This window comes from Posidoniimonas polymericola (assembly GCF_007859935.1).
Lineage (GTDB): Bacteria > Planctomycetota > Planctomycetia > Pirellulales > Lacipirellulaceae > Posidoniimonas > Posidoniimonas polymericola.
The window spans coordinates 1-85,254 of sequence record NZ_SJPO01000015.1 but is presented as its reverse complement, the minus strand read 5'-3'; the positions used below and the strand labels follow the sequence as shown (position 1 = coordinate 85,254).

The 85,254-nt window shown below is 64.5% G+C and carries 66 protein-coding genes, 3 tRNA genes and 1 pseudogene; 35 read left to right on the top strand and 35 right to left on the bottom strand.

Going from position 1 to position 85,254, the window contains the following annotated elements; all coding sequences use genetic code 11:
• Positions 1 to 337: 337 nt before the first annotated feature.
• Positions 338 to 1,717 carry a hypothetical protein gene (locus Pla123a_RS23040; RefSeq protein WP_146591456.1) on the bottom strand — a complete coding sequence of 460 codons (1,380 nt, stop codon included), beginning with the start codon at positions 1,715 to 1,717 and terminating at the stop codon, positions 338 to 340.
• A 343-nt stretch (positions 1,718 to 2,060) separates the two neighbouring features.
• Here Pla123a_RS23040 and Pla123a_RS23035 point away from each other — a divergent pair, with 343 nt between their 5' ends.
• A complete protein-coding gene (locus tag Pla123a_RS23035; protein WP_146591454.1) occupies positions 2,061 to 2,720 on the top strand; it encodes a hypothetical protein in 660 nt (219 codons plus the stop codon).
• On the opposite strand, the gene mobA is transcribed toward Pla123a_RS23035, so the two are convergent.
• Positions 2,717 to 3,346 carry a molybdenum cofactor guanylyltransferase gene (gene mobA / locus Pla123a_RS23030; protein WP_146591452.1) on the bottom strand — a complete coding sequence of 210 codons (630 nt, stop codon included), beginning with the start codon at positions 3,344 to 3,346 and terminating at the stop codon, positions 2,717 to 2,719. The genes Pla123a_RS23035 and mobA overlap by 4 nt on opposite strands.
• Positions 3,343 to 3,675, bottom strand: coding sequence for a hypothetical protein (locus Pla123a_RS23025; RefSeq protein ID WP_146591449.1), 333 nt, complete (start codon positions 3,673 to 3,675; stop codon positions 3,343 to 3,345). Before Pla123a_RS23025 ends, mobA begins: the two co-directional genes overlap by 4 nt.
• 90 nt (positions 3,676 to 3,765) lie before the next feature.
• Between Pla123a_RS23025 and Pla123a_RS23020 the strand changes: the two genes are divergently transcribed.
• Genes Pla123a_RS23020 through Pla123a_RS23010 form a run of 3 tightly spaced genes read left to right on the top strand, consistent with a single transcriptional unit; the run spans position 3,766 to position 6,697 of the window.
• Complete coding sequence (locus Pla123a_RS23020; RefSeq protein WP_146591446.1) at positions 3,766 to 4,566, top strand: formylmethanofuran dehydrogenase subunit C; 801 nt, start codon at positions 3,766 to 3,768, stop codon at positions 4,564 to 4,566.
• A 58-nt stretch (positions 4,567 to 4,624) separates the two neighbouring features.
• On the top strand, positions 4,625 to 6,337 hold the full coding sequence (locus tag Pla123a_RS23015; protein ID WP_146591445.1) for a Na+/H+ antiporter NhaC family protein: 1,713 nt from the start codon (positions 4,625 to 4,627) through the stop codon (positions 6,335 to 6,337).
• Between the two features lie 39 nt (positions 6,338 to 6,376).
• The gene (locus Pla123a_RS23010) at positions 6,377 to 6,697 is read left to right on the top strand and encodes a Rieske (2Fe-2S) protein (RefSeq protein ID WP_146591443.1); all 321 of its coding nucleotides are present in this window, start codon (positions 6,377 to 6,379) and stop codon (positions 6,695 to 6,697) included.
• A 9-nt stretch (positions 6,698 to 6,706) separates the two neighbouring features.
• Here the strand turns inward: Pla123a_RS23010 and Pla123a_RS23005 are convergent, their stop codons facing one another.
• From Pla123a_RS23005 to Pla123a_RS22990, 4 genes are all read right to left on the bottom strand, one after another.
• Entirely contained in the window at positions 6,707 to 7,603 is an 897-nt protein-coding gene (locus tag Pla123a_RS23005; RefSeq protein ID WP_146591441.1) for a hypothetical protein, read from the bottom strand.
• A 58-nt stretch (positions 7,604 to 7,661) separates the two neighbouring features.
• Complete coding sequence (locus Pla123a_RS23000; RefSeq protein WP_146591439.1) at positions 7,662 to 8,351, bottom strand: metal-dependent hydrolase; 690 nt, start codon at positions 8,349 to 8,351, stop codon at positions 7,662 to 7,664.
• A 120-nt stretch (positions 8,352 to 8,471) separates the two neighbouring features.
• Positions 8,472 to 9,344 carry a hypothetical protein gene (locus Pla123a_RS22995; protein ID WP_146591437.1) on the bottom strand — a complete coding sequence of 291 codons (873 nt, stop codon included), beginning with the start codon at positions 9,342 to 9,344 and terminating at the stop codon, positions 8,472 to 8,474.
• Positions 9,345 to 9,349: 5 nt separating this feature from the next.
• The gene (locus Pla123a_RS22990; RefSeq protein WP_197528226.1) at positions 9,350 to 9,991 is read right to left on the bottom strand and encodes an RNA polymerase sigma factor; all 642 of its coding nucleotides are present in this window, start codon (positions 9,989 to 9,991) and stop codon (positions 9,350 to 9,352) included.
• Positions 9,992 to 10,438: 447 nt separating this feature from the next.
• On the opposite strand from Pla123a_RS22990, the gene Pla123a_RS22985 reads away from it, so the two are divergent.
• Together Pla123a_RS22985 and Pla123a_RS22980 are read left to right on the top strand one after the other, a co-directional pair.
• A complete protein-coding gene (locus tag Pla123a_RS22985; protein ID WP_146591433.1) occupies positions 10,439 to 11,824 on the top strand; it encodes a hypothetical protein in 1,386 nt (461 codons plus the stop codon).
• A gap of 77 nt (positions 11,825 to 11,901) precedes the next feature.
• Positions 11,902 to 11,974 (top strand) — tRNA-Ala (locus tag Pla123a_RS22980).
• 105 nt (positions 11,975 to 12,079) lie between these two features.
• Here Pla123a_RS22980 and Pla123a_RS22975 read toward each other — a convergent pair.
• The 5 genes from Pla123a_RS22975 to Pla123a_RS22960 all read right to left on the bottom strand — a co-directional run bounded on the left by Pla123a_RS22975 (position 12,080) and on the right by Pla123a_RS22960 (position 17,324).
• Positions 12,080 to 13,150, bottom strand: a complete 1,071-nt coding sequence (locus tag Pla123a_RS22975; protein WP_146591431.1) for a family 16 glycosylhydrolase — start codon at positions 13,148 to 13,150, stop codon at positions 12,080 to 12,082.
• Between the two features lie 60 nt (positions 13,151 to 13,210).
• Positions 13,211 to 14,497, bottom strand: a complete 1,287-nt coding sequence (locus Pla123a_RS22970) for a glycoside hydrolase family 16 protein (protein WP_197528225.1) — start codon at positions 14,495 to 14,497, stop codon at positions 13,211 to 13,213.
• A 103-nt stretch (positions 14,498 to 14,600) separates the two neighbouring features.
• Entirely contained in the window at positions 14,601 to 15,035 is a 435-nt protein-coding gene (locus Pla123a_RS24860) for a hypothetical protein (RefSeq protein WP_197528224.1), read from the bottom strand.
• Positions 15,022 to 16,083: a DUF1559 domain-containing protein gene (locus Pla123a_RS22965; RefSeq protein ID WP_146591427.1), complete on the bottom strand. Its 1,062-nt coding sequence runs from the start codon at positions 16,081 to 16,083 to the stop codon at positions 15,022 to 15,024. Before Pla123a_RS22965 ends, Pla123a_RS24860 begins: the two co-directional genes overlap by 14 nt.
• A gap of 38 nt (positions 16,084 to 16,121) precedes the next feature.
• On the bottom strand, positions 16,122 to 17,324 hold the full coding sequence (locus tag Pla123a_RS22960) for a hypothetical protein (RefSeq protein ID WP_146591425.1): 1,203 nt from the start codon (positions 17,322 to 17,324) through the stop codon (positions 16,122 to 16,124).
• 682 nt (positions 17,325 to 18,006) lie between these two features.
• Here Pla123a_RS22960 and Pla123a_RS22955 point away from each other — a divergent pair.
• Positions 18,007 to 19,050 carry a LacI family DNA-binding transcriptional regulator gene (locus Pla123a_RS22955; protein ID WP_146591423.1) on the top strand — a complete coding sequence of 348 codons (1,044 nt, stop codon included), beginning with the start codon at positions 18,007 to 18,009 and terminating at the stop codon, positions 19,048 to 19,050.
• An 83-nt stretch (positions 19,051 to 19,133) separates the two neighbouring features.
• On the opposite strand, the gene Pla123a_RS22950 is transcribed toward Pla123a_RS22955, so the two are convergent.
• The 5 genes from Pla123a_RS22950 to Pla123a_RS22930 form a co-directional block, all read right to left on the bottom strand.
• The gene (locus Pla123a_RS22950; RefSeq protein WP_146591421.1) at positions 19,134 to 20,723 is read right to left on the bottom strand and encodes a sulfatase family protein; all 1,590 of its coding nucleotides are present in this window, start codon (positions 20,721 to 20,723) and stop codon (positions 19,134 to 19,136) included.
• Between the two features lie 526 nt (positions 20,724 to 21,249).
• Positions 21,250 to 21,753, bottom strand: coding sequence for a hypothetical protein (locus Pla123a_RS22945; protein ID WP_146591419.1), 504 nt, complete (start codon positions 21,751 to 21,753; stop codon positions 21,250 to 21,252).
• A 55-nt stretch (positions 21,754 to 21,808) separates the two neighbouring features.
• Positions 21,809 to 24,994: an efflux RND transporter permease subunit gene (locus Pla123a_RS22940; RefSeq protein ID WP_146591417.1), complete on the bottom strand. Its 3,186-nt coding sequence runs from the start codon at positions 24,992 to 24,994 to the stop codon at positions 21,809 to 21,811.
• A gap of 29 nt (positions 24,995 to 25,023) precedes the next feature.
• Positions 25,024 to 26,349 (bottom strand): efflux RND transporter periplasmic adaptor subunit, encoded by a 1,326-nt coding sequence (locus tag Pla123a_RS22935; protein ID WP_197528223.1) that lies wholly within the window; start codon positions 26,347 to 26,349, stop codon positions 25,024 to 25,026.
• A 680-nt stretch (positions 26,350 to 27,029) separates the two neighbouring features.
• Positions 27,030 to 28,460 (bottom strand): TolC family protein, encoded by a 1,431-nt coding sequence (locus Pla123a_RS22930; RefSeq protein WP_146591413.1) that lies wholly within the window; start codon positions 28,458 to 28,460, stop codon positions 27,030 to 27,032.
• 218 nt (positions 28,461 to 28,678) lie between these two features.
• Here Pla123a_RS22930 and Pla123a_RS22925 point away from each other — a divergent pair, with 218 nt between their 5' ends.
• Positions 28,679 to 29,311, top strand: a complete 633-nt coding sequence (locus tag Pla123a_RS22925; RefSeq protein ID WP_197528222.1) for an ECF-type sigma factor — start codon at positions 28,679 to 28,681, stop codon at positions 29,309 to 29,311.
• Here the strand turns inward: Pla123a_RS22925 and Pla123a_RS22920 are convergent.
• Complete coding sequence (locus Pla123a_RS22920) at positions 29,259 to 30,263, bottom strand: hypothetical protein (protein ID WP_146591409.1); 1,005 nt, start codon at positions 30,261 to 30,263, stop codon at positions 29,259 to 29,261. The two genes, Pla123a_RS22925 and Pla123a_RS22920, sit on opposite strands and share 53 nt — an antisense overlap.
• Positions 30,264 to 30,538: 275 nt before the next feature.
• On the opposite strand from Pla123a_RS22920, the gene Pla123a_RS22915 reads away from it, so the two are divergent.
• Together Pla123a_RS22915 and Pla123a_RS22910 are read left to right on the top strand one after the other, a co-directional pair.
• On the top strand, positions 30,539 to 32,992 hold the full coding sequence (locus tag Pla123a_RS22915; RefSeq protein ID WP_197528221.1) for a DUF1559 domain-containing protein: 2,454 nt from the start codon (positions 30,539 to 30,541) through the stop codon (positions 32,990 to 32,992).
• Positions 32,993 to 33,106: 114 nt separating this feature from the next.
• A complete protein-coding gene (locus Pla123a_RS22910) occupies positions 33,107 to 35,446 on the top strand; it encodes a peptidase (RefSeq protein ID WP_146591405.1) in 2,340 nt (779 codons plus the stop codon).
• A gap of 38 nt (positions 35,447 to 35,484) precedes the next feature.
• Here the strand turns inward: Pla123a_RS22910 and Pla123a_RS22905 are convergent, their stop codons facing one another.
• From Pla123a_RS22905 to Pla123a_RS22860, 10 genes are all read right to left on the bottom strand, one after another.
• A complete protein-coding gene (locus tag Pla123a_RS22905) occupies positions 35,485 to 37,404 on the bottom strand; it encodes a hypothetical protein (protein ID WP_146591403.1) in 1,920 nt (639 codons plus the stop codon).
• A 389-nt stretch (positions 37,405 to 37,793) separates the two neighbouring features.
• Positions 37,794 to 38,072, bottom strand: a complete 279-nt coding sequence (locus Pla123a_RS22900; RefSeq protein WP_146591401.1) for a hypothetical protein — start codon at positions 38,070 to 38,072, stop codon at positions 37,794 to 37,796.
• Between the two features lie 30 nt (positions 38,073 to 38,102).
• On the bottom strand, positions 38,103 to 39,830 hold the full coding sequence (locus Pla123a_RS22895) for a serine/threonine-protein kinase (protein WP_146591399.1): 1,728 nt from the start codon (positions 39,828 to 39,830) through the stop codon (positions 38,103 to 38,105).
• A gap of 159 nt (positions 39,831 to 39,989) precedes the next feature.
• The gene (locus tag Pla123a_RS22890; protein WP_146591397.1) at positions 39,990 to 40,529 is read right to left on the bottom strand and encodes a hypothetical protein; all 540 of its coding nucleotides are present in this window, start codon (positions 40,527 to 40,529) and stop codon (positions 39,990 to 39,992) included.
• A 143-nt stretch (positions 40,530 to 40,672) separates the two neighbouring features.
• Positions 40,673 to 41,233: a carboxypeptidase-like regulatory domain-containing protein gene (locus Pla123a_RS22885; RefSeq protein ID WP_146591395.1), complete on the bottom strand. Its 561-nt coding sequence runs from the start codon at positions 41,231 to 41,233 to the stop codon at positions 40,673 to 40,675.
• A gap of 167 nt (positions 41,234 to 41,400) precedes the next feature.
• Positions 41,401 to 41,904 carry a carboxypeptidase-like regulatory domain-containing protein gene (locus Pla123a_RS22880; protein WP_146591393.1) on the bottom strand — a complete coding sequence of 168 codons (504 nt, stop codon included), beginning with the start codon at positions 41,902 to 41,904 and terminating at the stop codon, positions 41,401 to 41,403.
• A 376-nt stretch (positions 41,905 to 42,280) separates the two neighbouring features.
• Positions 42,281 to 42,790: a carboxypeptidase-like regulatory domain-containing protein gene (locus Pla123a_RS22875; protein WP_146591391.1), complete on the bottom strand. Its 510-nt coding sequence runs from the start codon at positions 42,788 to 42,790 to the stop codon at positions 42,281 to 42,283.
• A gap of 217 nt (positions 42,791 to 43,007) precedes the next feature.
• The gene (locus tag Pla123a_RS22870) at positions 43,008 to 43,808 is read right to left on the bottom strand and encodes a hypothetical protein (RefSeq protein ID WP_146591390.1); all 801 of its coding nucleotides are present in this window, start codon (positions 43,806 to 43,808) and stop codon (positions 43,008 to 43,010) included.
• Positions 43,808 to 44,602 (bottom strand): tyrosine-protein phosphatase, encoded by a 795-nt coding sequence (locus Pla123a_RS22865; RefSeq protein WP_146591388.1) that lies wholly within the window; start codon positions 44,600 to 44,602, stop codon positions 43,808 to 43,810. The genes Pla123a_RS22870 and Pla123a_RS22865 overlap by 1 nt, the downstream gene beginning before the upstream one ends.
• Before the next feature lie 95 nt (positions 44,603 to 44,697).
• Positions 44,698 to 45,909 (bottom strand): M24 family metallopeptidase, encoded by a 1,212-nt coding sequence (locus Pla123a_RS22860; RefSeq protein ID WP_261342777.1) that lies wholly within the window; start codon positions 45,907 to 45,909, stop codon positions 44,698 to 44,700.
• Positions 45,910 to 46,153: 244 nt separating this feature from the next.
• On the opposite strand from Pla123a_RS22860, the gene Pla123a_RS22855 reads away from it, so the two are divergent.
• From Pla123a_RS22855 to Pla123a_RS22820, 8 genes are all read left to right on the top strand, one after another.
• The gene (locus Pla123a_RS22855) at positions 46,154 to 46,438 is read left to right on the top strand and encodes a carbon storage regulator (protein WP_146591384.1); all 285 of its coding nucleotides are present in this window, start codon (positions 46,154 to 46,156) and stop codon (positions 46,436 to 46,438) included.
• A 269-nt stretch (positions 46,439 to 46,707) separates the two neighbouring features.
• On the top strand, positions 46,708 to 48,771 hold the full coding sequence (locus Pla123a_RS22850) for an esterase/lipase family protein (protein WP_146591382.1): 2,064 nt from the start codon (positions 46,708 to 46,710) through the stop codon (positions 48,769 to 48,771).
• 192 nt (positions 48,772 to 48,963) lie between these two features.
• Positions 48,964 to 49,548: an ANTAR domain-containing response regulator gene (locus Pla123a_RS22845; protein WP_197528219.1), complete on the top strand. Its 585-nt coding sequence runs from the start codon at positions 48,964 to 48,966 to the stop codon at positions 49,546 to 49,548.
• Positions 49,549 to 49,632: 84 nt separating this feature from the next.
• Positions 49,633 to 50,289, top strand: a complete 657-nt coding sequence (locus Pla123a_RS24855) for a hypothetical protein (protein WP_197528218.1) — start codon at positions 49,633 to 49,635, stop codon at positions 50,287 to 50,289.
• A 192-nt stretch (positions 50,290 to 50,481) separates the two neighbouring features.
• Positions 50,482 to 50,667, top strand: a complete 186-nt coding sequence (locus tag Pla123a_RS22835; protein ID WP_146591375.1) for a YqaE/Pmp3 family membrane protein — start codon at positions 50,482 to 50,484, stop codon at positions 50,665 to 50,667.
• Positions 50,668 to 51,536: 869 nt separating this feature from the next.
• On the top strand, positions 51,537 to 51,704 hold the full coding sequence (locus Pla123a_RS22830; RefSeq protein ID WP_146591373.1) for a DUF1328 domain-containing protein: 168 nt from the start codon (positions 51,537 to 51,539) through the stop codon (positions 51,702 to 51,704).
• 54 nt (positions 51,705 to 51,758) lie between these two features.
• On the top strand, positions 51,759 to 51,968 hold the full coding sequence (locus Pla123a_RS22825) for a hypothetical protein (protein ID WP_146591371.1): 210 nt from the start codon (positions 51,759 to 51,761) through the stop codon (positions 51,966 to 51,968).
• A 504-nt stretch (positions 51,969 to 52,472) separates the two neighbouring features.
• Positions 52,473 to 53,981: a sigma-54-dependent transcriptional regulator gene (locus Pla123a_RS22820; RefSeq protein WP_146591369.1), complete on the top strand. Its 1,509-nt coding sequence runs from the start codon at positions 52,473 to 52,475 to the stop codon at positions 53,979 to 53,981.
• A gap of 23 nt (positions 53,982 to 54,004) precedes the next feature.
• Here Pla123a_RS22820 and Pla123a_RS22815 read toward each other — a convergent pair whose 3' ends face one another.
• On the bottom strand, positions 54,005 to 55,084 hold the full coding sequence (locus Pla123a_RS22815) for a phosphotransferase enzyme family protein (RefSeq protein WP_146591367.1): 1,080 nt from the start codon (positions 55,082 to 55,084) through the stop codon (positions 54,005 to 54,007).
• 713 nt (positions 55,085 to 55,797) lie between these two features.
• Here Pla123a_RS22815 and Pla123a_RS22810 point away from each other — a divergent pair.
• From Pla123a_RS22810 to Pla123a_RS22795, 4 genes are all read left to right on the top strand, one after another.
• A complete protein-coding gene (locus tag Pla123a_RS22810; protein ID WP_146591365.1) occupies positions 55,798 to 58,032 on the top strand; it encodes a GH92 family glycosyl hydrolase in 2,235 nt (744 codons plus the stop codon).
• Between the two features lie 74 nt (positions 58,033 to 58,106).
• Positions 58,107 to 59,576 (top strand): sugar MFS transporter, encoded by a 1,470-nt coding sequence (locus Pla123a_RS22805; protein WP_146591364.1) that lies wholly within the window; start codon positions 58,107 to 58,109, stop codon positions 59,574 to 59,576.
• A complete protein-coding gene (locus Pla123a_RS22800; protein WP_146591362.1) occupies positions 59,573 to 60,637 on the top strand; it encodes an ROK family protein in 1,065 nt (354 codons plus the stop codon). Before Pla123a_RS22805 ends, Pla123a_RS22800 begins: the two co-directional genes overlap by 4 nt.
• Before the next feature lie 29 nt (positions 60,638 to 60,666).
• Positions 60,667 to 62,082: a glycoside hydrolase family 125 protein gene (locus Pla123a_RS22795; protein WP_146591361.1), complete on the top strand. Its 1,416-nt coding sequence runs from the start codon at positions 60,667 to 60,669 to the stop codon at positions 62,080 to 62,082.
• A gap of 81 nt (positions 62,083 to 62,163) precedes the next feature.
• Here the strand turns inward: Pla123a_RS22795 and Pla123a_RS22790 are convergent.
• A tRNA-Lys gene (locus tag Pla123a_RS22790) sits at positions 62,164 to 62,236 on the bottom strand.
• Positions 62,237 to 62,311: 75 nt separating this feature from the next.
• A complete protein-coding gene (locus tag Pla123a_RS22785) occupies positions 62,312 to 63,490 on the bottom strand; it encodes a DUF1570 domain-containing protein (RefSeq protein WP_197528217.1) in 1,179 nt (392 codons plus the stop codon).
• Positions 63,491 to 63,647: 157 nt separating this feature from the next.
• Between Pla123a_RS22785 and Pla123a_RS22780 the strand changes: the two genes are divergently transcribed.
• The 5 genes from Pla123a_RS22780 to Pla123a_RS22760 all read left to right on the top strand — a co-directional run bounded on the left by Pla123a_RS22780 (position 63,648) and on the right by Pla123a_RS22760 (position 68,400).
• The gene (locus Pla123a_RS22780) at positions 63,648 to 63,968 is read left to right on the top strand and encodes a prepilin-type N-terminal cleavage/methylation domain-containing protein (protein WP_146591358.1); all 321 of its coding nucleotides are present in this window, start codon (positions 63,648 to 63,650) and stop codon (positions 63,966 to 63,968) included.
• 90 nt (positions 63,969 to 64,058) lie between these two features.
• Complete coding sequence (locus tag Pla123a_RS22775; RefSeq protein ID WP_146591356.1) at positions 64,059 to 64,841, top strand: RNA polymerase sigma factor; 783 nt, start codon at positions 64,059 to 64,061, stop codon at positions 64,839 to 64,841.
• Between the two features lie 25 nt (positions 64,842 to 64,866).
• Positions 64,867 to 66,912: a serine/threonine-protein kinase gene (locus tag Pla123a_RS22770; RefSeq protein ID WP_146591354.1), complete on the top strand. Its 2,046-nt coding sequence runs from the start codon at positions 64,867 to 64,869 to the stop codon at positions 66,910 to 66,912.
• A 39-nt stretch (positions 66,913 to 66,951) separates the two neighbouring features.
• Positions 66,952 to 68,241: an MFS transporter gene (locus tag Pla123a_RS22765; RefSeq protein ID WP_231956604.1), complete on the top strand. Its 1,290-nt coding sequence runs from the start codon at positions 66,952 to 66,954 to the stop codon at positions 68,239 to 68,241.
• A gap of 85 nt (positions 68,242 to 68,326) precedes the next feature.
• Positions 68,327 to 68,400, top strand: a tRNA-Met gene (locus tag Pla123a_RS22760).
• A gap of 302 nt (positions 68,401 to 68,702) precedes the next feature.
• Here Pla123a_RS22760 and Pla123a_RS25420 read toward each other — a convergent pair.
• Positions 68,703 to 69,278 (bottom strand): annotated as a pseudogene (locus tag Pla123a_RS25420) (tyrosine-type recombinase/integrase); the annotation flags it as partial.
• Positions 69,279 to 69,395: 117 nt separating this feature from the next.
• Here Pla123a_RS25420 and Pla123a_RS25110 point away from each other — a divergent pair.
• Positions 69,396 to 69,737: a hypothetical protein gene (locus tag Pla123a_RS25110; protein ID WP_231956603.1), complete on the top strand. Its 342-nt coding sequence runs from the start codon at positions 69,396 to 69,398 to the stop codon at positions 69,735 to 69,737.
• A 166-nt stretch (positions 69,738 to 69,903) separates the two neighbouring features.
• Here the strand turns inward: Pla123a_RS25110 and Pla123a_RS25415 are convergent, their stop codons facing one another.
• Genes Pla123a_RS25415 through Pla123a_RS25105 form a run of 3 tightly spaced genes read right to left on the bottom strand, consistent with a single transcriptional unit; the run spans position 69,904 to position 72,276 of the window.
• Positions 69,904 to 70,353: a TubC N-terminal docking domain-related protein gene (locus Pla123a_RS25415; RefSeq protein WP_197528216.1), complete on the bottom strand. Its 450-nt coding sequence runs from the start codon at positions 70,351 to 70,353 to the stop codon at positions 69,904 to 69,906.
• 2 nt (positions 70,354 to 70,355) lie between these two features.
• Positions 70,356 to 72,110: a YfjI family protein gene (locus Pla123a_RS22750; RefSeq protein WP_146591350.1), complete on the bottom strand. Its 1,755-nt coding sequence runs from the start codon at positions 72,108 to 72,110 to the stop codon at positions 70,356 to 70,358.
• 1 nt (position 72,111) lies between these two features.
• The gene (locus Pla123a_RS25105; RefSeq protein ID WP_261342776.1) at positions 72,112 to 72,276 is read right to left on the bottom strand and encodes a helix-turn-helix domain-containing protein; all 165 of its coding nucleotides are present in this window, start codon (positions 72,274 to 72,276) and stop codon (positions 72,112 to 72,114) included.
• A 998-nt stretch (positions 72,277 to 73,274) separates the two neighbouring features.
• Between Pla123a_RS25105 and Pla123a_RS22740 the strand changes: the two genes are divergently transcribed.
• The 7 genes from Pla123a_RS22740 to Pla123a_RS22710 all read left to right on the top strand — a co-directional run bounded on the left by Pla123a_RS22740 (position 73,275) and on the right by Pla123a_RS22710 (position 84,660).
• Entirely contained in the window at positions 73,275 to 74,930 is a 1,656-nt protein-coding gene (locus Pla123a_RS22740) for a class I SAM-dependent DNA methyltransferase (RefSeq protein WP_146591346.1), read from the top strand.
• Positions 74,920 to 76,266: a restriction endonuclease subunit S gene (locus tag Pla123a_RS22735; RefSeq protein WP_146591344.1), complete on the top strand. Its 1,347-nt coding sequence runs from the start codon at positions 74,920 to 74,922 to the stop codon at positions 76,264 to 76,266. The genes Pla123a_RS22740 and Pla123a_RS22735 overlap by 11 nt, the downstream gene beginning before the upstream one ends.
• Positions 76,267 to 76,785, top strand: coding sequence for a hypothetical protein (locus Pla123a_RS22730; RefSeq protein ID WP_146591342.1), 519 nt, complete (start codon positions 76,267 to 76,269; stop codon positions 76,783 to 76,785).
• A gap of 51 nt (positions 76,786 to 76,836) precedes the next feature.
• Positions 76,837 to 77,697: a GIY-YIG nuclease family protein gene (locus Pla123a_RS22725; RefSeq protein ID WP_146591340.1), complete on the top strand. Its 861-nt coding sequence runs from the start codon at positions 76,837 to 76,839 to the stop codon at positions 77,695 to 77,697.
• Positions 77,694 to 78,350, top strand: coding sequence for a GYF domain-containing protein (locus tag Pla123a_RS22720; protein ID WP_146591338.1), 657 nt, complete (start codon positions 77,694 to 77,696; stop codon positions 78,348 to 78,350). Before Pla123a_RS22725 ends, Pla123a_RS22720 begins: the two co-directional genes overlap by 4 nt.
• Before the next feature lie 190 nt (positions 78,351 to 78,540).
• Entirely contained in the window at positions 78,541 to 81,516 is a 2,976-nt protein-coding gene (locus tag Pla123a_RS22715; RefSeq protein ID WP_146591336.1) for a DUF4268 domain-containing protein, read from the top strand.
• A 42-nt stretch (positions 81,517 to 81,558) separates the two neighbouring features.
• Positions 81,559 to 84,660, top strand: coding sequence for a type I restriction endonuclease subunit R (locus Pla123a_RS22710; protein ID WP_146591333.1), 3,102 nt, complete (start codon positions 81,559 to 81,561; stop codon positions 84,658 to 84,660).
• The last annotated feature ends 594 nt before the right edge of the window (positions 84,661 to 85,254 follow it).

Below are 85,254 nucleotides of genomic sequence, written 5' to 3'. Positions count from 1 at the left end.
CGAGACCCTCACAAGGGGACTCTCACGCACATTCCGACTGCACGACCTTCTAAGTACACTTATCCCGGACGCTACTGGGCTCTGCCAGTGCATTGGCACGAATGCTGTTCTTGCGCTCACTGGCGGAGCCAGTGGCACCCGCATGCAGAGCCTAGCAACTTGGCGATTTAGGAGGCAGAACTGGACAAAACCCTGTCCCCAACCAGAAGAAGAATAGCGCAAGGCATTGCCAGCTAAGCCTTTAAGACGAGAGGGCCCGTGCCGCGTCTGGGGTTTTGTCCCCTCCGATCGAATATTCGGACAAAACCAGTCGGACAAAACCCTACCGGCGGGTTCGCTACAGCGAGATCGGGATCTCGAGCTCGGCCTCGCAGGGGCAGGAGTCACCCGTGGGGCATGGGAGCTCGACCGGGCGGACCTCGTAGTTCGACTGGGGCTCGCAGCAGAGGTGGGCGCCCAGGCCGCACTCGTCGGCCAGCAGGCCCTGCTCCTGGCGGAGCGCGACCTCGGCGACCTTCAGCTCGACCACCTGCTCGACGAGGGTCGCCTCGGCGGTGAAGACGCGGCCCCTGGCGGTGCTGATCTCGAAGATCGAGGTGTCGTTCACGTCGCGGAGTTTTTCGAGCGACCGCAGGTCGCCGCGGCGGTCGAGCACTGCCTGGCGGGCGACGGCAACCCGCTGCTGCTGGATCGCGACCTGGAACGCGGCGCCCTTGATCTTGGCGATCGCGGCCTCGCGGGACTCGGCCAGCAGCGTGCGGAGCTGGCGGCGGCGGATTGGTTCCTCTTGGTCGTAGCAGCACGAGCAGCGGATCAGGTGGCACAGCCCGCTCTGCGGCTCGACCGAGCCGAGGGCCGGGTCGGCGACGGCCAGCACGGCGCGGGCGACCGGCAGGGTCGCCTTCTCGAGCCGGCAGGCCGCGAGACGGACGCTGCGGACGTCGCTGCGGTGGGCCAGGCCGTCGGCGGCGAGGGCTTCGAAGTCGGGGTTGCTCAGCTGGCAGCTCCAGTCGACGCTCGGCTGGAACATGCCGTTCTCGTTGAGCGGGCAGCCGAGCAGCCGCATGAGCTGGCCGTTGAGCTGGATCCGGGCGAGGCTCAGTTGGAGCTCTTGGTCCTCCAGCCCGGCAAGCATCTGGGCGACCTCGGCCCGGTTGACCTCGGCGGGGACTTCGAGGCCCTTTTGTCGGAGGGCGTCGATGCGGCGGAGGGTGGCGCGGGCTTCTTCGACGCCGCGGCGGACGTACGTGAGCTGGGTCTCGGCTCCGGCGAGCATGTAGAACGTGGTCAGCGCCGAGCCGGCGGCCGCGTTGCGGACGTCTGCCTCGCGGAGCTTCAGCAGGTCGCGCGTCAGGCAGAGCGCCTTCTGCACGGCGTCGGTGTCGCAGTCGATGAGGATGCTGGCCCAGTGCTGCTCGAGGTCGAGCATGTAGGCGACCCGGGCGTTGCGGGCCGCGTTGCAGCCGGCGGTGGGGGCGTCGATCAGCCGGTACTCGTCGCTCGGCGAGGGGAGCTGGCAGGGGAACAGGAACAGCGCGTCCCGGTCGATGCTGGCGAGCTCGGTCAGGTCGGGGGCGTGGTGAAGCGGGGCGGTCTGCTCGTAGACGCACGGCGCCACGTTCGCGCACGGCGTCCGGCTGCTCGACGGGCAGCGGCACCCGGCGAGCAAAGTCGCAGCAATCAGCAAGGTCGGGAGCGAGTCCCTGCGTAGGTTCATACCGTCCGTGGCGTTTGGCGCGTGGATTCTTCCTGAAACGGGTATCGACGCTCCGCCGACGCGTGCTGTGCGAGTCGTTCGGCGTTTTCGGCATGTTTGGGTAGCGGGGAGTTTGCCGGCGCCGAGGGCGTCCAGCCGGTACGGGCGGACGAACCGGCAGCGGCGGCGCCGTGGAGGCGATAAAATAGGGGGAAGATCAGGGGCGAAACCCGCTGGCCATGAGTAAAACGGAGAGAGCGGCCCTCCCTGGGGCGCGCGAGCCGGTCGGTTTAGACTATTGGTTCTGGGCCCGACTCCGACCACGGAGCGGGCGAACGTCACTCAGCAGGCTTTTTCTACTTCCATGGCGAATCAAAGCTTCCCTATCCGCGCCCAAAGCGACTCTCGTTTCTACCGCCGGTTCATCCTGATGGGCCTGGGCGCGTTAGGCTTTGCCGGTTGGTGCGTCTATGACGGCGCCATCGGCTGGCCGCAGAAGAACGCCATCTGGGAGGCCTACGAGGCGATCCCCGAGAAGGACCGCCCTGAAGAATGGCCGACGGTCGCCGCCGAGAACGGCTGGAGCGCCGAGAAGCCCAACGAGCACGACTACCACCACACCGACGCCCAGATGCAGATGCAGTACTACATGGCTGTGCCGATCGCGCTGGTCGGCCTGTGGTTCCTGTCCGGCGTGGTGCGGGCGCGGGGCAGCTGGATCGAGGGCACGGCCGAGGGCGTGACCTCGAGCTGGGGCCAATCGTTCAACTGGAGCGACGTCGAGCAGGTCGACAAAAAGAAGTGGCGTAACAAGGGCATCGCCAAGGTCAAGTACGCGAAGGACGGCCGCAAGCGGACCTTCGTCATCGACGACTACAAGTTTATGCGCGATCCGACCGACGCCATCATGCTCGAGCTCGAAGACCGCGTGCCGCGTGAGGCGATCGTCAACGGCCCGACCGAGAAGGAAGTGGCCGAGGGCGAGGCGACCGCCGGCGGCGAGGTGGGCCAAGAGTCGACCTAGTCGACCCCGAAGCCCGCCAGTTCGAGCGCCCGGCGGTACGCCCGGTCGTCGTTGCAGTTGGTCAGGCTGAACAGGTATGGGTCGGCTTGTCGGGCGAGGTGCTCGGGGAGGACGTTCCCAGGGTTCGCGGACAGCAGGCCGCGGAGGCTCGATTTGCCATCGGCTAGCTGCGTGGCGATAGCGGCCGCAAGGCTGACTCGCAGGACGGCAGGCAGCGGCTGTAGCTGGTCACCGATCTGCACCGACGCCCAGGGTTTGTCGTCGAGGTGTGAGTAGAGCAGCTCGACGAACGCGGTGGATAGCAATGGGTAGTCGCAGCCGACGGCGAGCACCGCGTCGCAGCGATCGGAGAGCGTCTCAAGCCCCCAGCCCAGCGCCGGCAGTGGACCCTTGCCCGGCTTGCGGTCACGCACGACCCGCACCCCGGCCGGCAGTTTAGGGAGAGTTTGGTTGGCGGCTGCGACGCACACCAGGTTGTCCGCCGGCGCCCAGTCGGCCGCGCGGCGGAGGGTGCGGCTGAGGAGGGTCTCATCGCCAAACGGCAGCGACGCCTTGTCGCGGCCCATGCGGCGGCTCTCGCCCCCGCAGAGGACTACCGCCCCGCGCCTCGCGAACGGGGTGCTCATCGGCGGCCCAGCAGGATCCGCAGGTGCCGCCAGACCCGCGTCCCCGCGGCCCGCAGCGTGATCAGAACGAACATCAGCGACACCATCGCCAAGCACAGCGAGGCCCAGCGGGACATCAGGCTGGTCATTTCGCCGAAATCCGACGTCGGGTAGCGGGTCGACACGAGGAAAAAGACCGCGGCCAAGATCCCACACCCCGAAGCAAGCAGGATGCCGCCGAGGTACTCGTTCCGCAGTTCCAGATCGGACCGGCGTTGCTTGGCCGGTCGCGATTCGACCGCGGTCGGGGGAGCGAACGGGTTGACTTCATCAGGCTTGGCTGCGCTCATGACCATTCATCCTACGAAGATGCCCTGCGCGAGGCAACGCGACCGCCGCCTCCCGCCCACCACGTCCAGCCACCGAACCATCGCACCGGCATGCTCTCGCTGACGCTCAAGTCCCCGCCGACCGTGCCCGTGGACGCCGAGGGGTTGCTGCCCGGCCGGGAAGACGCCACGCCGCTGGCGGAGCGAACCGTGCTGGCGGGCGGCGTCCCGACGCCGGCTGGCGAGCTGTTCACGATCCGTGGCAATCCCCGCGACCTTGAGTGGCGGTTCGAGGGCGACCTCTCGCGCGTGCGTCACCTCGGCGCCGGGTTGCGGGCCGGGCGGATCGTCATCGACGGCGACGTCGGCCGGCACTGCGGCGCGGCCCTGCGGGGTGGCGAGATTGTCGTTCACGGCGACGCGGGGGATTGGCTCGGCGCCGAGATGCGCGGCGGCGAGATACACGTGCGCGGCTCCGCGGGCAATTGCGTCGGGGGCGGGTATACTGGCTCCAAATTCGGAATGCGGGGCGGGGCGATTGTGGTCGACGGGCCGGTTGGCAACTACGCCGGCCGGCAGATGCGGCGGGGAGTGCTGATCGCTGTCGGCGGCTGCGGCGACTTGCCCGGCTTCCGGATGCGGGCCGGGTCGCTGCTGGTGCTGGGCCGATGCGGCGCCAACCCGGGGCTGGAGATGCTGCGGGGGACCCTCGGCCTGTTCGGCGGAGGCGCCCCGCCAGCGACCTTCAGCCCCGCCTGCACGATCAGCCCGCCGACGCTCACACTGCTGCGCCGGGAGGTCCGGCGTCGGGCCGGCGGCGAGGCGGCCGACGCGGTGCCGGCGACCGTCACGCTGCACAACGGCGACCTGCTGCGTGGCGGACGTGGCGAATTGCTGACGCTCACAAACTAACCCGGTTGGCAACAGGCCTCACTCAAACGCAAACCGCTGCCCCACACGCACGCCGCATATGCAAGATCACCCCTATGGCTGGCTGAGTATCGTTCCCCCGCTAGCGACGGTCGCCGTCGCGTTGCTGACCCGGCGGGTGCTGGTGTCGCTGCTGCTTGGGATCGCCGCGGGGGCGTTGATCACGTCAGGCGGCGCCCCGCTGCCGGCCGTTTACCACTTCTTTGAGACCCACCTGTGGTCCACCCTGATCGACCCCGGCAAGCTGCGCGTGCTCTGCTTCACGCTGCTGATGGGCGCGATGATCGGCGTGCTCAACGCCGGCGGAGGTATGCGTGGACTCGTCGAGCTGCTGACGCCGCTGATCAATTCTACCCGCCGGTGCGAGGTGGTGACCTGGTTCCTGGGACTGGTGGTGTTCTTTGACGACTACACAAACACACTGCTGCTGGGCAACACGATGCGGGCCACGTTCGACCGGCTTAAGCTGTCGCGGGAGAAGCTCGCCTACATTGTCGACTCGACCGCGGCGCCGGTCGCCTGCCTGGCGCCGTTCTCAGTGTGGGTGCTGTTTGAGCTCGAGTGTATCCAGGACGGCATCAACAATATCGACCCGTCCATCGCCGCCCGCCCCGCCGCGATGGACCTGTTTATTGCCTGCCTGCCCTACCGGTTCTACGTCATCTTGGCGTTGGCGTTGGTGCTGCTCGTGGCGCTGCTGCGACGCGACATCGGCCCGATGGTCAAGGCCGAACGCCACGCGCGGCTCGGCGACCCAACCAAGGGCACTCCGGTTGACGACGCGCCGCCCATCGACCAGCCGGCGACGCACTGGTCGAACGCGTTGGGTCCAATCCTGGTGACCCTGGCGGTAGTGATCGCGCTGATCTTGGTCGGCGGCAGAGCGGCCTTGTCGCCCGGCGATCAGTCGGCCGAGCAGGCCGCGGAGCTCGTTGACGAGCCGGCCCCTCAGGCCGCGGCCGGGCCGTCGTTGATCGAGATTGTTGGCGCCGCCGACGCGTCGGTCGCCCTGATGTACGGGGCGTTGGTCGGGCTGTTTGCGGCCGCGGCGTTGTTGCTGGTACGGGGAGTGCTGACCACGCCGCAGATTCAGGCCGCCGCCTTCAACGGCGTCCGCATGGTCCTGCCGGCGTTGGCGATCCTGTGGTTCGCGGGCACGATGTCGCGGATGACCGGCAACCGGGGCGCCGAAGGGCAGACCCAAACCGTGGCCTACGAGTTTCAGGACTACCGACTGTACACCGGCGACTACCTCAAGGAGCTGCTGCCGCAGGGGGACGAAACCGGCGCCGGCAGCACGACCGCGCTGCTGCCGAGTGTGGTGTTCCTGCTCGCCTGCCTGGTGGCGTTCGCCACGGGCACCAGCTTCGGCACGATGGGAATCCTGCTGCCATTCGTGGTTCCGGTCTCGGTGGCGACCATCGCCGTAGACGGGGTCTTCGACCCGCACCACCCGCTGCTGCTCGCCTCGATCGGCAGCGTGCTGGCGGGCGCCATTTTTGGTGACCACTGCTCGCCGATCTCGGACACCACAATTCTGTCGTCTCAGGCGAGCGGCTGCGACCACATGGCGCACGTCGTGACGCAGATGCCCTACGCCATATCTGCCGGACTGGTCAGCGCGGTCGGGGTTGCGGCGGTCGGCTACGGAGCCGGCGTCTGGCTGGTGCTGCCGGCTCAGGTAGCCGGGCTGGTAGTTATTTTGCTGGTGTTCGGGCAGCGGGTCGAGGACGCCGCGCAGGTCCCAGGCTGACGCCTGTATTCATTCCACCTGGATCAACGACCAAGCGATATGTACCACACGGTAGCCAAGACGTCCGACATCGCCCCCGGCCAAGGGGGAACCTACCAGGTCGGCGACCGTCGCGTCGCGGTGTTCAACAAAGGGGGCGAGTTCTTCGCCATCGACGACCACTGCCCCCACCAGGGCGCGTCACTCGGGGCCGGCTACCTTGACGATGACGGCGCGGTGTCGTGCCCGTGGCACGCCTGGCGGTTCTGCGTCACCGACGGCAAGTGGTGTGACAACCCACGGCTGGGGGTCGACACGTTCGAGGTCCGTGTCGTGGGCGACGACGTCCAGGTTCGTGAGCGCGCCAAAGACGAGGCGTAAACACCCGTGCTAATCTTCGACCGGCCCGGCCTCGACGACAACCGATTGGGTCGCCTCGCCGGTGGTCGGCTCATCGCCAACCTTGATTGCTAGCGCGAACCGCGACTTCAGCCGGGCAGAGTAGACAACGCCGGCCTCTCGGTCGAACAGCACCTCGCCGCCCGACTCGATCACCTGGATGTCGATTGACTGGTCGCTCTTCTCGGGCGGCTTGAATCCGGTGAGCTCGACGTCGATCGCCGCGTAGGTCCGGCCGCCGACCTCGCGTTCGCCGCGGTATGAATAGGTGAGCGTCGCGGCTCCAAGCCCGGGAGTCGCCACCGGCATGCCGACCGTGGCGGTCCACTGCTGCCCCGGCTCGACTTCGCCGGCGGGGAACTGACACACCGCCGGGCGGAGCAGCTGCACGTAGATATCCGCACCCTCCCCTGCCGCCGCGGCCCCCGGCAGGTTCTTGAGCGACTCGAGCACCGCTTCGGGCGGCTCGAAGCCGGAAACGTCGCCGCGGGCCGACAGCAGGAAGGCCGCATTGTTCTCAACCATAGCGCGGTAGAGGGAAGCGATCATTGCCGCCAGCCCCTGCGGCGGCTCGCTGGAATCGGTGTCGAACTCGTAGCCCTGCCCGCCGGGTGCGTTGAAGCCAAAGCGGATTCGGGAGATTTCCTGCTCGATCCGGACGGCTCCGACTTGCTCGGCGCCATCGTTTGCCTTCCAAGAGAGGTCCACCTGCTGCGTCGAGCTCGAACTAACATCGCCCGACCCGGTGTGCAGCGTGCTCTCGTAGGTCTGCTCGATTGCGAGCGGCAACGATTGGCCAGGATTGAGCTTCCACTGCAGCGGCTCATCGGCGGCGGCGTGACCTACGGCGATAATTACAATCAGCAACGGCAGTTGACGGTGCAGCATCTCGGACTCCAAGCAGGCGACGGGTTTCGACGCCGCAGAGGGTGGACAGAGGGGGCAATCAGACGGCGAAGCGTTCGCCAACCACGGGCACAAGCGGCTCGGAACCGGTGTTGCGGCGGACCTGGTCCGCCCACGCCGCTGCGTCCTGGGCAATCGGAGGCCAGGTGTCGTAGTGGCACGGCGCCACCCGCTTCGGGGCCAGCATCCGGGTCGCCTCGACCGCGTCGGCGGGGCCCATCGTGAATAGATCGCCGATCGGCAGCACGGCCAGGTCGAGGCCCCCCGCCGCGATCAGTTTCATGTCTACGAATAGCGCGGTGTCGCAGGCAAAGTACAGCCGCTTTCCGCCCGACTCGAACAGCAAACCACACGCCACCCCGCCGTAGCTTCCGTCGGGCATGCTGCTAGAGTGGTGCGCAATGGTGAGCTTCAGGTGCCCGAACGGCTGGCTAACGCCGCCGCCGGGGTTCATGCCGATCACCTTGTCTTCGGCGACGCCCTGGGCCTTGAGCCAATTGCCGACCTCAAAGTTTGCCATCACAACCGCGTCGGTCCGCTGGGCGATCGACACCGCGTCTTGCACGTGGTCAAAGTGCCCGTGCGACACCACGATGAAGTCGGCCTCGGCCTGGTCGGCCTCGATCGGCGCCTTTGGGTTGTCGTTCAGGAACGGGTCGATCAGGATCTTGTGAGAATCGAGCTCGAGCAGCCAAGTGCTGTGGCCGAACCACGTCAGGTGGGCAGTCATAGGACAGAGAGTGCGGTTTGCGGAGACGGAGTCGTATCCCGCTAAGACTAGAGGGTTTGCGGCGTGCGTCAAGCTAACCGCCCACGCCGCTGGCGAGTCCCCGCGGGCGAAAATCGCCGCCTACTCGTCCGACGAACCTGGCGAGTAGCAGAACAGCACAATCTGCTCCGCCGCGGTTGCCGGCCGCAGCACAACCCGCTGTGGCAGCTTGGTGGACGCGTCGATGAGGATCGTTGCGGGGAGCCTCGTCACTCCCTGCGTCAGCTGGAGGTCGACCTCGATCCCATCAGCAACGGAACGGGGCCACGACTGGCCGACCTCAATCGTGGCGCCGTTATCCGGGAGCCCGGCAAGGTCGAACAACGCGGCCGCTATTTCGGCCCCAACCAACTCGGCACGCCGCGCGGTTGGCAGCAGTTTCGAGCCCTCTTCCCCCCCAAGCTGACGCATCACCGTGCCGGAAATGTTGAGGTACGAGGCCGTTGTCGGCCGGTTTCTCCCTGTTTGATCTCGCCGAGTCGCGATCGTCAACGGCTCGGCGGGCGAGTGCTGTCCGACCAGTCGAACCGAAGGCTCATGCCGGACCGCGTCGACAACCTCCGTCCAGCGGAAACCGGGCTGATTCCACAGGCAGACCAACAGCACCGCGGCCGCCGCCCCAACCAAAGCCAGTCGGCGGTGGATTCCCATCCGCCGCTCGGGCGGGGCCGCCAGGTCGTGCAACTCGGCCCGCAATCGGGAGATCTCGCCACGCTCGACCGCTGGCGGCGTATCGCTGCCGACCAGTTCATACTTTTTCTCGAGCAAGGCCGACAGCGAACCTTGCTGCGCGGCCCGGATGGGGTCGTTGGCGTCAGCAAACTCCTGCTCCATGCGCAGGCTGAGCCTCGCCTGCAGATCGGCAGGCATCCCGGGTGCGGCCATCGCGCCGCCAATCAGGTTGGCGATCGGATCCCCATCCTGGCGTGGCGTGTTGTCAGCGGGGTCTGGCAATTGGTTCACTCTCGGCCCCCCTTCGCGTCTGGGGAGGATAGGGCGTCATTTTCGTTTTTCAGCGGCCAAGCCGACGCGAGCGGCTCGAGCCCGTCTGGTTCGCTAGGTTCTAGCTCGAGATACGCCTGCCGGAACTCCCGTCGCGCCCGGTACAGCGAAGCTTCTACCGACTTCTCGGTGGCTCCCAGTCGCTCGGCGATCTGCCGCACGCTCATCCCCTCGGCGTACTTCCACTCCAGCACCAGCCGGTGGCGTTGCTTCAGTGTCGCCATCGCCTGCTCGACCTGATCGCGGCGTTCGCAATGCGAGAGGTTGTCGCTGGGCCGCTCGACGGCGTCCCACTCCAATGTTTGCGCCACCCCTTCGGCCGCCTTGCGGAAGCGGGCGCCGCGGCGGTGGTGGTCGGCGCACTTGTGGCGGACGACGCTCCGCAGCCAGGCGGCCGCCTGGGGGGCGTCGGTCCCGGTCGTGTGGAAGTTCCTGACCCAGGCGGTCATCGCCTCGCTGGTAACGTCCTCGGCGGCATGGGCGTCCTGAACCAGCGCGTACGCGCACCGCCACACCCACGGCATCCACCGTGTGTAGAGCTCTCGCCAGGCTTGGCTGTCGCCCCGCCTGGCGGCAATAATCAGTTGGCTGTCAGTCAAGGCTGTCTCCTGCCCACTGGCCAGCGAGGCGCTCCGTTGCTCGGCTGGCGGCCGCGAGTACAGTAGAGTCGATCCCCCCGCGGATTTCACTCAAAAATTGCGGGCGGAAGCGTTGCGAAGGACCACGAAACGCGCCCGCCACTTACAAAACGCCAGGGCCGGGGCCCCGGGAAGTTTACGAGCCCGGCCACTCCCAATCCCGTAAGCCCTTTGGTTCATAACACTTGCGACGCCCGACAGGCGCCCAGCGGACGGTTAGCAACCAGCTTGATGGATGAGCCGAGCTGGTGGCTCGCCGCCGGCGTAACCGATACTGTTGGGGGTAAGAGCCCCGTCGAACCGACCAACCCGAAGCGTTGACCCATCGCGTGCGTTCGCAAGACTGCCGAACCCAGAACACCGCCTCGCCGCGGCCACGGCTTGCCGCTGGCCACAACTGCTAGCTCTATGTCATCGATCTCAGATCAACAATCGCCGACTCAGTCGACCAAGAAGCAGCGATACTTCCCCGCGCACTTGGCTCCGATCGACAAATTTCTGCTCGACGACGATGTCCCCAAGTACCCGATGACCTATGTCATCCAGTTCGATTTCGAGGGGTCTTTCGACCGTGAAGACTTTGAGTTCGCTCTCGCAGGCGCGGTTGAGCGTCACCCCTACGTAGCGGCCAAGATTGGGCCGGGCAAACGGGGCCTGCTCAGCTGGGTCGACGGCGGCGGCGATCTGCCGACCATCGACTGGGGCGGCATCGACGACCCGATCGTTCCGCCCGGCGGCGAGCCGATCGACATCCGCAACGAGGTCGGCCTGCGGGTATGGGTGCGTCAGGACGACTCGCGGGGAGTCGTCGTGTTCCAGTGGCACCACAGCGTGACCGACGGCACCGGCGCGTTCCGATTCATGGGCGACATCCTGGTGCACTACGACCAGCGGCAGGGGGGCGAGAAGAGCAAGATGCTCGGCCTTGCCCCGGCGCTGCTCCGCGAGCGACGCGCACGGATGGCGCGGGCCTACACCGCCGGCGACCAGAAGGGCGTCCGCCAGGCGCTCTGGAAGCAGCTCCGCGAGGTGTTTATGCGCTGGTCGGCCCCGCTGGCCCCTGCCGACACGAAGGGGGCCGCCTCGTTTCCCGGCGTGATGATCACCACGCTCTCCAAGGACGAGACCGCCCAGCTGCGGGGCTCGGCCGACCGTGCTAACGTCATGCTGAACGACCTGCTGCTAGAGCGGCTGTTCCAGACGATGGCGGAGTGGAATCAGGAGCACGCCAAGCGACCCTCACGGCGGCCGCTGCGGGTCATGATGCCGACCGACCTCCGCGAGTCGAGCGAGACCGAGATGCCCGCCGCCAACATGGTCGGCTACACCTTCATCTCCCGCCCCGCGTCGGAGTGCGGCGACTCCGAATCGCTGCTGCGAAGCATCGCCAACGAGACCGATCAGATCAAGCACTCGCAGGGCGGCAAGGCCTTTATCGACGCGATCACCGCCGCCGAAATCGCGCCGTGGGCGATGCCGTGGCTGCTGCACCGCGGCTGGTGCCTCGCGACCGCTGTGCTGACCAACAACGGCGACCCGGCCCGGCGGATGAACGCGCGGCTCCCAAGAGACGAGGGGCGGCTGGCGGCCGGCAACGTGGTGGTGACCCGCTTCAGTGGCGTGCCGCCGCTCCGCGAGCGGACCAGTCTGGTCGTGTCCGCCATGACCTACGCCAAGGAGCTGACGCTGTCGGTCCGCTGCTCTCCGCACGAGTTCGGCGACCAGGAGTCGCAGCAATTCCTCGACCGGTACGTCGCAAAACTCCGCGAATCGCTAGCTCCCACTGCGGGGTGACCGCATCCCGGTTCAGGGTTGCATCTGCCCCACTGGAAGCTAGAATTACGCAACTCGGGCCCGCCAAGGGCCCCACCGGGGGCGTAGCTCAGCTGGGAGAGCGGCGGCTTTGCAAGCCGTAGGTCGCAGGTTCGATCCCTGTCGCCTCCACTTTTACTGGTTCACGACTGCAGCTGTTTTGCAGGTCGTGTCTTCTCCGAACGAGTGTTCCGATCTCGGGCTCCAGATGCTGGCGTGGCTTTGGTCCACTCGGCCCTATCGGCGACGGCGCCAGAGACCGGCGACTGATAAAACGAGTGTAAACGCGGCGCCGGTTGGCGCCGGAACGCTCGCGCCAGCGACGCCGGTGCTGGCCCCCTGATAGTTTTGCCGCCACGCCTGATAGTCCGACGTGCCGACCGCGCCGTTGCCAGAGCCATCGGCGGCCAGCCCGATGCCCTGATCGCCGGTTGTGCTACGCCAAATCGTGTAGTCGGCAGCATCTACCGCGCCGTCGTTGTTGTAGTCGCCGGCTAACTCTGACGGGTACATGCGGTTCCAGTACCGGACGTAGTCGACGTACATCGTCTGCGGCCATATGGTCGTTTGATTGGGGTCGCCGCCGAAGTCGCCGCCGACCGCCAAGTTCACGATAATATTCTTGGCGGTTTCGAAGATTGGGCGATTGGGCGTTTCGGTGACAGTGAAGTACAAATCCCCATCGACGAAGAAACGCAGCAGCGTCTCGTCCCATTCTGCGGCGAAGGTGTGGAACCCCGTGTGGAAGTCGACCGGGGCCCCCGCGTCGGCCGCGGTGTACTCGTCGTAGACGTACTGGTGTTGCCCACAGCAGGGCCCTGGGTCGGTCTGCCAGTGGTACGCACTGCTGGTTAGGTTGGGTTGGCTGCCCCGGTTCTCGAGGATGTCGATCTCGCCGCCCTGCGGCCAGGCGACATGATTGGCGTTCAGCCAAAACGCCGGCCACATGCCCTGAGAAGTCGGCAGGTCGACCCGCGCCTCAAACCGCCCCGGTCCAAAGATCTGCCGGGATACGAGGAGTCCCGACTGGTACTGCTTGCCGGCCCTCGGTTGATCGATTGCCGTGATCTGCAGCAGGCCGTCTGCCACCACAACCTGGTCGGGGTGGTAGTACTGCTTCTCGTTGTTGTGGCTGTCGCGGCGGTCGAGTGCCTCCCACTTGGTCTGGTCGAGGGCCGATCCCTCGAACTCGTCGTGCCAGACAAGCCGCCAGCCGCTCACGTCGGGCACAACGACCGCGGGCGCCACGTTGGCAAACACCAGAAGCAGGAGGGCGACTGCCGCGGCAGTCCAGAAGCGAGGATTCAAGGCGGGCCTGGTGCGGGTTGGAGGACTCTATCGAGGTAGCTACTCAGTGGCGCCGGCGACTTACTCACCAGGTTCGCGGCCGGTGGTCAGTTCGACCTCGTCAATGATGACGGCGCCGGCGTCCAGCGCGGGCTGCTCGAACACAATTGCGACCCGGGCTTCAACAGCTTCGGCAGGAGCAATGGCCTCGAGGACGTGCCGCCGCCACTTGTTATTCTCGGCATCCTTGTCGGCGACGACAAGCTTCTGGACGCCGACCAGGTCGGAAGAGTCAAATTTGCCGCCGAAAACGCGGTAGAACTCGATCTTCATCTCAACAACATTCGCTGTGCCCGTGATGCTGTCGGCCGCGTCGATGTAGGTCTTTAGCGAGGCACGGACGGGCGCTCCCACGGCGACGTCAATTCCCTGGGCGACCCCGGAGTAGGTCGTCCCCCCCTGAAAGACGCCGAACATCTTGAGCGCCGAGGAGCCGTCGACGCCCAGCCCAGGCGCCGCGACCACGTTTGGGTTGTCCCGCAGGTCGACGCCAAAAGTGGACCAGCCGGCTAGCGAGCCGCCGTCGGCGTCGAAGCCGCCGTTCTGCAGCGCCGGCCGCGCCTGGTGCTCCGTGGCGCGGTAGACCCGCACCCAGTCGATCTCGAAGCGTTGAGGCCAGACCGTCGAGTCGTCGGGATCTGGCAAGAAGCCGCCGCCGATCGCCGTGTTGAGCACGAGCTGCATCGGCGTGACCCGCTGCGACAAGAATCCGTTGACATCGTGATCGTAGACCGTGAAGTAGTTGACGCCGTCGACGTAGTACCGCACCGAGCGTTCATCCCACTCGGCGGCGTAGATGTGGAAGCCGGCGGTGTAGTCGACCAGCTCGCCGTTGCGGCGGGCCTGGTGCTCGTCGAACACGAAGTCGTGCTTGTAGGGCGTCTGTGACCCGTAGTGGAACGCGCTGCTGGTGAGCGTCGGCTCGTTGCCACGGTTTTCCATGATGTCGATCTCCCCGCCGCTCGGCCACGGGTACTTCTCGACATCCGGGAGCAGCCAGATAGCGGGCCACATCCCTCGAGTGGCCGGCAGCTTGGCCCGCACTTCCCAGCGGCCGTGCTTCCACTCGGGCTTGGAGATTACCTGCCCTGAACGGTAGGGCAGGTCACGCGAGGAAATGTTCTCCGACAGCAGGACCAGGCGTCCGTCCTGCACACTCGCTTGGCTTGGCAGGTAGTCCTGCTGTGAGTTGTTGGTCGGAACGTTGGTGTCGACTAGCGTCCACTTGGTCTCGTCAAGCTTGTCGAAATCATCCGACCAGACGAGCTCCCAGTTGCGGTCCGAGGCGTCAGCGGCGGTGGTCGGCATTGGGGCGCCCTGCCAGGCTACGCACGCCGCCAGACAGAGCAGAACCGGGTTCCCGCTCCAGCGGCCTTTGCGTTGTTCGTTTTCAGTCTCTGACATGGGAAAGCTATGGGCCGTCTGAGGATAGTGCAAAGTCGAATCGGTTGGCGCCGGGCTCAACACTAACCTTGAGGCCAGACGTGGTAGGGTTTGCGTAGGCGCGAGGAGTGAGGGGTCTGCCGCTCCGGGCCATACCCGTGTCTTCTTTGCCAACCAGTTGCGAAGCGGAGATCGACACCAGGTACTCGCCAGGCTGCACGCCGTTGGCGGCGCCGGTGCCGAGCTCGAATTCGCCATTCGCGTCGGCGATGCCCGAAGGCGTCGCTCCGCTGCCGCTGGCCGGCGAGAACGTCACGGTGCAGCGGGTGTCGCCGCCGCCACGGATCGGCTGGCCGTCAAGGCTCACGGCGCCCGTCACCTCAGACAGCCCACCGCCGCACCCGACGAGCGTCAGGGCAAGCACGGCCGCCGAGACCGCCCGCGGCAGCCTAGAGCGTCTCATTGATGACCTCCTCGCCGTTGCGGGTGCAGCTGGTTCGGTACAGGGTGTTGTCGACGCCGTCGGTCAAGAATTTGACGGAGCCGTCGACCGCGCAGAAGTTGGCGCCGCCCGGGTGGAGGCTGCGGAACCCACGCTGATCCCACCAGAAGGCCGAGTCGACCGACTCGGGCGGCAGGTTCATCAGGTTGTTGATCGGCGTATTGCAGCTGCACCAGTCGCCGTCCGCATAGAAAGCGGCCGAGTGGAAGTTGTACTTCGGAACGTCCTCGCCGAAGAGCATCGTGTTGCTCGTGCCGTCGGAGACCTTACTCATGCTGACCGGCTTACGCCACGACTGGCGGAAGAAGATGCCGCGGCAGCGGGTGTCCCGGTGGCAGTCGCGGGCGGTCGTGCCGAAGCCTGCTGGCGCGGGCTTGTCGTAGTTGCCGCTGGGGAACTGAGAATTGGCGTTCGTGAACGTGGTGCCGTCCGACTCACCGACGACGGTGTCGCCGAGCACACCCTTGTAGCTCGTCACCGCGACCGGCCAATTTACCCAGCCGTACTGCTTGTCCGAGAGCTGCTGCGCCTCGCCGTCGGACGGGCAGGCGAGCATTTCGAGCTGCGACTTCATCAACTCTGGCACGGAGATGCCGTTGTTTTTTGAAGCCAGACCGTTCTGGCCGGGCCCGCCGCCGCGCACGATTAAGCCTGGATTGAACAGGCCCTCAAACGCGCCGCCGTCCTTGAATTGATCGTGCAGGGCCTGCTGCTCTAGCTGCGGCAGGAGCTGCGTGATCCAGCCAGCGGCGGGGCCGTCGCCCTCAGCGCCGTCGAAGCCCCTGGCCATCCCTTGACTCACTGGGAAGTGCCCGGCTGAATCATGGTGGTTGTGCGCCGCCAGTCCCAGGTTCTTTAGCTTGTTGGTGCAGCTGATCCGCCGCGCCGCCTCGCGGGCGGACTGCACCGCGGGCAGCAACAGCGCCATCAGCACGCCGATGATGGCGATCACGACGAGCAGCTCGACCAGCGTGAAGCCGGGCCGGGCCCGGTCCGATGAGGGTCGCATTCTAACGCCTCCTTAGAAATGATTGCGTGACCAGCCAACTAGCGGCCGCGGCGGAGCAGCGGCGCCGACGCAAGACCCAGCAGCAGAACGATCGCCGAAGGCTCCGGCGCTGCGCCGGTCGCGGCCACTCCGGGCTGCGGCGTGGACTCGCCGTAGTTCGCGGCCCAGAGGTCGTAGTCTGCGTCGTCGACGCCGCCGGCGCCATTGCCAGCGCCGTTCAGCGCGCCCTCGTCGGCGGCCCCAAAGTTGTCCCGCCAGACGGTGTAGTCGGCGGCGTTCACGAGGCCATCGGCATTGAAATCGCCGGACAGGGCCGTGACGCCCACCGGCATTGGGTTCGGGTTGGCGGTGCTGTTGAGCTCGGCCTCGGTCGCAAATATCTCAAGCAGGACGTTGTCCACCCAGACGCTTCCCGCACCCGTGAGATTGGTGCCGGCGTAGTCGCCTAGGAACATCACAGCGCGGACTTCTTCAATTGCGTCGACCGAGAAGAAGTCCCCGCCGATCGACCAGTTCAGGGTGTCGTCAAGCGGGTCGTCGTCGATGACGAGCGTGGCCTCGATCAGCCGCCACTCGTCGGCTACGAGTGACTGGGCAACCGGCTTGGAGAATGAGGTTGAGCCGGAATTGTTCATGTCGACCCAAGACGCTTGGCTCTGATTAAACCCGTTGAAGGTCGCGTCACCCGCGTTCTGATCAGTATCCCAGATGCGGTCACCGAAGCCCGGGAAAGCGGTTGAGCTGAAGTCGGCGTTGCCGGAGCCGGCCTCTTTCCACAGCTCGAATTTGACGACCGGCTCGATCTGGGGCACGGCCGACACCGGGTCTGCCGGATCCTGCCGCATCCACATCGAAACACGGAACGCGTTGCCGTTCTGAAGCTTGCCGCCGCCGTTTACCGACGCAATCGCGGGATTGACCGGCTGGAGGTTGGGCACGTCGGCATTGGCGCCGTCCTCGGTGCTGTCGATGCCGTTCTCGCCATTCGAGACCGCGATGGAGAAGCCGGCGCCGTTGTTCGCGCTGGCGCCGTCCATCGTGTAGACGGCGATATTGTTGCCCTCGTTCGCCGCAGTCACGTCGATAAAGAACGGCGAGGCGTCGGCGAAGTAGTTGACCTGACCAAGCCCGGTCCCGAGGTCAGTTTCCGGACTGCCTAGCAGAGGGAAGACTTCTAAGGCCCCTGCGGTTGAAGTGACTAGGCAAAGGAATGTTGACGCGACAAGTCTACGAATTCTCATGAGTTGCTCCGTTGGGCTAGCCGGTTGAACGGCTGCAGCGATTTCGGGTGCTGTGTGAAGTGTTTCCGCCTGTGCGCGATCGCCCATTTCGATGAGTCACTAGGTGGCTCCCGCGGCTCTCCAACTCCGATTGGAAAGCCGCGGGCTGCCCCGCCACCGCCGCAATTCAGTCCCGCCAAAGTCGGCCTGCTGCCGGTTCGCTCAAGGCGAGCGAACCGGCAGCAGGCTCGGGGACGCCACTGATCGCCGACGACGGTTCGTCGACGTGACGCCGGCTCCAGCTACAGTCGCGAATTTCGCGGTCATTGTCATGAGATGCACCTCTCAGTCGATGAGGTCGTTGCCCGTCGCAGATGAAAGCGCTTGCTAGGGCGAATGATTTAGGAGCCAGCTGTCGGAAAAGGTATCGCCACTCGAGCTTCAAGCGATCGAGAGCGGCAGTCGTCAAGAAAAGTGATCAATCGACCGGTGGTTGGCTGATTGAGTAACAGACGAGTAACTGTTAATCAAAGTGTCTCTGGAATCGCTGTCGGCGTCAAGCAGAATTTGCCGATTCCTCCGATTCAATCAAGAATTGCCTCAATTTTCGCTTTGCTTCCCCGCAGGCGTGAGTTACCATAAAGCGAGAAACAGTTTCTTGCTGTAAACTCTGGGTCTCGGCCCGTCCAGGAAACGGTAGGCAATGGCCTCTATTAGGGAAGTCGCGAAGCACGCAGGCGTGTCGATTGCCACGGTTTCTCGCGTGGTGAACGGGGTGGAAAGCGTAGCGCCAAAACTCCGGCGCGACGTGCTGCAGGCCGTCGAGGCCTGCGGCTACAAGCCGGCCGAGCAGCGCCGCTCTGCGTCTAGTATCGCCCTGATTTATGCGGGGCCGTTCACTATTGGCTCTCCATACGACTCGGCGTGCGTTGACGGCATCGTCTCGGCGATGCGTGAGTCTCGCTACGATCTGTCGGTCATCGATATCCGCCGAGACCGCGCGGCGAACGAGTCGTTCAAGCAGGTCTTCGCGCGGAAGGGCATCGCGGGAGCCATCGTCCGCTGCACGATCGAGGACCGCCCACTGGTAGTCGAGATGGCGGCGGAGCAACTGCCGATCGTCGTCCTCGGAGACCACTTCGAGCACCCCACGATCGCGTTCGCCTACACGGAGTCCGCGCAGGCCAGCCGCGAAGCGATCGAGCATCTGGTCTCGCTCGGGCATCAACGGATCGCGTTTGTCGCCTGCCACCGCGAAGACGGCGACCACGCAGACCGGTTCCGCGCGTACTGCGATGTGCTCACGGAGCACCAGCTACTCAACGAGTCGCTGGTCTACCGCGTCCCACCGTCGCGGCGGGACGGCGGCCCCGTGCTGCGTAAGCTTGTCGGTAGCGCCGACCGACCAACTGCGGTGTACATCGCCGACCCGCTGATTGCCGCCGGGGCGATCAACGAGGCGCACCACATGGGGGTGAGAATCCCCGACGACCTCTCGATCGTAGGCTTCGACGACACCGACCTAAGGCACCTGGTCTACCCAAGCATGTCCGCCGTCTGCCAAGACTCAGAAGAGCTTGGCCGCTCGGCCTTTCAGCTCTTGCTGGGGCTGATCGACGGCGAGGGGGACGCGGAAAGCAGCTCCACCCGCCAGCAAGCCTGGCTCGAGGTGCACGGCAGCACCGGCCCGCCCCCGGTCAATGTCGATCGCGTGATGCCGTCTGGATCTCGACTTCCTGCACGGTAGGAACGAATCGGCAAGGAGCCCGGACGCCTGCGGCCTAACGCCCGGTTGTTCCGGAATCCCGGCCACTAGGTGACGTCACCTCCCTAAGCGGCCTCGGCCGGCGCCGCGTACGGTGTATCGGTCGGCTTCCGCTCGCGAGGCGGCCCCGCCGGACGCTTCGAAGAGGGCGGGTCTTCGGCGGGAACCTCGAGCTCGGACCGCAGGCGATCGAGCTCGGCCGCGAGCCGCTCGCGGACCGGCTTGTAGACCGGGTTCTCCGCGACGTCGTTGATCTCGTTAGGGTCGCATAGCAAATCGTAAAGCTCCCAGGAGTCGACCCCCGGCTCGTAGAAGCGGATCAGCTTGTAGCGTCCGTCGGTCACGCCGTAGTGCTTGCGGACGTAGTGCCAGGCCGGGTACTCGTAGTAGTGGTAGTAGAAGGTCTGACGCCAGTCCTCGGGCGGCTCGCCCTTGAGCAGCGGCATCAGAGAGCGACCCTGCATGTCTGCCGGAATTTCCGCGCCGGCGGCCTCCAGGAAGGTCTCGGCAAAGTCCAACGGCGACACGATATGGTCGTCAAAGCGGCCCGGCTGGACGACCGCGGGCCACCGGACCAGGCACGGCGTGCGGAGCGACTCCTCGTACATCCACCGCTTGTCAAACCAGCCGTGCTCGCCGAGGTAGAAGCCCTGATCGGACGAGTAGATCACGAGGGTGTTCTCGGACAGCCCCGACTCGTCGAGGTAGTCGAGCATCCGGCCGAGTTGGTCGTCCACCGACGAGACACACCGCAGGTAGTCCTTTATGTAGCGCTGGTACTTCCATCGGACTAAGTCCTTGCCGGAAAGGTTGGCGCGCTGCATGGCGAGGTTTTTGGGGCCGTAGGCCTGCTCCCAAACCTTGCGCTGCTCTGCGTTAAGGCTGGAGGGCGTGGTGAGTTTCAGGTCCCCCGGGGTCATGGTCTCGGCGATGGTCATGTCCTGATGCTGGGCCGGCTTGCCACGCAGTGAGTAGTCCTCGAACAGCGTCGGGGGCTCGGGGATCGTGACGCCGTCGTACATGTGGAGCTTGCTGAGCGGCGGCGCCCACTCCCGGTGCGGCGCCTTCTGCTGGTACATCAGCATGAACGGCTTGTCCGCGTCCCGGCTTTTCTTGAGCCAATCGAGCGCCAGGTCGGTGACAATCTCGGTGCAGTACCCCTCAACCCGACGCTGGCCCGACTGGCTGAGGAGCACCGGGTTGTAGTACGAGCCCTGCCCTTTGAGTACGTCCCAGTAGTCGAATCCGGTCGGGTCACTCTTGAGGTGCCACTTTCCGATCACCGCGGTCTGATAGCCGGCTTTTCGCAGCAGCTTGGGGAAGGTCTGCTGCGATCCGTCGAATGTGTTGCCATTGGTGTAGAACCCGTTCTTGTGGTTGTACTTGCCGGTCAGCACCACCGCTCGGCAAGGGCCGCAGATCGAGTTGGGCACGTAGCAACGGTTGAACCGCACGCCCTCGATCGCCAGTCGGTCGATGTTTGGGGTCTGGTTGATGCGTGAGCCGTAGGCGCTGATCGCCTGCGTGGCGTGGTCGTCGGTGAACACCAGCAAGATATTCGGCCGCTGGGTCGTGGCCGCTATCGCGGCGCCTTGTAAGCAGAGCCCGAGCAGCCCGCTGGCGATGAGACTCAATGGAAAGAGTGGGCCGTGCATCAATTGCGTTTCTCCAGAAGTAGAGTCTCCACGGACAGCTCGCCGAATTTTGTCCCATCTGTTCATCGGGGGGACAAAACTCGCAGCCTGCCGCCTCTCGCGGTGGCCGTTAGGCCCTGCAGCGGCAGGGTTTGCGGCCGTCGACCCCGATTACTGCTCACCGAGTTTTGTCCATAAAGCCGTAAGAATGATTCATAGGGACAAAACTCCTGCTCTATTAGCGGTGGTGACTTCCGCAACCCACTGCAAAACAACGACTTGCGAAAATTCCACCGGCGCCTGGTCGCCGAGTTTTGTCCCAATCCGCATGTCATTGGACGAATCTCTCGCCAGCACTCGGCCGCCAACCGACGCCCGGGCGCACCCGTTGGTGAGCACCTATTGGAACCCACTGAGCAGCGGCTTTCTACCAAAATCTCCGAGAAAACTCGCCAATACCGGCACGGAGATCCGGACGCTCCAAGTCAGCTGCCTGGGCTCTTGAGCGAAGTCAGAAAAAGAGCGTGCTCCGGCGATCCGCGTCCGGTTAGTGGTCGTGATCATGGTCGTCGTGATCGTGGTGCGGCAACGCGCCGCGGAACTGCGATCCGTTGATCGACACCACGAGCTGACCATCCGCGTGGTCGTGCTCGATTTCTTCGAGCAGTTCGGCGTCACTGGATGAGAACCGCGAGGCTCCGCCGGTGGCGTCCCCTTCCTCGGGGTCGGCGACGAGCTTGAACTGCTCGGGCTTCCCGTCGTGGCTCAGGTTGACGGTGATCTCTTCGGCGTCAATGGAAACCGCCTGCTTGGCGGCGCCGTCAAGCAGGTAGACGTAGAGCTTGCCCGCGTCGTCGTCGTGCACGATCTCCGCGTGGTACTCTTCCTCACCCAGTTCGGCCAGCGCGCCGTGGTGCGGGCCCTCGGTCGGGTGGACGTGCTCCGCGTGTGCGTCTCCCGGATTGGGCGTGGTGGTGGCCTGAGGACCGCACCCGGCAGTGGCGACGCCCAACAGACACGCTGCGGCAAGACTCAAGGGCTGCTTACGCATCAAAAACTCCATTGTCCGGTGTTCAATTCCTAACAAGAACATCAACTGTCGCGGGTTATCCAAAACGGCGTTCACCGTCTTGCGAATCGTCCAGCGGCGGCAGCTCGTCGGCGCTCTCGACGACCCGCCGCGCGGCGTCCAGTCCAAAGGTCCAGAACATCGCGGGCCGCACCAGGAACTCCAGCAAAGTGCAAGTAATCAGTCCGCCAATGATGACGGTCGCCACTGGGTAAAGTATTTCCTTGCCAGGTTCGCCGGCCGACAGTGCCAGCGGCGCCAGGCCGATGCCGGAGGTCAACGCCGTCATCAGCATCGGGGAAAGCCGTTCCTGCCCGGCGCGGACCAGCATCTCGCGTGTCCAGCCCTCCCCCTCGTGGCGCACCAGGTTCAGGTAGTGGCTGAGCAGCAGGATCCCGTTGCGCGACGCGATGCCGCAGAGCGAGATGAAACCAACCATGCTAGCGATGGTCAGTGTCTGCCCGGTAAGCCACAACGCCGCGACACTGCCGATAAACGCCATGGGCAGCGCAACCATCACCTGCAACGCGAGGTTTGCGGAGCCAAACATCTTGTACAGCACCAGGAACATCCCGACGAGCGACACCAGGAACAGCAGGCCGATCACGCGGGAGGCGACCTGCTGGCTCTCAAACTGCCCGCCGTATTCGATGTAATAGCCGGTAGGCAGTTCCGCGACGATCGGCTCGAGCCGCTGCTTGATGGCGTTGACCACGTCGACCAGGCCGCGGCCCGAGACGTTGCACTGCACCGCGATCCGCCGACTGACTTGTTCGCGTTTGATGGTGTTCGGGCCGCCCGACCGGTAGATGTTAGCGACGTCCTCCAGCTTCACACTGCCGCCGGCGGGCAGGTCGATCCTCAGCCGGCGGAGCGAATCGATGTCTTCGCGGTGCTGCTCGCCGAATCGCACCAGCAGGTCGAACGTCCGCTGGCCCTCGCGCACCTGCGAGATCACCTCGCCCTGCATGGCGGTCTCGATCAGCTCGTTGACATCGGCCCGCCGCAGGCCGAAGAAGCGGAGCTTCTCGCCGTCGGCCTCGACGCGCAGCTGCGGCACGATCGACTGCAGCTCAACAATCAGGTCCCGCACGCCCGGCACCGGCTTGATCGCGTTGCGGATCGCCTCGGCCTCGGCTCGGAGGGTGTCGAGGTCGGGGCCGTAGAGCTTGATCGCTACCTGCGCCTTCACGCCCGACAGCATATGCGAGATCAGGTGCGCGATCGGCTGTTCGACCGAAGCGACAACGCCGGGCGTTTCGGCCAAGGCGGCGCTGATCTCGTCGATGACCTCTTCGCGCGAACGCGGGCTGGCCGGGTCGATCGTGGCGATGTACTCGGTGACGTTCACCCCTTCGGCGTGCTCGTCGAGTTCGGCGCGTCCCGTCTTGCGGGCGAACGACAGGATGTCCGGGATCTGCACCAGGCGTTTCTCGACCAGGCCGGCGACGCGGTTAGACTCCGCGAGCGACGCGCCGGGGGGGAGGAGCACGTTGACCTGGACGGCGCCCTCATTGAAGGGGGGCAGGAAGTCGCGTTCAAGGCTCACCATTGCCCAGCCGGCGACCCCAACCGCGACCGCGGCCAGTAAGATCACAGCCGCCGCCCACCGCACACTCGCGGCGACCGCCGCCCCGGCGACGGCCTTGAGCAGGCGGACGAGAAAGCTGTCGCCAGCGTGCAGCTTCAGCTGCCGCCGCCCCAGGAGCAGGTAGCTCAGCACCGGAGTCAGCGTCAGCGACACCAGCAGCGAAGACAGGATAGAAACGATGTAGGCGATGCCCAGCGGCGTGAAGAGCCGCCCCTCCATGCCGGACAGGGCGAACAGCGGCACGAACACCAGCACCACGATCATCGTCCCGTAGACGATGGATCCGCGGACCTCGATGCTTGCCTGGTAGACCACCTGCAGCGGGTGGCGAGGCGTGCCAGACGCCCGGTTCTCCCGGAGTCGGCGGTAGATGTTCTCGACGTCGACGATGGCGTCGTCCACCAGCTCGCCGATGGCGACCGCCAAACCGCCGAGCGTCATGGTGTTGACCGACAAGCCGAGCATCGCAAAGACGATCGCCGTCACCGCGATCGACAACGGGATGGCGGTGAGCGTGATGAAGGTCGTCCGCAGGCTGAGCAGGAACGCGAACAAGCAGACCACCACCAGCAGCGAGCCGTCCCGCAGCGCGTCGACAACATTCTGTACGGCAAGGTCGATGAAGGTGCGTTGCTGGTAAAGCGAGGGGGTGATCCGGACGCCCTCCGGCAGTGTTGGGGAGAGCGTCCTGAGCGCGTCCAACACCTCCTCGGTCACCTTCCGCGTGTCGGCCCGCGGCTGCTTGAGCACAGTGAGCAGCACCGAATCGCCGGGGACGGAGGTCTCGTCCGCACGGACGAACGCCGAGCTGTCGCCCCGCTTCACCTGCGGTCCCTCGACGACCGTGGCGACCTGCGAAAGCGTGACCGACTGGCGGTCGCGGTGCGTCACCACGACGTCCCGCAACTCGGCGACCGTGTGCACGCGCCCGAGTGAGCGGACCAGCAGCTCGTTTGGGCCCTGTTCGTCGAGGTAGCCGCCGGTGGTGTTCTGATTGCTGTCGGCGATCGCCTCCTTGACTTCCTGCAGCGAGACGCCGTACTGGATCAACCGATCGGGGTCGACCAGCACCTGCAGCTGCCGCCGCTCGCCCCCCATGACGATGATCTGCGAGACCCCCTTGATCGCCAGCAGCCGCTGGCGCACGGTCCAGTCGGCGATCGTTCTCAGCTCCATCGGCGAGACCCTCTCGTCCGCTTGCATCCCGACGACCATGATCTGCCCCATCAGCGAAGAGATCGGCATTAGCTGGGGCCGAACGCCGCGCGGGAGCGACTCCTGGGCGACCGCGACGCGCTCGCTCACGATCTGGCGGTCGTCGTAGATGTCGGTGCCCCACTCGAACTCGACGTAGATTACCGACAAGCCGATGCCCGACGAGCTGCGCACCGCCTCGACCCCGGTGACGCCGTTCAGGGCGGTCTCGAGCGGAAAGGTGACGAGGGTCTCGACCTCCTCGGGCGCGAGCCCGTGGGCCTCGGTCATGATCACGACCCGGGGCCGGTTGAGGTCGGGGAACACATCGATCGGCAACCGCAGCGCCTGCCAGACGCCGACGCCTAGCACCGCCACCGCGGCGGCGAGCACCAGCGGGCGGTTGGTCAGCGCAAAACGAATGATCGCATTCAGCATGTGGGACTCTCGGACAGCGGCGGGGCGGACTAGTGGTTGTGTCCGGCGTGGGGGTCGACCCCGCCGCCGGCTTGGTTCTTCAAAGCCAGGTGGAGCTGGTAGGCTCCCCGCCCGGCGATGACGTCCCCCTCGTACAGGGCGCCGTCGTTTGCGGCGACGACCCACTCCTTGTCCCGTGACAGCAGGTGCACCGGCGTCTGTTGAAACTGGCCGCCGTTCTGCCGGTAGACATAGTTCTCGGCGCCATCGCTCACGACCGCGGCGGCCGGCAGCACAAGCTGGCCGGGCGTCCGTTCGACAACCAGGTCGATCTGCATCCGCTGGCCGGGCTTGTACAACCACTCAAAGAACCGCACCCCGTCGTCGGTGGTCTTGTCGAGCGCCGTCTTGTTCGGGAGGTTCAGGTAGATTTTGAACGCCCGCGACACCGGGTCGACCTGCCCTGCGACATACTGGATCTTTAGTCCCGACACGGCGGCGTTGTCGCCGCTGACTAGCCGCGCGGTCACGGCGCGCCCCTTGGCCGCGGACTCGCGGACCTGCTCGGCGTCGTCTTCGAAGGCCGCCCCCTCGATCTGCAGCAGGTGGTGGTCGGCCAGCACAGCCATCTCCTCGCCAACCTGCACCTGCTGGCCAACCGAAATCCCCAATCGCTGCACGACCAAGGGGTGCTCGTGCTCGTCCTCCGACTCTCCGTGCGTGTGCCCCGGGGCGAAGATGTCCACCGACGGCAGCAGTTCTTGAGACTCGCGTATGGAGCGGACCTGCTCCTTGGTCAGACCGTGCAGCAGCATCGCCTGCTCCTCGGCCGCGAGCGAGGCCCGCAGCTTTCGCCGCTCGTACTGCTGCTCGATGATCCGCTTGCCCGCCACGACGCCGTCGCCGAGCTCTTTGAGGCGGGCGACCTCGCGTTCCACCACCTCGAGGTTGGCCAGGTCCTGCAGGAAGTCCCGCTGGGCGCCGACCAGTTCCTCGTGCGTCAGCTTCAACCGGAACAGCAGCGTGCCGGGCGTAACGGCCTGCCCCTGCACCACCTCAATCGAAGTCACGATCCCGGTGAGCGGCGCGGTGATGTGGGTCTGCGACTTGCCGGGCCGCTCGACCACGATGGCGGGCAGCACAAGCCGGCGTTCGTACTCCCGGAACGCCACCGTGTACGGCTCGTAGCCGATGTTCTGCAGCCCGCGTTTGCTGACCTGCAGGGCCGGGCTCGCGGTAGCCTCGTTCGCGTGACCGGCCTCCTGTTGATGGTCATCGGTCGCCGCGACGACCGGCGAACCATCGCCGGGGATGCCGGGAAGTCGGTCTTTGAGCAGCATGAACGCGGCGGTTGCCGAGAGGCCCAGAACAATCATTGCCGCGACAAGCAAGGTACGTGGATTTCTTGGCGCCATGAGACTTTCCGACCGACGGCACAAACGCGGCCATCGGAATTGGTGAGGATCCGCAGCGGGTGCGCAACGCACCCGGAACAGGAAGGAGAAAGGGATGCCGAACAGGTCGCAGCATGCGACCTGCTGGGCGGTCCTGCCCGATTAGATCAGCAGAACGCCAAGCAGAAGGTGCGCGCGCACCGGCAGCGGGATCGGGATCCCGGCATCGCCTCGCGTGGTGGAGAGCATGCCGCTGGTGGAGCGACGCACGGGCTCAGCGACCAGGGCAGCCACCCCGTAGCTAGAATCGAGCGAGAGCTCGACCACGCCGCGGGCGCCGTCGGCGGTCCACTTGCACAGGGTGTGGTCGCACGATTCTAGCGGGACATCGTCCGGATGGCGCTGGTCACACGCGTGCGTGCTAAGGGCATGCCCCTCTTGCGGGTCGCAATGGACGTCCGCTGAATCCCGAGAGCTCGCATGGCTCTTAGCGCGTACGTGCCCATGCTCTCCCGCACACTTGTGGTGAGCGGCGCAGCCGAGCGAGGCGTGCGCGAAGACGCACAACGCGATCAGGATTCGTACGAAGGTCTGCACAGCGAGAATGGTACCGCGGCTCGACGATTTGGAGAACCCGAGATTTTGGACCTCTGGCGGCCTTATTAGTACTCGGCGGAAAGGCTCTCTTCCAACAACAGCCCATCGATAAGCACCTTGCTCCGCCAGAGGTTGCCGAGGGCGTCGAGGTAGGCGAGGTTGGTTTGAGAATTCGTCTGCTGAGCGGCAAGCAACGCCAGGTAGCCGATCTCCCCCTCCTGGTAGCCCGACTGGACCAGCTGGAACGTCCGCTGAGACCGCGGCAGAACCTCATTCAGATAGGTCTCGGCGGTGACCCGGGCGTCGGCGTAGTCGCGGAACGCCCTTGCGAGCCGCTGCTGCAGCGCCAGCTCTAGTCGGTCTACGTTGTGGCTTGTGCGGGTGATCTCGGCACGCGCCTGACTGATCGCGCCCTGGTTTCGATTCCACAACGGAAGCGGCATGCCAATCTGCACGCTGGTAATGGTGTCGCTGCTGCTGTAGTCGTACTGCACGCCGACCTGACCCGTAATGTTCGGACGCGGCTCAACACATTCGCGATTAAGCACCCTGCGGGCCCGCTCGACCTCGGCGATCGCCGCGGAGAGCTCCGGACTCTCGGTCCTCAGCCGCGCGAGTTCCAGCTCCCAGTCGAGTGGCTCCGGCAGCGGCGTTAGGTCGCCCGCCAGCGGTTGTGGGGGCAGGGTTTCCGCGCCGAGCACGGCGGACAATTCGCGCCACGCCTGCTCAAGACGGTTCTGGGCGGTGGCGGCCTGCAGCAACGCGTTCTGCTGCTGAACCTCGGTCTGCAGCAGGCCAGCGACCGGGATCTCCTGGGCGTCCAGCAATGCCTGGGATGCCGACGCCGCCCTGTTGGCGAGCCTGGAGAGCTCGCCGGCCAGCTCAACACGGCGCTGGGCGAGCAGCGTCTCGTAGAACCGGGCCTGAACGTCGGTCTTGACCCGCCGCTCGGCGGCCGCGACGTCCTGGTAAGCCTTGCGGATCTCGGCCGAGACAATCGCCTGGTCGCGTTGCAGCTTGTGGGCGACGATGAACTCCTGACCCACGTAGGCCCCCTGCTGACCAGCGGCGCTGCCGTTGCCGATCTCGCTGCCCTGGTAGCCGATGGTGGGATTGGGCGGCAGGCCGGCCTGGAGTCGCTTGCCGCAGAGCGCGCGGACCTTTGCGTGGGCCTGCTTGACCACCGGGTTGTTGGCCAGCGCCGCTTCCTCGAGGCTCGCGAGCGTCAAACCGGTCTGCTGGGGCGGCAGACGGCGCGGGACCGCGGCGGGCGGGGGGCTAGCGCTTGCGAGGTCGGCCGGCTGCTGCAGCGGCTCGGCGACCAGCGCGGGACCCGGGTCGGAAGGGATCACCTCCTGCTCAAACGCGACCGCCTGCAATTCTGCGTTAGTTGTCGCCTGAGCCGGCTCTAGGTGCGAAGTCGTTTCAGCCGGTTGGAACGCACTGCAACCGGTTAGCAGCGCGGCGGCGGTGATGTGGAACGCGTTGTATTTCATATGGAATCCCCCTGCCGTCACCTGATCGACTCGCACGACCCCTGCAGTCTACGATTCCGCTTCGACCCTGCTCGATCGCCCCTGCTTGCCTAGACTCCGCGTGCAGCGACGGCCGCGAAGCGACAAATCTCGCGGTATAGGGACTGGCGCCGGCTGCTTTGACGGATACCGACCGGGGGCTTATGCTGTCGGTTTTCCGAAGGCGACTGCTAGCAGCCATGTCTGTCCCCTCAGATCGTTCGATTACGTGCTGGATCGCCGACCTCAAGGAAGGCGACGACTCTGAGGCTCAGCACGCGCTCTGGCAGCGGTACTTCAACCGGCTGGTCGGACTCGCTCGCCAGACGCTCGGCGCCAGCCCGCGCGGCGCCGAGGACGAAGAGGACGTAGCGCTCAGCGCGTTGAAGAGCTTTTTTGACGGAGTCAATCAGGGCGAGTTCCCCGACCTGCACGACCGCGACGGACTCTGGCCGCTCCTGGCAAAGATCACCGCCCGCAAGGCCATCAATCAGCGCAAACGTCAGCTGGCCGCCAAACGAGGTGGGGGCCGGGTGGTGACCGCCTCCGAGGCCGGCGGCCACGGCCGCGACGGCGAGCCGCGCCAGCTCGACTTCGTCGAGGACGATCTCTCACCAGCGTCGATCGTAGCGCTCAACGACGAGTGCAAACGACTGATCGATCTGCTCCCCGAACCAATCCTGCAGGAGATCGCCAGGCACAAGCTGGCAGGCTACACGACAGGCGAGATCGCAACTCAGCTCGGCGTGGCGCCGCGTACGGTGGAGCGGAAGACCGGGCTCATCCGGTCGCACTGGAAGCAAGAGGCCGAGAACCTCGCCGGCGACGAGTAGCCGCCGCAACGCCGACGCCTAACAGGCAACCGGCGCCGCTGGGTGCGGGAATCGTCGTCGCCGCTGCCGGCCCCGGCGACGCCGGCAGGTTGTCCCGCCACACGGTGTAGTCGGCGGCGTCGACGATTCGGTCGAACGTCCCGTCGGCGGCGTAGTTGCCGCCGGCGTACTCGGATTCCCACACCGTGTAGTCGTCGGTGTCGACGTCGCCGTCGGCGTCGTAGTCACCGAGCTTGACAAATGAGACGACCGCGTCGGGGTCGTCATCGCCGTGTATGAGATGGTAGTCGTTCTCTGGATCGTATGGGGGCGGGGCCGCCCCAATCGAGTCGACGCCGAACGTCACCTCCATATCGCCCGGGAATTCTCCCGCGTGGCTCATGCCGTTGAGTCCCACCTGCAGGTACAGCTCAGCCGAGCCCACTGACGCCGACGGGACAAGCGAGAACGAGGCGACCAGCCACGACTCGACGCCGGAGGAGTCGTCGCAGTAGGCGTCCTTCGTGTCGCAAACGCCGCCGAAGCCATCGGCCGCGGAGCTGTCGAAAGTGAACCCCTGCAGGCCTGCGATGCCGCGATTGAAACCAAGCGGCAGGCCAGAGTCGACGCCGATCAGGCCCTCGGCCGAGTCGTTGACAAACTCGAACCGCGGTCGAGAACTCGCCAGCACCGGGTTGTAAACCTCGACCGTGTCGGCATCGATGTCGAAATCGGTAGACGACGACACAATGTTGAGCGAGAAGTTCTCCATCTGCGTGCTGCCCGCTGTCTGCGGCCTGGCCCAGACGTGCACCCGCAGCGCGACGCCATCGGCCCCGACGCCGGTAGCGACCGCCGGGCCAGTGGCGTTGTGGTCGTCTAATGACAGCCAGAATTGCGCGGGCGCAGCGCCGGCCGGCGCCTGCCCGACGAGCAGCATTAACAGCAGGATTTTAGTCTGGCGCCAGAACAACGGTGTGACTCAGGGGACTCGAGGAGGAAGAGGAAACGCGGCCCCACGGCTTTGCATTCTAGGCGGTCCCTGGCATTTTCTCCAGAAAGTTTGGCGGGGGCGGGGGGCATTTGTTGATTGGCTTGTTGTGGGCCAAACCAAGCGAAATCACCATGGTTTCTTCAAAACCTGAACCCCGGCGGCAGATTCCTTGCCAGGCAAACGACGCGCCCAGGCGCGGTCGGGCTATACTGGGAGGCGGTCCCTGGCCCCGGGTCTCCGCCTCCCAGTTTGCTATGCTCGCGCCCCCTTCCAGCCTGATCCGCCTACGCCTGCTCGTTACGGCGGCGGCCCTGCTCGCGGCTGCCGCGGCCCAGGCTCAGATCCAGGGCGTCCCGGAGATTATCACGCTCTCCTCGCTCAACATGACGTCGGGCGACACGCTTTACGTGGACGTCGGTGGGCTTGCTCCGGGCCAGCAGCACGACCAGTACTTGATCCCTAACGGCAGCGTCAACCTGGCGGGGAACCTGGAGCTGAACTTCCTCAACGGCTTCCAGCCAGCAAGCGGCGACCAGATCCAGGCAATCTTCGGCGCCGCGGTCGACGGCGAGTTCGACTCATTCTTCTTCGACACGCCGCCGCCCGCTGACATCGCAGTCCAGCTTCTGTATGGTCCGAATTCGCTCGACGTAGCGTTCGTCGCCCCGAAGGAAGGCCTAACCCTGCAGTCTCAGGTGACGCAGAACAATTGGTTCCAGCCGGAGATCTGGCAGGGCAACCGGGTCCCAACCTCGATCGACGTCCTGAACCTTGTTAACCCTCCCGGCGCCGGAGCTCAGGTCGTTACGGTCAACTCGTTCACCGGCGGTCCGGTGTCAGCGTTCGTGCACGAGCTCACCATCGCTGGCGCTAATCAGCAGACAATGGCCTTGAGGGTTCAGAGCCCTGCGTCGACGCTCTCGGCCACTCGACGGGTGACCGTCGAAGCAGGCGGATCCCTGCAGCTCTTGGGGGGACGGCTCGCGACCAGTGAGTTGGATGTCGAGCCTGGGGGCGAGCTGCTCATGCTGGGCGGCCAGCTCTCGAGCGGGGCAGCCCCTGTGCAGATGCGGTCGCAGATGATCGGCAACGGCCTGGTGTCGGGCGGGGTGGACGTTGTGGCCGGCGGGGTGGTTCGGCCCGGCACGAGTCGCGCTAGTTCGATCGGCGAGTTCTCGATAGACGGCAACTACCTTCAGAAGCAGGGCGGCGAGCTGCAGATGGAAGTATTTGGCGAGACGCCCGACGAGATCGACCGCCTGGCCATCAACGGCGACGCGATCCTGGGCGGCACGCTGGACGTCGACTTTTCTAAGCTTAAGTCGCCCGAGCGGGGGCAGAAGTTCGAACTCATCACGGCCGGATCAATTGCCCGGAACGAGCAGTTCGACCAGGTGAACATCCACGGGCTGCTGCCGTTCGGCCTGTTCGCCGCGCCCGTCTACTACACCACGAGCATGGCGATGGTCATCGCCGAGACCGGCGACATGAACTTCGACGGCGTTTTTGACGACGCCGACGTCGACCTCTTCGTGCTGGCCCTCCGCAACCGCGACGCCTACTTCAACTACGAACTGGACGGCTACCCGATCGGCTTCGAGGCGGACTACACGGGCGACACCAACGCCAATGGGCGGCTCGATTTTGGCGACATCGACGCCTTCCTCGACAAGCTGCCCGCCCCGGCCGCGGCGTACGCAAACGTGCAGCTGGGGCTAGTCGCGGTTCCCGAGCCATCCGCGGCGCTGCTGCTGGCTGTGGGTCTCGCGCCGTGGTGCGGCAGGCGTCGGCGACCCACAGCGCGTCGTGTCGGGTTTACTCTGGTGGAACTGCTGGTCGTGATCACCATTATATCGGTGTTGATCGCGTTGCTGCTTCCTGCGGTCCAAGCAGCGCGGGAAGCGGCCCGCAGGTCGACCTGCAAGAACAACCTCAAACAGCAGGGCCTCGGCTTGCTGCTCTATCACGACCAGCACAAGCGTTTGCCGCCCGCGGCCCGATTGGCCAAGGAGCGGGGTGTTCCCGGAACCCCGTGGCGAGTGCTGATCTTGCCGTACCTCGAGGAGGGCGGCCTGTACGAACAGATTGCCGCTGTCGAGGACCGCGCGGAAGACAATTACGGCGGGATGGCGAACGTCCAGGCCAGTGAGATTGAAGTACCCCTGTACCGGTGCCCTAGCAAGGTGATGGATGAGGGGACTAACAAAAGCGCGCACTACGACGCGGTTGCAGGGGCTTCAGGAGACCCGGACTCCTGGAGCGCCGGCGATCAGACCTGCGGCGACGTCATGCAGAACGGATCGATGTACCCAGAGAGCAAAGTGCAGATCTCGCGCATCACCGATGGAACTTCTCACACGCTTGCGATCGGCGAGCGGTCGTACATCTACCAGACCCACTGGCTCCTGGGCGCGACCTGGGGAGGGAATCCTGGGATGTACAGCCGGATCTGCATGGGCGCCGCCAAGAATGTGGTCTACCCGATAAACGCGAGCCGCGAAACGTTCGGCTACGGCCTGACGGATCACGGCGCGCCGGGGCCGAGGAAGCTGTCCTTCAACGACCTCGAATTCGCCAGCGAGCACGCCGGCGGCGCCAGCTTCTTGATGACCGATGGCAGCGTGCAGTTCCTCCAGCAGGACCTGGACGTCAATATCCTGCGGGCTCTGTCGACCCGCAACGGCGACGAGGTTGTCGCTCCCCTGTAGCGTCCTTACAGCCGCAATAATCGGCACGAGCGTTCGCGAATCCGACTGAGTTGGCCCCGATCGTTTGACCCTCGTCCCGGCCGAGCGAGAATGGGGTAACCCCAGGATTCCGCCGTGCCACGTCGCTTTTGGATGATCTTCTGCTCGCTGCTGCTCGCCGCGAGCGCATGCGCGTCGACCATTCAGATGGACGACGGCCGCACTATGATCGGGGACATTGGCCAGACGTCCGGGGTAGCCGAGGACCCGACGCGTCCCTCCCCGTCCGCGGGCGAGGTCAAGGTGACGCCGATCCTGATCATCGACGACGGCCTGCGGCGGACGTTCGTCAACAAGTTCCGGGTCCGCAATATCCTGGACGTTGACCGCGAGAAGCCGATTGTCATCAGCGTTTGGCAGGACCACGCCGAGCACGGCGCAATGGTTGGGGCGGTCGGCAGGCAGCTGAGGGTCACCCCGTTCGATGACTACGGGCGGCGTATCTACGAGATGCAGGCCGCAGGCGGCTCGATCTCAGTGGTCCAGGGCATCACCGAGGTGACCCCTACCTACACGCGTGTCCGCGGACTGAATGTTGAGCCGCGGAGCTACGTCTGGGACCAGCGGCTCGCGACCAGCAGCATCCCACGCGAGACCCTCAGCCGGATCCTGCAGAACGCGGTCCCGGAGAACAATCCCGACGCCCGGCTGCAGATTGTGCGGCTGTACTTGCAGGCCGAACGCTACACCGACGCCCGGCGGGAATTGGAAAGCGTCCTCGAGGACTTCCCTCAGCTCGAGGACCTACGCGACGAGCTCCACCAGCTGCGGCAGCTCGGCGCCAAAGCGATCCTCGACGAGATCGAGTTACGCCAGCAGTCCGGGCAGCACAAGCTGGTGCGTCTGCTTCTAGAAAACTTCCCGGCCGGCGACGTCGACGGCAAGACACTTGAGCGGGTCCGCGAGATGCTGGTCGCGCTCGACGAGCAGGACGCCCGCATCGCGCTGGTGCACCGGCTGCTCGACGAGCTCGTGGCCGCGATCACCGAGCCGGCGGTGCAGCGTGTGGCCGGTGAGATCCAGGCAGAGATCAAGCAGGAGCTGAACGCCGCCTCGCTGGACCGCATGACGGCGTTCATCAACTTGGCCGATGGCGACGCGCTCGACTCCGACCGCAAGGCGGCCCTCGCGATCAGCGGGTGGCTGCTCGGGTCCAACCAGGCGAGCGACAACCTGGCGTCGGCGTTGTCGCTGTTCGACGTGCGGGCTAAGGTGCTCGCGTACCTGCGGGCTCCGCTGGCCGGCGAGCGGGAGAAACTGCTGATCGATATCCGCGACAGCGAGGCCGGGGACGTCCGCCGGGTCGCGCAACTGCTCAAGCTAGTCAAACCGCCGCTGCCGCTTCCCGAGGAGCAGGAACGCTCGCCCGGCGTATTCGAGCTGGGGACCGCCATCGGCCCGGGCCTGGGGAACGTCCGGTATCTGGTGCAGCTGCCTCCTGAGTACGATCCGCTGCAGCGGTACCCAACAGTAATCTCGCTCAACGGGGCCGGGTTCCGACCCGAGATGCAGCTCGACTACTGGGCCGGCGGCCAGGGAACCGACGGCGTCCGCCGTGGCCAGGCGATGCGGCACGGGTACATTACCATCGCGGTCGACTGGCTCCAGCCGCACCAGTACTCCTACGGCTTCACAGCCGACGAGCACCAGAAGGTGCTGGCCGCCTACCGCGACGCGTTGCGGCGGCTCTCAATCGATACCGACCGCGTCTACCTTTCGGGGCACGACATTGGATCGGTGGCGGCGTGGGACATCGCCCTCGCCCACCCCGACCTGTGGGCCGGCGTCATCCCGGTGCTGGCGGCCGCGGACGAGTACATCAAGTTTTACACCGAGAACGCGCTGTTTCTGTCCTGGTACTTTGTCTGCGGCGAGCTCGACGGGGACAAGATCGAACAGAACGCCTACGAGTTCGACCGCTACCTGAAGCCCAAAGTGGACACGACGATCGTCGAGCTGCTGGGCCGCGGGCACGAGCCGTTCACCGACGAGATCCAGCGGCTATTCGACTGGATGGGCCGCAAGACGCGGCGCCCCAGCCCCGAAGAATTCGAGGTCCACTCGATGCGTCCCTGGGACAACTACTTCTGGTGGGTCGAATTCGACGAGCTGCCCGCCAAGTCGATGGTCTCGCCGAGCTCGTGGCCGCCCCGCCGCGGCACCCGCCCAGCCAGACTCATTGGGCGTAAGTACCCCAACAATAAACTTGGCGTGCGTGGGCAGGCGGGCAAGACCACGGTGTGGCTGTCGCCCGACCTGGTCGACTTCGACAAGCCGATCGAGGTCGAGGTAAACGGCCGCCGGGTGACCGACCGCGACAACCCGATCGAGCCCGAGTTGCGGGTGCTGCTCGAGGACGCGCGCACCCGGGGCGAGCGGCAGCGCCCGTACTGGGCGAAGCTTGAGTACCCGTAGCCCGCTGCCGCCACGCGACCTTACTGGGGCCGCCCCAATTACTGGCCCGCCTTGTTCAGCACCACGCCGGTAATGAACCAGCCGTCGTCCTCGGCGGTGACCGCGCGGGCGGAGGGGCCGAAGTAGCGCCGGGCGAGTTCGAACGAGGGCAGCTCGCTGCCGTCCAGTCGCTGACGGCGGACGATCGCCTTCTCCTGCTCTTCCGGTGTGGTGAGCAGCTTGTTGAGCAGCTGAGCGAAGAAGGTCTTGCCCTCGGGCAGCCGGCCTTCGCGGAGCAGCTCGTAGGTGGGGCGGACGGTTTCGTCGGTGCGGGTGAAAGACCAGCTGCAGCGTGGTTGGTTGGTGATGGCGTCGAGCTGACGCATCGCGGCCTGGAAGTCGTAGCTGCCGGCCAGCGACTCTTGAGGCGTGACCCCAAAGATCGCCTGCTCCAGGAACTCTACATCCGACGCGACGATCAGGTAGCCGCCGTGCACACAGACCGCCGCGCGGCGGATCAGCGACTCCTCGGCCGGGTCGGCGGCTTGATTGTCGAGCGGGATTAGGCCGCCGCCGAGCTCGACGGTGACTTCGGTCTCGTCCTCGGGGAGGATCTCCCAGTACTTCACGCCGCGGACTTCTTGCAGGATGGCTCCGTCGGTGTCCATCCACTTGTCGATCGGCTCGGCGAGCTTGGCCGGGTCCTTGGCTTCGATGACGAACAGGAACCGCTCGCAGTCGGTGTCGACCGGCAGCTCGTAGTCCGCCATCCGGGTAACGCGATCGCCGAGGTGGCGGATGATCTCGTCCCGCACCTTGATCTTCGGGCCGAACTCGTCGCGTTCGAAGCCCTCCAGCGTGTAGCGGAACGCGCCCTCGTAGCCGGACATCGCGTCGAACACGCTCTCGAGGTTCTCGAAGGCGTTCTGGATGTCGATGCTGAAGGTGCTGTAGTTGGCGGTGCTCCGCGGCGCCCACGGCTCGACCCCAAAGTTTGCCTGCTGGTTGGGCGTTTCCGCCATCCGCATGCCGAGCTCGTACCGCTGGCTGGCCGGTTTGCCGGCTGTCCCCGGCTTGGCGGGGGCGTAGATCGCCGTGTGGTGCACAAAGTCTTTGGCGCCGTCGACCGCCACCTGCACGTGGCCTCCGACGCCGCGGATGGCGTCGAAGCCCTGCTCACGCAGGATTGTGAAGGTGTCCTTCTTGTCCGCCAGGTTCTTCTTTTGCTCCCGCGACCGGCGGGCCAAGTCGTATTTGAACGGCGCCAGGAACCAACGCGCATCGGGCGTCGCGGTCGATTCGCGGGCGCAGCGGGCCATGGTCTTCCGGAAGTCTTCCAGGTCGGCCAGGCTGTCGCCCTGCCCCGCGATGCGGGCCCGGACGGCCTGTGCTTCTGCTACGCTCTCAACAAAACAAATCAGGCCGCCGTCTTCAAAGAGCACCAGGTCTTCACGCTGAATCTTGGCGTCTGGCTTGGCGGGCATCTTGTAGACCGTGGCGACCAGGCCGGCCAGGTTCTGCGACGAGCGGCGGGCCCCGCGGCTCGTTAGGGCGGCGTCGACCTTGGCGATCAGCCGGTCGGCCCCGGCCCGCTTGCCGGCGGGGTCGACGACCAGCACCGATACGGCCCGCTGGCCCTCGCGGTGCGCAATGCCCAATGCGAGCTCACCACCGGCAGCCGCGAGAACGTCGTCGAGCGACACGCCGAGCGTATCGCGGACCTCGCCAAACTGATCGAGCGTCTGCCGACAGATGTGTTCTGCGAACGGCTTGAGGGAATCGTCTTGGGCGAGCATGCCCAGCTGCGTGCGGGAGAACTTGTCCCGGAAGCCGGCCGCTTCTGGGAGCGAAACCCAGAACACCGTTTGAGACGGGAACACCTGCTGACCGGCTGGCGCGGCGTCGACGCGCGGGGGCGCGAGCAGGGTTAACCCAAGGATGACGGACGCCGGCCAAAGCTTCAGGAGGGAGATGCTCAAGGGATGACTCCAAAAGTAGTGGGTCGCTGGGGCCCCTCGCGACGCGGTTGGCGTCTTACTCACCCGGTTGGAAACGGGAGGGCGGTAGAGGGTTGTGGGTGGCGGATTCGCACGGGAAAGTTCTCGGCCGAACCCTGCCACCCTCCATCATCGACGACCGAAACTTTGCCCCTGCACAAGTTGCCGTTCGCGCCTCGCGGGTTTGCTAGCAGGACTTTCCGCCACGAGTCGTGTTCGTGGAGCGAGTGGCGTATCCCCCACATCCCGCGGTTGGCAAGCGGGGTAATATACACCGAGTAAGCCGGTCATCACAGCGTCATGAGGCCGGCCGGCGGGCCTGCGGGGCAATTCGCCCCAGGCCCGACATTGTTGGGCTCCGCCGGCGGAAGTCACGTGTCTCGCGAGGCGTCGGCCACCCGCGTCACCCAAAAAAACAGCAGGCCGAGGCCGCCCTGGAACACCATTGCCATGCCGATCGGCGTGGTCCACAGCAGCCCCTGCCTCCACGGTTCGATCGCGGCTTCGAACGCCTTGGCCGGGTCGCCCGCCTGCTGGTCAACCTGCCAAGACACCACGCCGTACGCCAGCACCGGCCCCAAGACAACCAGCGCAAGCCCGACCAGCAGCGAGATCAGGCAGACGCGGCGGAGCCATGGCGGGGGATTCATAGGAGCGCGTCGTGTGGGGGAGGAGCGGGGTTAGACCGCGTTGACTTCCTCTACAGCGTTGCTGTCCAACTGCGGCAGCGGGCACGAGGCGCCATCGGCCGCTGCGTCGACCAGCGCCGCGGCCATTGCCTTGCGTTCCGGGCAGCCGTTGCAGCTCCACCACTCGTTGGCGAGCTGCGAAGACCAGCGGCATGCAAGCGGCAGGTCGACCAACGCCTGCCGCAGCTGCTCGACGGTCTGGAAACGGTCTTCCGGGTCCTTCTCCAAGCACCGCATCACCACCTCCTCCAGCTCGACGCTGACAAGCGGGTTGGCGTCGCGGGGCGAGGCCGGCTGCTCGGACGCGTGGGCGACGATCACCTTGACCGCCTGCTTGTAGGGGAAGGGGTGTTCGCCGGTGAGCAGATAGAACAGCACGCAGCCGAGTGAGTAGATGTCGCTCCGCGCGTCGGCTTCGCGTTCCCCGGTCGCCTGCTCGGGGGACATGAACATCGGCGATCCGGTGATCGAACCTTCCTGGGTGAGCGTCGTGTCGGTCGCACTGAACACAGGTTTCGCCAGACCAAAGTCGAGCAGCTTGGCGACGTCGTACTCGCCGCCGCGGTACGCGCAGAAGATATTGGCCGGCTTGATGTCGCGGTGCACCAGCCCGGTGTTGTGGGCCTCGGCCAGGGCCTTGCAGACCTGCTCCAGCAGGTAGACCGTCCGCTCCGGCGGCAGCGGGCCGTACTGGTCCACCAGCTCCCCGACGTTGTGCCCCGGGAGGTACTCCATGACGTAGTAGAAGGTGCCGTCGGGCGTGTTGCCGTAGTCGTAGATGTCGATCGAATTCCAGTGCGACAGCTTGGCCGTGGAGCGGACCTCACGCTCGAAGCGGGCGAGCGTCAAAGGGTCGCCCGCCTTTTCCGGGCGGATGATCTTCACGGCGCAGGGGCGTTTCATCATCTGGTGCTCAGCCAGGTAGACCTCGCCCATGCCGCCGGCGCCCAGCTTCCGCCGCAGCACGTACTGCCCAAGGCGCTTGGCCTCGAACGCCTGAACGCGCAGCGCGTTGATGGTCTGCACCCCAAGCACGGCAATGGCCACCAGCGCGACGGCCGAGATCACCTGCTCGGTGATGTAGTTCTCAAACTCCGGCATCGAGACGCACTGCTCGAAGCCGGGGCAGACCAGACGCTGCAGCACGATCACCCCGATTGGCGCCAGCCCCATCGGCCCAATCACTGCGAGCGCCCGCCTCCAGGAGTTAGGAATGAACAGCGCGTACGTGAAGATCAGCATCGCCCACGGCACCAGGATCACGGGCAGGTGGGCGCCCGTATCAAGGGTCGCCATGTGGTGCAGCTTCTGCTGGCTAAGCACGACGAAGAAGAGGGCCGGGCCGCCAAAGGTCAGCACCTCGGCGATCCGCAATCTGACCAGCGAGAGCTGCATCGCCGAACCAAGCAGGGCGAACAACGCCGCCATCATCGTGGTCACCACGGCGTGCGTTGCGAACAGCCAGCGGTGCTCTTCCTCAACGCCAATCAACAGGCCGCGGAAGAGAAATGCGAAAAACACCGAGAATAAAATCGCCGAAACAATCCGCAGCCGGCCCCGCAAGAGGTTGCGGGTTTCGCTGGTCAGGTGGGGCGACGACCCCTCGACCAACGCCACCATCCGCCTGGCGGTTTGCCGGACGGTCTCGCGGGCGAGGCTCGGCGCGGCCTGAGGCCTGACGTCAATGGTTTCCGCGTTTTCGAACTCGGTGGGAGTCATGCCTAGGCGTGGCCGCAGGGAGGTTGGGCTGCCTGCCTCGCCACGATAGGGGTGGCGCGGCGAACGGTGCGCAGCGGCGGCCGCGAACCATTGCTACGCACGCTATCCTATCCGGTTCGGGGCCCGATGGGCAGCCCGACGCCACCCTGGGCAAGTCCGCTAAGCCGCCGCTGCCGGGCGGGCGAGCTCCGACCGCCGCCTGATTTCCTCGAGGGAGAGCCGATTGTATTGCCGCTCACCCCCAGAGCCGATCGAACCCCGCAGGACGAGCGTCTCGGCGTGGCAGATGCGGGGCAGGAAGAACCAGCCCCGCCCAAGCGCGGCGTCGTCGACTTCGGGCGAGATCAGCACCAGGTCGGTGTTCGGCAGGGAGTTCGCCATGCCTTCTACGGCGGAGGGCCCGCCGGGGGCGACACGCACCTTGGCTCCGGTGGCGTTGAGCTCCCGGTGAGCGGCGATCAGCGAGAGCCGCGGCATCGACTCCGGACGCTCCTCGAACCAGTCGACCGCCGCGTAGCGGACCACCGGCTGCGACGAATAGGATTGGCAAGCCGAGATGAGCAGCTTTGACCGCTCTAGGGATCCGACGCCGATCTCGAGCACCGAGCCAACCTGGCGGCGTTTGACCTCCCGATAGACCACGCGGTCCTCGGACGGCTTGGCAAAGTAGGCAAGCCACGTGTAACGGTACCACCCCATAGCCGACATCTTGCCACTCCTAGACGGTCCTGCTCCAGCCGGCGTGCGAACTCGCGACGCGCTCGGCGACACGGTATCGATCGACCGTTAGAACCGCGCTGATGCAAATGGAGTTGCACAGGCGTCAAAGTCTGCCGGGTCGGCTACGGCGACGCAGGAGGATCGTCGTTGTCTGCGGACAACACGATGGGGGTCGCAATCGCCGCTCCCAGGGTGATCACACCGATGGGACGGGTGAAGAACCGCTTCGCCCCCTGGACGAATTGATTGAGCATTGGCGGGGGGCTGCTTTGACCGCGAACCGCGGCGCCGTCGGCGACCATCAGCACTCCGCTGAGACTCTTGGGCGGCGCTGCCTTTTCATCCCAGACGCGGCAGACACGAAGATCATCACCCGCCTGGAGACAGAAGACGCCTCGCGGCAGGTTTTGGAACGCAAAACGACCGGCGGCGTCGGTGCGGGCGGCGATGGGCTTTTGGTTCGTCGCCGCTAGCCAGACCGGGCCGTTGGCGACCGGCTGACCGTTGGGATCGACTACCCTCCCGGACAGCACTCCGCCCTTGGCGAGCGCCACGTCGTGGCAGACAGGCGCTTGCGCAGCAGGGGTCGTGCTGTGCGCCTCGGCTCCCGCAGCGATGGGACTGACGGCGGCGAGCGGGAAGACAAGCAGGGTCGCGACAATCCGCTTCGCGATAGCTGACATGGTTTCACCTTGGCTAGTATTCGACCATCCATAGCACCAGCTAGCGTGGTGTGTGGCGGAGATACTAGCGAAGATCCGCGACTCGAAAAAGACCAACCCCGCGGAGCGGACCCAACGCTGTGCGTCGAGAACGCCCCGCGGGGCTGGTTGTGGCTGCTGGATCCCAATTACGGGGAAGCAGGACTGCCGTTGTCGGCATTGTGGATGGCGACCGGTATGGCTACGGCAGCGGCAACAATGCCGCCCACGATCCAGGGATTGGCCAGCATGTTGCGGAGCTGGCCATTAACGACTTCGTCGCCGGTGACAATCAGGGCGCCGTTGCGGGCGTTGGGGGGCGCGGTCTTGCCGTCCCAGCAGCGGAAGGTCGCTTTGCGGCCCATCGCCACGATGTCGTACTGCCCCTTCTCGAGGCCCTTCACGGCGAACACGCCGTGCTTGTCGGTCTTGGCAGCCGCAACCGCTTTTCCGCCCACAACCACGCTGACGTCGGCGCCAGCAAGCGCGTTGCCCTGAGCGTCAACGTACTGGCCGACAAACACGCCGCCGTCACGCAGGGCAATGTCGCTGGGAGCCCCAACCGGAGCGTCGGCGGCCTGCGCAGGCGGCGGCAACAGCAGCCCAACCATGGCTGCCAGAGCGGCGGCCTTCTGGATCTTCATGATCTTCATCGAAACCTTCCTTAGTTTTGCCCAAATATGCGATCGCTCGCACTGATGGCTGGCCTACCCAGCTTGTAGCGGGGCCTACCATCAGAGAAGTAGCCCTACACCTGCACGTAGGGTCGACAATCAGAGAAGTAGCCCTACACCTGCATGTAGGGTCGACAAGAAGTCGACCGCTGCATTAGCAAAGCAGGTGGATTCTCGGCGAAGCGTATGCGCCGACGGAGATACGGCCGTTGATTTGTCGGAAGAGAGGTCTCGGCCTGACCCGCCCCTGCCAAATCGGGCAGAGGCGGGCCCGCCGATTTTTAGCTGACTCCCCCGTAGGCGGCCGACCAGCGGGGAAGGGTTCGCGGCGGGGCTGTCGCCCGCCGGGTTTCGGTTACGGGCTGGCGGGAGCGTCGTCGTCGGCAGCCGCGATGCCAACCGGAATCGCAATCGCGGCGGTGACAGCGGTGGCGGTCAGCAGCGGGTACGTCTGAATGAATCCCAGGACGCCCCCCTGACCGGTCACGACGGCGTCGCCGGTGACGATCAGGGCGCCGTTGCGGGCGCTAGGAGGAGCGACTTTGCCTTCCCAGCAGCGGAAGGTGGTCTTGCTGTTCATCGCAACCACATCGTACTGGCCGCTTTGCAGACCCTTGACCGCGAAGCGGCCCTGCTTATCGGTCTTAGTAACCGCGACCGACTTGCCGCCGGCAACCATCGCCACCTCGGCGCCGGAGACGCCATTGCCCTGGGCGTCGACATACTGCCCAACAAACACGCCGCCGTTGCGCAGAGCGATGTCGCCCTGCGTTGCGGCAGGGGCTGCCGCCAGCGTCGCCTGGGGCAGCATCATCCCAAACATCGCGGCCGCCGCGGCGACCTTTTGGATCGTCATGATCTTCATCTGAACCTTCCTGAGTTTTGAGCCCGTGCTTGTTTGGCCTTCCCCGCTTTGGCGCCGGCTTTCCCTGCTTGAAACCAGGGCCCGACTCTGGAGGGACCGGAACTACACCTACTCCTTTGGTCGACACGTCGTGTCCGCAGCTTTAGGAATCGGGGCTCAGTTTTCCCAATAAGCAGGCGGCGCAAGATCGGGTGATTGGGAAGACCCGCCGCACGGGCTACTGCCGAGCCATCCGGGTCCACTTCTGAAAGTGGCGGGCGAGCTGACGCTCGACACCGGGCAGAACAGCTTCGAGTCGCTCAGACAGCGATCCCGGCGGTTCCCCTCGCCGAATCGCGGCCAAGAATGACCACAGTTGCTGCGAGGCGGCCTGCGGGCCGTGCAGCATGAAGTGCGTCCAGGCCCACGCCGAACGGTAGTCGCCCGAGTTCATCTGGGAGAGGTCCCGTTTCGCCTCGAGCGACGCCAGGCTCTCGACCAGCCCGAACCGCATGTCCCACTGCAGCAGTTTCTCGTGCGGATTGCCAAACGCTCGGTCGGCCTTCGGCATCTCGAAGTATTCCGCCAGCCCCTCATCTAGCCAAAGGGGCACCATCGCCAGGTCGGCGTGCAGCAGGGCGTGCGTGCACTCGTGACGCAGGTCGACGCCGAGCTCTTCGTCGCGGTAGGCAAAGACGGTCGCCTGGCCTCCCAGCTTAACGAACAGAGCGCGGCGGTAGGGCGTGTTCGGGAAACGGTTCTTGAGGTAGTCGCGGTGCTGCCGCTTGCTCGAGAGCACCTCGATATCGATCGGCTCCTCGCAGGGGCTCAGCGCCAGCACTCGACGCAGCTCGAGCTCCAACGCGGGCAGCTCCTGCAGCACCCCGGAGCATGAATCGAGCGGGAACGTCGAGCGGACCTGGAACGGCCCGTACTGCCGCTGGTCGACCCATGTCAATGAGCTGGCCGACGCTCCGCGGGGCGTCGCAAGACACCCCGCCGCGGCGGCCAACAGCGCCCGTCGCGAGAACTTCCCCATCAAGCCGCCTTTTTCCAGAAGGCCCAGCCTGTCTTCTTGGCCGGCCTGACGGCCGTGACTCCAGCGGGGACCGCCTGGCCGGTCACGGCCAGGCCGGGATTGCTAGAGCACCAGGCGTCGGCGGCCTCCACACCAGCCAGCTCCACACAGCGCTGGTAGGCATCGCGGATCTTGGGCCGTCGCGACCGGGCGCCGTGCGCGTCGGTTGCAATGAAGTGCACCAGGCCCCGCGAGCACATCCGCTCGGCCAACGCCCGGGCGGCGTCGCCGAAGCCGCCCGCCAGGCTGCCGGCCGTGACCTGCATCAGGCAGCCACGCTCGACCAACGGTTCTATCAGCGATGGGCGCGAGAGGATCCCGCGGTTCCGCTCTGGGTGTGTGAGAATGCCGGTGATATTGTGTGAGTCGAGCGCGTCGAGCACCGGCTCGAGAGGCTGATAGAGCTCGTGAGGCAACTCGAGCAGCACATGGCGACGCTTGTCCGCCACGGTCAGCACTTCCCCTGAGACGAGCTTCTCGACCATGCCGTCGTCGATCCGCACATCGGCGCCGGGGAGCACCCGCAGCGGGATCCCATGGGCCCTGAGCAGCTCCTGCAGCTCGACCGCCCGGACGCGGATCTCGTCGCCGCGGTTGTGCACGTAGCCGCCGAGTTGGTGGGGAGTCACCACGATCGTGTCGATGCCCTCTTCAACCGCGAGCAACGCCATCGCGAGGGAGTCGGCCGAGTCGCGGGCGCCGTCGTCAATGCCCGGCAGCATGTGGCAGTGGATGTCAACGAATCGGGGGGGCATGGCGGGAGGGGGGCCGAGGCGGTGGGTCAAAACGGCGCGGAGTATAGGGACCCCTCGGGCGAGGTCAAGACAAGCTGCCGCCGTCCGCCCCGCGGCTACGCCATCTCCAGCGGCCAATCGGTCAGCAGCTCAACGCCGGAGTCCGTCACCAGGTAGTTCTGCTCCAACCGCAGGCCGGCGCGGAGGTCTTCGTGGTACAGGCCCGGCTCAACGGTGAAGAATTCGCCGGAGCGGAAGGTGTCGTCCCAATTGGGGTTGAGGTGCGGCCCTTCGTGCGGCGCCAAGCCAACCCCGTGCCCCAGGTGGTGATTGAAGACCCACGGCGCGGCGTCTGCTAACAGCTGCTGTGCTTGCTCGAACAATGCCTTGCAGCTCACACCAGGCGCCACGGTCGCCTCGACCAGCGAGAAGACCTCCGACACCATCTCCCAGGCGCGTTGCTGGTCGTCGGTTGGCTGGCCTCCAACTGCGAGCGTGCGTGCGTTGTCCGAGTAGTAGCCCCGAAAGCCTACGCCAAGGTCCAAGATATAAAGCTCGCCCGCCTCGCACTTGCGGTCGCGAGGCGCCCCCCCCCGACTGCACGACTGGAAATCCTGCCCAAAGTAGGTCAGCGGCTCGCCAAGCGTCGAAACCGCGACCGCTTGCAGCTGGTTGTAGACGTCCAGCTCAGTGACGCCGGGCTGCACGATTTCCCGTGCCGCCGTGTACATCGCGGCGTTTGCCTCGTTGGCGCGTGCAAGCATCTGCAGCTCGTCGGCGTCCTTCTGCCGGCGCAGGCCGAATAAGACGCTATCAAAATCAAGCCAGTCGTCGGACCAGGACTTGGTCAGGTGGTGGCTCGCCACCGAGAACTCACAGGCGACCCGCCCCGATGCAGGGTGCAGGTGATCGAACAACGTGGCCACCGTGGCGACAACCTGGTCGGATCCGTCCCGCATGGTTGATAGCAGTTTCTCCGCATATCCGTGGACCTCGTCCGCGGCGACGGGAATTTTTTCCTTCCTGCTGGGGAGCACCAGCGTGACGTGCCCGTCGGAATTGATCGCCGCTAACACCGGGAACAGCGGGCCGACATAGGCTCCGGTCAGCCACTGCACGGACGCCGGTCGGGACAGCACTACCAGGCCTACGCCTAGCTGCTTCATCTCGGCTAGCAGGCGTTGTTGACGGCTACGGCAGGCCGGCTTGTTCACTGCCCAATGTTCAGACACGTAAGTACTTAGGGTTCGGGGAGGCGGCGATTTGCGGGACACGCTAGGGATACCAGATTCATCGACCGCCGGCCACCTCTTGGTGGCTGCCGACATCCCAATCTGCGACGCACAATCTTGAATTGAGATCGTGGGAGCTCTTCGGTCGGCGACTACTGGCAACTTGAGGCTAAGCAGTGCGCGAGTTTCCCGGCGAAACGCGTCTTCGAAAAAGTTTTGTCCGCAGACAGGACTTTTGGCGCCTCTGTTGCATAAGCACGAGACGCCACGACGCGTGGTAAGCAGATCAGCGAGGTAGGAGCCTCCTGGAAACGCAAGGATCTCAACGGAGAAACGGCAGATGCTAGTACTCAGCAGAAAAGCGAACGAGTCCATCCAGATCGGCGACAACGTCACGGTTGAGATTCGCCGGATCGCTGGCAATCGCGTAACGGTCGCGATTAATGCCCCACGTGACGTCCGGATCCTCCGCGGCGAATTGAAGCAGACTGTCGAAGAATTCGAGATTGAGCTGCCCGAAGAGTCGCAGTCCGACGACCACGCCTACTCGGTCAGCCACTCGCGGGTTGCGATGCCGAGGCTCCACACCCCTTTTGCCGAGAACCACGTTAAGGCGGTCGGCTAGCCGACCTATTGGCCCGCGCCGCATCAAAGCGGGCGAATGGCGTCCAGCACGTCTGCACGCGCACAGTCGATCGCCCTGCTAGCGCCCAGGGCGATCGACTCAGCGGCGGGTAGTCTCGTTTCGAGACTGCTCCTCGCTTCTCCTCTACTGGCCCTGTTGGATCTGCACGATTCATCTTGACCGAGCTAGCACTCTCGGCCTAAAGTCTCGCGACCCCGCCCCAGTGGCGGCCCCGGCGTATCTCGCGTCGCTACAGCTGCGAGCCGTTCGTGCCCACACCCCCTCCCCGCCTGCTCTGCTCGATCTTGCTGCTCGCAAGCGCGCTCGCGCTGTCCGGTTGCAGCTCAAACTCCGAGTGGGTAACACTCCGGGAGTCGCCGAGGAATCCGTTCGCCGCCCGGTTCGACGCCATCACCACCTCCGGTGGGCGCCCCTCCCGCAGGACCGAGCAGCTACTTCGCAAGCTCGACCTCATCAACGACCTTAAGGGCGACCGCACCGCGTTGATCGCTCGGCTGGAAGAGCTCTCGACCCCCGCGACCAAGCAATCGCACTGCTACGCGATGGCCGAGCTGGCGTACCTTGGCGCCGAGGACGTGCGCGGGCGGGACCTAGCCCACGCGAGCGAGCTCTACGGCACCTCGCTGCGGCACGCGTACGACTACCTCTTCTCTTGCTCCAGCGAGAACGGAGCCAACGAGTTCGACCCGCACTTCCGTGGTGCCTGCGACCTGTACAACCAGTCGCTCGAAGGGCTGCTGAGGCTGGTCAGCAAAGAGGGGGCGGTCCGACCCGGCGAACGCCGCACCCTCAAGACCGCCAACCACATCTGCTCGTTCAACGTCGCGTTGCAGAGTTCCGGGTGGCACGACGACGACGTTGACCGCTTCGAGTTCGTCAGCGACTACCAGGTGAACGGGCTGCGGAACCACTTCCACTCGTACGGGCTGGGAGTCCCGCTGATCGCGGTGCGGCGGCGCCACGACTCGGAGGACCCGGCGGAGAGCTACCTGCCAGAGCAGTTGTCGTTCCCGCTGACCGCGTTCCTGCGGGTCGACACCAGTGGCTCGTGCCCGCAACGCCAACCCGGCGCCCCGCCCGACCAGCCGCAGGAGCTCGTGAACCCCGCCGATCCCGCGCCGGCGTTCGTGCTCGAACTCCACGACCCGCTCGATGGACAGACCATCCATGTCGAAGACCGCGTGGTGCCGCTCGAGTCGGACCTGAGCACCCCCCTCGCCTACTACCTCAATCAGCCCGCGCTGAGGAAGGACGAGGTCTCGACGCTTGGGCTGCTCAAGCCCGACAGCGTCAAGAAGCTGCAGGGACTGTACATGCTAGAGCCGTACAACCCGCACAAGATGCCGGTGCTGATGGTGCACGGCCTGTGGTCGAGCCCGGTCACCTGGATGGAGATGTTCAACGACCTCCGGAGCGACCCGGACGTCCGCGACCACTACCAGTTTTGGTTCTACCTCTACCCGTCCGGGCAGCCTTTCCAGGCGAGCGCATCGCAGCTGCGACGCGACCTCGACCAGCTCCGCGACGACGTTGACCCGCGACGCAGGGCGCCGGCCCTCGATCAAATGGTGCTGGTGGGCCACAGCATGGGGGGCCTCGTCTCGCGGATGCAGAGCGTGGACAGCAAGCAGCTCTTCTGGCAGGCGAACACCGACCGCCCCTTCCAGCAGCTGGTCGCGGACGACGAAACGAAGAACTCGCTGGCCGCCACCTACTTCTTCCGCCCCAGCCCGTCGGTTCGCCGCGTCGTGACGATCGGCTCGCCCCACCGCGGCAGCAAGTTCGCCAACGACGTCACGACCTGGCTTGGCAGGAAGTTGATCGCCGCGCCGATGCGGGCCATGCGCGGCCGCCAACAACTCTTGGCCAAGAACCCGGGCTACTTCCGCGGCGGGTCGCCGATTAGCCTGCGGACCAGCATCGAGTCGTTGGAACCCGATTCGACGCTGCTGCCGCCGCTGCTTACTGCGCCGCCCGGGCCGTGGGTGACCTACCACAACATCGTCGGGGACGTCCCCGAGTCTGGCTGGCGTAGCCTGCTCGGCTCGGAGGGCGATGGCGTCGTGTCGATCGACAGCGCCAGGCTTGACGGGACGCCGCAGGTCGCGTCACAGCTGGTCGTCGAGGCGAACCACCTCAGCGTGCACCGCCACCCGCAGAGCATCTTAGAAGTCCGTCGGATCTTGCTCGAGCAAGTAACCGAGCTACGGACGCCCGGCTACCAGTTCCCCCAGGTTCAGCTCGCCACCGGCCAAGAACCTAGCCGCCCCGCCCGCACCGCGTTCAACCCGCCGCCGGCCAGAACTCAGTAGCACTGCGGCATAGCAGTTGCATGAGGGCCAGCCGTAGGACGAGACGGCGGCCACGGGGGACCGGCAGGGATTCCGCTCGCCGCCACCGCTTGGCAGACTATGCTCCCCTCTTGCGCGCCACAGGCGGATGCAAGATGCCCAAAAAGTGGACCCCGATACCCCAAGCGAGGTTGGCCCCGAATGGCAGCAACCATGCGTAGCATCGAGATCGTCATCGCCCACGGTCAGGACGACACCGCGACCAAGCTCCACGAGATTGTTTCTTCACTCGGCCACACCGTCAAAGCGACCTGCCGGTCGACCGAGGATCTACTAAGTGAGTGCCTGCCCTCCCCGCCCAACCTGATCATTTCGGGAGTGGAGATGGACGGCGGAAACGCGATCGATGCGCTGGTTCGGATCAGCGAGCACGAGCCGACGCCGGCAATCGTGTTGACCCCCAAGCGGTCGCTGATGAACGTCGAGGAGGCCCTGCGCGACCACGTGATGGCCTACCTGGTCGAGCCAATCGATCCCAATCAGGTGAAACCCACCATTTACCTGGTCTGCGAACGATTCAAGCAATTCGAGCTGCTCAAGGCCGAGAACGACGACCTCCGGCAGACCCTGGTGGAACGAAAGGTGATCGAGAAGGCTAAGGGCATCCTGATGGGCCAGCACGAGCTCGACGAGGAGCACGCCTTCCGGAAGCTGCAGAAGCTGGCCCAGTCCAAACGTACCAAGCTCGCCAGCATGGCGCAGTCCATCGTCGACGCCGCCGAAGCGCAGGGAGACTAAGTTTTTCCGCCCCGAGAGGGCAACTCAACCGCTATACCGCTCAGGCGCCGGACGCGGTGTAAGCGTTCTACAAAAGGCGACAACATGCAGATCTCAGAACTACTCGAAACGCAAATCCGATCGCTGGCGTCTGCCGAACGGCTGCTGCAGGAGCAACTCGACAAGCTGCCCGCGGCTCGGGCGACCAAGGTTTCGCACCTCTCAATCGCGCACGTCGCGCGGCTCAGCACCGGGCTCTCCGAAACCCTTCGGGCCGCGGCAGACGAGGCCTCGATCGACCTGAGCGGCGGGTCTCCTACCTCGGTTGCGACCCTGATCCTCAACGAGGTCGGGCTGCCCGACGCGCCCACACCCTCGAACGTCGGGCAGCCGATGTCGAACTACCACCTGATCGCCGCAATGGTCCGGTACACGCACAACCGCATCGCCGAGCTCTCGCTGATCCGAGCCGCCTACGGCGTGCGGAGCAACCCCGGGTTGCAGCAGCGGCTGGCTGCGCACCTGGAAGAGGCGTTCTTGTCGGTCGAACGCCTCCGTGGCCACGTCAGCCGGTTGTTCCACGATCAAGAGAGCGCGGTCACGGCGTCGTACCGCCCGATCTGCCGGACCTGCCGGTACTGGGACGAGCAACGCTCTGGGAGTGACGACGCCTACGTGCCCTGCCTGCACCCGGTTCTTTCCGAAGCAGGGCTGATGGTATCCCCCCACAGCAGTTGCAAGCAGCACGAGCCCCGTGCCTGAACGGCGCACGGTGTCCGTAGCATCCACACCGGTTCGAAAGCTTCCAGCCCCTACGAGCAGCCACCGTGCGTCAGCCCAGGAAGGGGGCAGCGGCCCTGGAGTTTCATCTATTCCTGGCGTTCGGCAAGCGATTTGCTTCACTCCCCAGCAGAGTAGGAAACTGTCCAACCACTGAATCTCAGGAGCAATACCATGTCGACGCGTGCCGGAGTTGAACTCACCGACCCGATTAAGATCCTGCTGGCCATCGTGCTGCCGCCGCTCGGAGTATTCTTTGAAGTCGGCCTTGGAATGCACTTCTGGCTCAATATTCTGCTGACTTTGTTTGGCTTCATCCCAGGCATCATCCACGCCCTGTATATCATCTTCACCCGCTAGTTCGCTTATGCGTTTGGCGTTCATGAAGAGAGGAGCACGCGATGATTGCCATAGCCAGCCAGGCACACCCCGGACGCCCGGCCCCACCGGTAGCGGCAGACGAATCTCTCTCTCTGGTGCTAGACTTGGCCGCGGACGACTTGCGGCAGGTCGTGCGCCGTGAGCCACATTTCGCGCTCCGTAACATGCTGCAGCACGCGCACGACGTTCTCCGCCGCCAGTCGCACGAACTGGCGTCGCTCGGCGAAACGGTGCCCTTCGCTGCAAGCCTACGGGTAAGACAAGCGACTGCAAGGCTCGTGCAGGCGAGTGGCAGAGCACCGATTGGGTCCGTCGCGGCGGCAGTGGTCGCCCTCGACCACGCGCTGCAAGAGGCACTCGACCCAGGGAATCACGGCCGGAAGGATTCGTCGCTCCGCCTCACCCTGGCCCGATTCCGCGACGAGGCCGGGCAGCTAGGGCGGTCCCTAGCAACCCTGACCGGCTAATCAGTTTGGGAGCTTTGCGAAAAGCACCTTCACGGCCCCTGTCGAGCAATTCGTCAGGGGCCGTTTGCGTTGGCGTCAACCATAACGTTGCAGTTTGCCTCATTTCGGGGTCTGTGCACGTCGACAGGGCGTCATACAAGCTCTGCGGCTGATCGCGACGAGGCCGGCCTGGTCGGAATTCGCCCAGCGGACACTAAGGCAGAATCTGCCATCCCCTATTTTGAGCTCTGTTCTACGGGCTTCGCTGCATCCTCCGAATTCAGCATGCAGTTTTGGCACGCCTCGTGCTATCTAAGGCAATCAAGCTCAGGGCGTCGCACCGCAGACGATTGCGATGGACACCACAGATACCTGAGAGACCATCACATAAGGAGCAATGTCATGTTGAGTTGGGCCATTACGTTTCTGGTTATCGCGCTGATCGCCGCTGTCCTCGGTTTCGGTGGAATCGCCGGCGCTGCTACCGGCATCGCCAAGATTCTGTTTTTCGTGTTCCTGGTCCTGTTCGTCGTCAGCCTGGTCATTCCCCGCATGCGTGGCTCCGTGTAACCGTCGCCGCCCCCGAAGACCTCTTACGACTAAGCTAGATAAGGAAGAAATGTTATGCGTGCGATAGTAGGCATTGCATTGCTTGTGTTGGTGCTAGCGTTGATCGGTTGGATCTCGTTCGATTCGTCGGACGAGCGGCCAGGCGTCAATCTGGAAACCGACAAGATCGAGCAGGACGTTGACGCCTTGTCTGAGTCGGTCAAACAGGCTGGCGAGACTTTCGAACGCGAAGTGCAAGAGAAACGCGAGGAGGGTGTCGAGTAACCCCCCACTCTCAATTGAGTAAACCCCGCTACGCTAAACCTCCCCGCTGCCCCGTCAGCAGGGAGGTTTTTGCGTTGGGTGGTAGTGCTTCTCGTGAACCCTGCGATCGCCCTATTCACCGACTTGGAGAGCGGCCATCGTTGGCAATTGAGGTCGGTCCGGCGTAGCAGCCCCAATCTGCGGCCTTGCGCATCCGAACCTCGAACTACCGCATCCAGCCGCGCCAGGGGTGGCACGAAAGAAGAGTGCTAGGACTACAATAGAGTGGGTTGAGAACGACCTCATTGGCTTAGAATCAGCCAAACGCGGATTAAGCAGCCCCTCCACCTCCGGCGTTTCTTCGAAAATTGATTGCAGAGACGCCAAATCCTAGGTCCACCCTCCAAACTGGAATGAGTATTGCTTTCTTGCTGACCAGATCGAATGGCGGCCACCAACGCACTTGGCCGCTAGCCGATAGCAACCTCAAACTTGAAACGAACTTAACTCCGCCACGGAAATATCATGGCTCGGCTGCTCTCAATCGACGACGACCGCTCGGTTCACCACTTGGTATCCAGAACCCTAGAGGACTCCGGGGTTGAAGTGGTCCCGGCCCTCAGTGCAGAAGCCGGTATCGAGGCCGTAAAGGCGCAGGCGCCGGATGTCGTGCTGCTCGATATCATGCTGCCGGACATGTCGGGACTCGATGCCTTCCGACTCATCCGTCAGCACGACCCGAGGCTCCCGGTTATCATCGCGACCTCCGCTGGCAGCAGCGAGAACGCCATTGAAGCCATGAAGCTGGGCGCGTTCGACTACCTCACCAAGCCCATCGACGTAGAGAACCTCGAGCGGTTGGTTGGCCACGCGATCGAGTCCCGCCGGCTGGCGAGCGTCCCGGTCGGGATGAACAACCTGACCCGCCCGCAGGACCGGGGCGACGCATTTGTCGGCCGGTGCGAGTCGATGCAAGAGATCTTCAAGTCGATCGGCCGCGTCGCACCGCAGTCGGTGCCGGTTCTGATCCGCGGCGAGAGTGGCACCGGCAAGGAGCTGGTCGCCCGGGCGATCTACCAGCACGGCAGCCGGAGCGACGGCCCGTTCCTGGCGGTCAACTGCGCGGCCCTCTCCGAGACGCTGCTCGAGAGCGAGCTCTTCGGACACGAGAAGGGCGCCTTCACCGGCGCACAGGACCGCCGCATCGGCAAGTTCGAACAGTGCAACGGCGGCACCATCTTCCTCGACGAAGTGGGCGACATGTCGCCCACGGTGCAGAGCAAGGTGCTCCGTCTACTTCAGCAGCAGACCTTTGAACGGGTGGGCGGCAACAGCACCATCAAAACCGACGTCCGTATTATCTCGGCGACTAACCGCGACCTTGAGGAGATGTGCGACGAGGGCCAGTTTCGCGTCGACCTGTTCTACCGACTCAACGGCTACACCATCACACTCCCGCCGCTGCGTGAGCGTGGCGATGACCGTGTGATGCTGCTCCAGCACTTCCTGGCCGGACTCAACAAGGAACTCAATCGCGACGTACAGGGCGTGGCGCCGGACGCGATGCAGAAGCTGCTCGACTACGACTGGCCCGGCAACGTGCGGGAGCTCCAGAGCGTCGTTAAGCAGGCGATGCTGCACTGTTCCGGCCCGGTGCTGATGGCGTCGGCTCTGCCAGCGGAACTCCAGTCGGCCGCCGTCCGCCCCCGCGCTGAGGCGAGCCAGCCGTCCACCAACGGCATGGCTGAAAAGGCGGGCGCTGCTGCGCACGCTTCCTCGGAAGACGAAGCTGAGGATTTTGCCGAGAGTGGCTTCCGCGATTTCATCCGCAGCCGGATCGCGGTTGGCACGGGGGACCTTTATGCAGAAACCCTGGCCGAGATGGAGAAGGAGCTGCTGACGCTCGTGCTGACTCACACCAGCGGCAACCAGTCCGAGGCCTCGCGAATCCTGGGGATCACGCGCGGCAGCCTCCGCAACAAGATCCGTTCGAACGGGATCGTCATCGGCCCGAATATCAAAGTTGCGCAATGAGCCCGCATGACTGAAACTCAGAATCAGCCGCCCAGCAGCGACGTTAAACCCGCGTGATGTTGCTCGAACAAAGCGGTCAATGCGAGTTGGTTGCGGGCGCGATCAAGGTTATGGCCGGGGCGGCCGGTCTTAAAGTAGACATCGCCCTCGAGGTAGTCGGTGAGAAAGCGGGTCGCCATGATGAGCGCCATGTAGGCGGGCCCGATCGCCAAGGATTCTCGCTCCGCTCCGCTCAGCACACCCCCAGCGCCGCTGAGGAATCCCTCGGCTGCGGCCTCCATGGCCGAGGCGTTGAGCGTTAGCGCTTCCGTGTTTGGGTCGTCTTCTGCGGAAGAACTTGCGCAGGTGCGGAGCAGGTCCCCAAAGTCGTAAAGCACGAGGCCCGGCATCACGGTGTCGAGGTCGATCACGGCCAAGGCCTCGCCTGATTGCTCGTCGAGGAGGACGTTGCTCGATTTGGCGTCGTTGTGGGTCACCCGCAGCGGCAACCGCCCCGCTGCGAGCGCCTGCTGAGGCCCCGCCAGCAGCGGCTCTCGGCGGCGAACTAACTCGACCTCCGCCCTCACGTCGACCGCTCTTCCCGCGAGGTCCCTACCGCAGGCGTCAACGAGCGCCGCTAGCCGGGCCGGTCCGTGATGAAAGTTGGGGATCGTGGCAACCAAACGATCGCCGGGAACTTCTGCCAGCCAAGCAACGAACCGCCCGAAGCCCAACCCCGCCTGGAACACGTCGGCGGCCCGCGGCACGGCGCCTGCGGCCCTCGAGTGCTCGATGTAGCGGTAGACCCGCCACCGTCCGCCGTCCGTGCTGTGGGCGAAGGGCTCTCCTCTGTGTGTCGGGATCAACTCGAGCACCAAGCGGTCGCGGTCCTCGACGCCTAGCGAATTGAGTCGATCGCGTATGGACTGTGTGACCAGTTGGATGTTCGCCATCAGGCCATCGACATCGCGGAACACGTGGTGGTTAATCCGCTGCAGCACAAACCGACCGGATGTGGTGTTCATCAACCAGGTGTCGTTGATGTGCCCGCCCGCGATTGCTGTGGCAGACTGATGCGCTCCAACGCCTTGGAATTGATTGAGGATACCCTTCAGCTCTCGCATGGCATTCTTCCGGCAGCACGATATTTTGGGCCAAGAGAATCTGGCGCCCCAACTTCCAACTCCCCAGGCGCCTCAGTGTGCGGGTAGTAGGTGATGTTCGCCGACGCATTCTATCGGCAGCGTCCGGGCCAACGAATCCCGGTGGGTCCGACGCCGTCGGGACCGGCGATGGGAGAGACTCGGCAATCACTCACGCGCCCAACTCCGACTGAGACTTCGCCTTCACTCGGAGCTCCTAGAGTCCTTTACGAGTATGCGGTGTCGCACAACGCCGGCGAGCCATTGAGCGGCGGACTACAAGCAGATTGCTGACTTGGAGACGGGCTTCCCGGCCGCGTAGCCAGACCGGTCGAGGGGGACTCAATAGAGGCTTTTCGTACCTGGTTAACCGACAAGGTGCAGTCGCTCTGCAGCGATGCTTCCGCCAGATTTCCCATCGCCTTCGGCGGGGCAAATCTCCGCATTACGAGGGCTAGATTCCGAACCCAGCGTAGGTCATATTGATGGGGTTCAAACCCGTTTTTTACGGGGCCCGGCTTCGACGCTTTCCTCCGCCGCACTAGAGAGGGCAAGGGGCGCCAAGCACGCGAGAACACGATCGGACGCATACACGAGTGCAGCCTGATCGACCGGCCCAACGGCCTCGCAGCCCCGACAGCGTCCGTTCCCTGGCAGGACCGATTTGATGCAATTTACTGGCCTGGGAGCCCGCTATGCGCTTATACCTTTCGCTTGCCACCGCCTCCGTAGTGGCGGCCGGCCTTCTGACGCCCGCGACCTCAAACGCAGCCGATAGCTACGCCGAGCTTGTCCGGCCGCTGATCGGCGCCGAGTCGGAGCCGGGATTTTCTCACGGCAACACCTACCCGGCTGTCGCTCAGCCATTCGGGATGACCTTCTGGACGCCGCGGACGGGCGAGAACTCTGGCTGGATCTACCAGTACAAGAAGAACGAACTTCGCGGCCTGCAGGCGACCCACCAGCCGAGCCCCTGGATGGGCGACTACGGCAACTTTGGTGTCTGCCCCTTTACCGGCGGGCCGACACGCGGCGCGTTGCCGGTCTCGAAGTTCTCGCACGACAAAGAAGAGTCCCGCGTCTACTACTACGGCGTGACGCTCGACGACTACGGCGTGCGGGCCGAGATGACCGCCACCACGCGGTGCTCGGCGATGCGGTTCACCTACGACAACGGCGGCGACGCCTGGGTCCACTTTGACGCCTACGGCCGCACCGACTTCGAAGTCGATGAAGCCAACGGCGTCGTGAAGGGGACCGCCCGCGTAAACCGCGGAGGCGCCGAGGGCGACTTTGGCTGCCGCTTCGTGGCGAAGTTCGACGCGCCGATCTCCGAGGTCGAACGCTCGGGCGACCGCCACTGGATCGCCGTCAAACTCGACCTAAACGAAAAGAAGGTCGTCAATCTCGACATCGGCACCTCGTTCATCAGCCACGACCAGGCCACGATCAACCTCGAGCGTGAGGTTGGCCAAAAGTCGTTCGACGAGGTGGTCGCCGACAGCAAAGAGGTCTGGAACAAGCGGCTCGGCGTGATCGAGATCGAGGGCGCTACCGAAGACCAGCGGGTCACCTTCTACTCGAACATGTACCGGGCGATGCTATTCCCACGCATCTTCTACGAGTACAACGCCGACGACGAGATGGTGCACTACAGCCCCTACTCCGGCAAAGTCGAGCCGGGCGAGATGTACGCCGACAACGGCTTTTGGGACACCTTCCGGGCAGTCTACCCGCTGCTGAGCATCATTGATCCAGAGATCAACGCCTCGATGGTCCGCGGCTGGATCAACGCCTACAAGGAGGGCGGCTGGTTCCCCAAGTGGTCAGCACCCGGCTACCGCGACTGCATGATCGGCACCCATGTCGAGAGCGTGGTGGCCGACGCGCTGTGCAAGGGCATCACCGACTTCGACCTGCAGGCGGCCGCCGAGGGTTCGATCAAGGACGCCACCGAGTTCAGCGACAACGGCGCCTACGGCCGCAAGGGCCTGAAGGAGTACCTCGCTAACGGCTACGTCGCGACCGACGTGACCGGCGAGGCCACCGCCCGCACGCTCGAGTTCGCCTACGACGACTGGTGCGCCGCCCAGGTGTGCGAGGCCGCCGGCCGGACCGACGTCGTGCCGATGCTGCTGGAGCGGGCCCAGAACTACCGCAACGTGTTCGACCCGTCGGTCGGCATGATGCGTGGCCGCAAGGCCAACGGCGAGTGGCGTCCCAACTTCAAGGCCGACGAATGGGGCGGACCCTTCACCGAGGGGAGCTCGTGGCACTACAGCTGGAGCGTGCTGCACGACCTGCCTGGGCTGATCGAGCTGATGGGCGGCGACAAGGCCTTCGCGGGCAAGCTCGACCAGATGCTGGCCGAGGAGCCGACCTTTGGCGTTGGCCATTACGGTGGCGTAATCCACGAGATGGTCGAGATGGTCGCCTGCAAGATGGGCCAGTACGCACACGGCAACCAGCCGGTGCACCACGTGCTGTACCTGTACAACTTTGCCGGCCAGCCGTGGAAGACCGCCGCGCCCGTGCGCCAGGCGGTCGATACCCTCTACGGCCCCGGCCCCGACGGCTACTGCGGCGACGAGGACAACGGCCAGATGTCGGCCTGGTACCTGTTCAGCACACTCGGCTTCTACCCGGTCTGCCCGGGCAAGGCGGGCTACGCGATCGGCAGCCCGCGGTTCGCCAAGGCGACGATCCACCTGCCAAGCGGCGAGGACTTTGTGATTGAGGCCCCGGGCAATTCGGATCAGGCAATCCACGTCCAGAGCCTGCAGATCAACGGTCAGCCGGTCACGCGTTCGTGGATTAAGCACAGCGAAATCGCGGACGGCGGGGTGCTGACCACAAGAATGGGCGAGCAGCCCAATACCTCATGGGCCACGGGCAAGGACGACCGCCCGTTTGGCGACTGGAACGAGTAGAGACCGGCCGCGCTGGCGGCGTGTCTCCCCACTCTCTTCTTCTACTTCATCTCAAAAGTTCAGGACGCACTTAGATGCCAGGAGCTGTCGACACCACGGCGGGTTCGCCCGATCGTTCTGCGGCGAGCACGCCGCAACTCGGGAACACCACCGGCCCGTTCGCCGTCATTACGCTGCTGTTCTTCTTCTGGGGTTTCATCACCGTCATGAACGACGTGCTGATCCCGTTCCTCAAGGGCAGCTTCGAATTGTCGTACTTCCAGGCGGGCCTGGTGCAGTTTGCGTTCTTCGGCGCGTTCTTTGTCATCTCGCTGATCTACTTCCTGGTTTCTTCGAGCAGCGGCGACCCGATCAACCGCTTCGGGTACCAAAAGACGATTGTACTGGCGCTGGTGATCTGCGCCGGCGGCTGTGCGTTGTTCTCCCCGGCGGCGGCGAACGCCTCCTACGCGTTCTTCCTTGGCGCCCTGTTTCTGCTCGCGACCGGCGTGACGATTCTGCAAATCGCCGCTAACCCGTACGCGGCGATCCTCGGCAAGCCCGAGAACGCCTCCGCCCGGCTGAACCTGGCGCAGGGCTTCAACTCGCTCGGCACCACCCTCGCGCCGATCGTCGGCGGTTTGCTGCTCTACAAGGTGTTCGCGCCCGAGGGCAACGTCACGCTCGACGCTATCAAGACACCCTACCTGATCTACGGCGGCATGTTCCTGCTGCTGGCGATCGTCGTGGGCTTGAGCAAGCTCCCACGCATCAACGAGGGGGGCGCCTCCGGCAGCGGCAACGCTTTCCAGTTCCCGCAGCTGGTGCTCGGCATGGGCGCCATCTTCCTGTACGTCGGCGCCGAGGTGGCAATCGGCAGCTACCTGATCAACTTCATGGCCCACGAGGACGTGATGGGCTGGGAAGAGCACGTCGCGAGCATCTACCTGGCCTACTACTGGGGCGGCGCCATGATCGGCCGCCTGTGCGGAGCGATCGCCATGACCCAGAGCGACTCGCCCGGCAAGAAGCCGCTCTACATGGCGATCACTGCGGCGGGCCTGGTCGCCCTGATCTACGTTATTACCGCTGTGCGCATTGAGGCCAATGTCCTCGAGATGGACTTCCTCCCGTTCGTGGAGCTGATCCCGTTCGTGGTGATGGTCGCCCTCTGCCTCGCCGCATTCGCCATCGGCCGCGGCAGGCCGGCGACGATCCTTATGATCTTCTCGTTGTCGCTGATCGGTCTGCTCGTCGTGGCGGCTCTGTTCGATGGGAAGGTAGCGCTGTGGGCCGCGTTGGGCATCGGCCTGTTCAACTCGATTATGTGGTCGAACATCTTCACGCTCGCCATCGACGACCTGGGCGAACACACCTCGCAGGGCTCGTCGCTGCTGGTGATGATGATCGTGGGCGGCGCCATCTTCCCGCCGCTGATGGGCCTGATCGCCGACGCGACCGACGTGCGGATGGCCTTCCTGGTGCCGATCGTCAGCTACGTCTACATCGCCTTCTACGGGTGGTGGAGCCAACGCCGCATCTCCGCCAAGCACGCAGCAGCATGAGCACGACGCCCGACAACAGCCCGCTCGTCCTGACGCTCGACGCCGGGGGCACAAACTTCTCGTTTGCCGCCCTGCGTGACGGCCGCCGCGTGGGCGAACCGGTGGTGCTGCCCGCCGCCGCCGGCAACCTCGACCACAGCCTAGCCAACCTGTTCGAGGGCTTCACCCGAGTGAACGAAGGCGCAGGAGGGGGAGCCAGCGCGATAAGTTTTGCGTTCCCCGGCCCTGCCGACTACCGCCGCGGCGTGCTGTACAACGTCGGCAATCTGCCGGCCTACAGCGGTGGCGTGCCGCTCGCCGAGATCCTGTCGAAGAAGTTCGGTGTGCCAACACTGATCAACAACGACGGCGATCTGTTCGCTCTCGGCGAGGCCGCTGCTGGGCTACTCCCTGAGGTCAATGCCAAACTCGAGGAGGGTGGCGGCCCGCGCCGCTACCACAACCTGATCGGCCTGACACTCGGCACCGGCTTCGGCGGCGGCATCGTGCTCAACGGCAAGCTGCTGCAGGGCGACAACTCGCTGACCGGCGAGGTCTGGTTGCTGCGGCACGGCTTCAACCCAGACGTCAACGCCGAAGAGGGAGTCAGCATCCGCGCGGTCACCGGCGCGTACGCCGGAGTGGCGTCGGACCCCAACGCCGGCGAACGGACCCCGCAAGACATCGCTCGGATCGCAGACGGCGAAATCGAGGGGGACGCCGTCGCGGCCAAGGAGGCGTTCGCCCAACTCGGACACACACTCGGCGACGCCGTGGCCAACCTGGTCACCGTGCTCGACGGCCTCGTCGTGGTCGGCGGCGGGCTCTCCAAGGCCCACAAGCTGTTTATGCCGGCCCTGCTCGAGGTGGTGAACGGCGCGTTCCCCAGCGGCCGCGACCGGTTGGTGCAGCAGGTGTACAACCTGGAGTGCCCGACCGACGCCGCCAAGTTCTACGAGCCCCCCTCCCCCACCGAGCACGCGCCGCAGACCGGCGTGGGCATCTCCCGCCTGGGCGCCAACGACGCCGTCGGCATCGGCGCCTACACCGTGGCAATCGACGCCCTCCGAACTAGCCCTTAAAACCTAGCAGCTAAGAGTAAGGCCCCGCCATGAACGTTCCCAACCATCGCCTGTTTGTTCTCCTGCCGCTGTTGGCCAGTCTGCCGCTGGCGGCTGCGGCCGACGAATTCGAGTCCCAGCGGCCACCGGCAGAGGAGCGTTGCTTCACAAGCCCGACCATCGAGCGGACGATCAACGAGGTGAAGGCTAAGATCGCCGACCCCGAGCTGGCCTGGATGTTCGAAAACTGCTACCCGAACACGCTCGACACCACAGTCGACTACGAACTAATCGACGGCAAGCCCGACACGTTCGTCATCACCGGCGACATCGACGCCATGTGGCTCCGCGACTCGACCGCGCAGGTCTGGCCGTACATGCCCTACATCACCGAGGACGAGAAGCTCCGGAAGTTGATCGAGGGCCTCGTCCGCCGGCAGACCAAGTGCGTGCTGCGGGACCCGTACGCCAACGCGTTCTACAAGGATCTGACCAAGCCGTCTCACTGGGCGAGCGACAAGCCGTCGCCGATCCCGGGCGTCCACGAGCGGAAGTGGGAGATCGACTCGCTCTGCTACGCGGTGCGGCTGGCAAACGAGTACTTCCAGCTAACCGGTGACAAGTCCGTCTTCGACGACGCCTGGGTCAAGTCCGCCAAGCTGATCGTGCAGACTTTCCGTGAAGAGCAGCGCAAGGACGGCACCAAGTTCCGCTTTACCCGCGAAACCAACCGCATGATCGACGCGCCGCTGTTCAACGGTCAGGGGCGGCCGGTGAAGCCGGTAGGCCTGATCGCCTCGGCCTTCCGCCCGAGCGACGACAGCACGCTCTACCCGTTCCTGATCCCGTCCAACCTGTTCGCCATCCAGTCGCTCCGCCAGCTAGACGCCATCTTCCGCGACGAGCTCGGCGACGCCGCGTTTGCCGACGAGTGCACCGCCCTGGCCGACGAGGTCCAGGCTGCCGTTGACCAGTACGCCAAGGTAGAGCACCTCGACTTTGGCAATATCTACGCCTACGAGGTCGACGGCTTTGGCAACCGCGCCTTCTGGGACGACGCCAACGTGCCGAGCCTGATGTCGCTGGCCTACCTGGGAGTGCACGAGCCGAACGACCCGATCTACCTCCGCACCCGCAAGTTCCTGCTGAGCGACAACAACCCCTACTTCTTCCGCGGCAAGGCGGCCGAGGGGCAAGCCAGCCCCCACACCGGCAACTTCCGCATCTGGCCGATGGGCATTATCCTGCGGGCGATGACCAGCACCTCGGACGAGGAGATCACGCGGTGCCTGCAGATGCTCAAGGACACGCACGCCGGGACCGGGTTCATGCACGAGGCCTTCAACAAGGACGACCCCGCCGACTACACCCGCGACTGGTTCGCCTGGGCCAACACGCTGTTCGGCGAGCTGATCGTGAAAATCGACAACGAGCGGCCAGAGATCCTTAAGCAGCCGCTGAAGTAGCCGACGCCTTCAAAGAGCCGCGGCCGAGTAAACAAAAAAGCTCTCCCCTGAATCAGGGGAGAGCTTTTTGTACTTGGGGAGTGCTCCCTGTAGGAATCGAACCTACAACCTACTGATTAAGAGTCAGTTGCTCTGCCGATTGAGCTAAGGGAGCGGCGGGGCGGTTTTCACCGCAGATCGGGGATTATATCGCGATACGGCCCGCTGTGCCTAGGGGCTTTGTCAGGCTTTAGTCGACCCGCAAGATAGCGCGAAAAAAATCGCGGCTGAGGTCGTCGATGGGTCCAAAATACTCTTCGAAGTCCCTGATCCGTTGGTTCTCGGGCAGCTCGCCGAAAGGGGCGAGGCCGGCAAGATACTTCAGGTAAGATCGGTAAGCGTCGGGCCGCTGCTTGATGAGAAAATAATTGAGCGCCCAGGCCTCGGCGTAGGCGCTCGCCGCGGTGTTTGGGTCACGCAGCCGCTGGTCGCTGGTCACCAAGGCACGGAGCCGTTCGGAGTCCCAGCCCCGGGCGCCCCGCTGGAACTCCTGGAGCCGCGGGCGATTAACCTTGCCGATTCCACGCCACCCGCGTCCCGAAGAAAGGTCCGGCGCTTCGAAGTAGATTGCCATCCCCTCCACAAGCCAGAGGGGGAGGTCGGCAAACCGGCTCATCATGCCGGTGTTGAAGGCGACCTGGTGGGTCGCCTCGTGGACGATCGTGGCGACCATCGGCGCAACCTCGGGGCGTGAGACCATGCGGTTGATCTCTCGGAGCGACGTCCGGTCGTTGGCGTTGCGGCGGGTCTCAGTGCCGGTCAGGTCGTGCATTGATACCCGATTCGTGGTCAGGCTGTAGTACCCAATGATCCCGCTGGCGCCCCCCAGCTCCTCTGCCGAGGCCCGCCTGTACGACGCCTGGTCGGCGTACACGACCACTACCAGTGGGAATTTCGGCTCCTCAAGTTCAAGGCCCTCGTTCTGCCAGTAGTTGACAAACGCCTTGTGCAGCCGCTCGAGCAGCGAGCTCAGCCACTTGGCGTAGGCCCGAGAGGTGTCGTAGGCGACGACGTAGTGCGGGGTCGTGTAGAAGGCAAAACGCTCGCCGAGTTCTTCCTGGAGCCGCTCGGTGAGTTGCTCCTCTGTTAGGGGCTGGAAGGGCTCGGCGACGTCGGCACGTTCGACCACTTCGTCGGCCGATAGCAGCAGCAGCTCGCCGTCCTCTTGGAGCAGGCAAACGCCGCCCGATCGATCCTCGGCGAACACCGCACCGGTCGACTCCCCCCGCGAATCTCCCTGCTGATAAACCACGCGGATGGCGTTCTCTGCCCACAGCTCCCGGGTGGGGCCTGCCGCGCCAAGACAGGTCAGCAGTAGCACGGCGGCGCGGATTCGCGGACGGGCAGCGGGGTGAGGTGGTGCAATCATTCCAATCCTTATCATCCAACCGCGGCGACTGAAATCGACCAGCTGCGAGCACCGCTCCCCCCTAAGGCAACACGCCACACGGGTGTCCTATACTCTAGTATTCTACCTAGCCACTCACCGCGGGCGACACCAGGCCAGAAACTCCGGAAACACCAGCATGCGATCCCACGCGTCCTACCGGAACCGAGGCTTCTCACTCATCGAGCTGCTGGCGGTCGTGGTGATCATCGGTATCATCGCGGCTATCATTGTGCCCCGGGTCTCGGTGTCGGCAAACGCCGCAAAAGAAAAGACGCAGGCGCACCACATTGGGCACCTGAATCACCTGGTAGAGATCTACTTCACCCAGCAGGGATCTTGGCCTGCGGCGTTGACGGACCTCGATCCGCAGTACCTTCCGGAAGGCGTGCCCACCCCCCCGATGGGCGGATCGTACACGCTCGACGCGACCACGCACCGCGTGGGCCACACCCCCTAGCTCCGGCCAAACCCCGAGCCACAACGCCTCGAGGCGGCAGGTTCGACGCCACTGCAGAGCGTGTTAGAATGGGGCCGCGACGGTATCCCCATGCCTCACACGGAACTGGTCGTTATGGAATCCTGGGACGATCGACTTAGCCGTATCCCCACGCAGTGGTCGATGGTCCAACGCGCGCACGGCGGTCAGCAGACCGAAGTCGGCGACGCCCAGCGCAAGCTGCTCGAGCGGTACGGCGGCGCGGTCCGCCGCTACGCGTTGGCCGCCCTCCGCAACGAAGAGGCCGCGGACGACGTCTTCCAAGAGTTCGCCCTGCGGTTTGTCAGGGGCGACTTCCAGACGGCCAGCCCCGACAAAGGGCGTTTCCGAAGCTTCCTGAAGACGACCGTCTACCACCTGATCGTTGATCACCAGCGCAAGAAGAAACGCGGCGCCCGCGAGGCCCAGATGGGTGACGACGCCCCCGAACCGGTGGCGCCGGACGAGGAGTCGCTCGGCGACCTGTTCAACGAGTCTTGGCGCGACGACCTCCTTGCCCGCACCTGGGTCAAGCTCCAGGCCGCCGAGGGCGAGACCGGCAAACCCTACTACACCGTGCTGCGCTGCCGCGTCGAGCACCCCGAGGCCCGGTCCCCGGAGCTCGCGGAGCTGCTGAGCGAGAGGCTCAGCAAGCCGATGAAAGCGGGCGCCGCACGGGTAGTCCTGCACCGCGCCCGCGAGGCGTTCGCGGACCTGCTGCTCGATGAGGTTGCCCACTCGCTAGACGAGGCCGATCGCGACCGGGTTGAGCAAGAGCTGATCGACCTCAATTTGCTAGAATACTGCCGGCCTGCGCTCGAGAAGAAGGCCGGCCCTCCCACTGACGCCACCTAGCTAGCCCAGCAGCGATCGTTTCCGTATGGCACACGAGCCCCCGGACAGCTCTCGACACGGCGACTCCGGCCCCAGCGCGGACGCGGCCGCCGAGCCAACGCTCCCCCAGCAACTGCCGGAGGTGGCTTCCAGCCAACGTGCGACGCTCGACTCCCGCAACACGGATGTCCGCCTCGCGGAGGACGAAACCGCCGCCGCCCCCAGCTTCCGCCCTCCTATTGCCGCGGCGAATCCAGACCGGGGCATCGGGGCCCTGGCGCACGGCGAGCAGATCGACGACTTCATCGTAGAAAGGGTGCTTGGTAAAGGCGCCTTCGGCGTTGTCTACCTGGCGAGGCAGGTCTCACTCGACCGCCAAGTCGCCCTCAAGGTTGGCGCGAATGAGGGGAGCGAGGGCCGCACCATGGCCCGCCTGGAACACGACTACATCGTCCAGGTGTTCTCGGAGAGCATCGACGCGACCGGTCGGCTGCGGCTGCTCTGCATGCAGCTGGTGCCAGGCGCATCTCTGGAGGGCGTGATTCACAACCTCCACCGCCGCGACGCCGAAGGCCGGTGCGGGTGGAGCGGCGCCGACTACCTGGCGGTCGTCGAGTCGCGGGCTCAGATTCACGACGTGCTCGACACCACCGCGATCCGGGACCGAGAGCTCATCGCCGGCTTTGATTGCGTTCAGACCGCGGCCTGGGTCGGCGGCCGCCTGGCCGAGGCGATTGACTACGCCCACCGTCAAGGCGTGCTGCACCGCGATATCAAGCCGGCCAACATCCTGGTCAATCAGTACGGCCGCCCGATGCTGGCCGACTTCAACATCTCGCTGCGTGCGGCAGAGGACGGCGCCCCTTCGGACACGGCCTTTGGTGGGACGCTGGCCTTCATGGCGCCCGAGCACCTCGACGCCTTCAGCAATCAGAACGGCGCTACCGTCGACGATGTCGACGAGCAGTCGGATGTCTACTCGCTTGCGATCGTGGTCTACGAACTCCTGACCGGAGGGCGCCCGTTCTGTGAAGTCCGACGCTCTGAGAATAGGACCCGCTTCGTTCGCGATCTGGCAGACGCGCGCCGCGCCGCGCCCCCGCCCCTGACCGACGAGCCGCCCAGCGCACGCAAGACCCTGCTGCGTGTCACCGCCCGGGGACTAGAGGGCCAGAAGGGCGACCGCTGGCGGAGCGGCGCCGAATTCGCGGCCGCGCTCGACGGCTGCCGCGAGATGCGCACCGCCGAGCGGGACCTTCCCGCGCCCAAGTGGTTCACAAAGTCGGCGTGGAAGGCGCCGTTCCTCTGGTTTGCGTTGCTAGCTGTCGGCCCCCAGATCATCGGCAGTGTGGTTAACATCGCTTACAACTTTGCCGAGATCGTTGGGTCGCTGGAAAGGGAGCAGAGCGACCTGTTCTTCAGCCGGCTAGTGCCGATCTACAATGGCCTGGTCTACCCGCTTCTGGTCGCGGTTGGAGTAGCAGTCGTCGCGCCGGTCTACCGCGTCTGGCGGCAGCTCCACAGCAGCCAGCGAGTAAGCGAAGAGGCCGTTGCTGAGGCGCGCAAACGCGCTGTCGCCCTCCCCTACTGGATGCTCGGCATCGCCGCCGCGGGCTGGCTGCCGGGGGGGCTGGTGTTCCCGTGGCTGATCGACCGGCTGCTCGACCAGCCAGTCGACGGGCAGGTTTACCTCAGTTTCGTGATGTCGTTCACGCTGTCTGGGCTGATCGCGGTCGCCTACTCGGTCTGCGGCCTGCAGATACTCGTGCTCCAGGTGCTCTACCCACGGCTCTGGAACGACCCGACCTCGTTCCGGCAGGTGGCCCGCAGCGAGCTGGCCAATACGCCGTTCCGGCTGTGGTTGATCAACCTGCTCAGCGCGGTGATCCCATTGGTGGCCAGCGTAATCGTGCTCGCCCCGCCTGCGGTTGCCGCCTTCAGGAACGGAGAGCGAACGGTCACCGAACCGATCGGTGTGCGCCTGCTGCTGCTGGCGCTCATCCTGCTCGGCATCGCCGGGTTCCAGATCACCAGCGCAGCGACCCGGCGGATGTCGAGGTCCTACAACGCGCTGATCGGCGCCCAGTCCTAGCCGTTTGCTTGGCGCCACAGCGGTGACTACGCTGGGAGCATGCCAGCAAGACGCCCCGAGATGCTGCGCCGCGCTGTGATGCTTGCCAACGCGAACGCGGCGTTGTGGGCGATCGGCTCCGGGCTGGCGCCAACCCTGCTGATCACGTACCTCGCTATCGGCCATGGGGCGCAGGGTCTGGGGATGAGCTTCGTGCTGGCCGCGCCGCGGTTCGCCGGGGTCCTCCGCTTGGCGACGCCGCAACTGATGAACCGCCTAGGATCGCCAAAGCGTTTGTGCGTGCTTGCCTACGCAGCAAGCAGCCTGCTCCTGGGCGTTGCGGCGATCGTACCGGCGAGGGTCAGCCCGGTCCCCGCCGGCAGTCGACTGGCGGTATTGGTGGCGGCCTGGGCCGCCTACCAGGTTGTCGAGTATATCGGCACGACCTCGCTCTGGGTGTGGCTCGGGCGAATCTACCCATTGCCGCTGCGGGGGAGATTGATCGGCGTACGAGAACAGTGGCTGACCCGTGGGCAGATTGTTGGCGCAATCGCCGGGTTCTGCCTGGCGTCGTCGCGGACTTCTCCTCATCTGCTTTGGTGGCTAACCCCTCTAGACGTTACCGCGCTGGCTGGCGCCGCGGCGATGGCGACCGCCGTGCTGCCGCTGATCGCGATGCCCACAGGCAGCGGCGTCACCCCCGCCACCGTGGAGGATGCCCCCCACCGCAAGGCACGCGTGCTCACGCCCGAGATGCGGAACCTGCTCGTGTGGTCTGTGCTGCTCTCGTTCGCCAACGGAATCGCTGCCCCGGCCCGAGGCATCATGCCGTACCGCGCGTTGGGGATGACCTACCCGGCGTTGCTGGCGCTCGCGACCGTGATGAGGCTTGGTCAGTCGATTTGTGCGCCTGTGCTAGGCGCCTATGCCGATCGACTTGGAGCACGCCCCGTTATTGCGTGGTCCCAGGCGGTGGTTGTCTTAAGCCCACTGTTCTTCTTGCTGGCGTCGCCCTCTTCACCGTGGTGGGTGGCGGGCGCGTACGCCTGCTGGATCGCGTACGCCGGACTAAATGTGGGGCTCGACCTCCTCAAGCTCCAAGTCGCGCCCCCTGGCCGCGAGGCCCGCTCTCTGGCGCTGTATTACACCGCCAACGACCTCGCCAGCGGGGCGACGATCATCGCCGGTGGGCTGCTGCTCCAGCCGCTGCTCAACGGCTCCACGGCGGACACGTCATCCTACACCTGGCTGCTCGCCCTGGGGTTCGCCGCACGCCTGACCGTTGGCCTGCTCGCGCCGATCCTACCGTCCGGCCCCCAAAAACCTGCCCCATCGGTTGCCACCGCGTAAGGCTCGACCGAGCGGTATGGCGAACATTTTCGCCCTCGAAGAGGTCTACCACCATCCCGGACCGTTCGCTAAAATCGGGAACTTCGGCGGAGTAGCTCAGTCGGTTAGAGCAGCGGAATCATAATCCGCGTGTCGGGGGTTCGAGTCCCTCCTCCGCTACTTGCGTCCCACGACGCACACTCTCGCACCCCGTCGCCCAAGTCCGCAATCTGCAAAGACTTGGGCGATTTCTTTTGCGCAGTCGGTCGGCATCGGTCATCGCACCGGCTCGCAGCAGATTGCCCCCCTTCGCGTCGCGAGTGCTGCGCCACGTGCTGCGCGCCCTCGGCGTCGCCGGCCGGCAGGTCATCGGTTCCAGTTGCTCGCAGGGCCTCAGGGGGCAGACTATCGACCGCCTCAGTCAGCATCGACCGCAGGCGGGCTACCGCGTCGGCCTCTTGGCCGGGGAATAAGTGGCCGTAGGTGTCCATCGTCAGCGTAATGGACTGGTGTCGCATCACGGTCTGAACCACTTTGGGATACGCTCCGGTCATCGCCAGCCACGCGCCGCATGTATGCCGAAGGCAATGGAAGTCGAAGGATTCGCCGTCGTGGTTGGTCGCTGCCAGGAAGTCGCCTTGCTCGCATTTCGCGTATTCCTGTGGGTCGTCCTTTGCTTCTTCCACCCATGCCTTCCGGGCGTCGGCCAGGTCGTCGCGCAGCATCCGAGCCAGGGTCGATTCGTGGGGTAGGTTGAATACCGGGGCCTTGGGCGCCTTGGTCGCTACGTGCGATTTCAGGCGTGCCGCCAGTTCGGGCTGGATGAACTGGCGGGCATCCTTCCGATTCTTGGTCGACCCGGCCTTGCAGGTGATATAAGGCGGGTCTGCATCGAAGTACAACCGCCCGCGGGTCAGGCTCCGCAGTTCGCTTGACCGCAGGCCGGTCTGGATCGCGACAAGGTAGAGCAGTAATCGTTCGTAGCCCGCCATGCCGTACCGTTCGGGGCCGGCTTCGGTGGCCTTTTCCAGTCGCCGCCATTCCTCGGGCAGCAGCATCCGGCGCTCCCGGCGGCGGTCGGCCTTCGGGTTCGGCTTCTTGACCGATGACAACGGATCGCGGGGCAGCTTGTGATGATCGGCTAGCCACTTGGTAAACGCCTTGATAGCGTTCAAGTGCGCCTGGATCGTACGGGCGGCGCGGCCCTCATCACGCAGCTTGCCCGCGTAACGGTTCACGCCGTCGGCCGTGATATCAGCCGCCATGGTGAAGCCGGCGTGCTCAGCAACCCATTCGACGAACCGCTTAGTGCTCGCGATATGCTTATCGGTTCGCCCCGCCGTGCGAAGCTTGCCTTCGTAGTCCGCCAGATGATCCGCAATGGGCTTCTGCGACTCCTTGCTGATCGCGTCCAGCATTGGGTCAATCACGCCATCGCGACGCAGGGCCGCGTCGGCTTCGTGCTTGCGGGCGATCCGCTCGGCCGTCGCCTTGTCGCTTGTTCGCGCGCACTTTGATCGCCGCTTGCCCGTATGGTCGATCCACTGGACGTACCACGGTCCCTTCGCCTTGCTTCCACCGCGTTTGAATACCGATGCCATCTGCCAGCCTTGCTTTCAATATCAGGCCGAATTGACGATCCGCCCTGCCGAACCTGTTGTTGTAGTCTACCCGTAAGGCCCTCTAATCGGGCTCATACCACCTCGGGAAGTCCTTAAACGCACCGCAACGCGAACAATCGCGGCGAGACGACTTTCCGCGGTGAGGCTCGTACTCAAGCCTCGTGTCCCGCCAGTCGGCGGAACCGCACTTACTGCACCAATCACCGGTACGGCCAGGGGGCGGGGCCGGCATCTTGCCGGCTTCTCCCCAAATCACTTCTGCCCGCCGAAACTGCTCCGCAACTTCGTCGGAGAAGGCCCCGCTGGAATGAACTGATTCGACGGCCATTAACCAGGCGACCTGCAACTCTGGCTCACCACTCAGAACAATCTCAACCAACTCGGGTTCCCGTTGCTTCATTGCGTCCCGCAGGGGGCCATCTACCGCACCGGCAGGCCTGAACCGGAGTTTGCCGTCAACCGCGTCCAGCTGGACGCGGCGACGGTGAAGCTCAGCGATGATTTCTTGCATCCTCACGGGGCCCCCCAATCTTCCGACTCACCACCGTTCGAAACGTCCTCAAAACCCTCAGAAAGCGAGCTGACTGAGTTTTGCGACTTCTGAGGGCGCGTTGCGCCGTCGAGAAGGCAGGGGTTTACCTCATACTCCATTGGCGGGGCCCCAATCTTACCAGTCACTTTGGGGAGAACACGGAGGAAATTGCGTTCGCACAGCTCGCTCAGGGCGGGGGCGATGTGCTTTACCTCAGGGAAACGCCTCTTTAACGCCTGATAGACATCGCGTCTCCGGAAGACACGCAGCTCCTTCTTCCGCAGCCACCGCCAAAGGTACTGAGCGTCGTCGTAGCTTGGTGAGTCTGGGCGTTCTAGCACGGCGTCGGCGTGACTGATGGCGTAGCGTGCAATCTGAATGGCCCGCTCAAGCGACCTTATCCCCACCAGCAATGACTCATCGAACGTCGAATCCACGCACTCAATGATTCCGGCCAGGCGGACCGTGGCGCCCGCAAGCTTGCCTCCCCAGTCCTGCATGTACTCCAAATCGCCGCCCACATCGAGCATCTCTTCGACTTCACTTTCCCACTTACGCAACCGGATATCAGCGTCGAGGGAAAAGCGAAGTTCAAGCTCGCCGTCAAATGACGCCATCCTCTCGACGCACGCCGCGTAGGACTCAGCCACCTCCAGGCTCATCGCCGGTGCGGCAACGTCCCTACGGCCCACCAGTGACTCTGGGGAGGCGTACAAGAACCGAGCCATCAGCCCCCTCCCCCGAAACGCATCATCGCCAGTGATCGCCTTCATTACCTGGGGCTGAACGGCGTAGGCGCAAGTCAGCGCGGGACGCTCAACGACCACGCTGGCCCGGCCCATCCGGTCGGTGACGATCCGATCACCCGCATGGGCCTTCAGAAAGCCATCGAACTGAGGCCCCGCCGAAGAGTACTTGCCCTTCATGATGTCGAAGATGCCTCCCTCTGCACTAAAGCAGGCGATCCGTTCGCCGTGGTCTAGCAGCATCTGCTCAAGCTTTTCTTCGGTAATGTTGTCGGCAATGAGCCGCGGTGATACGGGAATCGGAGTGGAAGAAAGCTGGATCGCGAGTTCCTTCGCGTCGAGTGCAGCCTTGTCCCTCTTGTTATTGTTGGGAGACTCGCCGGCAACCTTTTCGAGGCTCTTGAGCCGGGCCTCCAACTGCCGACGCTTCGTATGCTCGCTAGCTATCGACTCACGCTTGGCGGCGATGAGATGGTCCTCCCTGGCCACCAACGGCGCCGCAACCTTCCTGAGGACCTGAGATTTCCTGTTTGCCGGTCCCATGATAATGACAACAAAGAGATTTGAGGGCTCCATCCAGCCTCCCCGCGGATGGATCTCCACTTTGCGAGCGATTGCCGCGGCACACACCGCCAGAGAGAGCATCGCCGCCATGTCCGGCGGCGTCTGGGTTTCGATAGCCAGCTCGGTCACGAAATCCCGGAGCACCTCGGGGAGCGCGTCCACGGGGAATGGCGGGAGATTGGTCTTCTCGAAGTCGTCGATCTCGCCCCACTCCTGTGGCGTCTTAACTGGGCTGTTGGCCGCAGGCGAGACCGACCCAGGGCCAGAAGTCGGCCAGGACGCATCGGAGCCTGGCGGGGAAGCCGTTGGCCTGTGGAGGTCTTCCGGGCGGCCCTCGCTCGCAGCTTCGTTGTGCGATCCCTTGGGCTCAGGCTGCTTGCTGTTTGGTTCGGCCGCGTTGCGACGCGGGTCATTCGGCATGTTCATGTTAGCGATTCCCCTCCGTGTGTTCGTTCACCCAGCTCTGCAGCTCAAAGACTGGGTAGCGGACCGACCGCCCGATACGCACGTGCGGGATTTCACCACTCGCGGTCATCGCCCAGAGCTTCCGCGAGCTGATTGCGAGCGCCTTCGCCGCCGTCCTTGCATCCATTAGCAACGGACACCATCCCCTTGCTTCTTCGTCCATAAAACCGACTCCCCTCCGTGTAGGGTGGATTAGAAATCGACGACTAAGAGATCATTCACACACGGTTCTTGCGTTTGCTTCATGCAGCGCGTAGATGGAACCGCTGAGTCGTCGCACACGACTGAAATCGAGCACACACGCGATCACGCGTCTCGTTCCAGCCGCGGCAGATCTTACTCGGATTGGTCGACCCGTCAATGATTTTGAGAGGTCAAGCGCAAAATGCTCTCGGCCCTCGATTCTTGACAGATTCTCGCACGGGTTCGTCCCCTCACAGAACTCCTACCAGCTGCGCGGCACTTCAAATCAAGTACTGTTTGCTTCTAAAGCTTGTCACTCACCGCAGCCAGCGAATCCAAAAATCCACAAACTTAAACTTCCAGTCTCATGTAAGCTCACAAGAACCGCTCGAAAATTTTTTCATAATCTTCGTCGACTTGGGCGAGCAGTGATGAAGAACGGCGCCACCACGGCTCCTCGCGGTGAGAGAAGAACACTCTTGAACGCATTACATCACGCAGGCATGCCGCTTCGAAAAACGACTAGCGACACTCCGTGCCCGTGTGGCCTTTCTAGCGATGGTCATTTGATCCGGAATGACCTACTCAAACGAATTCGCGTTGCTGTTGGCGAATCGGACCCCAAAGCCCCACCGCCTTTGGAGCGATTCTGAGTTTTTGCAGGCGGAGGGACGCGGGCGCAGTGAATCCACCACAGCCGCGTATTCAAGCCCAAGTCAACTAAAACCCGGCGTTTTTCGGCCCGGTGCACCCACAGCTCGGGCGCACATTCTCTCCAGACCGCCTAACGCCGCGTGCGCCCCGCTAACGCGGCTTAACACCTTTGCTGATCTATTCCGAGTAAGTTCCCGGGGAATCGCCAACCCGTTATATTGTGCGGTTCCCGGCGCGTCTCCACGAGCAGCCGCCATCCCCTCGGCTCTGTCACAGCATTCGCGACCCATGGGCAAGAAGAAGACGGCCAAGAAGGCCACCGCGACCGGGGCGGCTAAGACCGCTGCTCCTAAGAAATCCGCTCCCAAGAAGACCGCGGCCAAAGAGGCGGCCCCTAAGAATAAAGCCCCCAAGCAGGACGCCGCGGCCAACCTGGGCTTCGAGGCCAAGCTCTGGCTGGCGGCCGACAAGCTCCGCAACAACATGGATGCGGCCGAGTACAAGCACGTGGTGCTCGGGCTGATCTTCCTCAAGTACATCTCCGACGCGTTCAACGAGGTCTACGAGAAGCTGGTCGCCGGTGAGGGGGAGTACGAGGGCGCCGACCCCGAGGAGCGCGACGAGTACCTGGCCGAGAACTGCTTCTGGGTCCCCAAGGAGGCCCGCTGGGCCCACCTCCAGGCGAGCGCCCGGCAGCCCACCATCGGCAAGACCATCGACGACGCGATGGTCGCCATCGAGCGGGACAACCCACGGCTCAAGGGCATCCTGCCCAAGGACTTCGCCCGGCCCTCGCTCGACAAGCAGCGGCTCGGCGAGCTGATCGACCTGGTCGGCACCATCGGCCTGGGGGACGCCGAGAACCGCTCCAAGGACATCCTCGGCCGCGTGTACGAGTACTTCCTGTCGGAGTTCGCCAGCGCCGAGGGCAAGAAGGGGGGCCAGTTCTACACGCCGCGGTGCGTGGTGCGGGTGCTGGTCGAGATGCTCGCCCCATACGATTCTATGACGGGAAAGGGGGGCCGGATCTACGACCCCTGCTGCGGCTCGGCGGGCATGTTCGTGCAATCCGAAAAATTCGTCGAGGAGCACGGCGGCCGCGTCGGCGACATCGCGGTCTATGGGCAGGAGTCGAACCCCACTACCCGCCGGCTGGCGCAGATGAACCTGGCGATCCGCGGCATCGAGGGGGACCTGGGCGCCGAGCACGCCGACACGTTCCGCCGCGACCTGCACCGCGACTTGAAGGCCGACTACGTGCTGGCCAACCCGCCGTTCAACGACAGCGACTGGCACCGCGTCGACGACGATGTGCGGTGGAAGTACGGCCTGCCCCCCAAGGGGAACGCCAACTTCGCGTGGGTGCAGCACTTTGTGCACCACCTGGCGCCCGGCGGCACGGCCGGCTTCGTGCTCGCCAACGGCAGCATGAGCTCCAACCAGTCGGGCGAGGGCGACATCCGTCGCGCCCTCGTGGAGGACGACCTGGTCGCCTGCATGGTCGCGATGCCGGGCCAGTTGTTCTACAGCACGCAGATCCCAGTCTGCCTGTGGTTCCTGACACGGGACAAGAAGCAGCGGGCGGGACAGACCCTGTTCATCGACGCCCGCAAGCTCGGCACGCTGATCGACCGGGTGCACCGCGAGCTGACCGACGAGGACATCGCCCGCATCGCGGGCACCTACCACGCGTGGCAGTCGGGCAGAGGCTATGACGATGTGTCCGGCTTCTGCAAGTCGGCCACCACCGCACGGATCGCCGAGCACGGCCACGTGCTCACGCCCGGCCGTTACGTCGGTGCCGAGGCAGTAGAAGAGGACGATGAGCCGTTTGATGAGAAGATGCGTCGGCTGACGGCAGAGTTGAAGGGGCAGTTTGCCGAGTCAGCTGACCTAGAAGCAGCTATCCGGTCCAATCTAGAGGGGCTGGGATATGGAAGCTGACGCCTGTTCTTCAGCGCCTCCTGAATGGCGCCGCCAATCAATCGACCAAGTCTGTATGCGTGTGACAAGTGGTGGCACACCCAGTCGCCGCCGACCGGAATTTTATGACGGAGGCGGCAATGGCTGGGTCAAGTCGAAGGAACTACTGGATCGTTGGATCGACGACACAGAAGAACAAATCACCGAAGAGGCGGTAAAGTCTTCTTCGGCGAAGGTGCTTCCGGAGAACACGCTTCTACTCGCCCTCTACGGTGCAACCGTCGGGCAACTCGGAATACTTCGGCGTTCGATGACGTGTAACCAAGCGTGCTGCGCGATTATCGTTGACAGCCGACTAGCTGACTTTCGCTACTTATTCTACCAACTGCTCCATCACCGGCGGCAGTTGAGAGGCTTAGCATCAGGTGCAGCCCAGCAGAATCTGAGTGGGCAGCTCATTAGAGGCTTTGTTCTTCCGTTTCCCCCACTCCCTGAACAGCAAGCCATCACCCGCATCCTCGGCGCGCTCGACGACAAGATCGAGCTGAACCGGCGGATGAATGCGACGCTGGAGGCGCTCGCGCGGGCGATCTTCAAGAGCTGGTTCGTGGACTTCGACCCGGTCCGCGCCAAGCTGGACGGCCGCCAGCCCGCCGGCATGAGCGCCGACCTGGCGGCGTTGTTCCCGGACTCGCTGGAGCATGTGGACGGGGAGTTGGTGCCGAAGGGGTGGAAGCCACAGACGCTGGAAGAGCTAACCACCCATATTGGAAGCGGAGCAACTCCTCGTGGCGGCAGCAAAGTTTACGTTGATGACGGCGTCGCACTCGTGAGAAGCCAAAACGTGTTTGATCACAAGTTCGTTTGGGACGGATTGGCTCGTATCACGGACAAAGCCGCAGATTCGCTCGTCAGCGTGGCTCTCGAAGAGGACGATATCCTCTTCAATATCACGGGCGCATCGGTTCTGCGAACATGCATCGTCGACCCTGATGTTCTGCCCGCACGAGTGAATCAGCATGTCCTGCGAATTCGTGCGGCACCGGGCATTTCTCCGCGATACCTTCACTTGCACCTAGCTAGTCAGGAGATGAAAGATCACTTGATCGGGTTCAACGCTGGAGCAACTCGCGAGGCGGTAACCAAGGGGCATCTACAGGCAGTCCGAATTCAGAGTCCGAACCAAGAAGTCATGGACGCCTTCTCCGATCTAGTTCGCCCAATATACAGCAGAATACAAGCTAACCTGCGCGAATCGCGTACTCTCACGTGCACTCGTGACACCCTACTCCCAAAACTGCTGTCGGGCGAGCTGCGGGTGGGGGATGCGGAGCGGGCAGTCGGGGAGGTGGTTTAGATGGACAAGAACCTCTACGAGCAAATCGATCCCGACGTGGACATCCTCGCCGGGCAGGTCACCGAGCTGATCGACAGCGAAGCATGCGAATCGATCAAGCGGCAGCTCGCCGAGTTGAGCCGAGTGCTCGGCGAGTACTCGCTGACGCTCGACATCCGGCTGCAGGTGTTCGACGCCGAGCGTGGCCGCAGCCTGCCGCTGCTGCAAACCGGCCTGGCGACCTCCGCTGGCAACCCGCCGTACACCGCGTGGGGCGACAGCACGGCGCACCGGTATGTCGTCAATGGCGACCTCGCGATGGTCCCCCACGACCATTGCCCGGCGTGCTGGGCAGAGTGGGACTTCAAGGACCGCAACCCCGCGTGCCCGGGCTGTGGCGCCACAATGGGGGCCGAGGTGCGGCTGCTGATCGATTCCGACTGCTGCCCCAGCTGCGAACGGGGTCGCGTGACGGCGAGCGACCCGACCTGCAGCGAGTGCGGCTTCGAGGTAAACCCGGACCACGTCAGTTGGGGGTAGCAGGGCGCGTCGTCCGCCCCAACTAGCTCGCCAACCTCCGCTTGTGATCCTATGCCAGACCAGCCCCGAGCCTTCAGCATCCGCATCTTCCTCCCCGGCGGCACGGCCGACGGGCTGAAGGTGGTCGAGAAGTCGAACTGGAGCGGCCGGTGCGTGGTCTGCCCGCGGCCGCTGCTGCCCGAGAGTAAGGCCCGGGAGGAATTCCAGCGGACAGGGGTGTACATCCTCTACGGGCCGGCGGGCGAGGATGAACTGCCTACGGTGTATGTGGGCCAGGGCGCGCCGGTGCGGCCGCGGCTCGAGAGCCACTTCGCCAAGAAAGACTTCTGGACCCACGTCGCATTCTTCGTCAGCAAGGACGAGAACCTCAACAAGGCCCATATCCAGCACCTCGAGTCGCGGCTGATCGACCTGGCCAAGGAAGCCAAACGCTGCACACTCGACAACGGCAACACCCCGGCGCCGACGCCGCTGTCGGAGATGGACACGGCCGACGCCGAGGGCTTCCTCGACGAGGTGCTGCTCTGCCTGCCGCTGCTGGGGCTGCACTACTTTACGAAGCCGGCCCAGCGGGAACGTACGGACCTGCTGCACTGCTCCGGCCCCGACGCCGACGCGTACGGCTACGAGTCGAGCGACGGCTTTGTGGTGACCGCCGGCGGTCGTGCCCGGGGCGAAGAGGTAGACTCGATCTCGCGTGGGTTCTCGGCCCTGCGGAGCAACCTTGTCGAGCTAGGCGTACTGACGCAAGCCGCGAACGGCTACCAGTTCGCCCAGGACTACACCTTCAGCTCCCCCTCCACCGCCGCCGCGGTGGTCTTGGGCCGCAACGCCAACGGACGCACCGAGTGGAAGGACGACCAAGGGCGGACGCTGAAGGAGCTGCAGGAGAACTCCGCAACCGTCTTATGAAGCGAATGCTTTCGCAACGGCACGCACCTTTCTTTTCCAGCTTTAGGCACTCGAACTCTTTCCCCCTAGGAGCATTACTGATGGCGTCAGATTGGTACTACAAAGTGCTCGGGGACGTGGTAGGGCCGTCGTCTCAGGCTGATTTACTGAAAGCGATCAATAAAGGGGTTGTCCAAGAGGACACGATGGTCAGGCTTGGAGAACGTAGTGAGTGGCAGGCCGCGGCGAGCGTGAATGGCCTGATGGATGCGGCTCGAAGGCAGGCAACCGAGCAAGCCAGAATAGCCGAAGAGCGGCAGGCTCGTGACCAGCAGCGGCGCGCTAACATGAGGGTTTCAACTTCTGGATTACCGCCGGGAACGCACTTCAGAATAGTCGACACGATTTTTGCGTTCGACTCTCAGGGAAAAGCTGGGATCTTTGGCGGCTCCGGAGATCCTCACACGGCATTTGCGGGTGTAAAGCAGAACCTCCTGGCGCAGGCCTACGCCATTGGTGCGGACGGCGTGATCAATTGTCAGTTCGAGTATCGAGTCGCTGTAGCGGGAGAGGGTATTGGAGCGCAGCAGGCCGTGGAAATCTTCGCCTACGGCACTGCTGTCAAACTGGTCACGCCTGACGGGACCTGGCTTTACGCCACGAAAGCCAAATGACATAGATTCGATTCTGTCCATCAAACTCGCCTAGGAAGATGAACGCCGGCATGTGCTGTAAATGACACCTTCCCTGTTCAAGAGACCGACTGTGGCTTTCCGAACCGCCTGTATCGGTCTCGTTCTATCGCCGTCCCGTTCAGCTTGCGTGCGAGCTACAGACTAAGTTCACCTCCTCAAGTTAGACCTAATGGAAGCCTACGCGAAGTCAATCTCTAAGATCCTGCACTCCAGCGACCAGTTCCTGATTCCCTTTTTCCAGCGGTTCTACAAGTGGGGCCGCAAGGACTGGGAGCGGCTACGGGCGGACCTGTGGGCGCTGATGGACGATGAGCGGGACCGCAAGCACTTCCTCGGGCCGCTGGTCTGCACCGCCGAGGGGGTCACGCCGGGGGAGGTCACCGCGTTTCAGTTGATCGACGGCCAGCAGCGGCTGACCACGCTGTCACTATTGCTGTGTGCACTGCGTGATGTGGCCCGGCAGCAGGGCGAGGAGGAGCTGGCGGCGCGGATCGAGGAGAACTTCCTGATCCACAAGTTCGAGAAGAAGCTGCGGCGGTACAAGATAGTGCCCCGCACCGGCGACCGCGAGGCGTTCATCGCGATTGTTGATGGCAAGGAGCTTGACCGCGAGGCCGGCCTGCAGATCGTCGCCGCGTACGACTTCTTCCGCAAGCACATCCAGCAGCTCGCCCAAACGGCCGGCGGCGAAGGCCTGGCCAACCTGTTCCAGAAGGCGACCGGCGGCCTGTACCTGGTAGTCATCACGATCGACGAGGAAAACCCGTACGAGATCTTCGAGAGCCTCAACTCGACCGGCCTGCCGCTGGCGGAGTCCGACCTGATCCGCAACTTCTTGTTCATGCACGTGCCGCAGGACGACCAGGAAGACTTCCAGGAGGACCACTGGGAGCCTTACGAGGCCCTGTTCGACGCGACCGACAAGCACGACGCCCTGAAGCCCACCGACTTCTACCGCAGCTTCCTGATGCGGGGCGGCACGTACTCGCAGCCAAAGTCGACCTTCCTCGACTTCAAGGAGTACTTCCGCCAGCGAGGCTGGTCACCGGTTGACCAGGTGGCCGAGCTCGCCCGGTTCGCCAAGCTAGAGTGTCAACTCCGCCGGCCCGACACCGTCACCGACGCGGCCCTAGCCAAGCGGCTGCGGTCGGTGGCGGCGATGGAGATTAATACCTCGCACCCGCTGCTGCTGAACCTGCTCGCCCGTCACGAAGAAGGCGTCCTGCCGATGGACGGCCTGCTGGGGTGCCTGGACGACCTGTGCAGCTTCGTGCTGCGGCGTTCGATCTGCGGCGAGAGCACGCGGACCTACGGCAAGTGGTTCTGCGAGGCGATCACCGCGATCAAGGACAACCCGCGGAGCGACCTGCAGGGGTACTGGCAGCACCGCGGCTGGCCCGACGATCGGGCGCTGCAGACCGCCCTGGTTGAGTTCCCGGTCTACCGACGCGAGCCCAAGAAGTGCCGGCTGATACTCGAGGAGCTCGAGCGGGACCTCGGCCACAAGGAGCGGGTCGACCCCACCACGCTGAGCATCGAGCACGTAATGCCCCAGACGCTCAGCGGCAAGTCCTCCAAGGAGTGGAAGGAGGCGCTCGGCACCGACTGGAAGAGCCTGCATGAGCGCTGGCTGCACACGCTGGGGAATCTGACGCTTTCGGGCTACAACGGACCTATGAGCAATCACGGATTCGCAACGAAGCGGGAGGAGCTGACGAGGAGCAATGTGAGTCTCAACCGCCACTTTACAGACCACGACAAATGGGACGCCGCCGCCATCGAGCAGCGCGGGCGCAAGCTGAGCGAAACCGTCACCGGCCTCTGGCCCCGCCCGGAGGGTGGCCCTGCGTATGTCCCACCCTCCAAGGAACGCAAGCTCAAGGCAGGCGTGGAGCGACGCACTGCGTACTGGAGCGACCTGCTCGCGATCCTGAAGGAGAAGCACGGCTGGAAGGACCTGCCCGAGGCCACCGGCGAGACCCGGCTCGAGCTGCCGCTCGGCGTCGACGGCGCCTCCCTGTACGCGTGGTATAAGGTGGGCGGCAAGCAGCTGTGGGCCGCGGTGGTGCTCCCTCCGGGCCGTGGCCGCCGACACTTTCGGAACCTAGTCGCCGACCGCGCAGCCATCGACAAAGAGCTTGGGTTCATGGCCGACTGGAACGATGCGGGCCGTAGCGTCGGCGCGATGCGGAAGAACTCGAGCATCAAGGACCCACTCGACTGGCTGGAGCAGCACGAGTGGCTCGCGAGCAAACTAACGACCGTCCGCCGCGTGCTGGCGCCGCGGATTGAACAGTTGGCGAGTTCTGAGGATTCTGAGGACGATTCGGGCGAAACGTCTCGCGAGTACTGGCGGGGCCGATCCACGGACGAGGCGCTAGGCTGGTGCGACCAGATCAAGGACCTGATCGACGAGGTTGGCTCTCGCAAGCACGACCTGGTCTACCGGGTACACAACATCGCCGTGAAGCCGGCGGATGACTTCTTCAATGTAGTGTCGTTTTATCCCCGCAAGAGGTCGGTGTGGATGTCGTCGGGGTCAAGCTCGCTAGAGCAATGGGCCAATCGTTTTGCGGACGCCGGCTTCGAGACCAGCGTGAAGCGCAAGGGACGGCTTGGGGTTCGTCTGACCCAGGAAGTGCTCGACGCCCATCGTGAGCTGATTTCAGATTACCTCCGACACTTGGTTGAAACGGCTAAGACCAAGAACGCCCGCAGCGATGAGCTGGTCGCATTCTGGCAGGCGTTTGTGGAGAGGATGCAGCAGCACCAGACCCCACTGACTCCTCAGAGCCCAAGAGGGCAAGCATGGATGAACTTTGCGATCGGTAGGTCAGACGCTTGGCTCCACGGCTCGGTGAACTCGGTAAAGAATCGAGCGTCTGTCGGTCTGGGCTTGAGGGGCGCCGAGCAACAGGCAGTGTTCCAGGCCCTGTACGCCGATCGCGATCGCATCTCGCAGGAGATCGGCGGCGACCTGGAGTGGCTGGGAGACCCCGAACGCAAGTCCCTGCGGATCTACCTGCGAAACACCCAGATCGATGTTCGGGACCATAGCAACTGGCCTGAGCTGCACGATTGGATGATCGAAAAGCTGGGACATTTTCACTGCGCGTTCGTACCCCGCCTCAGCCGTTTGGGTTAGCATAATACGGTTCACCACACCCCGGCGGTCCATCGGCACGGCATGGCTGCGTTCTGCGAAGACACGATCGAACAAGCGGCCCTGTCGTGGCTGTCTGAGCTTGGGTACGGCATCGCCTTTGGGCCTGAGATCGCTCCTGGCGAGCCGGCTGCCGAGCGGGATTCGTTCGACGACGTAGTGCTGAAGGACCGTCTGCGGGCGGCCATCGATCGCCTAAACCCTGCGATGCCCGCTGATGCCCGGGAAGAGGCGTTCCGGAAGGTCACGATCCTGGATTCGCCGACCTTGATTGGCGCCAACCGTGCGTTCCACAAGATGCTCCGCGACGGGGTCGCTGTGGAGTACCGCCGCGACGATGGCTCAATCGCGGGCGATCACGCGCAGCTGCTCGATCGGTCCGACTCCGACGCGAATGACTGGCTGGCGGTCAACCAGTTCACGGTCATCGAGAGTGGCCACAACCGCCGCCCTGACATTGTCCTGTTCGTCAATGGTCTCCCGCTAGTCGTCCTTGAGCTGAAGAACCCGGCGGACGAAGACGCCACGATCGACAAGGCGTTTGCGCAGTTGCAGACCTACAAGGCGGAGATCCCGTCGCTCTTCCGGTACAACGAGCTGGCAGTCATCAGCGACGGTGGGCAGGCCCGGATCGGCTCGTTCTCGGCAGGCATCGAGTGGTTCAAGCCCTGGCGGACCATCGACAGCGAGCAACCGGTCAAAGGACTACTCGAGCTCGAGGTGCTCATCCGCGGCGCCCTCGATCGCGCCCGCCTGCTGGACCTGGTCAGCGACTTTGTGCTCTTCGAGGACGACCCCGACAGCGAGGCGGTCTTCAAGATCCTCGCCGGCTACCACCAGTTCCACGCGGCCCAGAAGGCCCTCACGGCCACCATCGAAGCCACTCGAGAGGACGGCAATCGCCGTGGAGGTGTCGTCTGGCACACCCAGGGTAGCGGTAAGAGCTTCACGATGCTCTTCTACGCCGGCCTGGTCGTGTCGGCGCCGGAGATGAACAACCCAACCCTGGTGGTGCTGACCGACCGGAACGACCTCGACGACCAACTCTTTGGTCAGTTCCAGCGGTGCAGCGAGATCCTCCGACAGAAGCCAATCCAAGCCGACAGCGTCGACCACCTCCGGGAGGTCCTCCAGGTGGCGTCGGGCGGCGTGGTCTTCACGACCGTGCACAAGTTTGCCGAGGCCGAGGGCGCCTTCCCGCTTCTGTCAGAGCGGAGCAACATCGTCGTGGTCGCCGATGAGGCCCACCGCAGCCAGTACGGCTTCCATGCACGCCACGATGTTAAGACAGGGAAGACGAGCTACGGCTTCGCCCGCAACATCCGCGACGCTCTGCCTAACGCCTCGTATATCGGCTTCACCGGCACGCCGGTCGAACTGGACGACAAGAACACCCGCGCCGTGTTCGGCGACTACATTAGCATCTACGACATCCAGCGGGCGGTGGCCGACAAGGCGACCGTGCCGATCTACTACGAGAGCCGTATCATCAAAATGATGCTGGAGGATGCCAGCGTCGGCGGCATCGACGAGAGCTTCGAAGAGATCACGGAGTCTGAGGAGCTCGACACCAAAGAAAAGCTCAAGACAAAGTGGGCGGCCCTCGAGGCCATGGTCGGCGACGACGACCGGATCGACCTGCTCGCCCGCGACCTCGTCAGCCACTTCGAGAAGCGGCAGGAGGCGATGGCCGGCAAGGGCATGATCGTCTGCATGAGCCGTCGGATATGCGTCGATCTTTACAACGCCCTCATCAACCTACGGCCAGAATGGCACAGCGAGGACGATGAGCAGGGATTCTTGAAGGTCATCATGACCGGCGCCGCCAGTGATCCAGTCGACTGGCAGCAGCACATCCGCACCGCCAAACGCCGCAAGGACCTCGCCCGACACTTCAAGTCGGCCGACTCTCCCTTCCAGCTGGTGATCGTCCGCGACATGTGGCTCACCGGGTTCGACGCTCCCTGCCTGCACACGATGTACCTCGACAAGCCAATGGAGGGGCATGGCCTGATGCAGGCCATTGCACGTGTCAACCGTGTCTTCAGAGAGAAGCCAGGCGGGCTTGTCGTTGACTACCTCGGGATCGGCGATTCTCTCAAGAAGGCATTGAAGACCTACACCGAGAGCGGTGGCTCTGGCGAAACGACCATCGATGCTGACGCAGCGGTGACAGCATTGCAGAAGAACTTCGAGCAGTGCCGCGACATGCTCCACGGTTTCGACTGGTCGAAGTGGACAACGGGCGCCCCGGCCGAGCGGGCGACGCTGCCATTGCAGGCCCAAGAGTTCCTGCTCGAGCAGGACGAAGGCAAGGAGCGCTGGGTCGCTCATGTAGGCAACCTTTCCAAGGCCTACGCCCTCTGCCCTACCTCGCAGTACGCTGAGCAGATCCGCGAAGATGTGGCCTTCTTTCAGATCGTGCGGACCATGTTCCGCAAGTACAGCGCTAGCGGCAAGTCACAGACCGAACTCGACGCAGCCGTGCGGCAGCTCGTGTCCAAGGCAGTCATGACAGCGGACAGCGAGGTAATTGACGTCTTCTCGGCCGCGGGCATCGACCGGCCAGACGTGTCGATCCTTTCGGACGAGTTCCTCGAGGAGGTCAGGAGCCTCCCCTACAAGAACGTCGCTGCCGAGCTGCTCAAGAAGCTGCTCAAGGACGAGATCAAGGTGCGTCACAAGCGGAACGTAGTTCAGGCCCGGAACCTCAGCGAGATGCTGCAGTCTGCCCTGAACGCCTACCACAACCGGGCGATTTCGACCCAAGAGATCATCGACGAGCTGATCCGAGTCGCCAAGGAGTTCCGCGCCGCTCAGGAGCGGGGCGAAGACCTCGGCCTCAACAACGACGAGATCTGCTTTTATGACGCCCTGGCTCAGAGCGAGAGCGCGATGGACACCATGGGCTGCGACAAGCTCAAGGTCATCGCCACCGAACTCGTGATGACTGTCCGCAAGAGCGTGAGCATCGACTGGACAAGCCGCGAGACCGCCCGAGCCAAGATCCGAGTGATAGTCCGCCGGATTCTGAACAAGCATGGGTATCCTCCCGACCTGCGGGAGGAGGCGACCAAGCTGGTGTTGGAGCAGGCGGCGGTGTTGTCGGCGGAGTGGGCGAAGTAGCCTCCCAAACTAGCTGGACTCACTGGCAGACGCCAACCCAATACAACGATTTCACCGGGCAGGTTTTTCGTACAGGTAGGCGATGAGCGTATCAAAGAGCATCCTCGAAAAAGCTCGCGAAGATCTTCTCGACCTCTCTGCACGCAAACGGTTGATTGACACCAAACATCCCGTTCGAAAAGGTTGCCATCCAATATCGACGAGAGCTTGCTGGTTACTATTGCTTCTGAGCTGAAAACACGTTTTGCCGACTGTCACGAATCACGAACGGATTATCAGCTGTGAATGCCTCAACAGCGTGTAGACACGCAACGACTAGATGGCCAACAGCCTCTGCACTCCAATAGGTCGCTGTGGGTTAGTAGCGATTGAGCACACAGCCAAGCCAACTGCGGCGAAGAGTTACTTCACCGTTCCCAGGCGGATCACTGACCTCCGACTAGACGCTAACAAGCGGCGTGCGATCCTTCCGCTGATGAGGTCGGTAGACGTGGTAGCAGTGGCACTAGGAAGGGGCCTTGTCGAACAACCTCTTGCCTCTTCGCGTAGAAGCCCGTTGAACGGAGTTTCAACTTAACGGGACGGAGCGAACAT

What these genes read in the sequence shown, in the direction of transcription:
- Pla123a_RS22775 (WP_146591356.1), top strand. Translation starts at nt 64,059, where the DNA reads ATGCCTCACACGGAACTGGTCGTTATGGAATCCTGGGACGATCGACTT.
- Pla123a_RS22950 (WP_146591421.1), bottom strand. Translation starts at nt 20,723, where the DNA reads ATGCACGGCCCACTCTTTCCATTGAGTCTCATCGCCAGCGGGCTGCTC.
- Pla123a_RS24855 (WP_197528218.1), top strand. Translation starts at nt 49,633, where the DNA reads ATGCAGATCTCAGAACTACTCGAAACGCAAATCCGATCGCTGGCGTCT.
- Pla123a_RS23015 (WP_146591445.1), top strand. Translation starts at nt 4,625, where the DNA reads ATGCAAGATCACCCCTATGGCTGGCTGAGTATCGTTCCCCCGCTAGCG.
- Pla123a_RS22985 (WP_146591433.1), top strand. Translation starts at nt 10,439, where the DNA reads ATGTCATCGATCTCAGATCAACAATCGCCGACTCAGTCGACCAAGAAG.
- Pla123a_RS22720 (WP_146591338.1), top strand. Translation starts at nt 77,694, where the DNA reads ATGAAGCGAATGCTTTCGCAACGGCACGCACCTTTCTTTTCCAGCTTT.
- Pla123a_RS22895 (WP_146591399.1), bottom strand. Translation starts at nt 39,830, where the DNA reads ATGACTCCCACCGAGTTCGAAAACGCGGAAACCATTGACGTCAGGCCT.
- Pla123a_RS22865 (WP_146591388.1), bottom strand. Translation starts at nt 44,602, where the DNA reads ATGCCCCCCCGATTCGTTGACATCCACTGCCACATGCTGCCGGGCATT.
- Pla123a_RS22915 (WP_197528221.1), top strand. Translation starts at nt 30,539, where the DNA reads ATGCTCGCGCCCCCTTCCAGCCTGATCCGCCTACGCCTGCTCGTTACG.
- Pla123a_RS22955 (WP_146591423.1), top strand. Translation starts at nt 18,007, where the DNA reads ATGGCCTCTATTAGGGAAGTCGCGAAGCACGCAGGCGTGTCGATTGCC.
- Pla123a_RS22925 (WP_197528222.1), top strand. Translation starts at nt 28,679, where the DNA reads ATGTCTGTCCCCTCAGATCGTTCGATTACGTGCTGGATCGCCGACCTC.
- Pla123a_RS22940 (WP_146591417.1), bottom strand. Translation starts at nt 24,994, where the DNA reads ATGCTGAATGCGATCATTCGTTTTGCGCTGACCAACCGCCCGCTGGTG.
- Pla123a_RS22945 (WP_146591419.1), bottom strand. Translation starts at nt 21,753, where the DNA reads ATGCGTAAGCAGCCCTTGAGTCTTGCCGCAGCGTGTCTGTTGGGCGTC.
- Pla123a_RS22730 (WP_146591342.1), top strand. Translation starts at nt 76,267, where the DNA reads ATGGACAAGAACCTCTACGAGCAAATCGATCCCGACGTGGACATCCTC.
- Pla123a_RS22765 (WP_231956604.1), top strand. Translation starts at nt 66,952, where the DNA reads ATGCCAGCAAGACGCCCCGAGATGCTGCGCCGCGCTGTGATGCTTGCC.
- Pla123a_RS24860 (WP_197528224.1), bottom strand. Translation starts at nt 15,035, where the DNA reads ATGAGACGCTCTAGGCTGCCGCGGGCGGTCTCGGCGGCCGTGCTTGCC.
- Pla123a_RS22750 (WP_146591350.1), bottom strand. Translation starts at nt 72,110, where the DNA reads ATGAACATGCCGAATGACCCGCGTCGCAACGCGGCCGAACCAAACAGC.
- mobA (WP_146591452.1), bottom strand. Translation starts at nt 3,346, where the DNA reads ATGAGCACCCCGTTCGCGAGGCGCGGGGCGGTAGTCCTCTGCGGGGGC.
- Pla123a_RS23020 (WP_146591446.1), top strand. Translation starts at nt 3,766, where the DNA reads ATGCTCTCGCTGACGCTCAAGTCCCCGCCGACCGTGCCCGTGGACGCC.
- Pla123a_RS22740 (WP_146591346.1), top strand. Translation starts at nt 73,275, where the DNA reads ATGGGCAAGAAGAAGACGGCCAAGAAGGCCACCGCGACCGGGGCGGCT.
- Pla123a_RS25105 (WP_261342776.1), bottom strand. Translation starts at nt 72,276, where the DNA reads ATGGATGCAAGGACGGCGGCGAAGGCGCTCGCAATCAGCTCGCGGAAG.
- Pla123a_RS22770 (WP_146591354.1), top strand. Translation starts at nt 64,867, where the DNA reads ATGGCACACGAGCCCCCGGACAGCTCTCGACACGGCGACTCCGGCCCC.
- Pla123a_RS22815 (WP_146591367.1), bottom strand. Translation starts at nt 55,084, where the DNA reads ATGCGAGAGCTGAAGGGTATCCTCAATCAATTCCAAGGCGTTGGAGCG.
- Pla123a_RS22900 (WP_146591401.1), bottom strand. Translation starts at nt 38,072, where the DNA reads ATGAATCCCCCGCCATGGCTCCGCCGCGTCTGCCTGATCTCGCTGCTG.
- Pla123a_RS22725 (WP_146591340.1), top strand. Translation starts at nt 76,837, where the DNA reads ATGCCAGACCAGCCCCGAGCCTTCAGCATCCGCATCTTCCTCCCCGGC.
- Pla123a_RS22880 (WP_146591393.1), bottom strand. Translation starts at nt 41,904, where the DNA reads ATGAAGATCATGAAGATCCAGAAGGCCGCCGCTCTGGCAGCCATGGTT.
- Pla123a_RS22935 (WP_197528223.1), bottom strand. Translation starts at nt 26,349, where the DNA reads ATGATTGTTCTGGGCCTCTCGGCAACCGCCGCGTTCATGCTGCTCAAA.
- Pla123a_RS22870 (WP_146591390.1), bottom strand. Translation starts at nt 43,808, where the DNA reads ATGGGGAAGTTCTCGCGACGGGCGCTGTTGGCCGCCGCGGCGGGGTGT.
- Pla123a_RS22835 (WP_146591375.1), top strand. Translation starts at nt 50,482, where the DNA reads ATGTCGACGCGTGCCGGAGTTGAACTCACCGACCCGATTAAGATCCTG.
- Pla123a_RS22710 (WP_146591333.1), top strand. Translation starts at nt 81,559, where the DNA reads ATGGCTGCGTTCTGCGAAGACACGATCGAACAAGCGGCCCTGTCGTGG.
- Pla123a_RS22800 (WP_146591362.1), top strand. Translation starts at nt 59,573, where the DNA reads ATGAGCACGACGCCCGACAACAGCCCGCTCGTCCTGACGCTCGACGCC.
- Pla123a_RS23010 (WP_146591443.1), top strand. Translation starts at nt 6,377, where the DNA reads ATGTACCACACGGTAGCCAAGACGTCCGACATCGCCCCCGGCCAAGGG.
- Pla123a_RS22810 (WP_146591365.1), top strand. Translation starts at nt 55,798, where the DNA reads ATGCGCTTATACCTTTCGCTTGCCACCGCCTCCGTAGTGGCGGCCGGC.
- Pla123a_RS23000 (WP_146591439.1), bottom strand. Translation starts at nt 8,351, where the DNA reads ATGACTGCCCACCTGACGTGGTTCGGCCACAGCACTTGGCTGCTCGAG.
- Pla123a_RS23040 (WP_146591456.1), bottom strand. Translation starts at nt 1,717, where the DNA reads ATGAACCTACGCAGGGACTCGCTCCCGACCTTGCTGATTGCTGCGACT.
- Pla123a_RS22960 (WP_146591425.1), bottom strand. Translation starts at nt 17,324, where the DNA reads ATGAGAATTCGTAGACTTGTCGCGTCAACATTCCTTTGCCTAGTCACT.
- Pla123a_RS22875 (WP_146591391.1), bottom strand. Translation starts at nt 42,790, where the DNA reads ATGAAGATCATGACGATCCAAAAGGTCGCCGCGGCGGCCGCGATGTTT.
- Pla123a_RS22795 (WP_146591361.1), top strand. Translation starts at nt 60,667, where the DNA reads ATGAACGTTCCCAACCATCGCCTGTTTGTTCTCCTGCCGCTGTTGGCC.
- Pla123a_RS23035 (WP_146591454.1), top strand. Translation starts at nt 2,061, where the DNA reads ATGGCGAATCAAAGCTTCCCTATCCGCGCCCAAAGCGACTCTCGTTTC.
- Pla123a_RS22970 (WP_197528225.1), bottom strand. Translation starts at nt 14,497, where the DNA reads ATGCCGACCACCGCCGCTGACGCCTCGGACCGCAACTGGGAGCTCGTC.
- Pla123a_RS23025 (WP_146591449.1), bottom strand. Translation starts at nt 3,675, where the DNA reads ATGAGCGCAGCCAAGCCTGATGAAGTCAACCCGTTCGCTCCCCCGACC.
- Pla123a_RS22825 (WP_146591371.1), top strand. Translation starts at nt 51,759, where the DNA reads ATGCGTGCGATAGTAGGCATTGCATTGCTTGTGTTGGTGCTAGCGTTG.
- Pla123a_RS25415 (WP_197528216.1), bottom strand. Translation starts at nt 70,353, where the DNA reads ATGCAAGAAATCATCGCTGAGCTTCACCGTCGCCGCGTCCAGCTGGAC.
- Pla123a_RS22885 (WP_146591395.1), bottom strand. Translation starts at nt 41,233, where the DNA reads ATGTCAGCTATCGCGAAGCGGATTGTCGCGACCCTGCTTGTCTTCCCG.
- Pla123a_RS22965 (WP_146591427.1), bottom strand. Translation starts at nt 16,083, where the DNA reads ATGCGACCCTCATCGGACCGGGCCCGGCCCGGCTTCACGCTGGTCGAG.
- Pla123a_RS23005 (WP_146591441.1), bottom strand. Translation starts at nt 7,603, where the DNA reads ATGCTGCACCGTCAACTGCCGTTGCTGATTGTAATTATCGCCGTAGGT.
- Pla123a_RS22805 (WP_146591364.1), top strand. Translation starts at nt 58,107, where the DNA reads ATGCCAGGAGCTGTCGACACCACGGCGGGTTCGCCCGATCGTTCTGCG.
- Pla123a_RS22845 (WP_197528219.1), top strand. Translation starts at nt 48,964, where the DNA reads ATGCGTAGCATCGAGATCGTCATCGCCCACGGTCAGGACGACACCGCG.
- Pla123a_RS22890 (WP_146591397.1), bottom strand. Translation starts at nt 40,529, where the DNA reads ATGGGGTGGTACCGTTACACGTGGCTTGCCTACTTTGCCAAGCCGTCC.
- Pla123a_RS22830 (WP_146591373.1), top strand. Translation starts at nt 51,537, where the DNA reads ATGTTGAGTTGGGCCATTACGTTTCTGGTTATCGCGCTGATCGCCGCT.
- Pla123a_RS22785 (WP_197528217.1), bottom strand. Translation starts at nt 63,490, where the DNA reads ATGATTGCACCACCTCACCCCGCTGCCCGTCCGCGAATCCGCGCCGCC.
- Pla123a_RS22820 (WP_146591369.1), top strand. Translation starts at nt 52,473, where the DNA reads ATGGCTCGGCTGCTCTCAATCGACGACGACCGCTCGGTTCACCACTTG.
- Pla123a_RS22715 (WP_146591336.1), top strand. Translation starts at nt 78,541, where the DNA reads ATGGAAGCCTACGCGAAGTCAATCTCTAAGATCCTGCACTCCAGCGAC.
- Pla123a_RS22735 (WP_146591344.1), top strand. Translation starts at nt 74,920, where the DNA reads ATGGAAGCTGACGCCTGTTCTTCAGCGCCTCCTGAATGGCGCCGCCAA.
- Pla123a_RS22780 (WP_146591358.1), top strand. Translation starts at nt 63,648, where the DNA reads ATGCGATCCCACGCGTCCTACCGGAACCGAGGCTTCTCACTCATCGAG.
- Pla123a_RS22930 (WP_146591413.1), bottom strand. Translation starts at nt 28,460, where the DNA reads ATGAAATACAACGCGTTCCACATCACCGCCGCCGCGCTGCTAACCGGT.
- Pla123a_RS22860 (WP_261342777.1), bottom strand. Translation starts at nt 45,909, where the DNA reads ATGTCGGCAGCCACCAAGAGGTGGCCGGCGGTCGATGAATCTGGTATC.
- Pla123a_RS22855 (WP_146591384.1), top strand. Translation starts at nt 46,154, where the DNA reads ATGCTAGTACTCAGCAGAAAAGCGAACGAGTCCATCCAGATCGGCGAC.